Source organism: Bacillus sp. MMSF_3328, from assembly GCF_030733525.1.
Taxonomy (GTDB): Bacteria; Bacillota; Bacilli; order Bacillales; family Cytobacillaceae; genus Bacillus_AB; species Bacillus_AB infantis.
The window spans coordinates 345,330-458,661 of record NZ_JASHIV010000001.1 but is presented as its reverse complement, the minus strand read 5'-3'; the positions used below and the strand labels follow the sequence as shown (position 1 = coordinate 458,661).

The 113,332-nt window shown below is 47.1% G+C and carries 125 protein-coding genes, 1 riboswitch and 1 other annotated feature (2 of these 127 only partly in view); of the genes, 21 read left to right on the top strand and 104 right to left on the bottom strand.

Annotated elements, in window-relative coordinates; all coding sequences use genetic code 11:
- The 21 genes from RBB45_RS02320 to RBB45_RS02220 all read right to left on the bottom strand — a co-directional run.
- Positions 1-237: the start of a prephenate dehydrogenase gene (locus RBB45_RS02320; protein ID WP_094767153.1), read on the bottom strand. The gene continues 870 nt to the left of window position 1, outside the view; 237 of the gene's 1,107 nt are visible here — the first part of the coding sequence; it begins with the start codon at positions 235-237; the stop codon falls past the left edge of the window.
- 67 nt (positions 238-304) lie between these two features.
- Entirely contained in the window at positions 305-1,405 is a 1,101-nt protein-coding gene (hisC, locus tag RBB45_RS02315) for a histidinol-phosphate transaminase (RefSeq protein WP_148949143.1), read from the bottom strand.
- Between the two features lie 103 nt (positions 1,406-1,508).
- Complete coding sequence (gene aroH / locus RBB45_RS02310) at positions 1,509-1,874, bottom strand: chorismate mutase (protein ID WP_009794850.1); 366 nt, start codon at positions 1,872-1,874, stop codon at positions 1,509-1,511.
- A complete protein-coding gene (gene aroB, locus RBB45_RS02305; protein WP_306009054.1) occupies positions 1,871-2,962 on the bottom strand; it encodes a 3-dehydroquinate synthase in 1,092 nt (363 codons plus the stop codon). Before aroB ends, aroH begins: the two co-directional genes overlap by 4 nt.
- A complete protein-coding gene (gene aroC / locus RBB45_RS02300; protein WP_009794848.1) occupies positions 2,962-4,134 on the bottom strand; it encodes a chorismate synthase in 1,173 nt (390 codons plus the stop codon). The genes aroB and aroC overlap by 1 nt, the downstream gene beginning before the upstream one ends.
- Before the next feature lie 259 nt (positions 4,135-4,393).
- The gene (locus RBB45_RS02295) at positions 4,394-5,167 is read right to left on the bottom strand and encodes a CheR family methyltransferase (RefSeq protein WP_009794847.1); all 774 of its coding nucleotides are present in this window, start codon (positions 5,165-5,167) and stop codon (positions 4,394-4,396) included.
- A 138-nt stretch (positions 5,168-5,305) separates the two neighbouring features.
- The gene (gene ndk, locus RBB45_RS02290; RefSeq protein ID WP_094767149.1) at positions 5,306-5,752 is read right to left on the bottom strand and encodes a nucleoside-diphosphate kinase; all 447 of its coding nucleotides are present in this window, start codon (positions 5,750-5,752) and stop codon (positions 5,306-5,308) included.
- Positions 5,753-5,844: 92 nt separating this feature from the next.
- The gene (hepT, locus tag RBB45_RS02285) at positions 5,845-6,807 is read right to left on the bottom strand and encodes a heptaprenyl diphosphate synthase component II (RefSeq protein ID WP_009794845.1); all 963 of its coding nucleotides are present in this window, start codon (positions 6,805-6,807) and stop codon (positions 5,845-5,847) included.
- Positions 6,808-6,935: 128 nt separating this feature from the next.
- Positions 6,936-7,640: a demethylmenaquinone methyltransferase gene (locus tag RBB45_RS02280; RefSeq protein WP_094767147.1), complete on the bottom strand. Its 705-nt coding sequence runs from the start codon at positions 7,638-7,640 to the stop codon at positions 6,936-6,938.
- Positions 7,641-7,645: 5 nt separating this feature from the next.
- Complete coding sequence (locus RBB45_RS02275; RefSeq protein WP_035403033.1) at positions 7,646-8,476, bottom strand: heptaprenyl diphosphate synthase component 1; 831 nt, start codon at positions 8,474-8,476, stop codon at positions 7,646-7,648.
- A gap of 252 nt (positions 8,477-8,728) precedes the next feature.
- Complete coding sequence (gene mtrB, locus RBB45_RS02270) at positions 8,729-8,965, bottom strand: trp RNA-binding attenuation protein MtrB (RefSeq protein WP_022544139.1); 237 nt, start codon at positions 8,963-8,965, stop codon at positions 8,729-8,731.
- A gap of 73 nt (positions 8,966-9,038) precedes the next feature.
- The gene (gene folE / locus RBB45_RS02265) at positions 9,039-9,605 is read right to left on the bottom strand and encodes a GTP cyclohydrolase I FolE (RefSeq protein WP_009794841.1); all 567 of its coding nucleotides are present in this window, start codon (positions 9,603-9,605) and stop codon (positions 9,039-9,041) included.
- A gap of 239 nt (positions 9,606-9,844) precedes the next feature.
- A complete protein-coding gene (locus tag RBB45_RS02260) occupies positions 9,845-10,117 on the bottom strand; it encodes an HU family DNA-binding protein (RefSeq protein WP_009794840.1) in 273 nt (90 codons plus the stop codon).
- Positions 10,118-11,128: 1,011 nt separating this feature from the next.
- Positions 11,129-12,607, bottom strand: coding sequence for a stage IV sporulation protein A (gene spoIVA / locus RBB45_RS02255; protein WP_009794839.1), 1,479 nt, complete (start codon positions 12,605-12,607; stop codon positions 11,129-11,131).
- A gap of 230 nt (positions 12,608-12,837) precedes the next feature.
- Positions 12,838-13,551 carry a hypothetical protein gene (locus RBB45_RS02250; protein ID WP_306009053.1) on the bottom strand — a complete coding sequence of 238 codons (714 nt, stop codon included), beginning with the start codon at positions 13,549-13,551 and terminating at the stop codon, positions 12,838-12,840.
- 30 nt (positions 13,552-13,581) lie between these two features.
- The gene (locus RBB45_RS02245; RefSeq protein ID WP_009794837.1) at positions 13,582-13,785 is read right to left on the bottom strand and encodes a DUF2768 domain-containing protein; all 204 of its coding nucleotides are present in this window, start codon (positions 13,783-13,785) and stop codon (positions 13,582-13,584) included.
- Positions 13,786-14,089: 304 nt separating this feature from the next.
- A complete protein-coding gene (locus RBB45_RS02240; protein ID WP_094767145.1) occupies positions 14,090-15,142 on the bottom strand; it encodes an NAD(P)H-dependent glycerol-3-phosphate dehydrogenase in 1,053 nt (350 codons plus the stop codon).
- A gap of 15 nt (positions 15,143-15,157) precedes the next feature.
- Positions 15,158-16,468 (bottom strand): ribosome biogenesis GTPase Der, encoded by a 1,311-nt coding sequence (der, locus tag RBB45_RS02235; protein WP_009794834.1) that lies wholly within the window; start codon positions 16,466-16,468, stop codon positions 15,158-15,160.
- Between the two features lie 189 nt (positions 16,469-16,657).
- Positions 16,658-16,843, bottom strand: coding sequence for a capping complex subunit for YIEGIA (locus RBB45_RS02230; RefSeq protein WP_009794832.1), 186 nt, complete (start codon positions 16,841-16,843; stop codon positions 16,658-16,660).
- The gene (locus tag RBB45_RS02225) at positions 16,833-17,723 is read right to left on the bottom strand and encodes a YIEGIA family protein (RefSeq protein ID WP_009794831.1); all 891 of its coding nucleotides are present in this window, start codon (positions 17,721-17,723) and stop codon (positions 16,833-16,835) included. Before RBB45_RS02225 ends, RBB45_RS02230 begins: the two co-directional genes overlap by 11 nt.
- Positions 17,720-18,328 carry a YphA family membrane protein gene (locus RBB45_RS02220; RefSeq protein ID WP_009794830.1) on the bottom strand — a complete coding sequence of 203 codons (609 nt, stop codon included), beginning with the start codon at positions 18,326-18,328 and terminating at the stop codon, positions 17,720-17,722. The genes RBB45_RS02225 and RBB45_RS02220 overlap by 4 nt, the downstream gene beginning before the upstream one ends.
- 106 nt (positions 18,329-18,434) lie before the next feature.
- Between RBB45_RS02220 and RBB45_RS02215 the strand changes: the two genes are divergently transcribed.
- The gene (locus RBB45_RS02215; protein ID WP_306009052.1) at positions 18,435-18,578 is read left to right on the top strand and encodes a YpzI family protein; all 144 of its coding nucleotides are present in this window, start codon (positions 18,435-18,437) and stop codon (positions 18,576-18,578) included.
- A gap of 939 nt (positions 18,579-19,517) precedes the next feature.
- Here RBB45_RS02215 and fni read toward each other — a convergent pair.
- The 9 genes from fni to prsW form a co-directional block, all read right to left on the bottom strand.
- Complete coding sequence (gene fni / locus RBB45_RS02210) at positions 19,518-20,573, bottom strand: type 2 isopentenyl-diphosphate Delta-isomerase (protein ID WP_101550195.1); 1,056 nt, start codon at positions 20,571-20,573, stop codon at positions 19,518-19,520.
- Positions 20,574-20,585: 12 nt separating this feature from the next.
- The gene (gene rpsA / locus RBB45_RS02205) at positions 20,586-21,743 is read right to left on the bottom strand and encodes a 30S ribosomal protein S1 (protein ID WP_170939398.1); all 1,158 of its coding nucleotides are present in this window, start codon (positions 21,741-21,743) and stop codon (positions 20,586-20,588) included.
- A 161-nt stretch (positions 21,744-21,904) separates the two neighbouring features.
- Complete coding sequence (locus RBB45_RS02200; protein WP_009794826.1) at positions 21,905-22,486, bottom strand: lysophospholipid acyltransferase family protein; 582 nt, start codon at positions 22,484-22,486, stop codon at positions 21,905-21,907.
- Entirely contained in the window at positions 22,483-23,163 is a 681-nt protein-coding gene (gene cmk / locus RBB45_RS02195) for a (d)CMP kinase (protein ID WP_009794825.1), read from the bottom strand. Before cmk ends, RBB45_RS02200 begins: the two co-directional genes overlap by 4 nt.
- A 152-nt stretch (positions 23,164-23,315) precedes the next feature.
- Positions 23,316-23,495: a YpfB family protein gene (locus RBB45_RS02190; protein WP_022544140.1), complete on the bottom strand. Its 180-nt coding sequence runs from the start codon at positions 23,493-23,495 to the stop codon at positions 23,316-23,318.
- A gap of 62 nt (positions 23,496-23,557) precedes the next feature.
- A complete protein-coding gene (locus RBB45_RS02185; RefSeq protein ID WP_009794823.1) occupies positions 23,558-24,217 on the bottom strand; it encodes a flagellar brake protein in 660 nt (219 codons plus the stop codon).
- Positions 24,218-24,400: 183 nt separating this feature from the next.
- The gene (gene ypeB / locus RBB45_RS02180) at positions 24,401-25,750 is read right to left on the bottom strand and encodes a germination protein YpeB (RefSeq protein ID WP_094767142.1); all 1,350 of its coding nucleotides are present in this window, start codon (positions 25,748-25,750) and stop codon (positions 24,401-24,403) included.
- Between the two features lie 14 nt (positions 25,751-25,764).
- Positions 25,765-26,616 carry a spore cortex-lytic enzyme gene (gene sleB / locus RBB45_RS02175; protein ID WP_094767141.1) on the bottom strand — a complete coding sequence of 284 codons (852 nt, stop codon included), beginning with the start codon at positions 26,614-26,616 and terminating at the stop codon, positions 25,765-25,767.
- Between the two features lie 240 nt (positions 26,617-26,856).
- Entirely contained in the window at positions 26,857-27,546 is a 690-nt protein-coding gene (gene prsW / locus RBB45_RS02170; protein ID WP_022544141.1) for a glutamic-type intramembrane protease PrsW, read from the bottom strand.
- Between the two features lie 171 nt (positions 27,547-27,717).
- Here prsW and RBB45_RS02165 point away from each other — a divergent pair, with 171 nt between their 5' ends.
- Positions 27,718-28,695, top strand: coding sequence for an asparaginase (locus RBB45_RS02165; RefSeq protein ID WP_035403076.1), 978 nt, complete (start codon positions 27,718-27,720; stop codon positions 28,693-28,695).
- Between the two features lie 36 nt (positions 28,696-28,731).
- Here the strand turns inward: RBB45_RS02165 and RBB45_RS02160 are convergent, their stop codons facing one another.
- The 12 genes from RBB45_RS02160 to RBB45_RS02105 all read right to left on the bottom strand — a co-directional run bounded on the left by RBB45_RS02160 (position 28,732) and on the right by RBB45_RS02105 (position 40,252).
- Entirely contained in the window at positions 28,732-29,703 is a 972-nt protein-coding gene (locus RBB45_RS02160; RefSeq protein ID WP_009794818.1) for a YpdA family putative bacillithiol disulfide reductase, read from the bottom strand.
- 151 nt (positions 29,704-29,854) lie between these two features.
- On the bottom strand, positions 29,855-31,132 hold the full coding sequence (locus tag RBB45_RS02155) for a Glu/Leu/Phe/Val family dehydrogenase (RefSeq protein WP_009794817.1): 1,278 nt from the start codon (positions 31,130-31,132) through the stop codon (positions 29,855-29,857).
- A gap of 369 nt (positions 31,133-31,501) precedes the next feature.
- On the bottom strand, positions 31,502-32,089 hold the full coding sequence (locus RBB45_RS02150) for a genetic competence negative regulator (RefSeq protein ID WP_022544143.1): 588 nt from the start codon (positions 32,087-32,089) through the stop codon (positions 31,502-31,504).
- Positions 32,090-32,226: 137 nt separating this feature from the next.
- Entirely contained in the window at positions 32,227-33,132 is a 906-nt protein-coding gene (locus RBB45_RS02145) for a MerR family transcriptional regulator (protein WP_022544144.1), read from the bottom strand.
- Between the two features lie 100 nt (positions 33,133-33,232).
- Positions 33,233-34,015 carry a metallophosphoesterase gene (locus RBB45_RS02140; protein ID WP_009794814.1) on the bottom strand — a complete coding sequence of 261 codons (783 nt, stop codon included), beginning with the start codon at positions 34,013-34,015 and terminating at the stop codon, positions 33,233-33,235.
- Between the two features lie 27 nt (positions 34,016-34,042).
- Entirely contained in the window at positions 34,043-34,420 is a 378-nt protein-coding gene (locus tag RBB45_RS02135) for a hypothetical protein (protein WP_306009051.1), read from the bottom strand.
- 57 nt (positions 34,421-34,477) lie between these two features.
- On the bottom strand, positions 34,478-35,110 hold the full coding sequence (locus RBB45_RS02130; protein ID WP_306009050.1) for a CBS domain-containing protein: 633 nt from the start codon (positions 35,108-35,110) through the stop codon (positions 34,478-34,480).
- A 122-nt stretch (positions 35,111-35,232) separates the two neighbouring features.
- Complete coding sequence (locus RBB45_RS02125; protein WP_094767139.1) at positions 35,233-35,691, bottom strand: YpbF family protein; 459 nt, start codon at positions 35,689-35,691, stop codon at positions 35,233-35,235.
- A 683-nt stretch (positions 35,692-36,374) separates the two neighbouring features.
- Positions 36,375-37,097, bottom strand: coding sequence for a LysM peptidoglycan-binding domain-containing protein (locus RBB45_RS02120; protein ID WP_009794809.1), 723 nt, complete (start codon positions 37,095-37,097; stop codon positions 36,375-36,377).
- On the bottom strand, positions 37,075-37,701 hold the full coding sequence (locus RBB45_RS02115; RefSeq protein WP_009794808.1) for a CPBP family intramembrane glutamic endopeptidase: 627 nt from the start codon (positions 37,699-37,701) through the stop codon (positions 37,075-37,077). The genes RBB45_RS02120 and RBB45_RS02115 overlap by 23 nt, the downstream gene beginning before the upstream one ends.
- Positions 37,702-37,710: 9 nt before the next feature.
- The gene (locus RBB45_RS02110) at positions 37,711-39,210 is read right to left on the bottom strand and encodes a RecQ family ATP-dependent DNA helicase (RefSeq protein WP_306009049.1); all 1,500 of its coding nucleotides are present in this window, start codon (positions 39,208-39,210) and stop codon (positions 37,711-37,713) included.
- Positions 39,188-40,252, bottom strand: a complete 1,065-nt coding sequence (locus RBB45_RS02105) for a YpbB family protein (RefSeq protein ID WP_306009048.1) — start codon at positions 40,250-40,252, stop codon at positions 39,188-39,190. Before RBB45_RS02105 ends, RBB45_RS02110 begins: the two co-directional genes overlap by 23 nt.
- Before the next feature lie 311 nt (positions 40,253-40,563).
- Between RBB45_RS02105 and RBB45_RS02100 the strand changes: the two genes are divergently transcribed.
- Complete coding sequence (locus RBB45_RS02100) at positions 40,564-40,812, top strand: ferredoxin (protein WP_009794805.1); 249 nt, start codon at positions 40,564-40,566, stop codon at positions 40,810-40,812.
- Between the two features lie 223 nt (positions 40,813-41,035).
- Here the strand turns inward: RBB45_RS02100 and RBB45_RS02095 are convergent, their stop codons facing one another.
- Positions 41,036-41,620: an ECF transporter S component gene (locus tag RBB45_RS02095; protein WP_022544148.1), complete on the bottom strand. Its 585-nt coding sequence runs from the start codon at positions 41,618-41,620 to the stop codon at positions 41,036-41,038.
- Between the two features lie 170 nt (positions 41,621-41,790).
- Positions 41,791-41,928: riboswitch (FMN riboswitch) on the bottom strand.
- Positions 41,929-42,082: 154 nt separating this feature from the next.
- On the bottom strand, positions 42,083-42,607 hold the full coding sequence (locus tag RBB45_RS02090) for a type 1 glutamine amidotransferase domain-containing protein (protein WP_009794801.1): 525 nt from the start codon (positions 42,605-42,607) through the stop codon (positions 42,083-42,085).
- A 191-nt stretch (positions 42,608-42,798) separates the two neighbouring features.
- On the opposite strand from RBB45_RS02090, the gene RBB45_RS02085 reads away from it, so the two are divergent.
- The 3 genes from RBB45_RS02085 (at position 42,799) to serA (ending at position 47,147) form a co-directional block, all read left to right on the top strand.
- Complete coding sequence (locus RBB45_RS02085) at positions 42,799-43,308, top strand: MerR family transcriptional regulator (RefSeq protein ID WP_022544149.1); 510 nt, start codon at positions 42,799-42,801, stop codon at positions 43,306-43,308.
- Positions 43,309-43,682: 374 nt separating this feature from the next.
- Positions 43,683-43,903: a binding site (T-box leader), on the top strand.
- A gap of 151 nt (positions 43,904-44,054) precedes the next feature.
- Positions 44,055-45,392, top strand: a complete 1,338-nt coding sequence (locus RBB45_RS02080) for a sodium-dependent transporter (protein ID WP_009794796.1) — start codon at positions 44,055-44,057, stop codon at positions 45,390-45,392.
- Between the two features lie 180 nt (positions 45,393-45,572).
- Positions 45,573-47,147, top strand: a complete 1,575-nt coding sequence (serA, locus tag RBB45_RS02075) for a phosphoglycerate dehydrogenase (RefSeq protein ID WP_009794795.1) — start codon at positions 45,573-45,575, stop codon at positions 47,145-47,147.
- Between the two features lie 49 nt (positions 47,148-47,196).
- Here serA and RBB45_RS02070 read toward each other — a convergent pair whose 3' ends face one another.
- The 18 genes from RBB45_RS02070 to RBB45_RS01985 form a co-directional block, all read right to left on the bottom strand.
- A complete protein-coding gene (locus RBB45_RS02070) occupies positions 47,197-48,009 on the bottom strand; it encodes a histidinol-phosphatase (protein ID WP_306009047.1) in 813 nt (270 codons plus the stop codon).
- Positions 48,010-48,075: 66 nt separating this feature from the next.
- The gene (locus tag RBB45_RS02065) at positions 48,076-48,996 is read right to left on the bottom strand and encodes a peptidoglycan DD-metalloendopeptidase family protein (RefSeq protein ID WP_306009046.1); all 921 of its coding nucleotides are present in this window, start codon (positions 48,994-48,996) and stop codon (positions 48,076-48,078) included.
- Between the two features lie 305 nt (positions 48,997-49,301).
- Positions 49,302-50,579, bottom strand: a complete 1,278-nt coding sequence (locus RBB45_RS02060) for a hypothetical protein (RefSeq protein ID WP_306009045.1) — start codon at positions 50,577-50,579, stop codon at positions 49,302-49,304.
- Positions 50,551-51,102: an RNA polymerase sigma factor SigX gene (gene sigX, locus RBB45_RS02055; RefSeq protein ID WP_022544150.1), complete on the bottom strand. Its 552-nt coding sequence runs from the start codon at positions 51,100-51,102 to the stop codon at positions 50,551-50,553. Before sigX ends, RBB45_RS02060 begins: the two co-directional genes overlap by 29 nt.
- Before the next feature lie 197 nt (positions 51,103-51,299).
- Positions 51,300-53,072 carry an ATP-binding protein gene (locus RBB45_RS02050; protein ID WP_009794789.1) on the bottom strand — a complete coding sequence of 591 codons (1,773 nt, stop codon included), beginning with the start codon at positions 53,070-53,072 and terminating at the stop codon, positions 51,300-51,302.
- The gene (locus RBB45_RS02045; protein WP_009794788.1) at positions 53,069-53,785 is read right to left on the bottom strand and encodes a response regulator transcription factor; all 717 of its coding nucleotides are present in this window, start codon (positions 53,783-53,785) and stop codon (positions 53,069-53,071) included. The genes RBB45_RS02050 and RBB45_RS02045 overlap by 4 nt, the downstream gene beginning before the upstream one ends.
- 121 nt (positions 53,786-53,906) lie before the next feature.
- Positions 53,907-55,094 carry a c-type cytochrome biogenesis protein CcsB gene (ccsB, locus tag RBB45_RS02040; RefSeq protein WP_306009044.1) on the bottom strand — a complete coding sequence of 396 codons (1,188 nt, stop codon included), beginning with the start codon at positions 55,092-55,094 and terminating at the stop codon, positions 53,907-53,909.
- Positions 55,095-55,096: 2 nt separating this feature from the next.
- Entirely contained in the window at positions 55,097-56,752 is a 1,656-nt protein-coding gene (gene resB, locus RBB45_RS02035; RefSeq protein WP_148949127.1) for a cytochrome c biogenesis protein ResB, read from the bottom strand.
- Positions 56,753-56,767: 15 nt separating this feature from the next.
- Entirely contained in the window at positions 56,768-57,295 is a 528-nt protein-coding gene (gene resA, locus RBB45_RS02030; protein ID WP_022544151.1) for a thiol-disulfide oxidoreductase ResA, read from the bottom strand.
- A 178-nt stretch (positions 57,296-57,473) separates the two neighbouring features.
- Positions 57,474-58,214: a pseudouridine synthase gene (locus tag RBB45_RS02025; RefSeq protein WP_022544152.1), complete on the bottom strand. Its 741-nt coding sequence runs from the start codon at positions 58,212-58,214 to the stop codon at positions 57,474-57,476.
- A 167-nt stretch (positions 58,215-58,381) separates the two neighbouring features.
- Positions 58,382-58,912: a spore maturation protein gene (locus tag RBB45_RS02020; protein ID WP_009794782.1), complete on the bottom strand. Its 531-nt coding sequence runs from the start codon at positions 58,910-58,912 to the stop codon at positions 58,382-58,384.
- 6 nt (positions 58,913-58,918) lie between these two features.
- Complete coding sequence (locus tag RBB45_RS02015; RefSeq protein ID WP_009794781.1) at positions 58,919-59,506, bottom strand: nucleoside recognition domain-containing protein; 588 nt, start codon at positions 59,504-59,506, stop codon at positions 58,919-58,921.
- Positions 59,499-60,650, bottom strand: a complete 1,152-nt coding sequence (locus RBB45_RS02010) for a D-alanyl-D-alanine carboxypeptidase family protein (RefSeq protein ID WP_224951456.1) — start codon at positions 60,648-60,650, stop codon at positions 59,499-59,501. The genes RBB45_RS02015 and RBB45_RS02010 overlap by 8 nt, the downstream gene beginning before the upstream one ends.
- Positions 60,651-60,814: 164 nt before the next feature.
- Positions 60,815-61,705: a superoxide dismutase gene (locus tag RBB45_RS02005; RefSeq protein ID WP_009794778.1), complete on the bottom strand. Its 891-nt coding sequence runs from the start codon at positions 61,703-61,705 to the stop codon at positions 60,815-60,817.
- Between the two features lie 313 nt (positions 61,706-62,018).
- The gene (locus tag RBB45_RS02000; RefSeq protein WP_009794776.1) at positions 62,019-62,507 is read right to left on the bottom strand and encodes a YpuI family protein; all 489 of its coding nucleotides are present in this window, start codon (positions 62,505-62,507) and stop codon (positions 62,019-62,021) included.
- 154 nt (positions 62,508-62,661) lie between these two features.
- Positions 62,662-63,105: a hypothetical protein gene (locus RBB45_RS01995; RefSeq protein WP_101550214.1), complete on the bottom strand. Its 444-nt coding sequence runs from the start codon at positions 63,103-63,105 to the stop codon at positions 62,662-62,664.
- A gap of 113 nt (positions 63,106-63,218) precedes the next feature.
- Positions 63,219-63,806 carry an SMC-Scp complex subunit ScpB gene (gene scpB / locus RBB45_RS01990; protein WP_009794773.1) on the bottom strand — a complete coding sequence of 196 codons (588 nt, stop codon included), beginning with the start codon at positions 63,804-63,806 and terminating at the stop codon, positions 63,219-63,221.
- A 5-nt stretch (positions 63,807-63,811) separates the two neighbouring features.
- Positions 63,812-64,561 (bottom strand): segregation/condensation protein A, encoded by a 750-nt coding sequence (locus RBB45_RS01985; protein WP_009794772.1) that lies wholly within the window; start codon positions 64,559-64,561, stop codon positions 63,812-63,814.
- 262 nt (positions 64,562-64,823) lie between these two features.
- Between RBB45_RS01985 and RBB45_RS01980 the strand changes: the two genes are divergently transcribed.
- Both RBB45_RS01980 and RBB45_RS01975 read left to right on the top strand, forming a co-directional pair.
- A complete protein-coding gene (locus RBB45_RS01980; protein ID WP_022544155.1) occupies positions 64,824-64,925 on the top strand; it encodes a YjcZ family sporulation protein in 102 nt (33 codons plus the stop codon).
- A 129-nt stretch (positions 64,926-65,054) separates the two neighbouring features.
- Complete coding sequence (locus RBB45_RS01975) at positions 65,055-65,576, top strand: DUF309 domain-containing protein (RefSeq protein ID WP_022544156.1); 522 nt, start codon at positions 65,055-65,057, stop codon at positions 65,574-65,576.
- Positions 65,577-65,607: 31 nt separating this feature from the next.
- Here the strand turns inward: RBB45_RS01975 and RBB45_RS01970 are convergent, their stop codons facing one another.
- The gene (locus RBB45_RS01970) at positions 65,608-65,961 is read right to left on the bottom strand and encodes a GNAT family N-acetyltransferase (RefSeq protein ID WP_009794769.1); all 354 of its coding nucleotides are present in this window, start codon (positions 65,959-65,961) and stop codon (positions 65,608-65,610) included.
- A gap of 452 nt (positions 65,962-66,413) precedes the next feature.
- Between RBB45_RS01970 and RBB45_RS01965 the strand changes: the two genes are divergently transcribed.
- Positions 66,414-67,286, top strand: coding sequence for a DUF1002 domain-containing protein (locus RBB45_RS01965; RefSeq protein ID WP_022544157.1), 873 nt, complete (start codon positions 66,414-66,416; stop codon positions 67,284-67,286).
- A 57-nt stretch (positions 67,287-67,343) separates the two neighbouring features.
- Here RBB45_RS01965 and lysA read toward each other — a convergent pair whose 3' ends face one another.
- The 16 genes from lysA to spoIIM form a co-directional block, all read right to left on the bottom strand.
- Complete coding sequence (gene lysA, locus RBB45_RS01960; RefSeq protein ID WP_009794766.1) at positions 67,344-68,663, bottom strand: diaminopimelate decarboxylase; 1,320 nt, start codon at positions 68,661-68,663, stop codon at positions 67,344-67,346.
- Between the two features lie 200 nt (positions 68,664-68,863).
- On the bottom strand, positions 68,864-70,348 hold the full coding sequence (locus RBB45_RS01955) for a spore germination protein (protein WP_306009043.1): 1,485 nt from the start codon (positions 70,346-70,348) through the stop codon (positions 68,864-68,866).
- A complete protein-coding gene (gene spoVAEA / locus RBB45_RS01950; protein WP_009794764.1) occupies positions 70,335-70,910 on the bottom strand; it encodes a stage V sporulation protein SpoVABEA in 576 nt (191 codons plus the stop codon). Before spoVAEA ends, RBB45_RS01955 begins: the two co-directional genes overlap by 14 nt.
- Before the next feature lie 28 nt (positions 70,911-70,938).
- On the bottom strand, positions 70,939-71,358 hold the full coding sequence (locus RBB45_RS01945; protein WP_009794763.1) for a stage V sporulation protein AB: 420 nt from the start codon (positions 71,356-71,358) through the stop codon (positions 70,939-70,941).
- A complete protein-coding gene (locus RBB45_RS01940) occupies positions 71,348-71,968 on the bottom strand; it encodes a stage V sporulation protein AA (RefSeq protein WP_022544158.1) in 621 nt (206 codons plus the stop codon). Before RBB45_RS01940 ends, RBB45_RS01945 begins: the two co-directional genes overlap by 11 nt.
- Positions 71,969-72,110: 142 nt before the next feature.
- Positions 72,111-72,869 (bottom strand): RNA polymerase sporulation sigma factor SigF, encoded by a 759-nt coding sequence (sigF, locus tag RBB45_RS01935; protein ID WP_009794761.1) that lies wholly within the window; start codon positions 72,867-72,869, stop codon positions 72,111-72,113.
- Between the two features lie 12 nt (positions 72,870-72,881).
- A complete protein-coding gene (gene spoIIAB / locus RBB45_RS01930; protein ID WP_094767120.1) occupies positions 72,882-73,322 on the bottom strand; it encodes an anti-sigma F factor in 441 nt (146 codons plus the stop codon).
- 2 nt (positions 73,323-73,324) lie between these two features.
- Complete coding sequence (gene spoIIAA, locus RBB45_RS01925) at positions 73,325-73,675, bottom strand: anti-sigma F factor antagonist (RefSeq protein WP_009794759.1); 351 nt, start codon at positions 73,673-73,675, stop codon at positions 73,325-73,327.
- A gap of 187 nt (positions 73,676-73,862) precedes the next feature.
- A complete protein-coding gene (locus tag RBB45_RS01920) occupies positions 73,863-75,023 on the bottom strand; it encodes a D-alanyl-D-alanine carboxypeptidase family protein (protein WP_035403067.1) in 1,161 nt (386 codons plus the stop codon).
- A gap of 267 nt (positions 75,024-75,290) precedes the next feature.
- The gene (locus tag RBB45_RS01915) at positions 75,291-76,595 is read right to left on the bottom strand and encodes a pyrimidine-nucleoside phosphorylase (RefSeq protein ID WP_306009042.1); all 1,305 of its coding nucleotides are present in this window, start codon (positions 76,593-76,595) and stop codon (positions 75,291-75,293) included.
- Positions 76,596-76,618: 23 nt separating this feature from the next.
- Positions 76,619-77,440, bottom strand: coding sequence for a purine-nucleoside phosphorylase (locus RBB45_RS01910; protein ID WP_009794756.1), 822 nt, complete (start codon positions 77,438-77,440; stop codon positions 76,619-76,621).
- Positions 77,441-77,552: 112 nt separating this feature from the next.
- Positions 77,553-78,734 (bottom strand): phosphopentomutase, encoded by a 1,182-nt coding sequence (gene deoB, locus RBB45_RS01905; RefSeq protein WP_148949122.1) that lies wholly within the window; start codon positions 78,732-78,734, stop codon positions 77,553-77,555.
- Positions 78,735-78,949: 215 nt separating this feature from the next.
- Positions 78,950-79,843 (bottom strand): site-specific tyrosine recombinase XerD, encoded by an 894-nt coding sequence (xerD, locus tag RBB45_RS01900; RefSeq protein ID WP_094767117.1) that lies wholly within the window; start codon positions 79,841-79,843, stop codon positions 78,950-78,952.
- A gap of 7 nt (positions 79,844-79,850) precedes the next feature.
- Positions 79,851-80,078, bottom strand: coding sequence for a YqzK family protein (locus RBB45_RS01895; RefSeq protein ID WP_022544160.1), 228 nt, complete (start codon positions 80,076-80,078; stop codon positions 79,851-79,853).
- Positions 80,079-80,221: 143 nt separating this feature from the next.
- Positions 80,222-80,686: a ferric iron uptake transcriptional regulator gene (gene fur, locus RBB45_RS01890; protein ID WP_022544161.1), complete on the bottom strand. Its 465-nt coding sequence runs from the start codon at positions 80,684-80,686 to the stop codon at positions 80,222-80,224.
- Positions 80,687-80,832: 146 nt separating this feature from the next.
- Positions 80,833-81,477, bottom strand: coding sequence for a stage II sporulation protein M (gene spoIIM / locus RBB45_RS01885; protein WP_022544162.1), 645 nt, complete (start codon positions 81,475-81,477; stop codon positions 80,833-80,835).
- A 152-nt stretch (positions 81,478-81,629) separates the two neighbouring features.
- On the opposite strand from spoIIM, the gene RBB45_RS01880 reads away from it, so the two are divergent.
- Positions 81,630-82,196, top strand: coding sequence for a GNAT family N-acetyltransferase (locus tag RBB45_RS01880; protein WP_224951463.1), 567 nt, complete (start codon positions 81,630-81,632; stop codon positions 82,194-82,196).
- Positions 82,197-82,282: 86 nt separating this feature from the next.
- On the opposite strand, the gene RBB45_RS01875 is transcribed toward RBB45_RS01880, so the two are convergent.
- A complete protein-coding gene (locus tag RBB45_RS01875) occupies positions 82,283-83,455 on the bottom strand; it encodes an endonuclease Q family protein (RefSeq protein ID WP_148949120.1) in 1,173 nt (390 codons plus the stop codon).
- Positions 83,452-84,006, bottom strand: a complete 555-nt coding sequence (locus tag RBB45_RS01870; protein ID WP_101550229.1) for an NUDIX hydrolase — start codon at positions 84,004-84,006, stop codon at positions 83,452-83,454. The genes RBB45_RS01875 and RBB45_RS01870 overlap by 4 nt, the downstream gene beginning before the upstream one ends.
- Before the next feature lie 73 nt (positions 84,007-84,079).
- On the opposite strand from RBB45_RS01870, the gene mciZ reads away from it, so the two are divergent.
- Both mciZ and RBB45_RS01860 read left to right on the top strand, forming a co-directional pair.
- Positions 84,080-84,247: a Z-ring formation inhibitor MciZ gene (gene mciZ, locus RBB45_RS01865; protein WP_022544165.1), complete on the top strand. Its 168-nt coding sequence runs from the start codon at positions 84,080-84,082 to the stop codon at positions 84,245-84,247.
- A gap of 68 nt (positions 84,248-84,315) precedes the next feature.
- Positions 84,316-85,236 carry an aldo/keto reductase gene (locus RBB45_RS01860; protein WP_009794745.1) on the top strand — a complete coding sequence of 307 codons (921 nt, stop codon included), beginning with the start codon at positions 84,316-84,318 and terminating at the stop codon, positions 85,234-85,236.
- Between the two features lie 39 nt (positions 85,237-85,275).
- Here RBB45_RS01860 and RBB45_RS01855 read toward each other — a convergent pair whose 3' ends face one another.
- The 6 genes from RBB45_RS01855 to RBB45_RS01830 all read right to left on the bottom strand — a co-directional run bounded on the left by RBB45_RS01855 (position 85,276) and on the right by RBB45_RS01830 (position 89,221).
- Positions 85,276-85,833 carry a GrpB family protein gene (locus RBB45_RS01855; RefSeq protein WP_306009041.1) on the bottom strand — a complete coding sequence of 186 codons (558 nt, stop codon included), beginning with the start codon at positions 85,831-85,833 and terminating at the stop codon, positions 85,276-85,278.
- Positions 85,830-86,075, bottom strand: coding sequence for a YqkE family protein (locus RBB45_RS01850; protein ID WP_094767112.1), 246 nt, complete (start codon positions 86,073-86,075; stop codon positions 85,830-85,832). Before RBB45_RS01850 ends, RBB45_RS01855 begins: the two co-directional genes overlap by 4 nt.
- An 82-nt stretch (positions 86,076-86,157) precedes the next feature.
- Positions 86,158-86,529, bottom strand: a complete 372-nt coding sequence (locus RBB45_RS01845; RefSeq protein WP_306009040.1) for a VOC family protein — start codon at positions 86,527-86,529, stop codon at positions 86,158-86,160.
- A gap of 60 nt (positions 86,530-86,589) precedes the next feature.
- On the bottom strand, positions 86,590-87,258 hold the full coding sequence (locus RBB45_RS01840; protein ID WP_009794741.1) for a 3-oxoacid CoA-transferase subunit B: 669 nt from the start codon (positions 87,256-87,258) through the stop codon (positions 86,590-86,592).
- Positions 87,259-87,283: 25 nt separating this feature from the next.
- Positions 87,284-87,973: a CoA transferase subunit A gene (locus tag RBB45_RS01835; protein ID WP_148949119.1), complete on the bottom strand. Its 690-nt coding sequence runs from the start codon at positions 87,971-87,973 to the stop codon at positions 87,284-87,286.
- A 45-nt stretch (positions 87,974-88,018) separates the two neighbouring features.
- Positions 88,019-89,221 (bottom strand): acetyl-CoA C-acetyltransferase, encoded by a 1,203-nt coding sequence (locus RBB45_RS01830; protein ID WP_094767111.1) that lies wholly within the window; start codon positions 89,219-89,221, stop codon positions 88,019-88,021.
- A 180-nt stretch (positions 89,222-89,401) separates the two neighbouring features.
- On the opposite strand from RBB45_RS01830, the gene RBB45_RS01825 reads away from it, so the two are divergent.
- From RBB45_RS01825 to RBB45_RS01815, 3 genes are all read left to right on the top strand, one after another.
- Positions 89,402-90,328 carry a hydroxymethylglutaryl-CoA lyase gene (locus RBB45_RS01825; protein ID WP_009794738.1) on the top strand — a complete coding sequence of 309 codons (927 nt, stop codon included), beginning with the start codon at positions 89,402-89,404 and terminating at the stop codon, positions 90,326-90,328.
- 73 nt (positions 90,329-90,401) lie between these two features.
- On the top strand, positions 90,402-90,533 hold the full coding sequence (locus tag RBB45_RS01820; protein ID WP_009794737.1) for a hypothetical protein: 132 nt from the start codon (positions 90,402-90,404) through the stop codon (positions 90,531-90,533).
- Positions 90,534-90,684: 151 nt separating this feature from the next.
- Positions 90,685-91,617, top strand: coding sequence for an alpha/beta hydrolase (locus RBB45_RS01815; RefSeq protein WP_306009039.1), 933 nt, complete (start codon positions 90,685-90,687; stop codon positions 91,615-91,617).
- Positions 91,618-91,685: 68 nt separating this feature from the next.
- Here the strand turns inward: RBB45_RS01815 and RBB45_RS01810 are convergent, their stop codons facing one another.
- The 5 genes from RBB45_RS01810 to RBB45_RS01790 all read right to left on the bottom strand — a co-directional run bounded on the left by RBB45_RS01810 (position 91,686) and on the right by RBB45_RS01790 (position 94,929).
- The gene (locus RBB45_RS01810) at positions 91,686-92,234 is read right to left on the bottom strand and encodes a hypothetical protein (RefSeq protein WP_022544167.1); all 549 of its coding nucleotides are present in this window, start codon (positions 92,232-92,234) and stop codon (positions 91,686-91,688) included.
- 402 nt (positions 92,235-92,636) lie between these two features.
- Positions 92,637-92,963, bottom strand: coding sequence for an iron-sulfur cluster biosynthesis family protein (locus tag RBB45_RS01805; protein ID WP_035403064.1), 327 nt, complete (start codon positions 92,961-92,963; stop codon positions 92,637-92,639).
- Positions 92,964-93,107: 144 nt separating this feature from the next.
- On the bottom strand, positions 93,108-93,260 hold the full coding sequence (locus RBB45_RS01800; protein WP_165352519.1) for a hypothetical protein: 153 nt from the start codon (positions 93,258-93,260) through the stop codon (positions 93,108-93,110).
- Between the two features lie 61 nt (positions 93,261-93,321).
- Entirely contained in the window at positions 93,322-93,657 is a 336-nt protein-coding gene (locus RBB45_RS01795; protein WP_009794731.1) for a YolD-like family protein, read from the bottom strand.
- A gap of 12 nt (positions 93,658-93,669) precedes the next feature.
- A complete protein-coding gene (locus RBB45_RS01790; RefSeq protein ID WP_009794730.1) occupies positions 93,670-94,929 on the bottom strand; it encodes a Y-family DNA polymerase in 1,260 nt (419 codons plus the stop codon).
- A 271-nt stretch (positions 94,930-95,200) separates the two neighbouring features.
- Here RBB45_RS01790 and RBB45_RS01785 point away from each other — a divergent pair, with 271 nt between their 5' ends.
- Positions 95,201-95,407 (top strand): YqzH family protein, encoded by a 207-nt coding sequence (locus RBB45_RS01785; RefSeq protein WP_094767110.1) that lies wholly within the window; start codon positions 95,201-95,203, stop codon positions 95,405-95,407.
- Positions 95,408-95,642: 235 nt separating this feature from the next.
- On the opposite strand, the gene RBB45_RS01780 is transcribed toward RBB45_RS01785, so the two are convergent.
- Both RBB45_RS01780 and RBB45_RS01775 read right to left on the bottom strand, forming a co-directional pair.
- Entirely contained in the window at positions 95,643-96,437 is a 795-nt protein-coding gene (locus RBB45_RS01780) for an SDR family NAD(P)-dependent oxidoreductase (protein WP_035403059.1), read from the bottom strand.
- Positions 96,438-96,449: 12 nt separating this feature from the next.
- A complete protein-coding gene (locus tag RBB45_RS01775) occupies positions 96,450-97,415 on the bottom strand; it encodes an MBL fold metallo-hydrolase (protein ID WP_009794726.1) in 966 nt (321 codons plus the stop codon).
- A 581-nt stretch (positions 97,416-97,996) separates the two neighbouring features.
- Here RBB45_RS01775 and proC point away from each other — a divergent pair.
- The 3 genes from proC to namA all read left to right on the top strand — a co-directional run bounded on the left by proC (position 97,997) and on the right by namA (position 101,140).
- A complete protein-coding gene (proC, locus tag RBB45_RS01770) occupies positions 97,997-98,842 on the top strand; it encodes a pyrroline-5-carboxylate reductase (RefSeq protein ID WP_094767108.1) in 846 nt (281 codons plus the stop codon).
- A 55-nt stretch (positions 98,843-98,897) separates the two neighbouring features.
- A complete protein-coding gene (locus tag RBB45_RS01765) occupies positions 98,898-100,040 on the top strand; it encodes a glycosyltransferase family 2 protein (RefSeq protein ID WP_306009038.1) in 1,143 nt (380 codons plus the stop codon).
- Between the two features lie 83 nt (positions 100,041-100,123).
- Positions 100,124-101,140 carry an NADPH dehydrogenase NamA gene (namA, locus tag RBB45_RS01760; RefSeq protein WP_009794721.1) on the top strand — a complete coding sequence of 339 codons (1,017 nt, stop codon included), beginning with the start codon at positions 100,124-100,126 and terminating at the stop codon, positions 101,138-101,140.
- Between the two features lie 385 nt (positions 101,141-101,525).
- Here the strand turns inward: namA and RBB45_RS01755 are convergent, their stop codons facing one another.
- Complete coding sequence (locus RBB45_RS01755) at positions 101,526-102,071, bottom strand: histidine phosphatase family protein (RefSeq protein ID WP_101550240.1); 546 nt, start codon at positions 102,069-102,071, stop codon at positions 101,526-101,528.
- A 12-nt stretch (positions 102,072-102,083) separates the two neighbouring features.
- Complete coding sequence (gene rnz, locus RBB45_RS01750; protein WP_306009037.1) at positions 102,084-103,010, bottom strand: ribonuclease Z; 927 nt, start codon at positions 103,008-103,010, stop codon at positions 102,084-102,086.
- 427 nt (positions 103,011-103,437) lie between these two features.
- On the opposite strand from rnz, the gene zwf reads away from it, so the two are divergent.
- Positions 103,438-104,940 (top strand): glucose-6-phosphate dehydrogenase, encoded by a 1,503-nt coding sequence (gene zwf / locus RBB45_RS01745; protein ID WP_094767104.1) that lies wholly within the window; start codon positions 103,438-103,440, stop codon positions 104,938-104,940.
- 82 nt (positions 104,941-105,022) lie between these two features.
- Here the strand turns inward: zwf and gndA are convergent, their stop codons facing one another.
- The 6 genes from gndA to mce form a co-directional block, all read right to left on the bottom strand.
- Positions 105,023-106,429 carry an NADP-dependent phosphogluconate dehydrogenase gene (gene gndA / locus RBB45_RS01740; RefSeq protein WP_306009036.1) on the bottom strand — a complete coding sequence of 469 codons (1,407 nt, stop codon included), beginning with the start codon at positions 106,427-106,429 and terminating at the stop codon, positions 105,023-105,025.
- Between the two features lie 162 nt (positions 106,430-106,591).
- Positions 106,592-107,890, bottom strand: coding sequence for a DNA polymerase IV (locus RBB45_RS01735; protein ID WP_101550246.1), 1,299 nt, complete (start codon positions 107,888-107,890; stop codon positions 106,592-106,594).
- A gap of 204 nt (positions 107,891-108,094) precedes the next feature.
- On the bottom strand, positions 108,095-108,574 hold the full coding sequence (locus RBB45_RS01730) for a chemotaxis protein CheW (RefSeq protein ID WP_035403057.1): 480 nt from the start codon (positions 108,572-108,574) through the stop codon (positions 108,095-108,097).
- Between the two features lie 155 nt (positions 108,575-108,729).
- The gene (locus RBB45_RS01725) at positions 108,730-109,854 is read right to left on the bottom strand and encodes a M20/M25/M40 family metallo-hydrolase (protein WP_009794712.1); all 1,125 of its coding nucleotides are present in this window, start codon (positions 109,852-109,854) and stop codon (positions 108,730-108,732) included.
- A gap of 148 nt (positions 109,855-110,002) precedes the next feature.
- On the bottom strand, positions 110,003-111,553 hold the full coding sequence (locus RBB45_RS01720; protein WP_224951475.1) for an acyl-CoA carboxylase subunit beta: 1,551 nt from the start codon (positions 111,551-111,553) through the stop codon (positions 110,003-110,005).
- Positions 111,550-111,966: a methylmalonyl-CoA epimerase gene (gene mce / locus RBB45_RS01715; protein ID WP_022544170.1), complete on the bottom strand. Its 417-nt coding sequence runs from the start codon at positions 111,964-111,966 to the stop codon at positions 111,550-111,552. The genes RBB45_RS01720 and mce overlap by 4 nt, the downstream gene beginning before the upstream one ends.
- A 145-nt stretch (positions 111,967-112,111) precedes the next feature.
- Here mce and prli42 point away from each other — a divergent pair, with 145 nt between their 5' ends.
- A complete protein-coding gene (gene prli42, locus RBB45_RS01710) occupies positions 112,112-112,207 on the top strand; it encodes a stressosome-associated protein Prli42 (protein ID WP_022544171.1) in 96 nt (31 codons plus the stop codon).
- 360 nt (positions 112,208-112,567) lie between these two features.
- Here the strand turns inward: prli42 and RBB45_RS01705 are convergent, their stop codons facing one another.
- Both RBB45_RS01705 and RBB45_RS01700 read right to left on the bottom strand, forming a co-directional pair.
- Positions 112,568-113,110 carry a L,D-transpeptidase gene (locus RBB45_RS01705; RefSeq protein WP_224951477.1) on the bottom strand — a complete coding sequence of 181 codons (543 nt, stop codon included), beginning with the start codon at positions 113,108-113,110 and terminating at the stop codon, positions 112,568-112,570.
- A gap of 53 nt (positions 113,111-113,163) precedes the next feature.
- Positions 113,164-113,332, bottom strand: partial view of an aromatic acid exporter family protein gene (locus tag RBB45_RS01700; protein ID WP_306009035.1) — the final stretch only. Its footprint extends 800 nt past the window's final position; the window shows 169 of its 969 coding nt (coding positions 801-969); its start codon lies off the right edge, out of view; its stop codon occupies positions 113,164-113,166.

The window sequence follows — 113,332 nt, the reverse complement described above, 5'->3', positions numbered from 1 at the left end:
AAGTATATCGGCAGTTACCTTCACAGGCGCGGCCAGCAGGATTAAATCAGCCTTTGCCGCTCCTTCTTCAATGCTATCCTCAGCCTCATCAATCACTCCCAGCATCCTTGCGAGCCTGCATTGCTCCGCATTAATATCAAAACCGGCTATGGATGCTTCTTTATGCTGCCGCTTTATGCCGAGAGCCAGTGAACCGCCTATCAGCCCGAGGCCGATAATGAATACGCGGCCTTTCATAAAAAATCACCGCCTTTGCCATGCTGCTCTTTTGCTTATCCGGACTGACCCACTTGGATGCTGGTCCTTATAGGGCCGCTGCTGTTTCCTCCAAAAATTGGCCGATCAGTTCCATAATTTCTTCATTCTGCTCTTTTGAGCCTATCGTGACCCTTATGGACTGCGGGCAGCCAAGACCTGCGCCAGACCGTACGATATAGCCTTTTTCCAGCAGATATTGAAAAACTTCATTAGCATCGCGCTTAAAATCAATCAAGATGAAATTGCCCTGGGACGGATAATAACTAAGACCTGCCTGGTCGCAGAATGAGTAGAACTGTTCCAGCCCTTCTCTGTTCCTGTTCCGGCATTCTTCCACATATTGCTGATCCTTAACCGCTTCCGCAGCAGCCATCTGTGCAAAAGTATTCACATTGAACGGCTCCCTCGCAGGCTCCAGCGCCCTGATTACGTCCTCCCCGGCGATGCCATACCCGATCCTGAGGCTGGCAAGACCGTAGATTTTTGAGAAGGTCCTGAGCACAATCAGATTGCTGAACTTCTCCAGCAGGCTCACTGCATGGTAGTAATCATCAGCAACTGCATACTCGCAATAGGCCTCGTCGAGTACCACAAGTATGTCTTCCGGCACCTTTTCCAGGAATGAAACAAGCTTGCTCTCATTTATATAGATCCCAGTCGGATTATTCGGGCTGCAGAGCCATACAACAGATGTATTTTCATCAATGGCTTCAAGCATCCCCTCCAGATCATGGGCACCGTCAAGCAGGGGAATCTCCTTCACTTCAGCACCTTCAATCACTGCATTGTGCTTATACTGGGGGAATGTCGGTGCAGCCATGATTGTATTCCTTCCAGGCCCCAGCAGGGCGCGCGAGATGATCTGGATCACTTCATCCGAACCATTGCCGAATATAAGCTGTCCTGGTTCAGTTCCAAGATGGGAAGCCAATATGCTTCTCAGTTCGCCGGCATATCCATCTGGATATTTTGCAAAAATGCCCGAGCTTTTTTGAAGGGCTTTTGCTGCTTCTTCCGAGCATCCGAAAGGATTCTCATTTGATGCAAGCTTCACAATCTTTTCAAGCCCATATTCTTTTTTTACGTCTTCAATAGATTTGCCTGGCTGGTATGGTGTTAAATCCAGCAATTGTTTTTTCCACTTCATAATATAAACCGCCCCTCCAACTCTTCTTTCCGCTACCTAATTAAAGTAATAAAGAACTTGCTTTTATTTTATCATAAGCGCGCCTGTCTGGTGAGAGGCAGAATCATTTCTTTTCCAAATCAGGCCTGAGGACAACCGCTCCCCCAAGATAAACATGGCTGATCTCCTGCTGGCTCTTTTCTGTATTTAAATGGATCATAACCCGGATGCAAAGCGGCAGAGCGTCCTGTACCGACATTTCACGCATGCACATTACAGGTACATGCTTCCAGCCATCAAGCGTCCGCATGGCTTTGGCAGGGAAACCCTGGTCAATATCATCAGTCGCGGAGATGAATACAGAAGCAACCTCTTCCGGGGCTATGCTGTTTTCATCTATCATTTTCTTTAACAGGAGTTCTGCTGCTGCTGCAATCTCTTTTTCTGTGTTCGATTGCACTGTAATTGCTCCCCTGACACCTCTGATCATTTTTCAGCCCCCTTTACGGCAAACATCTCCAGCGCTTCCTTAAGCTCCCCGTCAGGGATTTCTGAGAGAACCGGATGGCCGATACTATCAAGAAGAACAAAGTTCACTGCTTGCCCGATTGCCTTTTTATCCTTCTTCATCCTGGACAGAAGTTCTGCAGGATGAAGGCCCTCCGGCATTGAAATGGAATAGCCCAGGCCCATCAGCCAGTCCCGGAATTGCCCGGTATCGAAATCGAGTCCGCATTTTTCGATGCTTAGTTCCAGGGCATACAGCATCCCGATGACCACCGCTTCGCCGTGTGTCATTTTTCCATATCCGGATTCCGCTTCAATTGCATGTCCGAGTGTGTGGCCAAAATTCAAGAAGGCCCTGACCCCTGCTTCCTTTTCATCCTCGGAAACAAAAGCATTTTTAACCTGTATGCCTTTCGAAAGAATGAACAGCCATTCCTCATCTTTCATGTCCTTAAGCGAGTGGACATTATCCAGCAGCCAGCTGTAAAAAGAATGGTCCTTAATGAGTGCGTGCTTGACTGCTTCACCAAACCCTGACCTTATCTCCCTATCGGGCAGCGACTTTAAAAAATCCAGGTCATAAACAACAGCTTCAGGCTGATGGAATGCACCAATCATATTTTTGCCTTCAGGATGGTTGATGCCTACCTTGCCTCCCACTGCGCTGTCATGCGCAAGTATGGTTGTCGGAACCTGGATGAACGGGATGCCCCTCATGAAGGTGGCGGCAGCAAAGCCTGCGAGATCTCCCACTGCTCCTCCCCCCAGGGCGATGACAGCCGATTTCCTATCAAGTTTCTTTTCAAGAGCAAAAGTCAAAGCTGCATAATAAACGTCAAACGTTTTTGCTTTTTCCCCGCTTGGAACAATATGTATAGAAGGATTAAATTCAGCAAGGGCTTCTTTCACCCTGTCAAGATGCAGGGATGCTACTGTCTCATCCGTTATAATCAGCAGGCTGGACAGGCCGGGAAGCTTCTCTCTAAGCAAGCCGCCCAGTTCTCTCACAGCACCGGCGCCGATCAGGACCGGATATTCTTTTGAAGGGGTTTTAATGGTGATGGTCTCCATTAAAATTCCCTCGCATATTTCCGCTGTGCATTTACACTATCAATCAGAGCATCCATTCTGTCTGCATAAAACTGGCCGCATATAGCGGAGGCCAGTTCCCAGGCAACGACATTTTCTGCAACAACGGCAGCAGCAGGGACAGCGCAGCTGTCAGACCGCTCAATGCTTGCAGTGAATGGCTCTTTCGTTTCGATGTCTACACTCTGCAGCGGCTTATACAGGGTAGGAATCGGCTTCATAACACCTCTTACTACAATCGGCATCCCTGTAGTCATACCGCCTTCAAATCCTCCAAGGCGATTAGTTTTCCTGGTATAGCCATCTTCACTATTCCAGGCAATCTCGTCATGGACCTCGCTTCCAGGCTTGCGAGCAGCCTCAAACCCCAGTCCGAATTCGACTCCTTTGAATGCATTGATGCTAACGATGGCAGCAGCCAGCTTTGCATCCAGCTTCCTGTCATAATGGACATATGATCCAACGCCTGCAGGCATACCTTCAACAATTACTTCGACAATCCCGCCGATTGAATCGCCATTGGCCTTTGCATCGTCAATGGCCTGCATCATCCTTGGCTCTGCTTCCGGATCAAGGCAGCGGACCGGAGAGTTTTCCGTCCTTTCCTTTACTTCGGCCAGGCTTTCATACGAAGCAGCGGCAGATTGGATCCCGCCGATTTCAACTACATGTGAGGCGACTTCAATTCCCAGCAGACTGAGCAGCTTCTTAGCTGCAGCTCCGGCTGCCACCCTGACTGTCGTTTCCCTGGCAGATGAACGCTCCAATACATTGCGCATGTCGCGGTGCCCGTACTTGATGGCACCGTTCAAATCTGCATGCCCTGGGCGCGGCCGTGAGATTTTCCTCTTTATTTCGCTTTCTTCTTCAGGAGAAACCGGCTCCTGGCCCATAACTTTTGTCCAGTGCTTCCAGTCGTTATTCTCTACTTCAAGTGCGACCGGTGAACCTAAAGTGTAGCCATGGCGGATTCCGCCGGCAATTTGCACGGTATCCTTTTCAATCTGCATCCGCCTTCCGCGGCCATGGCCTTTCTGCCTTCTGGCCAGTTCGGCATTAATATCTTCTTCGAGCAGCGGCATTCCTGCCGGCAGCCCTTCAATAATAACGGTCAGCTGAGGACCGTGTGATTCACCTGCTGTTAAGTATCTCAAAACTCTTTCCCCCTTCAACTCATTAAAGGATTATGTACCAATATATCACACACACTATCATTAGCATAGCAAAAATTAAGAATTTTTCAGACAGCTGGCGAAAAAAACTCATTCAGCTTCTCCCGGCAAGTTCCCCTCCTGTTTGCCGATGATGCCATTTTAGCATGCCTCCAGCGGCACTACAAAAACAAGTGCAATAAGCAATCCTTCTTATAATAGAAAAAAACCATGAAGACCTCTTCACAGTTTTTACTTCCCTCTATTTTTTCCTGTAAAAAAACGTGTCCTCCGTTGCCAGCCCATACAGGCCGGGATTGAAGATCTGCTCTGTACTGCCTACAAAGAACAGCCCTCCGGGCTTCAAGGCTCCGCTGAACTTGTGGTAAAGCCCATCCTTTGCTTCTTCTGTAAAATAAATAAGGACATTCCGACATACGATTAAATCATACGGACCTCCGAAGGGATCAGACAGCAGATTCTGTTTTTTAAAGACAACAGTCTTTTTTATCTCGTCTGATATTTTGTAAAGGCTTCCTTCTTGTGTAAAGTACTTCTTTTTCATCTCAAGAGGCATCTCATTCAGAGATCTCTCCTGGTATATGCCTGCCTGCGCTCTTGCCAGCACTTTTTCGTCAATATCTGTAGCAAGCACCTGGATTTGAGAGAGAGGCAAGAATTTTGCCAGAATCATGGCAATCGTATAAGGCTCCTCTCCTGTGGAGCAGGCTGCGCTCCATACCTTCAGCCTGCCTCCTCTGGCAGACATAGCAGGCAGCAGCTGAGTTTCAAGTATGTCCCACCGTTTCGCATTTCGGTAAAACTCAGATACATTAATGGTCATGCGATCAAGGAACTCATCCAGCAATTCTTTATTCCTGCTTAACCCCTGGTAGAAATCCGAAAAAGAATGGTACCCTTTTTTTTCATAAAGAGATATAAGGCGCCTTTTCATCTGCGCCTCTTTATAAAGTGAAAGATCGATTCCTGTCTTTGTTTTAATCTGTCTGATGAACTCCTGATATTCCCCCGGCATTTCTGTTCTCCCTTATTGCTTATTTAAAACTAGTATAGCTGAAAAAAGAGAAAGGAGAGTGTTTTTTTTCTATATTTCGCCAAAAAATGTGTATGCGGTTACAAAAAAAGACACTTGCAGGCAAGTGTCTTTAATGGATTAGTTAACCCAGTCATTAATCAGTTTGGAATAGCCGGCAAGCTCGGATTCGTTGAAGAAAAGGCCGATTTCACGTTCTGCACTCTCAGGAGAGTCTGAGCCGTGAATGATATTCTTGCCTACAGTTACGGCAAAATCTCCGCGGATTGTCCCTGGGGCAGCATCCTTAGGATTTGTGGATCCCATCATCTGGCGGGCTGTCGCAATAACATTTTCCCCTTCCCAAACCATTGCAAATACCGGTCCGGAAGTAATGAAATCAACAAGTTCACCAAAGAATGGGCGCTCTTTATGCTCTCCGTAATGCTGCTCAGCCAGTTCCTTTGAAATAACCATCAATTTACCGCCGGCAAGCTGAAAGCCTTTTTTCTCAAAACGGCTGACAATTTCACCGACAAGGTTGCGCTGGACGCCGTCAGGCTTGACCATTAAAAATGTTTTCTCCATTGTCTCCACTCCTAAAATCTTATGTATGAACAGCTCTATAATAGAGACATCCATGGAGAATAGTATCATTTTTTCGACAATTCTGCAACCGCTTAAAACTTTCTCTTGCCAATAAATTTAGCAATATCCCGGAGCGATTTTTTGGCCCTGTTTTGCGGAAGGGTATCAAGGACTGCAAGCGCCTTGGACAAATATTGGTTGCTGACAGTAAAGGAACGCTCAATTGCGCCGGAATTTTTAATCAAGGAGATCACTTTTTCAATTTCTTTTCTATCCATCGTTTCATTCACTTTAACGATTTCCCGGCGAATGTCTTCGTCCTCCATGGCAAATAGGACAGGCAGCGTAATATTCCCCTGGAGCAGGTCTCCCCCTGCAGGCTTTCCAAGTTCCTTCTCCGTTCCCGTGAAATCAAGGATATCATCGGTAATCTGAAAGGACATCCCAACATAGTAGCCGAATTTGTACAGCTTCTTGTGGATGCTTTCATCTACTCCGGCAGCAACTGCCCCAAGCTGGCAGCTTGCCGCAATCAGCAGTGCCGTCTTTCTTTTGATCCTCAAGAGGTAGTCCCTGAGGTTCTGGTCAAATCGGTATTTGTCCTTGATCTGCTCAATTTCCCCCACACAAACCTCCACAATGGTCTTTGCCAGGATTTCATGGGCTTCCGGCCGCTCTATTTCCGTCATCACTTCGAGGGACTTGGCAAAAATATAATCGCCTGTATACATAGCCGTCCGGTTGTCCCATTTCGCTTTGATGGTGGGTTTCCCCCTGCGGAGCTCTGCATCATCAATTACATCATCATGCACCAGGGAAGCCATATGGATGAGTTCCAGTGCTACAGCCACTTTTTTTATCTCGCTGATATCATAGGAACCGAATTTTGCAGACAGCAAAACAAAAACAGGACGGATTCTTTTTCCTCCTGCCTGCAGCAAATGCATGGATGCATTTCGCAATAAAGGAGACTCTGCCTGCACGGTCTCCTCTAATGACTGTTCAATAATATTAATGTCAGAATCTAAAAATGAATACATCATCTTTAATTTCATCTTGTATCCACCCAGCTTTAATCATGTTTGCAAGCCTGTTAAATCGACGAGCAACAAGTACTTATTTTCTCGGGGCCTGCCAGTCTCGGAAAGCCCCATCTTTCTCCGGCTGCAAACAGATGCAGAACTTACTTCAAGCCGGTATGGACAGCAGCAACTCCACCGCTGTACGGCTTGAAGGATACATTACTGAAGCCAGCGCTCTCAAACATCGCAGCAAGCTCCTTCATGCCTGGAAAATCTCTTGCCGACTCCTGAAGCCAGGAATATTCCTTATAGCTTTTCGCAAACACCCTTCCAAACAGCGGCATGATGTAGCGGAAATAAGCATAATAGAGCTGCTTGTAGCCGAACATGGTCGGCTGGGAGGTTTCCAGGCATACTGCCATCCCGCCCGGCTTAAGGACCCGGTTCATTTCCTTCAGGACCTGCATATAATCCGGGACATTCCTCAGGCCAAAGCCAATGGTGACATAATCAAAAGAATTGTCTTCAAACGGCAGCTCCATCGCATTGCCGTGAATGAGCTCCACCTGGGACAAATTCCTGCTTTTCACCTTTTCCTCGCCGATCTTCAGCATATTTTTACTGAAATCCAGCCCTTTGACTTCACCTTCAGTACCGACAGCTTCTGCAAGCGCAATGGTCCAGTCTGCAGTCCCGCAGCATAGATCCAGTGCTTTCTGCCCTTTTTGGACATTCATCTTTTTCATGGTATCCCTGCGCCATCGCTTATGCTGCTGGAAGCTGATGACAGAATTCATCTGGTCATAGTTTCCGTATATTTTCTCGAATACGCCGTGTACGCGCTCTGCTTTGGATTGTTGTTCCATAAGGGTCACCCTTCTTCTGCAATTGATTTTGTCATGGGTTGATGCTGGTCAAGAATGGAATGGATCCGCTCCTCCAGCAGGCTATTAAGGAAAGGGACAGCTTTCATACCTTTGTCAATCATATCTTTAGAATGATCGATATAGCGGTTGGCTATCAGAAGAAGATATCTTTTCTGCTCAGCAGACAGGTCGGCAAGCTCTTGTTCCTTTTTAGGGAATACGAGGCGTTTAAGTCGTTCAAACAGAAACGATGTCCCCTGATCCAGATAGCGTCCCCTTTCTTCCATGAGTCTCTTCATCAGCAGAAGGTGGGATGACAGTTCGGTCCATGCCGGTTTGTTAAAGCATTCTGCAATTTTTGAGAACAGTGAGGACTCTATCAGCCTGACGCTTTCCATCAGTCCTTCGACATTTTCCGTTTCATGCTGGTATACAGAGATTTTATGCTCGTTCACTTCTTTGATGCCGTCCGACAGCAGCCGGATCATTCCAATATCCTTTGATTCCGAGAGAATCTTATAATATAAGCTGCTGTAGTAAATGCCGGCGAGGACCGTAAGCTGCCTGTTTTTTTGCATTTCGCCGGCAATTTGTGTATTGCTGACCTGTTCATGGGTATCAAGGGCGACTTGTATAAGCATGGCTGTCACTGAGTAGTCATTCTTCTGCTTCTGAGTCAATTCAGCTTCATTGAGCATGGAGACAAGAAGGAGCAGCTTATCCTGATCGATAACCGGCTCATCAATATATTTAAGCAGGTAGGGGTGGAGAACCTTTCCCTCAATCTGCTTCCGGACATATTCCATATTTATTTTAATATCCTGCAATCTGATCACCCTTGTTCCCCGAAGGTCATTTATGTATTTCCTATGATGCTCGTGCATTCGTTTTATATAAAGCGGTGCTGGTCTGGGCGCTACCCATATAGCATTCGCCATTAGGGGCCATTTTAATATTGTCCACAATGAAACAGAGACAATTATATCATAAAAGGGGTTGCCGTGGCAGATTATATTGAAACTTATGTTCCGCCAGAAGCAAAAATGCCAGGCTTAAAGAGCACTCTGGAAATTTCGGATGCTCTGCCCCTATTTTTTCGCTTCGCTTTCCACTTCTCCATAGCATGTCATGATGGAAGCATTGCCCCTGATTTTTATTGCGGAAGTATGCTCGGTGAATTGAGCGATCATGACTTCCCCTTTATCAAGTTTTTCAGAATGGTGAAAGCGCGTGTCTGAGCCTCTGGTCAGCCCGATTACATTCACGCCGTCTTCTTTTGCTTTAATTACCACATAGTCTCCTGCCGGATTATTTCTTGTTTCCATATCCTTCACTCCTTCAAGCCGCAATCGGCCAAGATAAAAGGCTAAAAGCAGTACTTTCAGCCTCCGGGACAGATTAATCTTTAATTAATGAAAGGACTTCAGCCCTGGCCCTGGCATCCTCTGCCAAAACACCTCTTACAGCAGAAGTGACAGTTTTGGAACCAGGCTTTTTAACGCCTCTCATCGTCATGCACATATGCTCAGCCTCTACGATGACCATTACACCGTGGGGCTCCAATTTTTTCATGATAGCATTCGCTACAGTTGAGGTAATCCGCTCCTGCAGCTGCGGTCTTTTTGCCACGGCCTCGACGGCCCTTGCAAGCTTGCTGAGCCCGGTCACCCTTCCATTCCTGGGGATATAGGCAACATGAGCCTTCCCAAAGAAAGGTACCAGATGGTGCTCACACATACTGTAGAATGGGATGTCCTTTACAAGAACAAGCTCCTCATGCTCTTCTCCAAAAATAGTTTCAAAGTATTCTTCAGGATCCTGTCCGATCCCCATAAAAACCTCTTCATACATCTTGGCCACACGCTTTGGTGTATCGAGCAGGCCTTCGCGGTTAGGGTCTTCTCCGATTGCTTCTAATATAGAACGCACCGCTTCTTCGATTTGGGCGCGGTTGACATTTGCCATGATTCATCCTCCTAAACCATATCTCTCTAGTGCCTTTACCCCTACATATTAGCACATCCATTTCCAAACAGGCAAAATACAAGGTGTGAGGCTTGTGACCTCGGTGCAGCTGCTGGATGATGATCAAGAATTGCTCATGGCCTGCAACTTACCATTTATATATTCCCAAGCAAAAATAAAAGGCCGCGAAGAATTTCGCGGCCTTTTGCTCAAGCATAAGCTTAAAGCACGGTATGTACTTATTTAACAGCGTCTTTAAGCGCTTTACCTGGTTTAAAAGCAGGAACTTTGCTTGCAGCGATTTCGATTTCATCACCAGTCTGCGGGTTGCGGCCCTTACGTGCAGCGCGCTCGCGGACTTCAAAGTTTCCGAAACCGATCAATTGTACTTTATCACCATTTTTAAGTGCGTTAAGAATAGTATCAAATACAGCGTCAACTGCTTTAGTAGCGTCCTTTTTAGAAAGCTCGCCAGCTTCAGCAACTGCGTTAATTAGTTCTGTCTTGTTCATGCCTTTCACCTCCTCCCAAAAATCTTGCCCTGATAAGGATCTTATCATCATTTGTAAACAAATTTACGGAATTCTATACGTCGTGATGATTGGCATACCTTATATTAAATGAACGGCATGAAGATTTCAATCTTTTTTGCTAAAAAACCTTAATATATAAGGGTTTTCGCGGCCACGACGGTAATTCTGTTAAAAGATTATCATAATCATCTGGGCATATCAAGAAATATTCATTAATTAATGGTAATCTTTTCTTATTTGAAACAAACTTGTAATAAGACACCCTTTTTTGTTACCCAAATCACTATTTTTCAAAACATATAACCTATTTTATCAATTGGCTTACCTAGGGCTCCTTTTTGATAACGGAAGCTTTCAGTCTGGCATTCAGCACTGCTCTAAGGAATCAAGCTAAGTTTCATACGACTGAGTACAGATTAACAGCAATGTTTAACACAGCCAATTGATAAGGCTCTTTTCTCATAGATTGTTGCTATTTTGCCTTCCTTGTAAGAGGTGATAAATTACACCTTCAGGAGGCAAATGCTGCTAGTGCTTGCCATAGCGGCATGCTGAAAAATAAGCGGAGAATTTCCCCCTAAGTTTGAAAAAACTCTAAAAACAGCTCAAATAGACGGAGAAATTCCGTCTATCGACTCAAAAAACAGGAAAATGGGCATTTTCGCTCCACATAACCGGAAATTTTCCGCTTATTTACAATCACCCAGACCATATTCAGCAGCTTAACCGGAAATTCTCCCCTTATTTTAAGGCTTGCTGGTCACTCAAATAAGAATAAGACTTCCTGTTTTTTCAAAACCACTCCTGCCCTGTTAGCCCAAAAAACCTTTCTTCACGCGATACCGAAAAATGTAAATCATTCTTTATAATCATTAAAAGCAACAATCTTTACGGTAAGAGCCCTTGATAAAGTTCCAAAACGGTCCCCAGTATACCACGCTAAAAAAGAAGCGCTAAAAAGGGCAGCTTCCGCTGCCCTTCAGATTTTCATTATAGGATGATGGCAATCAGGCCGCCGGATCCTTCATTGATGATTCTTTCCAGCGTTTCCTTCAGCTTGTATCTGGCGTTTTCAGGCATGAGAGAAAGCTTTGCCTGAATTCCTTCTCTTACGATGGAGCTGAGGGAGCGGCCAAATATATCAGAATTCCAGATGGATAGAGGATCGTCTTCAAAATCCTGCATCAGATAGCGGACAAGCTCCTCGCTTTGCTTCTCAGTGCCTATGATCGGGGCAAACTCGGATTCGACATCCACCTTGATCATATGGATGGAAGGCGCCACCGCTTTGAGGCGTACCCCGAAACGTGCTCCCTGGCGGATGATTTCCGGCTCATCAAGGCTCATATCAGCAAGCGACGGTGCTGCTATGCCGTAGCCGGTCTGCTTCACCATTTTCAGCGCATCCGAAATCTGGTCATACTCAGCTTTCGCATGGGCAAAGTCCTGCATCAGTTCAAGAAGATGATCCTTGCCGCGGATTTCAACCCCCACAATTTCTTTCAAAATCTCATCATATAGGTCATCCGGGGCAAAGAGGTCGATCTCTGCAACCCCCTGGCCCATTTCTATTCCGGCGAGGCCTGCCCTGTCTATGAATTCATAGTCGCTGAAAAGGTGGACAACACGGTCTACATCTCTCAGCCGTTTGATATCCTTGACGGTTTCCTTCACAGCTTCCTGGTAGCTCTCGCGGAGCCAGTGATTCTCCCGCAGGACCATCACCCAGCTTGGCAGGTTGACATTTACTTCGAGTACCGGGAATTCGTACAATGCTTCACGCATTACGCTCAATACGTCTGTTTCCCTCATGCTTTCCACGCTCATGGCCAGCACTGGAATGTCATACTTCTCAGACAGCTGGACTCTCAGCGCTTCAGTGTTCGGGTGGTGAGGCTGGACGCTGTTGACGACCATGATGAAAGGCTTGCCGACCTCTTTCAGCTCCTCAATGACTCTTTCCTCAGCCTCGAGATAATTCGTGCGCGGTATTTCCCCGATTGTACCGTCTGTTGTGATGACAACACCAATCGTTGAATGCTCCTGGATGACTTTTCTTGTCCCGATCTCCGCTGCTTCATGGAAGGGGATCGGTTCTTCATACCAAGGTGTAGTAATCATTCTTGGACCATTTTCATCTTCATAGCCTTTAGCTCCAGGCACTGTATAGCCGACACAGTCGACGAGCCTGATGTTGACATCCAGCCCCTCTGCCACCTGGACGGCAGCTGCCTGATTAGGGACGAATTTGGGCTCTGTCGTCATGATGGTTTTTCCTGCCGCACTTTGCGGGAGTTCGTCCTGTGTGCGCGCCCGGTCTGCCTCATTGCTCATATTCGGAAGCACCACCAGCTCCATGAACTTTTTGATAAACGTGGATTTACCAGTGCGGACGGCACCAACTACTCCGAAATAAATATCGCCGCCTGTTCTTTCGGCAATATCTTTAAAAATATCTACCTTTTCCAAGTGATCCCCTCCTGAATCTTGAGTTAGTGGGATAATATTATCCTATCATTCAATTATTTTTGGACATTATATATTTATGACGTTGTCCTATTTCTTTATGACAGTTTTTTTATTTTTATCCCCTTACTCTCCCGCTTTGAAAAAGCACACTCTCTCTATACGCTGGAAAATTGCTTTTAAAAAAGAAAAACCCTTCTCCTACAATATATTTTGCAGAAGAAGGGTTATGACTATTTCGCCAAAAAGATTGGTTCTCCTTTGGCATTGATTGTATAAGGAAGCGAATAGGCAGGGACAAAGAGGGAATCTTTCCCAAGGAGCGAGCGTATATCATCGCCTTCCTTATATCCATGCTCTTTGTTATTTTCCACCGCCTCATAGAGATCCGGCAGATAGTCTACGTAAACGTCTCCATTTCCTGAGACAACAAAGTGGAGATCGCGGCTGGTGTACGGACTCACTGCCAGCGGTTCCTCTTTAAAGCCAAGGGCTGCATAATCGAGTGTATAGACATTATCGGCGATTTTCTCTTTATATGGCGGATATCCCTGCAGCTTGATGCGTACTTTGATATCCCTGATCGCCTCAGCCATCCTGAGGTCGAAGAGCTTGACTTTTGGATCTTCTTCCGCATCCATGATTACGTACTGGAAGATGCCTCCGGATTCAAAGCTGTTCCCTGGCGGCTCGGCCATATATTTTGGCGAGATTTTCTTGAAATCTATCGGATATTTCTGGTAAGTAGGTGTATCTTCCTCCCTCGTCTTTATAGGAAGGATGCCTCCATTGTCTTCCTGAAACTGATCAACAGCACTCTGGACAGAATTGACCTGATCCTGATATGGTGTCTGATTCTGCGAAAGCTTGTCCTCCGGATACATGCATCCGGCAAGCAGAAAGGATAAAACCGCTGTCATTGACAGCATGGCTAGCTTCTTTTTCATAGATTCCAATCCTTCAGGTTTTTAAATTTGTTATTCATTGGTAGGTCCGCTCAAAACGACAAACAGAATGATTAACCCGGAAACAATCATTAACAGATACGCAACAAGGGCAGATATGAATTTAAGCGGTTTATTGTTTAATTTATACCGGCTCAGATAAATCATTAATATTGATATGAACATGAACCCCATTGACGCTAAAGATACCCACATCTTCATTAAAGCAGGCGACATTGTCTCACTCCCTTTTCCGAAATGTATTATATCATACAGGCTGAAAATGAATCAAAAGCATTTCGCTTAAAATGCTGGCGCCAGCATGGATATTTCGATGTACTTTCACAAAAAAAGAGCCAAAGCAAAGATGGGGCAATCTCTGCTTTGGCCTTATGCGACTAAATAACCCATGCACCCTGTTCATATCACCAGTTTGCTTCGTTGCATTGTATGCAGGAAGTTCCTTTCCCGCATCCTCGAATGCCTAAATTTTGATGCTCAGGCTAAAATAAATATCTTCTCTTGCAGCAAAACATATCATTCACTTGTCAATCCTGTCTTCAAGTACATTTGCAAGGTCTTCCATTTCATGCGTTTTCCCTCTTGCCATCAGCTTGTCGACAGATTCCTTCGGGTCGGCTCCATTAAACAGCACTTCATACAGCGCTTCAGTAATAGGCATTTTCACATTGTATTTTTCAGCGAGCTGGTATGCAGCTTTCGTGGTTCTGACACCTTCAACAACCATTCCCATATTATCCAGGACTTCCTGCAGGCTATGACCTTTCCCAAGAAGGTTTCCTGCCCTCCAGTTGCGGGAGTGGACGCTCGTACAAGTGACGATCAGATCGCCGATTCCGGTTAATCCCGAGAAAGTCAGCGGACTTGCACCCATTTTGGTGCCAAGCCTGGCAATCTCGGCTAGCCCCCTTGTGATAAGGGCCGCTTTGGCATTATCTCCATAGCCGAGGCCATCGGTGATCCCTGCCGCCAAGGCTATGATATTCTTCAGCGCTCCGCCGATTTCCACGCCAATGATATCAGGATTTGTGTATACCCTGAAGTTATGGTTTATAAAAAGATCCTGTACATGCTCTGCCGCCTCAATGTTCTTTGAGGAAACAGTGACTGTAGTCGGATGGCGGAGGCTCACTTCCTCTGCATGGCTTGGACCGGAAAGGACCACAACGCTCCCGAGGGCTTCACTTGTGAATTCTTCCTCGATCATTTCTGATATCCTCAGCAATGTATCCGGTTCGATCCCTTTGCTGACATGTACGATAGTTAGAGGCACACGCTGAAATTCATTAATCTTACCGGCAACTTCCCTGATGGCTTTTGTCGGCACCGCCAAAATCAGCGTATCAACACCATCAAGGGCTTCTTCCAGTGAGCTGAAGCCTTGAATGCCTGAAGGCAATTTGATATCAGGCAAATATTTTTGATTGGTGTGCTGTTCATTGATTTCCTTGATCTGTACAGGGTTATGCCCCCAGAGCCTGACCTGGCGGCCATTGTCAGCCAGCACCATGGCGAGTGCCGTGCCCCAGCTGCCTGCACCGGCAACGGTTATCTTGCTCGATTGATCCAGCATACAATCACACCCTTTTTATTTTCTTTCCCGTGCAAATATCTTAATTGGAGTACCTTCAAATCCAAAAGCATCTCTTATGCGGTTTTCAAGGAAACGCTCATAGGAGAAATGCATAAGTTCAGGATCATTGACGAATACCACAAAGACAGGCGGCTTGACAGCCACTTGAGTCGTATAGTAGATCCGCAGGCGCTTTCCTTTATCGGTAGGTGTTGGATTCATCGCCACTGCATCCATGACAACATCATTCAGGACACTCGTTTCCACACGCATGCTATGGTTCTCGCTTGCCTGGTTGATCTGCGGAATCAATGTATGGATCCGCTTCTTTGTTAAGGCAGACAAGAAGACGATCGGCGCATAGTCAAGGAATTGGAAATGCTCCCTGATATTTGTTTCAAACGCCTTCATGGTTTTTTCATCCTTCTCGACAGCATCCCATTTATTGACGACAATCACGACAGCCCGGCCGGCTTCATGCGCATAGCCCGCAATCTTTTTATCCTGCTCAAGGATGCCTTCATCAGCATCGATGACAACAAGGACGACATCTGAGCGCTCAATGGCTCTTAATGCTCTCAGGACGCTGTATTTTTCAGTGCTTTCGTACACTTTGCCTTTTTTACGCATTCCGGCTGTATCAATGATCACATACTGATCCCCATTGTATGTAAGCAGCGAATCGACAGCATCACGTGTCGTGCCGGCAATATTGGAAACAATGACCCTTTCTTCCCCCAGAATCGCATTGACAAGGGAAGATTTCCCGACATTAGGGCGCCCAATCAGGGAGAACTTGATGACATCATCGCCATAGTCCTTGTCCTTTGTATCAGGAAAATGCTTTGCAGCTTCATCAAGCAGGTCTCCAAGCCCCAGCCCATGGGAACCCGAGATCGGGATTGGCTCACCAAATCCAAGGGCATAGAAATCATAGATCTGGTCGCGCATATCAGGGTTGTCAATTTTATTGACCCCAAGCACGACAGGTTTCTTTGATTTATACAGTATTTTAGCGACTGCTTCGTCAGCTGATGTAACGCCTTCCCGTCCATTAGTCAAGAACAGGATCACATCAGCTTCTTCGATGGCGATTTCAGCCTGCTGCCTGATCTGCTCAAGGAAAGGCTCGTCTCCTATATCAATCCCGCCGGTATCGATAATATTGAAATCAAGATTCAGCCATTCAGCTGAACTGTAGATTCTATCTCTGGTCACACCAGGTATGTCTTCGACAATGGAGATCCTTTCTCCTACTATTCTGTTGAAAATCGTGGATTTTCCGACGTTTGGACGTCCTACAATGGCGATAACCGGTTTAGCCATGAACATCACCCTTTCACTTTTATATACTTTAAACACTGCTCGAAAGAGTCAAATGAATTGCTTTCAACATCATCCTGATTTTCAGGATGGCCCGTGTATAAAATAAACCCTTCCTGTTTGCAGAAGGGCCTAACCTAATCATTTTATCAAAGAGGCAGTTTCCCCGCAACGAAAACATTGGAAGAACCATCAATGCTTGACAATTACATACATTTCATCTGTCAGAGCGTGGGCAATTCCGTCTAAAATGGCTTCAAGGTTGGCAGCCACATGCTCCATCTCTTTTTTGTCGTCACAATGAAATACAGCTGCCCCTGAAGGTGCCTTCTTTGGGTTCGTCGTAATCACTGCCAAAATAAATTTCTCAATGACCATTTCCGCTCTTCCTTTCCCGTTCAGACGGCATCCTTATGGCATTTTCAAGCGTCGGCACACTGCCGATCACTTTAATGGCCCTTTCAATGTCCTTCTCCTGGGGCAGAAGAAAAACCCCGACTCTTCCATCATCCAAATCCCGCTTGGCGAGAGGGACCAGCGCAGGTGTCCCGGAATCCCTGTAAACCCCCATCGCGATCGAGACATCGTGGAGGATCGCCTGCCTTTGGCCAAGATTGGCGATGGTTGAACGCGCGTCAAAGGATTTCGGCTTTAAAATGAATCCCATTCCATATCTCAGCACTTCCTCCTGCCTTGCAGGCAGCCCGATATTCATGATATAAATATTGTCTACATAAAGGCCAGCCCCATCAAAGCGCGGTTCCATATATTCAATTTCCACAATATCCCTGAGCTTTCCGCCTGCCATGAGCTTCTTTGATATCAGCACAGACAGTATGGCCGCTATGATGCCGACCCAGATGTTAATCACAATATAACAAAGGGTGCTGATCAAGGAAGTGAATATCACAAGATAATTCCGGCTTTCAAAAGCAACGGCAATTCCCTCAATATAGGTTTTGCCCCTGGATACCAATTCATAGGAATCCAGTTCTGCCAATGTATTTCTTTCCATGTTCCTGACCTCCCGGAACTGGCTTGCCGCAAGAGTCAAAAAAGTCACCGCTGTAAAATCCTGTTCTAGAATAGAAGGGACAGCAACCGTCCCGAGAGCCGCAGCAATGAACCCAAGGGCAAGGTGTATGATTTTACCATGCAGATATGTCGGGTACTGCCGGTAATCCGTCCGCAGCATGTACATCCTTGTGGCCGTTCCAATAATCAGGCCAAAAACAATCGGGTATGTATAATCACTCATAATATCTTTTGTTTCTCCTTTTCCAGATTGGCTGCCTGCCGCTCTAAATATGCTGCGAGTTTGACAAATCCGTCCCACAGAAGCAATGCACATGATGATATAGCTGCCATATCAAGAAAAGAAAAAGACCAGGCCTCATAGGCCAGGGACAATTTCTCCAGTACCATTGAAAAAAGGAAATCCCCCTGAATGGCACCTGTCAGCATGGCTGCAATTCTTTTCCTGCAGTCGGTAAAAAGTACGGCAGACATAGCAAACATGATGGCTGCCAGCATCCATTCTTTTTTGAAAACCACCCAAACAGGATCAAAAAGAGCAAAAAGCTGAAAACTTGTATACGCAAGCATGATCATAAAAACAGAAACAAAAAAATAAATTGCTTTAAGCCTTGTTATGCGGGCAGCCTCGGCATAGCAGCAAATCAAAATGAAAGCTCCTGCTGCTGAAATATGGAGACTGCCCAAGGAAATTGTATAAGGCGAAACAATAATGGCAATCAAAAGGCAAGCCGACAAAGCCGTCCTTCCGTTCTGCTGTCTTTTCATAAAAAATGCCGCTGCAATCCAGCAGCACCAGGCGCCCATATAAAAGAAAAAGCCTTCCACACTACCACCACCTATCATTTCCATTATGGGTAATAGTTATGTACTTTAATCTTTATTACATAAACTTTTGTCCTTGTTTCATCTTAAATAGCAGGGGGTGTTAATCATGGGAAAAGACAGACAGGAGAAAAAATTAAAAGCAGGCGGAAGAGTCGAATCTGACCGCGACCAGGCCCTTCACTATCCAGGGGCGACCAAGCTTCAAAGCCTGGAAGAAGCCAGGGGCATGAATGACTCTAAGTATAGCTAGAAAAGCGGAGGGCGCTTGCTCAGCCCCGACAAGCATAAGACGCTCCTGGATAAAAGGCGTTCTTTGCCTTTAATCCAGGAGTGGCTTATGACTCGAGCACCTAGGAGCCGGAGCTGGACAAATAGAAGAGCGGTGGCGACTGTTCTATCGCCGAGCGCAGGCTGAGGGCGCCACGTCCTGTGGCAACGCCTCCATCACCTGCATCCTGTGGGCCTCAAGCACAAGACTCCTGGATAAAAGGTGCTCTTTGCCTTTAATTCAGGAGTGTCTTTTGACACGAGGGGTGGCTTTGGAGCTGGACAATAGAAAAGCGGAGGGCGCCTTGCTCAGCCCCGACAAGCATAAGACGCACAAGAATAAAAGGCGTTCTTTGCCTTTAATTCTTGGGTGGCTTATGACTCGAGGGGCTAGCTCCTGGAGATGGACAACAGAAAAGCGGAGCGACTGTTCCAACGAGGAACGCAGGCTAAGGGTGCCGCGTTCTGTGGCAGCTTCTTAAAAGGGCCTTTGTCCTCTACAATCTAGGGAATTTAATAGATCACTCTTTTATGGCTGGAACCATTATTTTCGCTTCTATCAGAATAGTGGTTTTAGCTTCGGTGGCTGGGACCACTATTCTTTCTTTTCATCACAATAGAGTCCCAGCTTCGGTGGCTGGAACCACTATTCTTTCTTTTTGCCACATTAGTGGTCCCAGCTTCGGTGGCTGGAACCACTATTTCTTTCTTTTTGCCACAATAGTGGTCCCAGCTTCGGTGGCTGGAACCACTATTCTTTCTTTTCGTCACAATAGTGGTCCCAGCTTCGGTGGCTGGAACCACTATTCTTTCTTTTTGCCACGATAGTGGTCCTAGCTCCGCTCTTCCACAAAAGTAGTCCTCTACGGTTATCCTATGAGCAATACAAAAAAACTCCCGCTAATTAAGCAGGAGCCAATTCCTATATATTCCTCTGACTAAAAACCTTTGTGTTTATCCCCCGTTCAGACAGCCAATGATGGGTTTTGCCTGATATGATGAATGGGGCTCTTTGGAGGTCCTTTATTGTTTCAGCCCCGAGCGCAGCCATAATAAAAGCGAGCTCCTCATGGAGGGTATGTATTTCCTTTATAAGCTGTACATGACCTTCGCTCATAAGAATCTTCAGGAGGTATCCGGCCATTGCAGCAGCATCTGCGCCGCAGGCAATGGCTTTCGCTGCATCGAAAGCTGTCTGGATGCCGCCGGAACCGATGATACTGACTCCCGTTTCTTCTGCTTTTACCTCAAGGATTGAGGTGGCAGTAGGTATCCCCCAGCCATTGAAAAACGAAAGGAGCCGTTCTCTTCTTTCATTCTCAATCCTGGCAAAGTTTGTGCCGCCAAATCCCCCGACATCGATCGCTGAAACACCGGCAGCTGCAAGCTTTGCAGCACTTTCTCTGCTGGTCCCGAATCCAACCTCTTTTACAATCACAGGCACATGGACGTTTTTACAAATAGACTCGATCCTTCTCAAGGCATCCCTGAAGTCCCGGTCTCCTTCTGGCATCGTCAGTTCCTGGACCACATTCAGATGTATCTGCAGGGCATTCGCTTCAATCATCTCGATTGCCCTCTTAGCCTGTTCGGCATCTGCTTCACTTCCCAGGTTGCCGATTACAATCCCTTTCGGATTTTCCTGCCGCACAATTTTGTATGACTCCCGTTCGGCAGGATCCTTCAAAGCTGCCATTTGCGAGCCCACTGCCATGGCGAGGCCTGTTTCGGCCGCAGCCATGGCAAGCTCCTGATTGATTTTAAGCGTTTTTTCACCGCCGCCGCCTGTCATCGCGTTTATTAAAATTGGCGAACTTAGAGTAAGTCCGCCAATCTCAGTTTCTATTTTTACTTGATCCACAGCAGAATCAGGCAAGCTTTGATGAATAAAATCAATATCGTCAAATCCGGCAATGCGCTTTTGACCTGTTGAAAGGGCAAATTCTATATGATCCCATTTCCGTTTAGATCTTGACAAATTATATCACCATTATTTTTTCAGATTCTTTAACTGATCACCGATCATTTCACCAAGCTGGAAGCCTTTTGTTTCTTCAGGCATCTCATAACTTGTATCATACTCAGCTTCTTTTTCTTCAAGATCCTTGATGCTTAGAGACAGACGCTGATCGTTTTCATTTACATCCAGTACCTTTACTTGTACCTGCTGGCCTTCTTCAAGCACCTCATGCGGCGTACCAATATGCTTGTGGGAAATCTGGGAGATGTGAACAAGACCCTCTACTCCCGGGAATACCTCAACAAACGCTCCATAAGATACAAGGCGTCTCACAACTCCGTCAAGAGTGCTTCCTTTCGGGGCCTTTTCTGCGATATCAGACCATGGCCCAGGCAATGTTTCCTTGATGGATAGGGAAATGCGCTCATTATCCCTGTCTACGCTCAGCACTTTTACCTGTACCTTCTGGCCTTCTTCCACTACATCGGAAGGCTTTTCAACATGCTCGTATGAAAGCTGGGAAATATGGACAAGTCCGTCAATTCCGCCGATATCGACAAATGCGCCGAAGTCAGTGATGCGCTGGACAGTACCATCCAGAACCTGGTCTGCCTGGAGGTTAGCAAGGATATCCTGCTTCTGCCTGCCCTTTTCTTCCTCCACAACAGCTCGGTGTGAAAGGATCAGGCGGTTTTTCTCCTTATCCAGCTCAACGATTTTAAAAGAAAGGGTCCTTCCCTTATAATCGGAGAAATCCTCAACAAAATGGGCTTCAACAAGCGAAGCCGGTACAAAGCCGCGGACGCCAAGGTCCACTACCAGGCCGCCTTTGACCACATCTTTAATTTCAGCGTCAAAAACTTCGCCGCTGTTGAATTTCTCTTCAAGTGTATCCCAGGCCTTTACTGCATCCACTTTGCGCTTTGAAAGGATAAGTGCCTCTTCCTCCACTTTGAGTACTTCCAGGTCAAGTTCATCACCTTCAGCCACAGCATCTTCCGCTTTTTCAATGTGAAGGCTTGAGAGCTCGCTGATCGGGATGATCCCGTCAAGCTTGCTGTCCTGGATATCCACAACAACCTGCTTTTCTTCCACTTTGGTGACTTTCGCAGTTACGCGGTCGCCCACCTCAAAGTTTTTTACTTCAATTGAATTCATTTCTTCTGATTGATTCATCTCTTCTGACATATGTAATCCTCCTTAATCCAATGACTGCTTGCAATCTTTTATAGTAGATGTGATATTTTCACAGCGGAAAACAAGGTCCTAAATTAAAGACATAGAATATTCTAAAAAGATGCCTTTCCTCTAACTTCTTACAAATAGCTTTATTTGTCAAGCAAGAAGACTTATCTGTGCTGCTCAATAAGCTGGCGGATTTCCTGCATGATCATCTCCGTCACTTCGTCAGCGGACGCTCTGTTTTTCCGTGCTTCTTCCATATCCAGAGGCTTCCCGTACACTACCTTCAATCTTTTAAACGGCTTGTATGGGCCAATGATTGCACAGGGTACTACATGGGCCGGTGCCCTCAAGGCAAAGAAGCCTGCCCCTGCAAGGCCTTTTCCCAACTCCCCTGTTTTACTTCTTGTACCCTCAGGAAAGAGCCCTAAAACATTTCCTTCCTTCAAAAGGCCAATCCCTTTCCTTAGAGCTTCCCTGTCGCTCATGCCCCTCTTAACCGGAAAGGCGTTCAAATTCCTGACTATTGTCCCTAGTACCGGCAGGTTAAAAAGTTCTTCCTTGGCCATGAAGTGAACCGGCCTCGGAGCAGTAATCCCTACGACGGGCGGATCCAGATTGTCGATATGGTTGCTGCACAGCAGCACGCCACCCTCAGCCGGAAAGTTCTCCTTCCCGATCACCTCAAAACGGTATATCGGTTTCAGCGCCCCGTAAACGGCTGATCTTACAAAAGAATAGAATGTCAAGTCAATCCGATCCTTTCTTCAGCAAGCAGCATGATCTTCTCTACAACTTCCGGAATAGCAAGCGAGGTAGTGTCAATTACCACTGCATCATCAGCTTTTTTAAGCGGCGCTACTTCCCTTTCAGAATCCAGCTTGTCCCGGTATGCAATATCGGTTTTCAGCTGTTCAAGATCTGACGGGTAGCCTTTCTTTATATTCTCCTGATGTCTCCGCATGGCCCTCTCATCAACTGATGCAAGCAGGAATACTTTTACCTCTGCATGGGGAAGGACATGGGTACCGATATCACGGCCGTCCATAACTACCCCGCCGCCGATCGAGAATGCTTTTTGCCTTCTGACCATCTCTTCCCGGACCTTGCGGTGCTTCGCAGCAATCGATACAGAGTTGGTAACAGCGGCTGTTCTTATCACTTCAGTAACATTTTCACCGTCCACAAGGATAATTTGCCCCTGTTCACCTGGAAGCAAGTCAATCTGGATGCCTGTGAGAATATCCATCAGCTTATCTTCATTTTCCAGGTCAGCGCCTGCCTCAATGGCTTTATATGTGAGTGCCCTGTACATGGCCCCTGTGTCTATATAAATATATGATAGCTTTTCAGCTGCAATTTTTGCCACAGTGCTTTTTCCTGCTGCTGCAGGGCCATCGATGGCAATTGAGATTTTTTTGATCATATTTCCTCCTGTTACGCTTCCAGTTGGGTTTCTCTAAAACTTACAAGAACCATTTTAACATATTATCCGCTGGTTTTTTATCAATATTTTGTCCTTTGACCTGCCTCTGAAGGGGTTTAAGCATACAAAAAAAGCAGGCCGCTTATGCCCGCTCATTTTCCGCCGAAAGTCTCCAGCAGCTCCTCAAAGCTATTCTTTGCCACACCTTCGTACTGGGCAAGCTGCTTCAGCTCAGGCATGACATCATATTTATGGAGCAGTACCTGGGCTGCGAGCAAAAAGAGCAGCTGGATAATGACTGCTTTCACAATCAGCCGTTCGAGCATCTTCATTTCCATCCCCGCCTGTTGACAATCTTATTATCATTATTGGCATCCAGGCAGGCAATTATTCGTTAAGCTTCCAGGCCTTTTTTCTTAAGGGCAAGCTGCCTGTCAAAACAGAAGCGGAGAAGAAGCTGCCTGCCGGATGGGCCCAGATCTGCAAATTCAATCGATGCCTTATTTTTCAGTTCATTATGCTCTATGATTCTCACAATTTTTGCATCTGCTTTCAGATAATGATAGTCCCCATTCTGAAGGGCCAGCACCAGCAGTACTTTTATAAATATGCCTGCATCGAGCGGGCTGTCTTTATCCACAAGCAGACTTGCCCCGCCGGCACTGATGTCTTCCGTTACAGCCTTAAACGGGGAAAATTCGCGGCCAATCGGCTGTACAGCAGCATCGATGGCTGCTTCGATCCTCACGTACTGCCGCCTCTGGATTTTGATAAGCTGCTTCGGGCCCGGATAGGATAAGACCATTAACGGGATATTCTGCTTAACCCTTCCTTTTACTTCTGTAGTAAATAAGAAAACGGATCCGTCATCTGAGACGAATGTAGCTTTAAGCTGTGTACCGTCAAGCAGGAAGGCTGTTTTTCCTGATTTTACATTGACCGGGTAATCAATGAAAAGGGCATTGTCATTCTTTTCGGCCAGCTTGCATCTATATATTTCTTCTTTATGTCCATTCACTGTTTCAAGTGTTATTGAATCTCCAATTTTTATCATGCTGACCCACTCTCTCTTGCTCTCTCTTAAATACACGCTTTTCAATCAGACAAAAGGATAATCCTGTCATTTAATTATGACACGGGACCCATGGGTGAATCAAGACCTTATATAGTTCCAAAGACCTGTTTTTGTGATATTAAAAAGCCCGGGAATATCCCCGGGCCCTGCAGTACATTCCTTTTAAACCACATCTTCGTAAATGGGCTCTGCATTCTGCAGCTTATCCACTTTTTCTTCAATGCCTGAATCAGCATTGATATAAATCCGATATGTGTCATCGCCCATTGTACCCAGGAATTCATGGCATAATACTTCCTGGTTAAGGTCATTAATGATTACCGCAAGTCTCGTTTCCTGTATCTTCAGATTAGGATTGATCTTGTCCCTTGCCTCTTCCTGGCTTAAGCCCGCTTCAGGCAGTTCCCTTATGTGGTGTGACTTAAGATAATCCTCTGCTGAAAAGCCAATCATTTGCCCGTTATCAAGGGCCACCTTTACTTTTATCGAATCAGGATAGACTCTGATATCATCTTGTTTGGATACGAAAGTAAATACTCCGACATTATCGTATTGTGTACTTTCAAACAGGTCCAAATCCTTAAATCCATTGTCACTGAGGAATTTAATGGCTTTATTCCCGGCTTCATTCAAACTGACAGCCTGGTCGTTTACATCTCTGCTTAGGATAAACCAGATCGGATATCCGCCTTTTTTTGTTATATCCATATTGGCTTCCCTGCCGGTTTTCGGATCCTGGACAGAGACACTGTAGAAGCCGAAGTCAGAGCCTTTTCCGTTTTCCGTTACTTTTACAGCCGCCTTTTTCCCCATTCCTGCATATTTCTCAGCAATGGAGCGGGCTTTATTTTTTGAAATAGCCTCTCCCTCTAAATATTTATAATTTGAATCATCTTTCTGCAAATTGACCATGGCGGGGCCAAAATCGGTCTCCCCATAACTCTCAACCGTCTTTTCCACGGTTTTGAACCCGTCGATGATTGTATTGTCCATTGGCTGTTTATTGGAGGCAAGCGCCATTTCAACGTCCATCCATCTGAGATTATTCTTCAGGACCATATGCTGGACTTTGCGGAGCTCCTGCTGGATATCGGCTGATTCTTTATAAAGCCCCTGAAGCGCCTTATACTCTTTATCTGACAAAGGTTCTTTGTCCAGATCCCTGACTGCTGTGCGGTAGCTGAAATCCCCGATCTTCGCAAGAAAATCCTCTGTCTTATTGAATGGCATAAGTGTAAGCGGCAGCTGGCCAACATCACTATGGGCCGTGGATGTTATTTTCCAGACATCAGCAAGCGCCGGTGAAAGGGATTCCCTGGAATTCATGGCTAATGTAGTCCCAATTTTGTCATGAAGCAGGTCGGTCTGGTATGTCAGGTCATGAAAGGCCCTTTGATAGCTGTTTTCTGCATTAATAAGAATCGCATTCTTTTCCCTGTGCTCCTGGTATCCCCAAAAGCCGGCACCCGCAGCTCCAAGGGCGAGTACGGCAATAAGTATCCCTCTAATCACTGTAAACCACCTCTCTATTCACAGAAAATATGTTTTCCGATCTTTTTGATTTGCGGCCGCGTCCAAATCCATCCGCTGGTCGCCGTATCAGGATTGAAATAATAGAGCGCATCGCCGGTTGGATCCCAGCCGTTCATAGCGTCCATCACTGCTTCTTTTGCAGTTTCATTCGGTGTCAGCCATATCTGGCCGTCTGCCACAGCCGTAAAAGCGCGCGGCTCAAAAATCACGCCTGAAACTGTGTTGGGGAAGGTAGCGCTTTGCACCCGGTTCAAGATGACAGCTGCCACAGCCACCTGGCCTGTATAAGGCTCTCCCCTTGCTTCTCCATAAACTGCGTTTGCCATCAGCTGTATGTCATTCTGCGAAAATCCTGATGGGATATTGGCAGCAGAAGGCTGTTTGGCTTCAGGTTTTGCCGGGGCGCTCTGGCCACCGCCTCCGCCCTGTCCAGCACCGCCTGAAGGCTTTTTCTGCTTGTCCAGGTCAACACCGCCATAATGGGTAAATTTATTGCCTTTGTTGACTTGTTCTTTTACAAACTGTTCGTTGTACTTGGAAGCTTTTGCAAGCTTGGCCTTTGTTTCCTGGCCTGCCAGCCCATCAATCGGCAGACCGAATTCGTATTGGAAATTACGCAGCGCCCAGTAAGTTCCCCATCCAAATACCCCGTCGATTTTACCGTTATAAAACCCGAGGTACTGAAGCCTTGACTGAAGTTCAATAACATCATCGCCCACAGCACCATGCTGGATGACCTGAGCTGAAAAAGCATCTGCTTTTTCAGATGGCCCCAGCAGCGGGAGTGCGGCTGCAAAAAGCGGAATGAGCAGAGCCAGCTTAATCACCAATAATTTGTTTTTCATGGATAGCAACCCCCAGATGATAATCTAATTAACATTAACCCTATTTTTTTCAGAGGCTGGGTTTTTATGCAAATGAGAGTAATTTGACGGTAGTAAATATATGGAAGGCAATACTTATGCCCCCGGAACAAAAGCGCAAGCGCCTTGATCATCCCCCGACAGGCATAAGCCGAACTTCCCGGAAAGGCGTTCTTTGCCTTTTAGGGAGGTTTGGCTTCCTTAACTAAAAAAACCCTTCACCTAGGGGTAAAGGGTTTTCTGATAATCAAAGCTCTCCTCGATCTGTTTCATGCTCATTGCCCTGGCCATCTTGACCTTTCTGAGGCCATACCACCAGAGGAAAATCATGAAGGGAACCATGATAAACTTCCAATGTTCCTGGGATACGAGAATAAAGTCATAGGTTCCATGGAGGATAAAAGGCAAAAAGAGTGAGAGGCTGATCCATTTCTTCCTTGATTCAGCCGTAAACTTGCCTTTTCCGATATAGTAGCCCATTATGACACCGAATAATGCATGGCTAGAAACCGGCAGCAGGGCACGGCCAATCGCATATTCCAGCCCATTGGCAATAAGATACAGGATATTTTCCGCAGTGGCAAAGCCAAGGGATACGCTTGCACCATAAACAATGCCATCATACGGTTCATCAAAGCTTATATGCTGATAAACGGTATAGAATAAAATAAACCATTTGAAAAATTCTTCGAGCATACTTGCGGAAAAGAATGCACTGACAATATCAGATTGGACAATCTGCTCGGTCTCAAGGACATACTGGATGAACATGATCGGGAACACCAGCAGGGCACCAAAAAGAAAAGTCCTGAACACCATTGAAACTGGCTCGGAATCGTATTCGTCCTTTAAATAAAAGTAGCTAAGCAAAGCCAGACCAGGAGCTATTCCGGCAGATAATATTCCCAGCATGAGCTGTCCTCTTTTCAATCTGTTTTCTTAATCGTATCATGATATTATGATAATGAAAATGGATTAATCATAGATCAAGCTTATTTTATGGGGAAAAGGCAGCGGTACAGGATTCCCATGAATTCCTCCCTTCCGCAGCATTTTCTGCAAATCATCCTGGAGGCTATAGAAATGACAAAGAAAAAAATACTCATCATCCATACAGGCGGCACGATTTCAATGAGTGAAGATGCTTCAACCGGTGCCGTCGTACCTACAGAAAAGAATCCTATGACAGATAAAACGAATGAGCTGTTTGAACTGGCCGATATCATAGTTGAAGAGCCTTTTCATCTGCCTTCACCGCATATTACACCAGTAGAAATGCTTGTACTAAGGGATTTAATAGACAAGCACTACCAGACTGGGAAAATAGACGGAGCAGTCATCACCCATGGAACGGATACACTCGAGGAGACAGCTTATTTTCTTGATCTTACCCTCCAGGCGCCAATCCCTGTGATTGTTACCGGTGCCATGCGGTCAAGCAATGAAATAGGATCGGACGGCCTGTATAATCTGATAGCCTCACTGAGGGTGGCTGTAAGCAGCGAGGCTATGAATAAAGGGGTACTGGTTGTTCTGAATGATGAGATCCACACAGCGGAGAATTGCACTAAAACCCATACCAGCAATGTCTCAACTTTCCAAAGTCCCCAATATGGACCGATCGGGATTGTCACTAAGAGGGGGGTGCTCTTTCACCACTCGCCACTCACCAAAGAAAGCTACCAGATATCCGATGTTTCCAAAAAGGTCGTGCTCGTAAAAGCGCATGCCGGAATGGATTCCTCATTGCTGATGGCTATTAAAGACCTGCAGATGGATGGCGTGGTCATTGAAGCGCTTGGACAGGGCAATCTTCCGCCTGCAGCAGCTGTTGGGGTTCAAAGCCTGATAGAAGCCAATATACCCGTTGTCCTTGTGTCCAGATGCTTCAATGGGATTGCCCAGGATGTATATGGCTATGAGGGCGGCGGCAAGCAGCTGAAAGAGCTTGGAGTCATTTTTTCAAACGGCCTGAACGGTCAGAAAGCACGCCTGAAACTGCTGATCGCGCTGACCCTCACTGATGAAATGGAGCATATTGAAAGGCTTTTCCAAGTATAATGAAAAGGGGCACCGGTTGCGGTGCCCCTTTCATATTCAGCTGTCCGATTCACGCTTCTTTATAGCTTCCGCAATGATCCCGCCATGGAAGCGGCCATTTTCAATGAATATTTCATTTGCATTATTGCCCGCTGCAATCACGCCCGCTATAAAGATTCCTTCAATATTTGTTTCCATCGTTTCTTCACTGTAATGCGGCCGTCCTGATGCGGGGTCAATGACAATCCCCATCTTTTTAAGGAAGGTGTGATCAGGATGGTAGCCAGTCATAGCAAAAACAAAATCATTTTTTACCGCTTCCTGCCTGCCCTCTTTTTCATAAATGACTTGGGTCTCGGTGATTGCTCTCACTTCTGCATCAAATTCCATTTTCACTTGGCCTGACCGTGCAAGTGATTCAAATTCCGGCAAAATCCACGGTTTGATGCTTTGGGAGTATTGGCTTCCCCTGTACAAAACTGTTACTCTCGCACCCGCTTTGTTAAGCTCGATGGCTGCATCCACACTTGAGTTCTTTCCGCCAATCACCACTACATCTTTATTGAAATAAGGGTGGGCTTCCTTGAAATAGTGAAAAACCTTGGGAAGGTCTTCCCCTGGTATATCAAGATAATTCGGGTTGTCATAATAGCCTGTCGCAATAATTACATACGGAGCAGTATATTGTCCTTTATCCGTCTGGACGACAAAGCCTTCCTGGTCCTTCGTGACTCCAAGGACCTTTTCATACGCACGGATATTAAGCTGCTTCCTCTTTGCCACTTCCCTGTAGTACACAAGGGCCTGGTTCCTCTGCGGCTTATAATTTTCTGTAACAAAAGCCACCCCTCCGATTTCAAGTTTTTCAGCCGTACTGAAAAAAGTCTGATGGGTCGGATAATGATAGATGGCATTGACAATGTTTCCTTTTTCAATCACAAGGGGTTCCTTTCCCGCTTCCTTTAACGCAATGGCTGCTGCAAGTCCGCAGGGGCCTCCTCCTATAATAATCGCATCTTCCGATTTCATATGTCAGCGCTCCTTACTTAAGCATTCTCTTTTTTTCCCCGTCTGACAGGCAGGGACTCCTTTATATTTATCCTTCAGATTGGAAAAAAAAATCTCCCATCAATTTATGATAGGAGATTTTATTGAAACATTCAATGATATGAGCTTCTTCTTACACCCAGCCGCGGAATCTGGAGGCTTCAGCTGTTTTGCGGACGCCAACCATATATGCAGCAAGCCTCATGTCCACTCTTCTTGTCTGTGCCGTATCGTAAATATTATTGAATGATTTGCACATGATCTTCTCAAGTTTTTCTTCCACTTCTTCTTCAGACCAGTAATAGCCCTGGTTATTCTGAACCCATTCAAAGTAAGATACGGTCACTCCCCCTGCAGAGGCCAGAACATCCGGCACGAGCAGGATGCCCCTTTCTGTCAGTATCTGGGTTGCTTCGAGGGTAGTAGGCCCGTTAGCAGCCTCGACTACGATGCTTGCCCTGATATTATGGGCATTTTCTTCGGTAATTTGATTTTCGATGGCAGCAGGAACAAGGATATCGCAATCCAGTTCCAATAGCTCTTTGTTGGTAATTGTATTATTGAAAAGCTTGGTTACCGTCCCAAAACTGTCACGGCGGTCAAGCAGATAGTCAATGTCAAGCCCCTCGGGATCATGCAGGCCGCCGTAGGCATCAGATATGCCCACAACCTTCGCACCGGCATCATGCATGAATTTGGAAAGAAAGCTTCCGGCATTTCCGAAGCCCTGTACAACGACGCGCGCTCCCTGCAGGTTGATGCCTTTCTTCCTGGCAGCTTCCCTGATGCAGATGGTGACGCCTTTCGCAGTTGCTGATTCCCTTCCATGAGAGCCCCCTAGTACAAGCGGTTTTCCTGTAATAAAGCCAGGAGAGTTAAATTCATCTATTCTGCTGTATTCGTCCATCATCCAAGCCATGATTTGAGAGTTGGTAAATACATCTGGAGCCGGAATATCTTTGGTAGGACCCACAATCTGGCTTATTGCACGGACATAGCCTCGGCTGAGCCTTTCCAGCTCACGGAAGGACATATCTCTGGGATCACATACAATCCCGCCTTTTCCGCCGCCATAAGGCAAATCGACGATGCCGCACTTAAGACTCATCCAAATGGAAAGGGCTTTCACCTCTTTTTCCGTTACTCCCGGATGGAAGCGGATGCCGCCCTTAGTCGGCCCAACAGCATCATTATGCTGTGCCCGGTAGCCAGTAAAGACTTTAACAGACCCATCATCCATTCTGACAGGTATTTTAACTGTCATCATGCGGATCGGCTCTTTCAGCAGTTCATATACCTCTTCAGGATATCCAAGCTTTTCGAGAGCCTTATGAATAACAGTTTGAGTTGACTTTAAAACGTCATGTTTGTCTTCTTTATTTGTGTTTCCAGTACCGTTCTCGGCTACCATTTGTAAACCTCCTAAAAAAATCACTTTGCATTTTGTCCGTATTCATGACATAGTATACACCTTTGTTTGATTTATGCAAGAAGAAAAATGCACTTTTCGGCATTTTTTGATTACTTGTTGAAAACGCTGTCAACGCTGATATAATGGGAATTTTCAGTTATTTCAACATTAACACTTTTCCCTTATTCGCGTAAAAAAAACGCCATATTTACGATATCTGAAAAATGGGCTCAAAGCTATAGCAAAAAAGTTTATGGACGCACAAAAAGACAGGCTGTCATCATAAAATCCCAACCTGTCTTCTTCTATTGTATTCTCCCGGGAAAATGGTTCCATTCAAACAAAGAGCATCTTCCAGCCTTTGTATTCTCAGAAATAGCGGCTCAGAGTTTCAATTGCGCTGTCCGCAATGACTTCCTTGCCATACTCCAGAAGCCTCCAGCGGGTGATAAGGGATGTGCTTCCATATTCAGCAAGCATACTGGCGAGCTTTTCAGCATCTTCTGCCAGGATATCATCGAACAATAAGTAATAGCGACCCTCCATATGATAGAGATTTCCGCCACTCAATCCCATACCGGCCAGCCTTGTGGAAAGCTGGATGACATCCTCCACATCATTAAAAACAAAAAGGAGATCTTCGTTGTCATCAATTACAACCTGCATGTCAATAAAGCCTTCAGAAAGAAGAAAATCTTCTTCTTCTTCATCCTCCTGCTCCTGCATGGTCACAATCATTACCATGCCCTGGGCCTGCATGGAGAATATCTCCACCGCGACAGAACCCTGAATGTCTACACCAAATTCATCACTGGCTTCTTCGAGCATCTCATGAAAAAGCTGATGCCATTTAAGGGAGTCCTTCCAAATATCTTCCTTTGTCAGGCCCCGTTCTGTTAAGTCATCTAAAGTCAGGAAAATCTTGATTTTATTGTAGTTTAACCTTTCCAAGCGCATGACAATGCCCCCTGCCGTGACCAACTCTTAGTTTAGTGTATGAAGGTTATAAAAGATGGTGAGTCGTCTTACTATTTATTCAGCCGGTTTCAGCCGAAGATGCATAACCTGACTGATCAGGCCGATTCGTATTTTGTTCAGGACATTTGTTCCTTTACCCAGCGTTCCCATTCATCTTTACTATTCCCTAAAATATAGGAGGCATATTTGTCTTTCTTTTCCCGCGGCATCCGCTCCACTGCAAAACCTCCGAGCCCGATGCTCAGTCCTGAATGCTCCGAATACAGTTTCTCAGCTAATTCAAGCGTTCCTTGAAGGTTCTCCTTCATAGTGCAAGAAAAGAACAGAAATTTGGGGTTCACTGTTTCAATGACCACATCAATGTCTTTCTCGGCAATGCTGGCACCAAGATACACAACTTCAAATCCCTTCCTCCTCAGGAACAGCGTGAAAATGAGCAAGCCCAATTCATGCCACTCGTTTGGCCCGCACACAGCCACTGCCTTTGGCAGGATTGAATTATGGGGAAAAGAGTGGAGGATGATGCCGATCCTTGACCGCAGGATAGAAGAAGCAAAATGCTCATGGGCAGTGGTAATCTCGCCTCTTTCCCATAAGTCTCCTATCTTGACCAATAAAGAGCCCAGTATATCAACCAGAACCTTATCAATCGTATATAAACTGAATGCCTGATTAATCAGATCATGTGCTTTGGATTCATCGAATTGAAGCAATGCATCAAGGAGCCTGTCCCCCAGGATTTCAGCATGATTCCCTCCATCCGCTGGAGCTTCAGGGTCTGATTCAAGTACATTATTTTCCAGCAGGGATACTGCCTGGCTGATTGTAAATCCCTGATCGATTTTACTGAGCAGCCATCTCAGCGTCTTGACATGTTCTTCTGTATAAAGGCGATGGCCGGATTCGTTCCGCTTAGGTGCGACCATCTGATAGCGCCTTTCCCAGGCTCTTAAGGTGCCCGGCTGGATGCCGAGCATCTTAGAGACAGCTTTGATGTTATATTTTCCTTCTTGATTGGCCATTTATTATCCTCCGTTTACAGCGTACAGTTCCATACATCCATTATAGGTACCCTTAGGATGTGTGTAAACTTTGTATAGGCTATGGATACCCTTTGTTAAATCAGCCTTTACGGCCAAGACGGACTAAGTGGGTTTCCGCCCTGGCACCGAGCCTCAAAGGAAGCGCAGTAGTTCCATATCCATTGCTGATGAGCAGAGTTGCCCTATCCATTGTTTTTACTTTCCCTTTTTCATAAGGGCTGTAACCTAGAATGTGTATTTGTCCTCCATGGGTGTGACCGCTTAATACCAGCCGGATTTCATGTCTTTTCTCAATCTTCCCTATGATGGAAGGATTATGGCAGGCGAGGATCCTGAAGCCTGATGGCCCGGCATCCTGAAGAGCCAGATCCAGCCGGTCCCTCCCTTTCCCGACATCGTCCACACCCATGAGGATCATGGTATCCCCATTTTCTGCTTCGAAAGAAACAGCTGTGTTATCCAGTATTTTAACACCGCTTTCCAGCAGGAGCGCATCCAGCTCCCTATGATCAAGCTCATAGTCGTTATTGCCCCAGACAAAGTAAGCCGGACCGACTGTTTTTAGTTTTTCAATATTCTCCTTCACTAAGGAGAAGGGCACTCCTTTTTCAGCCAGATCTCCGCCTATTATAACCAAGTCTGCTTTCCCTTTGACCTGTTCCAGCAGCTTATCTGAAACTTTGCGGCGGTGGATATCGGAAATGAAGAAAATTGTGACGCTTCCGAACCCTGCCGGGAAATCTTCAAACTCCAGTTCATTATGTATGACCCTGTCCTGAAAGGCTTCTTTTGCCATATAGCCAAGGAGGCAGGTTCCAATTAACACGAGGATTATGATGATTGCAAAAATATAAATGTCCATACCCGCTCCCAAAGTAACAATCTGTTTTTACCGCTTCCGGTAAAAGTCTATAGAAATAATACCATATAAAAAGGAAAAAATGAAAAGCAGGAATGCCTTCCAAAACCCCATAAAAAATAATCCCAGAAAGCAGACCAGCAAAGCTGTGATGCCGGCTGCGGCCACAAACCTTGACGCTGCCCTGCCATCCAGCCGCCTTCCGCTTTCAAGTCCCGCTTTCAGGCATGAGGCAAAACTCATAAAGCTGATGCTGAAGGCAAATGCAGCTGCCAGGAATTCCCCGGGGCTTAAAAGCAGCTGTGCCAGTGCCGCACCAGGCTTAGCCGGAAGTGAAACAGGCAGCCAAATCATAAATAGAAAGCCGCTGAAAAAACCCGACAGCAGCCTGATCATAAAGAAAAGCACAAAAAAATCCCTCCCACACCAATGTATGAAAGAGGGCAGTGTTTGTGCTTTACTTATCTAATCTTCATGAATATCCAACACCCTGAATCCGGATTCCTCCAGTTTCTTGATGAATTTATCAATATTATCTTTCTTTTCTATTTTCATGACGATCCTGCGGACCAGCTTATCTGTTTCGTCAAATGTAACTAGAGAAATGATATGTTCATGGAAATGCCTGGCAATTTCGGAAAGCCTGGCAATCCTTCCCTCTGTTTCGACCGATGTAAAAGCAATCCTTACCCCGGCACGGTTGGTTCCAAATGCCGATTGAAACTGGACCATAACATCGAAGCGGGTCACTACGCCGAGGAATTTGCCTGATGCATCCACAACCGCAAGGAGCGGGAAGTCTTTAAGGTCAAGGAGAAGCCTTTCAAAAATCTCATTGCCGCGGAGGACCACTTCCCTATGATCCGCAATGTCCCTGACCTTTGTCCCTTCTAAGTATGTCTCTTTTTCCTGATTGGAATTAAAATAGCTTTCATAAATTCCGTACCTTGTGATGATGCCGGCATATTTCTCTCCATCCAGCACCGGCAGGCCGTCGATCTGATGCTTTTCAAGCTGCTCAAGAGCACTTTGCAGCGTCTCATCGGAGCCTATCGTATAGCACGAGTGTTTAGGAATCATAACGCTTTTGACAAACATGGCCATCCCCCCAAAAAAGTAACTGACATCCATATATATTCCCTGTTTTCTGCCAGATTCCTTTATTTTAGGGTGTCTTATTTTTAATTAAAGGCAATTCTGTGATGCTGATCTTTTCCCAGCTATTTATTTTCATGGTAAAGATTAATATCATAGTTTTTTTTCATCATTTCGAATACGATATGACGGTTTTTCCATTCCTCTTCCTTTTTCCAGAGATCCTTGCTTCTGTCCACGATTTCGCATCGCAGTGCATGATATTCCTTTTCAGCCTTGTCCTTTTTCTCCTTAAAAAGATTCATTGTCCCGTAAAGACCTCCTGCTAAAAAGAGCAAATAAAGATTGGCGCTGTTCGATGCGAAGGCGGAAAACATGCTAGCAAACGAATACGAATAGGGTTCCATAACCGTATAATATAAATAAATCAGATAAAAAAAGGACACAAAAACCCCTGCCCACATGACTGCAAGATGTCTGGCTTTGTATTTGTCAAACTTGCGTTTCCGCTCTACTACCTTCTGCAGCATCTGCCTTGCAGCCTGATCTGTCCGCTCATCCAGCATTTGAATTGTTGTTTCCATACAATCCCCCTCCCCTGCCATTATATGAGTTTGTCCGGGGGGATATTCTATCGGAAGGCGGATGGCGCTTGGTCAGCCCCGGCAAGCATAAGACGCATTGTAAATAACTGAGGGTGCCAGTCTCCTTCACTAAGACCCTCTGTTCCCCTTTTTCCCGCATAGAGGGTGCTAGTCCGCTTCACTAAGACCTTCTGGTTCCCTTTTTCCCGCACAGAGGGTGCTAGTCCCTTTCACTAAGACCTTCTGTTTCTCTTTTTTCCTTACAGAGGGTGTTAGTCCGCTCCACTAAGACCCTCTGTTTCTCTTTTTTCCGCACAGAAGGTACTAGTCCGCTCCACTAAGACCCTCTGTTTCTCTTTTTTCCGCACAGAAGGTACTAGTCCGCTTCACTAAGACCTTCTGTTTCCCTTTTTTCCGCATAGAGGGTGCTAGTCCGCTTCACTAAGACCTTCTGTTTCCCTTTTTTCCACATAGAGGGTACTAGTCCGCTGCACTAAGACCCCCTGTTTCCCTTTTTCCGCACAGAGGGTACTAGTCCCTTTCACTAAGACCCTCTATTTCTCTTTTTCCCGCACAGAGGGTGTTAGTCCGCTTCACTAAAACCCTCTGACTCCCTTTTGTCCGCACAGCAGGTTCCAATTCGCTGCAAACAACAAAAAAACCGGCCCTTCAAGGTACCGGCATTACTGGTTTTGCGGTATTTTCAATACTTGTCCCACGTGGATTTCATTGCCGGACAGACCGTTTGCCTGCCTGATGATTTCTATCCCGTCCTGTGACTTGAAGTATTTCATTGAAATTCTGAACATCGTTTCGCCCGGCTGTACTGTGTGTGTAACGAACTCTCCAGAGGTTTCCTTCTGTTCAGGTGCGGGCTTGGCCTGGACCTCACCGGCAGCTTTTTCTTTATCTGCTGTATTTTCCGGTTCTTTCGCACCAGTTTCAACAGCCGCTGCATCAGATGATTTCTCCAGCTCTGAAGTGCTTGAATCCTGTTTTTCTTCTTGGGCGGTATCTTTATTTAAATCTTTTGCCTGCTCTTCGCCAGCTGCAGCTTGTTTCTCCTCTTCCGCCGTTTGCTCCCCTGCTGCCGCCGGCTCATCGGCAGTCTCGCCAAAGTCCACCGTCTCGTAGCTCGTCTTGCTTGCTTCTGCAGCCTCTCCGCCAGGCTCATTGTCCATGGAGGTGTATATGCTGAATATTGCAATGGGTAGCAGAATAAAGAAGATGGCCAGCAGGCTCATGACCGGATATTTCAGCTTCCATTTAGTCTTTTTCTTCTTTTGATGGTGAAGGCTGCTCCTCGGGGGGAGCGCTTCTTTCTTTCTGTCCTTTTGTTCTGTACCGCCGTCTATTTTCTTTCGCAGGCGTTCGGCCTGGTCTCTATAAGGATCCTCTCTGTTCATCCAAATCCCTTCCTGTTTCCTCTATATTGTCCTGCTTCCGATATCTGATGGAGATGCCCAGTAAAAAATCAATCAGAAAATGCATTACGATCGTGACAGCTAGATTGCCTGTCTTTAAATAAATGATCCCGATTAAAAAGCTCAATACGATAATATTGACAAACAGGAACCAATTAAATAAATAGCGATAATGGACAGCTGCAAAGATAATGCTTGAAACCAGCAGCCCGAAGTGAGTCTGAATGACCCCCCTGAACAGCAGCTCTTCACAAAAAGCGACAATAGCTGCAATGACAGCAATATGCAAAGGGTTCCGGTTCCGGAATATCCGTTCATTAAGGCCACCATCATCATAGTAGGAAGCAGGAACGATTTTCATCAACAGCAGGTCTGCCAGAACAACCGCAATTCCGGCACCTGCCCCTATATATAAAATATTTAAATCTTCCCAAAAAAACAAGTCGAAAAAGGAAGAAAAATCATTAAATAATATAAAGCCAAGAATCGCGGATATCGCAAGAAGCAGCAGCTGTGTTGCATACAAGTGGAACAAGAGGTCTTTATCGGATAATTCCTTGATTATTTCCATATGCTTTTTTTTCATTATGATCGCTCACTTATTGATTAGCATTCCGGCAAGGAGTTCTTTCCAGCCAGCCCTGGCCAGTCCGTAAGATTCCTCTGCCTGTCCAAAATATTTTTCCAGATCCAGACCGCAAATATCGCAGCAGGAAAGATTTTCAGGCTTTTTGCCTTCCTGAAAATATTCTGCGATTTTTTCCCTCCGGCATGATTTCGAATGGATCCAGCGGCCCACTTCCGCAATTTGCCCGTTTTTTATAAGGACCCTTCTGCGGAGAAACTCATTGATCCTGCCAGGAAGATTGTCCGCTCCCTCATCACGCAGCCTGTCAGAAAGCTCGATCAGCACCCGCCACTGAATGTCTGTCAGCCCTGCAGGCAGGCGGATTTCTTTTTCATTCTCTGACAGCTCTGAAGCGCCAAGCCCCTGCGTTTTAAGCAAGGAGAAAACGTAATCAACCTGGTGTTCAGAAGGAAGCTCAGCTTCAGCAAGCTGCAGGGGCAGCTGCTCATCACCCGGCGCCCAAAGAAGGACGGCTGCGCTTGCTTTGCCATCCCTTCCGGCCCGCCCGATCTCCTGCAGGTAGGACTCCAGCTGGAGAGGCATATGGAAGTGGACAACAAAACGGATATCGCTTTTGTTGATCCCCATGCCGAAAGCACTTGTGGCACAAACAATGTCAATCTGGCCGTTTACAAATTGCTGCTGGATCAGGATACGGCTTTCCTGATCCATCCCGCCATGGTAGGCCATCACCTTTTTTGAGCATTTCTCTTTTAGAGACAGAGCTGCCTGTTCGGCCATTTTCTTGCTGGAAAAATATATAATCCCCGGTCCGCTGAACAGCTGAACAAGTTCCTGCAGCCTTGATGCCTTTGCCTGGTAGCCGCTGTGCTTCTCGACAGTCAGGCTGATATTGGGCCTGTCCACAGAAGAAATGACCTGCTCACAGCTTTCCACCTCAAGCCTTGAAATGATATCATTTACTGTCTCGGGTGTCGCGGTAGCTGTCAGTGCCAGTGTCAGCGGACTGCCAAGCTGTTTTCTAGTTTCGCCAAGGCGAAGATAATCCGGCCTGAAATCATAGCCCCACTGTGAAATGCAATGGGCTTCATCTACTACAAATAATGCAATCCTCAGCTTCTTGATCATATTGAGCACAGAAGCTGTATTAAGCATTTCAGGAGAAATAAAGATGAATTTAAAGCTCTGAAGGCTGTCAAAAGCCCAGCGCTTTTCCTCAAAGCTTAAAAATGAGTTGAGTGCAACGACCCTTTTTTCACCGTTCATCTTCATCTGTTCTACCTGGTCCTGCATCAAGGAAAGGAGCGGCGAAACGATGAGAACAGTGCCCTCAAGCAAGTAGCCCGGCAGCTGGTAGCAGATGGATTTCCCTGTGCCGGTCGGAAGCATTGCCAGTGTATGCCGTCCATCCAGGATGGAGGAAATGGCCTCCCTTTGCCCTTTTCTAAAAGAAGAGAAGCCGAAATATCTATGGAGCTCTTTTTCAAGCATCATTTCCGTCGCCATACTTGGCCATCACCAGCCTTATTTCAAAATACTCCGCACCGCCTGCCAGCCGCCTGATATGCTTAAGCTGCCGTGACTCGGCATTCATGGCTGCACTCCTGATAAGTTCCTGCTTTTCGGCCTGTACATAGGGATCGATGCTGAACCCCTCTACATTCAGAGCCAGCTCTACAATATGGTCTTCTATTGTGCTTCTTTTAAGTCCCCTTGCCTGAATGATCTTGTCCAGGCAAACACCCTGCTTCAGCATCATATACGTCTTCTGCGCGGACTGTGTCAGCGGAATGGATGACTCTTCGCCGGTAAATAATAACCGGAGGACAGGAAAGCTGCTGCGGTCTTCCATGATGCGAACAATCAGATAGTGCAGGATGGACAGGAAGCAGAACCGGTAATAATCGCTGTCAAAATTCATAGCCTCAGCTGCCTGTTCAGATGTCAGGCCAATATGGCCGGCACCAGTAAGCCTTAGGACAATGATAGAAGGATCGGTCTCTCTGTATGATTCCAGCAAAGCCTCCAGCTCACCATAAAGTCCGGCAGCGAGGGCCTTTTTATCCATCTTCGCTTCGCGCAGGGCTTTTTTCAGCCAAATATGGGCGGCCCTTCTTCTTTGGATCGGAATATAATGTGAATTATTATGGTTAAGCTGGGAAACCACCTGAACGAGCAGCGACAGCCTCTCCCAAAAAAGGGCAGACTTGTCATGAAGCTTCCACCCATTCAATGTTGATGGAATTGGCGTTTTCTGCAGCTGGGCAGCAAGGGCTGAAGCTCCCTCGTCTGTGACCATGTAATGAAGCTCTTCCTTCTCTTGGATCAAGCCTTGTTTTTCCAGATGCTTTATCTTCTCATCAAGATCAGCCCTCCCCAGTGAAGGGCAAGTCTGGAATAAAGCGCCAAGCTGGAATAGATGGGCATCCTGAATTGTCTGCGATGACTTTTTTCCATTCAGCAGATGATAGATCGAATAGATGGTCCTCTCACCGTTCAGCTTGTCCAGACAATATAAAATAATCATTTGCAGATAGTTAATAGGCATAAAATTCACCTTGCTTGTATATTTTTAGCCTTTTTGCTAATATAACACTTTAAAGCGGCAATATATATTACATTTTTAAGCAGCCTGTTCCTTTATATTATTTTAACATGTTTAGAAATAACCAGGCTGTTTTAAAACATGCACACAGGGTATTAAATGTTGCAAACCCTGATGTGATAAGCATTCTCAATACATTTTCTATTGAAAAGTAAAGAAAGCACACTTACAATAGGTGTATGAGGAAAGAGTTTCCGTACGGCAGAAAGCGGAAACGGCGACTATTTCGGTTAATTGATTGGGAGGTTTTTTACATGGCAAAGTATACAATTGTTGACAAAGAAACATGTATTGCATGCGGCGCATGCGGAGCTGCTGCTCCAGATATTTATGATTATGATGATGAAGGCATTGCATTTGTTACACTTGATGAAAATGAAGGCATCGTTGAAATTCCTGATGTATTAATAGACGATATGATGGATGCATTTGAAGGCTGCCCGACTGATTCCATTAAAGTTGCGGATGAGCCGTTTGAGGGCGATGCCCTTAAATTTGAATAGCAGACACTGAAAAACAGCCTCCTTTTCGAGGCTGTTTTTTTATGTTTTGTCTCCCGCCGGACACTAGGCATGCTTTAGGAAATCGGTCTTGCAAAAGCTGCCGCAGGACAAGGTGTTCACTGTCTGCATCCTATGGATTCAGGCTCTTTTCGCTCTTTCTCTTGCCTGACTTTAAATTTGCACATAAAAAAAACTGCAGTGCAGGCTGCAGTTTTTCCTTTATTTATGCAGCACTGCGGTATGCAGACTGCTTATTGATCCATGGGTTCATTTTGGCAAACAGAAGCATGAAGATCCCGGTGATGATCAGGCCTTTTACGATGTTGAACGGCAGGATGGCTGTTACAACCATTGTGCGCGTTTCAGGCGCTGACATGGCAGGCATGTTCAGGAACAGCGTATAGGCAGGCAAAATGATGAAATAATTCAGGATGCTCATCAGCACTGCCATGATGAAGGTTGAAATGACCAGGGCAGCTGTCATGCCTTTATTCGTCCTCAGTTTATTGTAGATATAATAGGTTGGAAGCACGAAAAGGATTCCGGCAGCAAAGTTTGCCAAATGTCCTACCGGTACACCGGTGGCGCTTCCTGTCATAAAATAATCCAGTACATTTTTAAATAATTCCACAAGTATCCCTGCAGCCGGACCAAAGATCAACGCAGCAATCAATGCAGGTATGTCGCTGAAGTCAATCATTAAGAATTTCGGAAACGGCGGTATTGGGAAATTCAGCAGCATCAGTACGTATGATATGCTGCTCAGCATTGCAATTGAAACCAAAGCTTTAATAGAAAATTTCTTCATGTTGTTCCTCTCTCCTTTTTAGGATCCATCTCACCTAAAGAAGAAAGGTTCGGCAAAAAAAGCCAGTGCCATTGAAATAGAAATCCCCCAAGCAAACTGCTTGAGGGAGAATTTACAAAGGCAAGCTTAATAAACGTTCAATTCCTGCATCTTTTGAACGTTTGCAGAACCTCCATCTTCTCCCATCCAGACTGTACTGTCGGCTTTGGAATCTCACCAAATCCTGCCCAATAAAACAGGCTCGCGGGCTTAGAGCAACTTGCCTCATCACCGCCGGTCGGGAATTTCACCCTGCCCCGAAGATAGACCATATTAAATTATATTTGAACCCCTAATTGGAATTCTGAATTTATTATACTGAAAAAAAACCCTCTTGTGAAGAAAATTGCTCTAACTTTTTGCCGGATCCCTTAGTCCCCACTCAGATCGTCACTATGGACCTTGATGCCCGCTTTGCACTAACTACTTCTTCTCAAGCGCCCGGATAAATTCCCGCATATAATCCGGAAGATCAGGCGGCCTCCTGCTTGATACAATATGGCCGTCCGTTACAGCAGGCTCATCAACCCAGATTGCTCCTGCATTCTCCATATCATCCTTGATTCCCGGGGTACTCGTGACTGTGCGGCCTTCAAGGATCTTTGCAGATATAAGCACCCATCCTGCATGGCATATCTGTCCGATCGGTTTCTTCGCTTCATCCATTTCCCTGATGAGTGAAATAACTTCCGGGAACCTCCTGATTTTATCAGGCGCCCATCCGCCCGGCACCAGGATGGCGTCATAATCATCAGCGGAGATCTCTGAATAGGCATAATCGGACTTCGCCTGGACCCCGTACTTCCCCAGATATGTTTCATTCGCTGTTTCACCTGCCAGCTCTACAATGGCCCCTTCTTCCCGAAGCCGCAGAATGGGATACCAAAGCTCCAGGTCTTCAAACTCGTGATGTACCAGGCTGATAATTTTTTTGCCTTCCAATCTCATAAATAAGCACTCCTTTTTTCATGGTTACAGTCATTCTACCCCTAATCTGCCTGCATGTCTCCCCTCCGGCCCTGGCCCCCCGGCAGATTTAGGCTTTTCCTGGCTTTTTTTGCCGAATCCCAACTTGTTTTGTCATGAGGGAAGGAATGTCTTCCTGTTTGCAGTATTTGTAAGATAAAGGAGTGATGAAAATGAATACAAATAAAGCTGCCAGCTCTTTGGGAGTATCGCCGAGCACAATCCAGCGCTGGGTTAAACAGTTCGGTCTTGAAGTCGGAAGGAATGAACTTGGCCACTACCATTTTGAGGAAGATCAATTAGAAATCCTGAAAGATATACAATCCCAGATCCAGAACGGTGCCCTTGTCCATGAAGTAAAGCTCTCGGTCCAAAAAACACCGGAAGTGAAGCAGCAGAATGAGGATCACTCTGTTCAAATAAAGGAATTGGCAGATAAGGTCACCCAGCTGGATTCCCGGCTTGATTCCAAGGCTGATGATGTCGTTTCCTACCAGCTGCTGCAGCACCGCCGTGAAATTGAAGATCTGAAGACCCAGCTGCTGCAGATGGCTGAAAAGGTAGCTCAGCTCGAAGCTTCATCACAAATTGCTGCTTCTGATCAGCTCCCCGTTTTTGATCATCCTTCGATCAAAAGAAGCTGGAAGAAAAAGAATATTATCAGCATGCTTTTCGGTTTTTGAGCACGCCAGGGGCGGTGCTTTTTTTTTTCAAAGCGGCAGACTCGCACGTCAAGCTGACGCTGCTGAAGCCTTTAGAATAAAAGCCTGCAGTCCAGGAACCGGGTCTGGCTGGAATGTATTGCCAGGGTCAAAGGCTCTTCTTTTTTGTGCTTGAAGTAAGGAATCAGGTACTCTGCCGGATCTATGGGTGCTTGACTCTCCAGCAAAATGACAGTCATGTACTCATTCAGGCTCCTGGGATACATAAACACTCCCCAAATCGGGCAGTCATGTACTCATTCGGGCATCTGCGTTCCTTAATAGAACAAGGCTTTCCCGCATTTCTAAAAAAAAACTTTTTATTTCTCCGATCCTGTGATAGTATTGTAAAAAAATATTGGGCATTGAAAAGGTATAGTAATGTATTTCTCCCTGTTTTAGAGAGCCGGTGGCAGGTGAAAACCGGTACAAAGAAATGGCATGAATTTCCCCTTGGAGCATTTTCCGTGAACTCTTGGATAAGAAAGCGGAAAACGGTAGTGTATACCGTTATCAAACAAAGTGGTGAAGATGTTTTCACAAAAATGGGTGGTACCGCGATATAATCGTCCCTGCTGTTAAGCAGGGGCGTTTTTTATTTTCTGTGCCTGGAATTTTCTTCACAATGAGGGTGGTACCGCGAATTTTTTTCGTCCCTGCATGAAATTCATGCAGGGATTTTTATTTGCTTCAATGCCCGCTGAAATAATCTTTAGGAGAGTGATAGTATGGAAAAACAAAAATGGGGGACAAAAATCGGGTTCATCCTATCTGCTGCCGGCTCTGCGATCGGTCTCGGCGCTATCTGGAAATTCCCGTATATGACAGGGATCGGCGGAGGCGGTGCATTCTTCCTTGTTTTTATTCTGTTCACTTTATTCATTGGCCTGCCCATCCTGCTTGCCGAATTTGTCATTGGCAGAAGCACTCAAAAAGAGGCAGTTGCAGCCTATAAAACAATTGCTCCAGGTTCACTATGGCCATGGGTCGGCAGAATGGGTGTTGCCGCCTGCTTCCTGCTCTTATCTTTTTATAGTGTCATTGGCGGGTGGATCCTTATTTATCTCTGGTATGCCCTTTCCGGAAAGCTGTGGACCGAGGGGCTGAACTTTGAGGCTGTCTTTGGCGAAGCCATTTCCGACCCGATGCTTGCTGCAGGTGCCCAACTGGTTTTCATCCTGCTTTCGGTTCTGATTGTCAGCCGGGGGGTGCAGGGCGGCCTTGAAAAGGTCAACAAATATTTTATGCCGGCATTATTCATCATGTTCGTGGCTTTGATTGCACGGTCATTGAGCTTTGATAATGCCATCGAAGGAGTCAAATTCTTTTTGCAGCCAGACTTTGGCAAGATGACGCCTGATGTGTTTCTATACGCCTTGGGGCAGTCCTTTTTCTCGCTGTCTGTAGGCGTGTCCGTAATGGTGACATACAGTTCCTATCTATCCAAGAAGGAAAATATCACAAAAGCTGCTTTCTCAATCACAGGGCTGACGCTCCTGATTGCTCTTCTCGCAGGACTGGCGATTTTCCCTGCCATTTTCTCTTTTGGCATGGAGCCAGAAGAAGGGCCGGGCCTTCTGTTCATTGTACTTCCGGCCATATTCAGCAAAATCGCCTTCGGGGAGTTCTTTTTCATACTCTTCCTGCTGCTGTTCTTTTTTGCTGCTTTGACTTCGGCTATTTCCATGCTGGAAATCAATGTGGCGGCTGCGGGCAAAAAGGCAGGCAGAACAAAGGCGAGCATCCTTTTCGGACTGCTGATATTTGCAGCCGGCATCCCTTCCGCCCTGTCTTTTGGCGAATGGAGTGACATCCTGATCTTCGGAAAAACGTTCTTTGATTCAGCCGACTATCTTGTCTCTAATATCCTCCTGCCTCTAGGTGCCTTATTCATTACTATTTTCGTTCCCTGGCGGATGGACAGGAACACACTGGTCAAAGAACTGCAGGCAGGATCCGGCATGGCCCGGCGGCTGTTCGCCTTCTGGCTGCTCCTGCTGAAATACGCAGTTCCTGCAGCCATTATCATTGTTTTCCTGAATGGAACAGGAATAATAAAATTTTAGGCTGAATGCCAGGGATTTCCCTGGCATTTTCTTATGCTATTCAAAAAGCATCACTCAAACCTGAAAACTTCTTTTATAATAAAGCGTTTACATCCAAACAAGAACGTTTTGCCTCATTGACAGAAAATTGTTCGTCTTGTAAAATTATCAGAAAATTATTATAAAGCAGGTGGATTGGCTATGTTTCAAATTCTTGTTGCAGATTCAATCAGCGGAGCAGGATTGCTTCCTCTCACTGAGATGGAGAATGCCCGGCTGATACAAAAAAAGACAGATGACCCTGAAGCAGATCTGGAAAATATAGATGCCCTTTTGGTCAGGAGCGCCACAACAGTGGACTGTGAACTGCTCGATAAAATGCCAAGACTCCAAATTATTGCAAGAGCTGGTGTCGGGGTCGACAATATTGACGTTGCTGAGGCTACTAAAAGAGGGATCGTGGTGGTCAATGCCCCTGATGGAAATACCATTTCCACTGCAGAGCACACTTTTGCAATGATGGCTTCTTTGATGAGGAATATCCCCCAGGCCCACCGGACCGTCAAAAATCTGGAATGGAACAGAAATAGCTTCATTGGGAATGAGCTATTCGGAAAGACACTGGGCATTGTCGGCATGGGCAGGATTGGTTCTGAGCTGGCCAAGCGCGCTAAGGCCTTTGGCATGTCCATTTCTGTTTATGATCCTTTCTTGACGAAAGAACGGGCTGCCAAGCTTGCCGTTGAAAGCCTTCCTCTCGAGGAAGTGCTGAAAAAAGCGGATATTATCACTGTCCATACTCCACTGACCCCTCAGACAAAGGGCCTGATTGACGCCAAAAAAATAGAATTGACCAAAAAAGGCGTTTATTTCCTTAATTGCGCCCGCGGCGGGATCATCAATGAAAAGGATCTTGCAGAATATATCAGGAACGGGCATATTGCAGGTGCTGCCCTTGATGTTTTTGAAGAGGAGCCTCCCTTCGATAATCCGCTCCTCAGGTTTGACAATGTGATTGTAACCCCTCATCTCGGCGCTTCAACAAGGGAGGCACAGCTGAATGTCGCAACACAGGTAGCCGAGGAAGTCCGGCTTTTTCTGGAAAATAAGCCTGTCTCCAACAGCATCAATCTTCCGGCGATGTCGAAGGAAATCTATGATAAAATACAGCCTTTCCACCAGCTTTCCAAGCAAATCGGCCTGATTCTTTCACAGTGCGTGACTGAAGGGGTCCAGGAAATTTCCATCACCTATTCCGGGACTGTCACAGAGCTGGAAACTTCTTATCTGACAAAAGCCTTATTATCAGGTTTTTTCAAGAACCGCATAGATATTCACGTGAACGAAGTGAACGCGCTTTTAACTGCAAAAGAACGCGGCATAACAATCGGTGAAAAGATATCAGTGTCAGGATTCGGCTATGCGAACTGCATCTCCGTTGCAGCGAGAAACGATAAAAGCGAATTTATTGTCAGAGGGACATTCATTGAAAATTACGGGCCGCGCATCGTATTCCTGAATGGATTCAATATTGACTTCCTTCCCGAGGGAGAACTTCTTTATATTCAGCATATGGACCGTCCAGGGGTAATCGGGCGGGTAGGAAAAGTCCTGGGCGACCATTCCATCAATATCGCCGCCATGCAGGTAGGGCGGAAAGAGGCCGGCGGTGAAGCCATCATGGTTTTATCATTTGATAAGCCTCTTGGAGAAAGCTCGTTCAAATTGCTTGAAGGCCAGGAAGATATCGTTTCGATCAGGAATATATCTCTATAGCAGCACAAAAAGAAGAAGATGGCGGAAACCGCCATCTTCTTTTTCCTCTTCAGCCGATCGGATGCTCAACCCTTTCTCCCTTGGAAAAGGTCATGATTTTCTCATAACCCGCTTCTCTTGCCAGCAGGAGCGCCTGATCAAAATCGGCGCCTACATCCTTCGGAAAGTGGGCATCGGATGACAGGACAATCGGAATGTTTTTCTCATAGCATTTCCTTAAGAGCCTCGGATCCGGGTAAAGCTCCCCTACAGGCTTCCTCAGCCCGGCTGTACTGATTTCGACACAGGTTTTTGATTCAGCAAGGGCATTTACAGCCCTTTCATACTGCTCCAGCAGGAATTCTTCATCCTGCGGTACATATTTAAATATTTTCACTAAATCGATATGGCCGATGATATCGAAGAGATTGGACTGGGCAAGGGTGACGACCTGGTCAAAATAGGCTCGGTATACTTCATACAGATCCCTTTTGTCCCATTCATGCCTGTATTCTGAAAGGTCAATCCCAAAATCCCCGATCCAATGGATAGACCCAATTATGTAATCAAAGTCATAGCCCATGATAAACCGGCGCATTTCATCATGCTTTCCCGGGGTATAGTCCATTTCGATCGACATCTTCACATCAATGCCGCTGTTCCAGGCCTCCCTGAAAAGCGCAGTATAATCATTCATATCATAATAGCGCCTTTCATCTACCCATGGATTCCTCAGTATATCTGCAGTCTGATAGAAATGGTAGGCATGCTCGGAAATGCCGAAGTGGGCAATTCCTTTTTCCTCGGCTTTGTCTGTAAATTGTTTTAAATAATCAAGCGTCAAAGTGCCTTTTTCCAGGTGATTATGGTAATCGGTAAGCAAAGTATCCCCTCCCCAATTTTATTCATTATACTTCGGGAGAGGACAGGCTTCAATCTATTCTGTGAATTATCCGGCAGAAAGAATATCTCCGGGATGAATGATGTCATCTGCCAGACTGTTTGCTTTTTTAAGCTGTGATACTGTGGTCCCCAATTTGGCTGATATAGAATACAAAGTATCTCCGGTTTTCACTTCATATACTGGTGCAGCAGCTTCTTTGCCCTTCTCATGGCTCCTGGAAGCAATCATCAGCTGCCGCAGCCTGAGCCTATGCTCACGCGCCTCGGCAGCGGGCACTGCCGGAGGCTTAAGAATGGAATTTTTCATTGTTTCACTGGCTGCTGTACCTTTCCTCCCGGCACTTTCGTCATTTCTGCCTGCAGCGGCGAAGGGCTGTCCATTATCATCTGCTAGCAGCAGGCTGGCCGTTTCAATAGTATTGGAACCTTCTGCAGGCTGCACTGAACTGACGGCCGAACCGATCTCAGTTTCTCCTAGTGCAAGGAATGGATCGACAGCGTTCTGCTTATCGTATGTCCATTCTGATATATGTACTTCGAAATGAAGATGGACACCAGAGGAATCCCCTGTATTGCCCATAGTGCCGATTGTCTGGCCCTGCAGCACCTTTTCCCCTTCTGCTGCCTTTCTCTCCTGGAGATGGGCATAAACGGTCTCAGTGCCATTCCGATGCTTAATAAATATTACATTCCCATAAGAATCAGAATAATAGGATCTGGTCACAATGCCCTCCTCTGCTGCATAAACCGGTGTACCGGGGGCTGAAGCGATATCAATTCCTTTGTGTGCGCCATTCCGGGTGCCAAAGCAATCAGACAGGACACCATCTGCCGGCCATTGCCAGCCTGAAGCAAACACTTCATCATGCAGTTCTGAAGCCTGCGGCTGCCTGCCGCCGATGAAAAGCAGGCTAATGAATACCAGCACAAGCCATGCTATTAAAAACCTTCTTATATAATCTCTCATATGATCCTCCTTGCCATTTCAGCTTTACTTTCCCACCGTATGACAGCATGTCCTATATTAGAACCTCCGTGTCCGGAAATCTTATTATTCCTGCACGATTTCCCGGGAGAAAACACAGCCATTATTATGCAATTACATCAGGCGGTTTTATACATGAAAGAATATTAAGGTTATTTAGGAAAATGCAAAGGCAGGTGAAGCTGATAGACCGTAATCAAAGAAGAAAATTTAATTTGTTATTTTTCAAAAATAAAAACAGGGTTCAGCCTATGGGCCGATCCCTGTTCTTCGCATATATTTTAAAATTATGGGAGCTGCCGCAAGTTCGGCGCTGCCGGAACATTCAATGCTTCCTGCAGCTGGAAGCTTCCTACTTCTTCAATCTCGGCATTATCCAGCTTTACTGTACTGTAATTGAATCCTTTGGCCATCAGAAGGATCGCTTCGATGGTATACGACGAAACAGCATTATCCTCAAGCTTAGTGCCTTCTTCCAGGGTCAGTGTGAGCTCACTGCCTTCGCCTTCGGACTCTGTTTCGCTTTTTATATTCATATCGCTTGGGATAGACGGCTCCAGCCCAAGCGTGTCTTTGTTCAGTTTCATTGCCTCGATTGCTTCCTGTATTGAGCCGTAGCTTTCTTCTCCAGGCACAATGAATGGGGGAGATTGAGGATTAGTGTATAAAAAGTAATAAGCATGATTTCCTTTGTCATCTGCAACGGGAAGACTTTCTACCACTCCTGTGTGAGGGTATTCTACTCCTGGTTCTCCCTCGGTTGTCAAAAGGACTGATTTTGCATGAAGCGAATCAATATTATTCGTTAAAATACTGTTGAACAAGACTTCTTTAGCAGAGCCGTTTAAGTCTGCTTCTTTTGTCAGGTCTGCTGTCAAAGTTTCAGTTTCCTGATCATAATACAGCTCAGTTTCCGGGATCGGATAAGCTTCGCCCAGCCCCCATTCTTCCTCCGTCAGCTTTTCCATAGTTTCTTTATATAAATCAAATTCTGTCTTGCCTTCCTCCGGTGCAGCAAGGACGCTTACAGGCACTAGTGTCTGTATATTTGCATCAGGGATGGCATAGGTAAGGATCGTCTGCCCCTGAACATCTTCTTCATATAAAGCGGTCCGGTAGTCGCTTTCTTCTTCCGCAAAAGAAGCCAGCCCCGCTTTCCCGTCATCCTCCTGCACTTCTGTTTCTGACGGCTCTGCCTCAGAATCATTTTGGACCCCTGCCTCCCCTTCGCTGGTGTCTTCACTTTTTTGGGCAGTCTCATAGCTGTTTTCTTTTTGTTCAGAAGGTTCAATTCCTGAAGAAGCCTGGTCGCCTTTGTTTTCTGCCGCCTGATCTGCAGATTCCTGAAACTGCTGACCGGTCATGCCCGGAATCAGGATAAAGAGAAGAAGGACAGCCGCAGCAGCTGCCGCTGCAGGAATGACCCAGAATGTGCGTCTCCGCTTCCGCATCCGGCGGGATACATTCTGGTAGATTTCCTGTGGGGCCCGCTCATCCTGTATCTTTGGAAGCTGCCGGAGCAGCCTCTCAAGCTGTTCATCGTTCCACTCTGATTTTTTCACCATCTCTTCCCTCCTTTATCAATAAAGTCTCCATATGGCCCTTCAATACCTTCAGAGCCCTATGCTGGGTTGTCTTTACCTTGCTTTCGGTCCAATGGAGGGCTTCGGCCGTTTCCGAAATAGACAGCTCCTGGATATATCTCATAATAATCACCATCTTCTGGTCGACTGTGCATAAGTCAAGGCAGCGGTAGATCATCTGGATTTCTTCGCGCTGCATAGCGATATCTTCCGGTACAGGGCTGTCGTCCCTGATCTGCTGCTCCGTCCAGTCGAACTTTTCCAGTATCCTCTGTTTCCAACCTTTCTGCTTCCGGAAAGAATCGATTGCAACATTACGGGCAATAGAGAATAACCAGGTTTTCTCGCTGCTTTTTCCTTCAAACCGGTCATAGGATTTAAGGACACGGATATATACTTCCTGCACCAGATCCTCGGCCAGCTCTTTGCTCTTCACCATATAAAATAGGAATTGAAAAACGTCCTGATGATAATTGGTATATAAGTCATCAAAAACGGAGTCCATAGGTCTTCCCTCCCCGTTCATAAATTAGTCGCAGTTTATGTACAAAAAGTTACATCTATAAATATAGTATTTCTCAGAAAAAAAAGGAAGGGACTTTTTGTGTATTCCCTTCCAGCTGCTTCCTCTTTTGATGAATGATGCTTTATATGGTGTATATGTTTCTTGTGAATCAAGAATAAACGGCATTTTCCTGTCTTTTATTCAATATTTCGAGGAATGACAAAGGAAAATGTCGTTCCCTGCTGCAGTTTGCTTTGTACAGAAATCTGCCCTTTGTGGGCGTCAATGATATTTTTTGCGATTGCAAGACCGAGACCTGTCCCTGACCTTCCTCTTGTCCTTGCTTTATCTGCCTTATAGAATCGTTCAAAAACAAACGGAAGATCCTCCTCCGGGATACCGGATCCGGAATCAGAAACCTCGACCATCAGGCCTTTTTCTTCTGACTTTACCGTTATTTTGACAGACCCGTCTTCAGGTGTGTGCCGGATGGCATTGTCAATCAGATTGGTCAGCACCTGTTCAATTCTGTCAGGATCAAAAACAAAATCATCTTCTGTTATGCTGAATTCGCTTTCGAGCTTGATAATCTTCTCTTTGGAAAGCCCTTGAAATTTCCTTGCAATCCTGCTGATATATGGCTTCAGTTCGACTCTGTCCAGGGTAAGCTGTATGTGGCCCGCTTCCATCCTTGCCAGGTCAAGCAGTTCATTGACCAGCCTGCCCATCCTAAGTGACTCGTCATAAATGACGCTTGCCATTTCCTTTTTCTCTTCATCTGTCCCTGCAATGTCATCCACAATCGCTTCACTGTACCCCTGCATCATGGCGATTGGCGTCCTGAGCTCATGGGAGACATTGGCAATAAAGTCTTTTCTCAGCTTATCCAGCTGCCTTTCCTCTGTCATATCACGCAGAACGGCAACCGCTCCGCGGATAAAAGTATTGTTATACAAAGGGCTGACGATGATGACCCAGATTCTTCCCTGGATCGGCATTTCGCCTATCTGCTCTTTTCCCGTATCGACGGCGCGCTGAAACAGCTTCATTACTTCTGAAGGGACTGCTTCAATATTCGTACTCTCTTCCCCCTGCTCATAATACCAGTTCTGGATGAAGCGCTCAGCAGGAGGGTTGGTGACAAGGATGGTCCCGTCGCGGCTGAAGGTGATCACACCGTCCGCCATTCCGCTCAATATACTTGCAAGCTGCTCTTTTTCCTGGCTCAGAGCATTGATATTGAATTTCAGCTGCCTGCCCATCTGATTAAAAGCGGTTGCCAGCTCTCCGATTTCATCATGGGTGAGAATAGGGACCTTCGTATCAAACTTGCCCTTCGCCACTTCAAAAGCCGCCTCCCTCATTTTTCGGAGCGGTGCTGTGATTCTTGTTGATAGGAAGAATGCAAAGATGGTGGTAAGGATAATGGCGATTCCTGCAGCAAGAATAATGAACTTAGTGGTTGATCTTGTCGTTTTCTGCATTTCTTCAAGAGACTGGTATATAAATACAGCTCCGGTGTCCCCATCGTCAACATACGGCACACCGATGATCAGGATGCGTGAATCCTCCTCAGAATTACCGCTGGCCGGGTATGGATATACCTTCTTGACTGACCGTCCGGAAAAAGCCTCGGCCAGCCCTTTATCTTCCATGAAGAATTCGCGGGGGAGCTCGATCGGCTCTCCTTTGTCAGGTGAATGGTAATACTCTTCATCGCTCTTGATGATAGCAATATTGGTCACGTCATCGACCAGTTCCCAGGAAATCTCCAGCCCCACATCAAGGTCATGCTCCTTGAGAATCACGGAGATCTTGTTGGCCGTTTTGGTCAGCCCTTTTTCAATCTCATTGATCTGGTTGTTCTCGAAAAACTCAAGAAGGAGTACCGTAAGGGTAAAAAGGACAAAGGCCACCAGAAAAATGATTGTGATCCAAAGCTTGCCTACTACACTGCGCCAAAACATCATTCATTAACAACCTCGAATTTGTAGCCGACGCCCCAGACCGTAACGATCATCCGCGCTGCCTGCTCAGATACTTTATTCAGCTTTTCCCTCAGCCTTTTCACATGTGTGTCAACTGTCCTTAAATCTCCGAAAAATTCATACTGCCAGACTTCCTTAAGCAGCTGCTCGCGGTCGAAAACCTTATCTGGAGATTTTGCAAGGAAATACAGGAGCTCATATTCCTTGGGAGTCAGGCTGACCTCTTTACCGTCTGCAATTACCCGGTGGGCATCATTATCGATGGTTAAATGCCGGAATACGATTACATCTTTTGCAGCAGTTTCAGTCTGCAGGTAGCTCGTCGTGCTGGACCGGCGCAGAAGTGCCTTTACCCGGAGGACAACCTCCCGCGGGCTGAACGGCTTGACGATATAATCATCTGTCCCTGCTTCAAAGCCCTGGACCCGGTTCACTTCCTCGCCCTTCGCTGTCAGCATGATGACAGGCGTCGCCTTTCTTTCCCTGAGCTCACGGCATACTTCGATCCCATCCTTGCCCGGCATCATCAAGTCCAGCAGGATAACATCATAATCAGTTTCAAAAGCCTTCTCCAGAGCCTCGCTGCCGTCACCGGCTTCTTCAATCACATAGTTCTCCCTCTCCAGGTACATCTTTAAAAGCCGCCTGATTCTTACCTCATCGTCCACTACCAGGATTTTGGTTTCTCTTTCCATATAAAATCCTCCTTTAATAGATCAGCTGCGAGGGGTCCCCTGGGCAGCCGGAATGCCGCAAATGTCTATATTTTAAAAAAAGCCTCCACATAGAAATCGTGAAGGCTTTATGGAATTATTGTCAGGATCCCGCGTATGAGTGCAGACCTGCAATGACAAGATTGACTGCAACCAGGTTAAACATAATGATGGCAAACCCGATGACTGCGAGCCATGCCGATTTTTCTCCATGCCAGCCCTTGGACAGCCGGAGATGAAGGAAAGCAGCGTAGAACAGGAATGTGACAAGCGCCCATACCTCTTTCGGGTCCCAGCCCCAGAATCTCGTCCAGGCAATTTGTGCCCAGATCATCGCAAAAATAAGCCCTCCCAGCGTAAATACCGGGAATCCTATCAAGACTGAACGGTATCCGATTTCATCCACAAGGTCCAGTTTGATGTTGCGGACCAGCGGCTGGATGCTTGCAGCAATCCTCTTGCGGAGGATTAGCCTGAGCAATCCGTAAAGGATGAGTCCTGCCCCGATCGACCATATGACAGTATTCAGTTTTTTAGCATTGATGATAGCCGGCATTTCCACAAGCGGCTCAAATCTGCCGTCAGTGGTAAGTGTTCCTTCATGAGGGCCCGTTATGGCAGGCATGGAGTATTCAAGTACTGATTCCTGGTCCCCTTTGTCTATCCATGTAAAGCTTGCTTTATAATCAGCCGCTGAGAAAATGGATGAGACCGCAATGAAACCTACAGTACAAATAAGTCCGAACATGACTGCTTCAAGCCAGAAGGTCCGTTTGCTGGATTTTGACTGGTCAACAGCCTTCACCAGATAGATCAGGCCTGCTGCAAAGCTGACTGAAAGAATCGCTTCGCCGATAGAAACAGTCGTTACATGGATATAAAGCCAGTCACTCTGCAAAGCAGGGATGAGCGGCGAGATATCGCGCGGAAACATGCTGGCATAAGCGATGACAAGCAGCGCGACCGGCATGGTAAACACACCAAGCATCGGTGTTCTGTATAAAAAGTAAATGATGATGAATGCTCCAACAAGGGACATCCCGAAGAATGTCATAAATTCAAAAAGATTGCTCACAGGAGCATGGCCGGAGGCGACCCAGCGGGTAATAAAATAACCCAGCTGGGCTGCGAACCCGGCAATGGTCACGATAATGGCAATCTTTGCCCATCTGTTTGGAGACTTTTGGCCGGCGCCATGTTTTTTATCCCTTATGCTTCCGCCAAAAAATAATGTGGCAATTAAGTATAAAATAAAAGCAGTGTATAATAAATTTCCGCTCAGTGCTACCACAATTATTGCCCCTCCTTTTCTGATTTTTCCAGTTTATCAGTTTTATCATTTTCCATCTGGTCTTCAGGCATGCTGATGCCTGTATCTTCAAGGGCGAGCTCAATCTCCCTCTTCAGGCCATGCCAGTTCTTATTTGTATGGCCGGCAACCCACACTTCACCATCGAAGCGGCGCAGCCAGATACGGCGGTGGTTCCAGTAGGCGCCCTGGATGACGCCGATCATGAAGATCGCCCCTCCGAGAGCCAGTATCCAAAGAGTCAGATCCTTGCGCACTGTCAGGCCTGAAACATCCTTTGTCTCGACGCCCTGGAAGGCCAGTTTATATTCATTGTCCCCCATGGGCTCGATTGTCTGCTGAATGGCCACAAAGCTGACTTCACCGTCCGGCTTATCCGGTGTAAACATTTTGAAAACAAATGCCGGATTATTCGGGATGCGTGATTTGGTTGTCGGGTCTCCATTTTCATCGAATTCAAAGTCCGGGAAATAGCTGACAACTTCTACTGAATAGCCTTCATTCAGCTTATATTCAGTCTTGGGATCATACAGATCAACCGTCAAATCGCCGAATGTCTCCCCTGATTCTTTATTTGTCAGGGAAAATGACATTTTGTTCAGTTCGTTCAGCTTATAATCTACCTGATATAGTGCAAACGACTCGAACTTCAGCGGCTCATTAACCTTGATGCTATAATTCTTTACCTTTTCAAGGTCATGGGTTTCACCGGTAACGGTTTCACCCTGTTTCCGGTACAAGGTCACATCAGATTGATAATTCTTAGCGACGGTGCCTGCCCTGTCAATCGCATCATTAAAGACTTCTTTGTCAGTTTCTTTATCATAGACTTCTAGAGTGAATGCCTCATTGGAAAGATAATATTCTCCCTTTGTTTCAGGGATTACCTTCGTTTCGCCCTCCCTGATCCACAGCACTTTATCCACGTACATTCCGGGAACAAAGCGGAGCATGCCTCCAATCAGGAAAATGATCAGGCCGACATGGTTGACATAGGGGCCCCAGCGGGAGAAGCGGCCTTTTTCAGCAAGGACATTGCCGTTTTCTTCACGGATATTGTATTTTCTTGCCTTCAGCTTTTCCTTGATCACTTCATACTGCCCGTCAACATTATCAGTCTTTGAAATCCCAAAAAGCCTCTGGCGCTTTAAATAGCCTTCATGCCTTGTAACACGCTGGGTCTTTAAAGCCCGGTATAAAGGGACTGCCCGGTCAAGGCTGGCAATGACCAAAGAAACGCCGAGGGAAGCAATCAGGATTAAATACCACCATGAGCTGTAGAGATTATGGAAGCCAAGTTCATAATACAGCTTCCCGAACCATCCGTACTGGTCTTCATAATATTCGGCAGCAGGCATGGTCGGAGGGATATACATTTCCTGCGGGAGGATTGTCCCCATTGCCGATGCAATAAGGGTGAGTACGATGATCCACACGCCGACTTTGACAGAGGAAAAGAAATTCCAGATTTTGTCCACAAATGTCTTATTATAGGTTTGTGAGCGCCGCGCTGTCCCTTCATATCTCATATCGATCAGCTTTTTGTCTTTTGCCTGCTCCTCGAGCACCTTTCCGCATGATTCACAAAGAATGGTCCCATGCGGATTGAGATGCCCGCATTCGCATTTAACTTCTTTCATCCTAAAAACTCCCTGTTACTTAGGTTGGATCTGCTCCATGAAGGTGCGGATCGTATCTTCTGTCAATTGGCCGGTATGAATCTTCACCACTTCGCCCTCCGGATTGATCAGGAATGTGGCGGGAAGGGGATCGATGGCGTAAGCATTCTGCACCTGACCATCCTTGTCATTGACAATCGGGAATGCGAGTCCATATCTTTCAGCAAACTTCTTGACGGCAAAATCAGATTCGCCTACATTTACAGCCAGCACCTGGACGCCCTCGTCCGTGAACTGTTTGTACTGGTTATTCATATAAGGCATTTCCTTTTCACAAGGCTTGCACCAGGTTCCCCAGAAGTTCAGGAAAACACCCTGTCCTTCATAATCTGAAAGCCTGTGCTTTTCCCCATCCATGTCCACCAAAGCAAAATCAGGGGCTTTTTCCCCGACTGCAACTTTTCTGATATCATCTTTCGTTATGCTTGCGTATAGAGTGTATGCAACGGCAGCACCCAGAACAAGCAAAATGACTGTTCTCATAACGAGACGCCGTTTTTTCATAAGTACCTCCCTGATGTTCATGCTGCTTCTTAGCCCTTGGATGGAGCTGCAGCACCCTGCAAGAATCCGCATACAATCCTTTGCGTGCAGGTATGAGCGCTCCCCCGGGCAACTGTCTATCATTATACCTTATTCATTATCGCACTGTTGTTAACAAAGCCTTCCAACTGTGAAACTTCTATGAATTTTTCTTTTTGCCGGCACTGCTCGCAAGAGTCCTGAGCTGTTTTACCTCATGGGCTGTAAGCTCCCTCGCATCACCTGCGCTCAATCCCTGCAGAGTAAGAAAGCCGTATCGCTCCCTTTTGAGCTTCATGACCGGGTGCCCGATGGCCTCCAGCATCCTTCTGACCTGGCGGTTCCTTCCTTCATGGATGACCAGTTCAACGATGGCTGTATTCTTTTGTTTGTCAATTGAAAGCACCTTGACTCTTGCCGGAGCTGTTTTGCCATCCTCCAGGCGGACACCCCTTTCAAGGCTTTTCAGTTTTTCCCTGGCTGGTATTCCTTTGATCTTCGCCACATATACCTTTTCCACTTCGTTTTTCGGATGCATGAGCAGATTGGCAAATTCTCCGTCATTGGTCATCAGCAGGAGGCCCGAAGTGTCGAAATCAAGCCTGCCGACAGGGTAGACCCTCTCCTTGATCTGAGGCAGGAGATCAGTTACGACCTTCCTTCCCTTTTCATCCGTCACACTTGAAATAACCCCTCTGGGCTTATACAGAAGGATATACACAGGCTCTTCCCTTTCAACCGGGATTCCGTCCACTTCCACCCTGTCTGAAGAAGAAACTTTCAGTCCAAGTTCTTTTACAACTTTCCCATTTACTTTTACATGTCCCTCTGCAATCAGCTGCTCCGCTTTTCGTCTCGATGCAACCCCTGCATGGGCAATCACTTTTTGAAGCCTTTCCATTTATGTCACCTCAATAAAATACTTATGGCAATCTTTTGTCCATCTAATGAATTATGACACAAACCGGCCTATTTTCAAAGCAGCCGATGTTAAAAGTATGCCGAAAGCGGAACAGGTCCTCCATGGAACCACAAAAAGGACGCCGTTTTTCGGCGCCCTTCCCTTTCTTATCCGAATACAAGCATGACAACTGCTATCGCTGCAATAAAGCCGACAAGATCGGCCAGGAGGCCCACCTTCAGCGCATCCCCCATTTTTTTAATGCCTACAGCCCCAAAGTAGACTGTCAGCACATAAAAGGTCGTATCTGTGCTTCCCTGGAGCGTGGAGGCGAGCCTTCCGATAAAAGAATCCGGCCCATGGGCAGCAATCAGGTCACTTGTCATGCCAAGGGCCGCAGTGCCTGATATCGGCCTGATGATGGCGAGCGGGGCGATTTCGGGAGGGACCCCGACCGCTTCCATTGCCGGCCTGATAAAACCCATCATGAATTCAAGTGCCCCTGAAGCCCTGAAGACAGTAATGGCCACCAGCATCCCGACTAAAAAAGGGATGATGGAAACAGCAATCTTGATTCCTTCCTTGCCGCCATCCACAAAGCTCTCATATGTAGGGACTTTTTTATAAGTACCGTACAGCAGGATAAATCCAATCAGCACCGGGATAAACCATAATGAGATTAAAGAGACAATTTCCATTCGCGCTCATCCTTTACGGGTTCGTCTGTAATAAAAGTACCTGTCGATCAGGATTGCCCCGAGTGTTGAGCAAAAGGTGGCAATCAAGGTCGGCCCGACAATTTCAGTAGGAGAGGCAGAGTGATAGTTCATCCTGATGGCAATCACCGTTGTCGGGATGAGTGTCAGGCTTGAGGTATTGATGGCCAGGAAGGTGATCATCGACCTGCTCGCCTCGGTTTTTCCGCCATTCAGCGCTTTAAGCTGCTCCATTGCCTTTATTCCAAGTGGCGTGGCCGCATTGCCCAGCCCGAACATATTCGCCATCATATTCGATAAGATATACCCCATTGCCGGGTGGTCCTTAGGAACATCAGGAAAAAGCCTTGTCACTACCGGCCTGAAAAGAAAAGCCAATTTTTTCAGCAGTCCTGCGTCTTCGGCAATCCTCATCATCCCCAGCCAGAAGACAAGGATGCTGATGAGCCCGATGCAAAGGGTGACCGCTTCTTTCGCCCCGCTGAAGACCGCTTCATTTACTTCAGCCATTGTGCCATTGAAAATGGCAAAAACAATCCCGATCACGGTCATCGCAACCCAAATAATATTAACCATCTGTTTTAACTCCAGCAATTGTCATAAAGATGCTCTTAAAGAAATCCAAAAAAGATTTTTCTTCTTTCTGGGGCTCTTTTTCATAGTAAATCGGCAGACTTTTCACTTGCTTGTTCTCAAAGTAAACAATGGCCCTTCCGACCACATCGGGAAAATCCTTATCTTCCTTCCAGCTTCCCGAAGGCTTCAGCATCTTATATTCGACACGGAAAAGGTCTTTTTCATTTTCAGAGGCAGGATAGCTGTAGTCTGTCTTCAAAAAGGCTTTTTTTTCATAGGCAGTATCCTCCAGCTCCCTGATCCCGCCTTGTTCAACAACTTTTTTGAGCGAATATTCCTTGAACCCGCTCTCATACATGCCGATATGGTCGTTCCAGTCATCCGGGCCATTCAGCGTAACCGCAATCAGGTCCAGACCATCCTTTGAGGCAGTGGTAACCAGCGTCCTTTTGGCACGTTTTGTATAACCTGTTTTTCCCCCTGTGCAATATTCATACAATTCGGTGAGGAGGCGGTTCTTATTTTTCCAGACTCTGTCCCAGCTTTCATTCGGGTTCGGCGCCCGATGCATTTTCGTCCCTGCTATTTTCCTGTATGTTTCATTGTTCATGGCATATCTGGTCAGGACTGCCATATCATACGCGGTAGAATAGTGTTCCTCATGGTCATCGAGCCCGTGCGGATTGGCAAAATGGGTATTTATCATGCCGATTTCTTCAGCTTTTTTGTTCATTAAGTATACAAACCCTTCAAGGCTTCCCCCGACATGTTCGGCAATTGCCACCGCCGAGTCATTCCCCGACCTGAGCATAAGTCCGTAAACCAGGTCCTCCAATAGAATTTTTTCTCCCGGCTGCAGATAAATAGATGATCCTTCAGCCCGTACAGCCTTTTCACTCACCTTGGCCTTTGTATCCAGCTTCCCGGATTCAATGGCAAGGATGGCTGTCATAATCTTCGTTATGCTTGCAATCCTTTTCTTCGTATAAGCATCCTTCTCATACAGGATCCTCCCGGTGCTTTGCTCCATCAGTATGGCGCTGCCTGAGCTGGCCGAATAGGCAGCTTGTACCTTTGCAGGCAGATTCGCTGCCAGGACAGCTGCTATGCAGGATAATAGCATCCATCTAAACAATCTGTTCATTCTCCAAAACCCCGTCTCCTAATATGTTTGTACAAGTTTATGCGAGTCGGGACAGCTTATGACTAAAAATGAAAAGCGGCGGGTGTCTCCATTCTTATAATCCATATATCGGCATCTCTGCCTTCCCCATAAAAAAAGGAATGGCTGCTGCCATCCCCATACCTCTAAAAAGGCTTCCATTTCAGCTGGCTTGCTTTTTGGAAGCGTTCCTCTGCATCTTTCCAGTTCACAATATTCCACCAGTTATTCACATAATCGGCGCGGTTATTTTTATACTGCAGATAGTAGGCATGCTCCCAGACATCAAGGGCAAGAATCGGGATCGTATCCCACTGGGTAAGCAGCATATGCCTTTCCGATTGAAGGATTTCAAGATGCCTTGAACGCGGTGACCAGACAAGGATTGCCCAGCCGACGCCTTCCACCTGTTTGGCAGCTTCAGAAAAATGCTTCTTGAACTGTTCAAAGCTTCCAAAATACTTTTCTATCTCTCCCAGCAGGGCACCAGATGGCTTCCCTCCCCCAGAGGGGCTCATATTATTCCAAAAAATAGTATGGAGGTAATGGCCGGAGCCATGGAATGCCAGCTCTCTCGACCAATGCTTAACAAGTTTAAAATCGCCATCTTGCCGTGCCTTTTTAAGCATTTCCTCAGCACGGTTCAGTCCATCAACATAAGACTGATGGTGCTTCGTGTGATGAAGCCTCATGATTTCTTCTGCTATATATGGTTCTAGGCTGTCATAGCCATATGGCAGCGGCGGAAGGGAATGGCCGCCTGCCGGAATAAAAGGTTCATTGATGTAAATATGGCCGACCGGCTGCCTTCTGGAAAAATACTGTTCAACATCGTTATGAAGTTCATCTACACGGGACTGGAGCGCATTCAGCTCCTCTATATCAAGCTGGCCGTCAAGCTTTTCAATCACTCCCGAGAATTTATCCAGTTTTACCCATAGTTCTGCGTCTTTCTCCACATCCTCCGATTCCAGGAATCTCTTCATTTCCTCATTCCAATTGAATACATCCTTGATATAATCGTGAAACTTGCTCATCCTTCCCCTCCTATCTGTCTTCCTCCTTTTCCAATGATATGTATGATGTTAAAATATTTGCTTATCCCAGGCGAAATTTGTACATGTCCACTTCCGGCGGCCTTCATAAATAGAACAAAAGCGCAAGCGCCTTGACCACCCCCAATTAGCATAAGACGAACACCCCGAAAGGCATTCTTTCTTGTTGGGTGGTTTGGCATATGACCTCGGCTCAGCTGCTGGACGTGGATCAAGAAATGAAAATCATCCACAAGTCTTCCACTTTATAAATCCCTTAACTATAAAAAAAGCCGCCTTGTCGGCAGCCTTTGTTCTATTTGGATTGAATCATTTTTGTCCGGTAATCTGTTTCATAATATTCAAGCTCTTCCCGGATCCTTTGGAACTCACTCTCCAGGCTGTCAAAGATTCCCTTCATGCTTTCAGGGACCCCTCCCTGAAACTTAATGGAGTTTTTCCCGGTATAAGCGGAACGGCTGTTTTCGAACCATGCATCATTTTTCGGCGAGAAGAATTCGTCAATGCACTGATGATAAATGCGGTAAAGCGTCTTTTCGGCCGCAGGCTTTGGGAAAGGCTCATTTTTCAGGAGTACACTGCAGGCATCAAGGCCTTCCTCACAGAAAACAAGCAACTTTCTCAGATTTCCCAAAACCATTTTATAATAATTCCGGTCTCCGTCCTTTTCCTTTATGAGGCCGGATAGTGTTGTTTCATTTAAATATGCTTCCAATTCTGAAACAGTATTTCCCAGGAATTTTTTCACTTCTTCTGTCTGCGATTTAACGATTGTGTTCGCCATTGTTACACCCCTTCAGATTGCAGGCTGATGCCATGCTTTTTCTTGCTTCGACCGGCTTGCCATCCTTGCCATTTCAGACGGCTTCCTGGCAGCCTCTTAATGTATTGGACTTCCTTATTTTGAATCCTGGCCAGGCTTCAGCAAGCAGCCTTCGTTAAGCTTGCTGATGATTGAAGAAATCAAGAGGCGAAGCGATTTGAAAACCTTTCTCCTCTTCTACGCCATTGAAAACCTCCCTTAATTTGCCGAAATCCAGTTTGTCAAAATAGGACTCAAATTCAGCTTTGTTATTTATGTATACTCTTTTTCTGTCCCGTAATCCCGTTTTTTTCAGCAAACACGCAAGCGCCACTAAATCCTTGAAAGCCACTTCCCTGCCGCCTGCCTTGAACACAGGGTCCGAGCCAAATGGCGTGAAGCTTTCCATGGATTCTTCGAAGTAGCGTATATATAGTACATGGAGGGTCTTCTCCTGCCCTTCCTCCATATACACCACCTCGCTCCTGTTGAAGAAATCCTCGGAAGTGTTCGGCATTTCTTTCTCCAATTCATACCCTTTGCACTGCTTTATAAACAATCCAGACACTCCCCGGCTCATGCACTGCTGTGGCAGCAGGCACAGCTAAATGATATAAAGCACGATGCTAACAGTGAGCTTCGGACAATCTAGCTATATTTTATCATATAGGCCGCAGGAATGTGTCAGAAAAATCAATTATCTAAGGTTTCCTGAAACTTTTCGAAAAATAAATCTGCCTCATCCCCTGCATATTCATCCTCATCATTTTCTGTCAACGGAGGAAGCTCGTCTATACTTTTTAAACCAAAGTAATCAAGAAATTCCTTTGTAGTGGCATATAAATAGGCCCTGCCCGCCCCTTCTGCCCTTCCGGCTTCTTTTATCAAAGCTTTGGCGGCCAATGTATGAAGCGGCCTCTCTGTTTTAACACCTCTGATTTCTTCTATTTCCACCCTTGTGATCGGCTGTTTATATGCGATGATGGCAAGGGTTTCCAATGCTGCCTGTGACAGGGAGCCTGTCCCGGGGGTCTCCACCAATTTCTTAAGATAATCTGAGTTCTCCTTCTTTGTGACCAGCTGATAGGTGCCGGCAAATTGGGCCACTGTAATGCCTCTCGTGTAGTCATCCTCGCAGGACTGGATAAGCTCCTGCAAAATGGTTTCCGCCTGGCTTTCGTCCATCTCAAGCACCTCAGCGATCTGCTTCAAGGATAATCCTTCATCTCCTGCTGCAAAGAGCAGGCTCTCTGTTATCCCTTTCCAATTTACGATGTCCAAAACTTTTATTGATCCTCCTTTGCAGATACAAAAATCTCTGCAAAATTATGTTCCTGGTTCAGCTCGATTTGTTTCCTCTTCATCAGTTCCAGCACTGCGAGGAAACTGACGACAAGATGTTCCTTTTCATCGGAAGGAAACAAATCGTAAAAGCTTGTCTTCACCCTTGCCCGCTGAAGCTGATCAAGGATTTCATCCATCCGCTTCTCAATAGGTATTTCCTGCCTTGCCACCTTTGCGGTGACCGGCTTTTGGAGCTTCTTTCTCCGCATCAGCTTCTGGAATGCCCCAAGCACGTCATACAGCGACACATTCAAGTCTGCCTTTTCAGGCTGCACGTCTTTTGCATAATCCGATAAATCGCTTGGAGGTTTTGTAAACATCAGCCCGCGCTCCTGCTCTTTCGTTTTGAGCTCAGCTGCAGCTTCTTTATACTTCTTATATTCTACAAGTCTTTCAACAAGCTCATCACGGGGGTCTTCTTCCCCTTCCTCCATATCAAACTCATCCAGCTGCTCTTCCTCATGCTTTGGAAGGAGCATTTTGCTTTTAATGGCAAGCAGGGTCGCCGCCATGACAAGAAATTCACTCGCAACGTCAAGTTCGAGCTCTTTCATTGTATGTATATAAATAAGATACTGTTCAGTAATCTCTGCTACAGGAATATCGTAAATATCTATTTCAAGGCGATTAATTAAATGAAGAAGCAGGTCAAGAGGCCCTTCAAACGCGTCAATCTTCACATTATACTGCATATTTCCACCATAATTTCTAATTTTGAATTTTGCCTGATGCTGCGCCAAACACAGGCAGGTTCCCGGCTGTAAATGGCTATTACTAGTATAGAGGATTCCATTCTGATATCCAATAGAAAAATACAGACAAACTTCCAGAAAGCCGGGGAACGAAATTCCTTCTCTCCGAGCTTTTTTTCCAGGCGCCCATACGTTATGGCCCATTCCCGCATAAGATGAATTTGTAAAGAAAAACGCAGACTATATAGGAGGTATCGGTGATATGTCAGATGCAGGTGCAGGTTACGGTTACGGAGGCGGCTTCGCCCTAATAGTGGTATTGTTCATTCTGCTGATCATTGTGGGAGCATCATGGTGCTTCTAAAACTATAGACTGAAGGCCCGGCATGAGCCGGGCTTTCTTCTTGATTCATTTGTCCCCAGCACCGCTTCAAGCCGGAATATGATAAAATAAGTGCAAAATGTCAGTCACCAGGGCAAAAGGGAGGTCAATATGTATCCTGAAGAATATATACAGTATCTTGTCCATTTCCATGCAGACCGAGATTATTTCGAATGCCATGAAGTGCTTGAAGAATACTGGAAAGAAGCAGACCCGCGGAATAAGGACTCTGTTTGGGTAGGGCTCATTCTGTTCGCAGTTTCCGCCTATCATCATCGCCGCGGCAACTTCAAAGGCGCTGAACGGACGCTGCGGAAATCCCGATCTATTTTGGACAAGGTCCCCCTCCAGCTGAAGGAGCTTGGAATCAGCGCCCGGGAATTCACGCTGCTGATCAGCGGCAGATTGGAGGGAATTGCAAAAGGAGAACCTTACTCGAGTCCCTTCATTCCACTGGCTGATCATGAGCTTGCCAGCCTATGCATAAGAACGGCAGAATCCCTTGGCCTTGTCTGGGGGAGCCCAAGCGATCTTTCTGACAGAATGCTCATTCACCGGCATTCGATGAGAGACCGGACTGATGTCATCCTTGAGCGGAAAGCTGCATGGGACGCCCGCAATGATACCGAATAATAAAAGGCAGAGAACCAGGTTCTCTGCCTTTTCAGCATTCTTCATCCGTGCACTTGTCTACAAACGGTTCTGTATTTTCATTGCTGACGAGCTTCCTGTCAGGGTACAGATCCCTCAAAGCCTTGACCATTGCTTTTCCGATGCCCTGCTGGCGATGTGAAGGACTTACGGAAATATGCTGTATTTCCATTGCAGGGCCGTCCATGAAAGAAACCCCGATCAGCCCTGTTATATCATCCTGCTTCCATAGGAACAGCTGCCAGCCGTCGTCCGACTCATACTGCTTCATGGTCTGCTGCAGCCTTTTCAGATCCTTTTCATTTGGCATAAATGATAATAAGCCCATGGCAATCTTTTCGAATGTCTTTTTATATCGAATTAGCATAATTATCCCTCATTAAATAAAACATTTCCAAACTATCTTTTCCCAATAAGCCATTGTCTAAACTATATGGCGGCTAGTATATGATATGTAAGAAAGCATTTTTGTTGCAGGTTCCATTAATCATTACTATGATACAAAAATTTAAGCAGGACAGCAATCAAATCGAATCAGGATCCAGGCACAATGACCAGCCAATAGATGAATCCCCAAATCAGCCCGATGGCCAGGAAAAAAGAGAAAAGCAGCCAGTTATTTTTTTTCATCGTATACACTTGCCTCCAATCGCCAAACTCCTTTTTTATTCTACACTAAATGCGTTTTTTTATCTATCCCGCCGGGAAAATAGGGACTATTGGCTGCAGGGGGATGAATTTTTTCCGAAACTTTTATATCATTATGTACGTCTATTAATATAGAGTCCAGCCTGCGTATACAAGATTAGGAGGAACATTATGCTTAAACGATGCAAAAATATAATGCTGCTTGCCCTTGCTCTGATGCTGATTCTGCCAGCGGGAGCTTCAGCAGACATGGCCGAAGGAGATATGATCGTCACCCTTGGCGAAAACCTTTCCGAAGAACAGAAAAACGTCCTGCTTGCAGAGATGGAAGCGCCAAAGGACGCCATGACCATCACTGTCTCAAATGAAGAGGAACATCAATATCTGGGCAGCTATATCAGCAAAGCACTCATCGGCACAAGAGCCATTTCTTCTTCAGCGACAACGATCGCGAAATCCGGATCAGGACTTGAAGTTGAAACGAAGAACATCAACTGGGTAACAGACGAAATGTATATCAATGCTCTGATAACTGCTGGTGTAAAAGATGCTGAAATATATATAACCGCACCATCGCCTGTATCCGGGACAGCCGCCCTGACCGGAATTATAAAAGCATATGAGATCTCAGCAGATGAGACGATACCTGAAGAAGTCAAGCAGGCAGCAAATGAAGAAATGGTAGAAACGGCCAAGCTTGGCGATTCGGTCGGGAATGAGAATGCCGCTGCTCTAATAGCAAAAATCAAAGAAGAAATCAGCAAAAATAAACCTGCCACCGACGAAGAGCTCCAGAACATCATCGAAAACGCGGCAAAGGACCTTGGCATCACCCTGACAGATAAAGAAATGCAAAGCCTGATCGACCTGTTCAACAAACTGAAGGATCTGAACATTGACTGGAATCAGGTCGGAGATCAGCTTGATAAAGCAAAGGACAAAATCACCAAGTATCTTGAAAGTGAAGAAGGCCAGGGCTTCCTGGACAGCCTGAAACGCTTTTTCTCAAGTGCCATCGATGCTGTTAAAGCATTCTTCTCATAGTAAAATAGAGGTGCTTAACAGCACAGCTCAAAAAAGCAGCCGTTCGGCTGCTTTTTTCTAGTTCTTGATTTTCTCCTGAAGAGGCAGGTCAAGCCTGATCAAGTCTTCGAAGCTTTCTCGTTTGACGACAAGGCGCGCCTCTCCATTTTCTACGAATACAACCGGCGGCCGCGGGATTCGGTTATAGTTGTTGGCCATGGAATATCCGTAGGCTCCTGTACAAAATACAGCCAGAAGGTCTTCCCGCTCTGCTTTCGGCAAAGGCAGGTCCCATATCAGCATATCGCCTGACTCGCAGCATTTGCCGGCAATGGAGACCGTTTCTTCCGCTTTCTCCAGCGGCCGGTTGGCAAGCACAGCTTCGTATTTGGCCTGATAAAGGGCCGGACGGATATTATCGCTCATGCCTCCGTCCACCGCCAGGTAATGGCGGACATTCGGGACATCCTTTCTTGAGCCTGTCTTATAGAGTGTTGTCCCGGCATCGCCGACAAGCGAACGGCCTGGTTCAATCCAGATTTCCGGCATTTCCATCTGGTAGCTGCCGGCCAGCTTTTTCACTTCGCTGATGATTTCTTCGACATATTTTGAAGCCGCAATCGGCGCGTCTTCATCTGTATAGCGGATGCCAAAGCCTCCGCCCAGATTCAGCACAGCCGGTTCATAGGCAAGCTCTTTTTTCCAGATTGACAGTTTTTCAAATATTTTCTCGGCCGCAAGAATGAAGCCGGTCGTTTCAAAGATTTGTGATCCGATATGGCAGTGAATGCCGAGTGTTTCCAGCCATGGAGTTGATATGGCCTGCTTGAGCGCAGCTTCGGCCTGTCCATTTTGCAGATCAAAGCCGAATTTGGAATCCTCCTGCCCTGTCAGGATATAATCGTGGGTGTGCGCCTCGATTCCCGGTGTCACACGCAGCAGAATCTTGGTTTTCGTGTTTTTGTTTTCGCAAACTGACTTAAGCAGTTCCAGCTCATCGAAATTGTCTACAACGATGCATCCGACTCCATAGTGAAGAGCCATCTCCAGTTCTTCCCTGCTCTTATTATTGCCATGGAAGTGGATCCTTTCCACAGGGAATTCAGCCGCCAGAGCGGTATACAGCTCTCCTCCTGAAACCACATCAAGCGACAGGCCTTCTTCTTCAGCCAGCTGAATCATGGCAATGGATGAAAATGCTTTGCTCGCATAAGCAACCTGGGATTTCACCCCAAGTTCTTCGAATGTCTGCCTGAAGCCTCTTGCCCTTTCGCGAATCAGTGCCACATCATATACATAAACCGGTGTCCCGAATTGCTTTGCCAATTCAACGGTATCCATTCCGCCGATTTCCAAATGAGATTGTCCATTTACTCTTGCTGTCCCATGAAAAAACATGCTTACTCCCTCATTCCCTCTATACTGTTACTCTTATTATAGACTGCCGCGGCCGCTTTTTTACAGCCCCGAATAATTCCATGCTATATAAAATAGACAGTCCCCGTTTCTGAACTGTCTATTTCAGCTTCTTTAGTCCTTTATTTAGTTAAAAACTTACCATAATTGCCGGAAAACTGCAATTGATATTAGCATAATATTCAATTTTTAGCCGGCTGTTTGTAGCGGTTTTTCGCATGGACGATGCTTGGCCTGATCTTAGACCCCGGGACAGACCTTCTGATCAGGATCTGCAGAAATGCTTTCGGGCTGAAAGGCAGCAGCGGCCATAAATATGGCGTGTTCAGCGACCTGATGCTTGCCAGGAGGAGGATGAACACTGTTATGCTGATAATGAAGCCCGGTGTATGGAAGAGTGCCACGGCAATCAGCATGGCAAGTCTTGCCATCTTATTGGCTATACTGAGTTCATAGCTTGGGGTTGAAAAGGTTCCTATAGAAGCAACAGCCACATAGAGAATGACCTCCGGCACAAACAGCCCGACATCGATGGCAATTTGTCCGATCAGGACGGCTGCTATCAATCCCATTGCCGTTGAAAGAGGTGTGGGCGTATGGATGGCAGCAATCCTCAGGAACTCAATGCCAATATCCGCCAGGAAGATTTGTATGACAATAGGTATATTTGTCTTCTCATTCGGGCCGATGAACTTGATGGCATCCGGCAGCAATTGCGGCTCCAGAGTAAATAGGAACCATAATGGCAGCAGGAATAGTGAGGCGAGCACTCCGATGAAGCGGATCCAGCGGATGAATGTGCCGACTGCCGGCGACTGTCTGTATTCCTCAGCATGCTGCAGATGGTGGAAAAAGGTTGTCGGCGTGATGATCACACTTGGCGACGTATCAACGAAAATCAGGACATGCCCTTCCAGCAGATGGGTTGCACCGACATCGGCCCTTTCTGTATAACGGACGAGCGGATATGGATTATAGCCTTGCTTTAAGAGAAATTCTTCAACCGTTTTATCCGCCATTGTCAGTCCGTCGATATCAATCGATTGAATTTCCTGCCTGACCACTTCAATCAGATCTGTACTGGCGACATCCTTAATATAAGCAATCGCTATATCGGTTTTGGAGCGCTCCCCTATCCGCATGATTTCAAAGCGGAGCCGCTCATCCCTGATCCGCCTTCTGGTCAGGGCGGTATTAACAATAATATTTTCTACATATCCATCCCTTGACCCCCGCACAACTTTCTCTGTATCGGGCTCCTCCGGTGTTCTGCCGGGATAGCTTCTGACATCGACAACAAGTCCCGTCGTCTCCCCTTCAACCAGTATAACAATCAGGCCGGACAGCACCTGGTCAACCAGTTCGTCCATTGTTTCAATCGGCTGCACCGACTGATTGACAATGCGGTTTTTCACGATATTGAAAACGTTTGAGGACAGTTTCTCGTGATCATTGATTTCCACGAGCTCTTCAAGGATTTGGGTGATAAAAGAAGTATCGCATAATCCATTTACATAATAAATCTGGATTTCTTTCTTCAGGATCTGCAGCTTCCTGACACCCAGGTCAAAGCTGACGCCAAGCCCAATGCGCTCTTTCATGAAGTCTTCGTTTCTGCCGGGTGATTCTGAAATAGAGGTTTTGTTTTTCTTTTTAGTTTCCGCCATAAAATCCGCTCCTTTCCAGAATGAGTTCCACTGCCTTTTTGGTGATGGGAGAGCCTTTTTCATAATGATCTCTTCGTGACATCTTGCCGATATCGCCGATTCCGACAATCAGCGGGACATCCAATTCGTCGAGGCAGTAGACTGTATCCCCGTTCATTTTTCCAATTTCCATTTCAGGGACACCAAGCTTGTCAACACCATACGGAGTAAGCTCACCGTACCTGTCGACACATACATCCACATGCGTCCATTCCGCCTGCCTTGTTTTTGAAGCAACTGCTATTACACCGAGCACCTCAATGTCTTCATGCCTTGCCACATATTTAAGGGCCGTTTCACCAAGCCCTTCGCCGACATAGCCGGAGTCATCAAACATGACAAGTACAGGGTCATTGGGGGCTTTCTTGATCATCTTCACGATATCAGGTCCTGACAAAACAGATGGATTCCCGTGGGACATAGAGATGCATCTGCCGCCAATATCCTTCGCTACATGCTCTGCAGTCCTTCTTGCATACTCATCGCCATCTGTAATCAGTATGACTTTCCTGCGTTCATCCATTGCTTTGATGTCCTTTCGCTTTACATAGTCAGTCTACAAAATACATCCAGTGAAACAGCGATCCAAATACTTTCCCGAATACGATGGCCATCAGCAGAACAACTATTTTGCCGTCAATCCCAAGCCTTTTGGCCAGCAGCGGCAGGACGTTAAGCACTTCTGTAAGTGCTGCCGCCACCATCCCCACAAAAATCCCGCCTGCCAGACCGAAAAGAACAAGGATAAATCCCGGAAAGTAAAGCCGCGGGTCCTGAAGGCTTGCAGATGTTCCTGCAACCGCCCCGATTACAACTGCCCATTCATAGTGATGGATCATTTTCATTGTCTTTGACAGCTGGGTCAGCCTTGGAATGATCCCCAGCACAGTCAGAAACGCAACAAATCCTGCCCCCACAGAGACGCCTCCCGCAAATCCCAGGAAAATGACGATAATGATGCTAATGGTCATCAAGGTTCTTCATGCTTTCTTTATTTTCATGCATGATGACATACCGGTCGAGATCCTGCTGGTAATTGAACATTTCAACCTCCAGCGGGCTGGGCTCCTCATTGAGCCTTTTTTTGAAAACATGATTAAAGAAAATGATCATGCCAAGTCCAAGGCCAAGAGAATAAGGAATTTGGAACAGCAGGGGCTTTTTCTCCACTTTGCCGGTGATGATTGTATAAATCCGCTGATGCACTGTCTGCATGCTGACATCTTCATGAAAATTCATGATTGTCAGTGCGGCACCAAAAAACAGCAAAAACCAGATTAGCAGGAAAAACGCTGTGGATGCTTTTTTCTTTTTATAGATCACCTCAATGATTGTCTGGGAGGGACCGACAGCCTGTATATCGAGCTGCAGCTTTTCTGCGGCAATGGCCTGGATCACCTGGACAATGTCAATGACAATGATATTCCGGTCATGATCTGAAACGTGATGGATGGAAAGATTCCCTAACCGTTCATAAAGTGTTTCATCTGCAATAATCAAGGCAATGTCCTTTAGCTGGACGGAAGCCTGCGGACGCACTTGAATACGGTTCCTGAGCCGGACATAAACCGTTTTTTCCATTATGATCACTTCCCAAACAGTGTTTTCCTTGTATAAATAGTATTCGTAATAAAATTCCAATCATGTCGACCAAAAATTGGGGATAATGGAAAGCTGCTCTGGACTGCCCGGGAATCACTACACAAAAAAAGACCGGATGGATTCACATATCCATCCGGTCTTTCATCTGCTGCAGGATTTTCTTCTCGAGCCGGGAGACCTGCACCTGTGATATTCCCAGCCTTGCTGCCACTTCAGACTGTGTCTGATCTTTATAATATCTGAGATAAACAATCAGCCTTTCCCGCTCATCCAGCTCGCGGATTGCCTCTTTAAGGGCTATCTGGTCAAACCACTTGCCATCATTGCCATCATCGATCTGATCCAGCAGTGTGATAGGGTCGCCGTCGTTTTCATATACAGTTTCATGAATGGAGGATGGCGTCCTGCCTGCTTCCTGGGCAAGGATGATATCCTCAGGAGGGATTTCCAGATAAGCGGAAAGCTCTGTTACAGTCGGAATCCTTCCAAAAGTCTTGGTCAGCTCGTCTTTTGCCTTGCGGATTTTATTTCCCATTTCCTTCAGGGAGCGGCTCACCTTCACAGTTCCATCATCCCGGATGAAACGCTGTATCTCCCCGATGATCATAGGAACGGCATAGGTTGAAAACTTTACATCATAGCTCAGATCAAATTTATCAACCGACTTCAAGAGGCCGATGCAGCCGATCTGGAATAAATCATCCGGCTCATATCCTCTGTTGAGAAAACGCTGGACCACTGACCAGACGAGCCTCATGTTTTTCTGGACAATCGTGTCCCGTGCCCCCTGGTCTCCTGCCTGGCTTTTTTGTATGAGCTCTTTTACCTCGTGATCCTTGAGATACGTCTGGGTCTTATCTGTCTTTACCTCCACATCCATAGCATGACTCCCTTAATTGCATAGCATTTTACTGTTTGATAAATGCTTCCTTAAACGGATTTCGGTGCCTTCTCCTGGGTGTGAGCGAACTTCTATCTCATCCATGAAATTTTCCATGATTGTAAAGCCCATGCCGGAACGTTCCAGCTCTGGTTTGGTTGTAAACAGCGGCTGCCTGGCCTCTTCCACATCCCCGATCCCGAGTCCTTCATCTCTGATTGTCATATCAACGAAGCCGTCCTCAATGCTGACAGAAATATAGACAATCCCTTTACTGTCATTGTTATAGCCATGGATGATCGAGTTGGTAACTGCCTCTGATACGACCGTCTTGATTTCAGTCAGTTCATCCATTGTCGGATCAAGCTGGGCGATGAAAGCCGCGACGGTCACACGGGCAAAGGACTCATTCTGGCTCAAAGCGCTGAATTGCAGATTCATTTCATTTTTCATTGTCAGGCAACCCCCAATCGCTGAAGTGCAAATTCTTCAGTCGGCTCAAGACGGATGATTTTAAACAGCCCGGACATATCGAATAGCCTCTGTACCGCCGGTGAAATGGCACAGACGACCATCTCGCCGTGAAGCTGCTTAATTTGCTTATACCTGCCCAGGATCACTCCAAGGCCTGAGCTGTCCATAAAGGATAATTGCTCCAGATTGAGGACAATGTGGCGGATCCCATAAGACTCTATGGCGTTTGTTGCCTTTTCCCTTAATTCATCTGCCGAATGGTGGTCCAATTCTCCGCTTAAGCGAATGCACAGCACATCATTTTTTACTTCCAATCCAATCATCAGACTCATGACTGATAGCCTCCTTCTCTGCTGCCGGAACCATTTACAGATCCGGCCGGCTGTCCATGCCCTCATCTCCTGCATGGATCAAGCCTTTCTAGAGAGTCAATTTCGCTGAAGGAGGCCCTTATTCCTTCCTGAAGGCAAAACTAGTGCGGTTTCGCTAAATTTTCCTTGATGCACCTTTTTTTCGACATCAATTTGATTTCGTGAAAATGCCGAGAGCCCGTTTATAGAGCGTCCACCAGCCTGCCTCTTTCACTTCGCTTTTGGCCACCAGCGGGCTTTCCACGATTGTCTTCCCATCTTTTTCAACTTTCAGCGTACCAATTTGATCGCCTTTAGCTATTGGGGCTTTCAGGTCTTTTTTCAGGACGACGGTTTTCTTGACTGCCTTTGTGTCTTCGCCTTTTTTCGTCAGCAGTGAGATCGGCTCGCTCGTCAAAGCTTCGACCTGCTTTATCTCGCCTTTGCTGACTTTGGCAGAACCTAAAGCTTCATTCCGCTTATACATTGGATGTGTCTCATACTGGCTGAAAGCATAATCCAGCATCTTGGTTACCTGAGCATTTCTTTCTTTCGATGTCGGAGCACCAAAGACAACTGCGATTACCCTCATCCCGTTTTTCTCAGCTGTAGCCGTCAGGCAATATTTCGCTTCATTTGTAAAGCCTGTCTTCAATCCGTCGACTCCCGGATAGAAGCGGACCAGCCTGTTTGTATTGACCAGCCAGAATTTCTTGTCGGTATCTTCCCTTAAATAAGCTTCATATGTTCCTGTAAATTTGGTTATGCCTTCATATTTCAGCAGTTCCTTTGCCATAAGTGCCATATCATGGGCTGTGCTGTAGTGCTCGGTTACAGGCAGGCCTGTTGCATTCTTGAAAATCGTGTCCTTCAAGCCAAGGTCTTTGGCTTTTTTATTCATCAGCTTGACGAATTCTTCTTCTGAACCGGCGAGCCTCTCAGCCATGGCAACAGATGCATCATTTCCTGATCCGATGGCAATCCCCTTCAGCATCTGTTCTGTTGTCATTTCTTCGCCCGGTTCCAGGAATATTTGCGAGCCGCCCATGGATGCTGCATATTCACTCGCCCTGATCTTTTCATCCATGGAAAGCTTGCCCTTATCAATCGCTTCCATTATCAAAAGCATGGTCATGATCTTAGTCATGCTTGCTGGAGGCAGCTGTTCATTGCTGTTCTGCTCATATAAAACAGCCCCGGTATCCCGCTCAATCAAGATCGCCGATTTTACGTTGTCAACCAGCTTGACGCCGCTTTCTTCGGCTAAGGCTGCCGGTGCCATCATTGCTGATAGTAAAACAAACACCATTATAGAAACGATTCGCTTCATCACATAACCCTCCATTCTTTATAGCCTCCATTTTTTCCAAAGGAGACAAATTTATACAATAAATTGGCGGAGGTACGGTTTTTATTTTACATGAGCCGTTTCAGATGGGTTTGAGAATTTAAGAGCTTGTATAATGGAGGGATTGCCCGAGAGCTGGAGAGGCTGCTTTCACTTATTTTCGGAGTGCTCTAAGGGGACCGGAAAGCACGCGGGAGTCAAGGCATAAAAAAGCTGCATCCTGAAGGGATGCAGCTTTTTCATACAATGTTATTCAGTAATTTCTTCATGCACCAGTACAGGGGCATCTACTTTGGAAGCCGTGATTTTGATGCTGCTGTACAGGCGTTCTTTGACTTCTTCAACGTTTTCGAAATTGCTGTAGATGGTGGCAAGTGATTCTCCTTTTGAGACAGTGTCGCCGATCTTCTTGCGGAGCATGAGCCCGACGGCAAGATCGATTTCCGATTCTTTAGTTGCCCTTCCTGCACCAAGGACCATGGCAGCCGTTCCCACTGCGTCAGCGACAATTTCTGAAACATAGCCATCTTCTTTTGCTTCAAGTTCATAAACAAATTTGGCCCGCGGCAAACGGGAAGGATCATCGACAACAGAAGCGTCCCCTCCCTGTGAGCTGAGGAAGGTTTTCATTGCTTCAAGGGCGGATCCGTCCTTGATTGCCTGTTCCAGCATTTCTCGTGCCTGTGCCGGGGTTTCTGCCTTTTCAGCCAGCACAACCATATGGCTGCCTAGTACAAGGCACAGCTCAGTCAGATCTTCCGGTCCTTCGCCTTTTAATGTGTCGATCGCTTCTTTCACTTCCAAGGCATTGCCGATGGCAAAGCCAAGCGGCTGGCTCATGTCTGAAATGACTGCCATCGTCTTGCGGCCGACATTGTTCCCGATCCTTACCATTGCTTTTGCAAGCTCTCTGGAATCATCCAGCGTCTTCATGAAGGCGCCAGCCCCCGTTTTCACATCAAGGACAATGGCATCTGCGCCTGCAGCAATCTTTTTGCTCATGATGGAGCTGGCAATCAGCGGGATGCTGTCTACCGTCGCCGTCACATCACGGAGCGCATATAATTTTTTATCCGCCGGCGTGAGGTTTCCACTTTGTCCGATGACGGCAATTTTGTTCTGATTGACCAGCTTGATGAACTCTTCGTTTTCTATCTCTACATGGAAGCCTTCAACCGCCTCCAGTTTATCGATGGTACCGCCTGTATGGCCAAGGCCGCGGCCGGACATTTTAGCGACCGGGACACCGACAGCCGCTACAAGAGGGCCGAGCACCAGCGTAGTTGTATCGCCGACTCCCCCTGTGGAATGCTTGTCGACTTTAATGCCTTCGATTTTTGACAGATCGATTTTATCGCCTGATTCTACCATGCTCATCGTCAGGTCGGCTCTCTCACTTTCTGTCATGCCCTGGAAAAAGATAGCCATCGTTAAAGCACTGATCTGATAGTCAGGAATTGAACCGTCAGTATAGCCTTTTATTATGAATTGGATTTCTTCCGAAGACAGCTCTTTGCCGTCTCGTTTCTTTTCTATTAAGTCAACCATTCTCATATTCGTCACCACTTTTTCTTTATTTAAGCACCAAACTGGCGTACAAGCTCTTTCACATAAGAGAGGAAGTTCGCCTTCACTTTTTCAGTCGTTTCAATGACTTCTTCATGGTTTAAAGGCTGATCCAGTATGCCTGCTGCCATATTGGAAATGCAGGAAATACCCAGTACTTTCAGGCCTGCATGCCTGGCCACGATTACCTCAGGTACCGTCGACATGCCGACTGCGTCACCGCCCATAGTGCGGAGCATCCTCACTTCTGCAGGCGTTTCATATGTAGGGCCGGTATTGCCAACATATACACCTTCCTGGATGCTGATATTCAGCTTGCCTGCAATCTCTCTTGCCTGCTGGCGCAGATCCCTGGAGTATGCTTCCGACATATCAGGAAAACGGACGCCAAGCTTGGAGTCATTAGGTCCAATCAGAGGATTGCTTCCCATATTGTTGATATGGTCCGAGATAAGCATTAAATCTCCTGGTGCAAAGCTTTCATTAACACCGCCGGCAGCGTTTGTCACGATCAGGATTTCCACTCCGAGCTCCTTCATGACTCTCACAGGGAAAGTGACCTTGTCGAAGCTGTAGCCTTCATAATAGTGGAAGCGCCCTTGCATAGCCACAGCCTGTACACCGTTCAGAAGGCCGAATACAAGCTGGCCTGCATGCCCTTCAACTGTTGAAACAGGGAAATCAGGAATTTCATTATAAGGTATTTTCACTGGCTGTTCGATTTCATCTGCCAGAACGCCGAGCCCGGAGCCAAGAATCAAACCGATTTTAGGCGTTTCTCCATACTTTTCTTTTAAAAATTGTGCTGCATTTTGAATTTTTCCGTAGTCCATTTTATAATCCCCTTTTTATCAGACAGTACTGAGCGGATAACCGGCCGCAGCCATCGCCTGCCAATCTCCTTCTATGGCTCAGCTTGTCAGTTGTTTAAAATATGACCCAGGCTTACAATTCACCCAGAAAGCTTTTTCCGAATTTTGGCGCGGCCACAGCAAAGTTTTCCGCTACAGTAGCGCCGATATCGGCGAATGTCTGCCTGATTGGCAGCTCTTTTCCGACCGCCATGCCCTTAGAATAAGCCAATAATGGGACATATTCACGTGTATGGTCTGTCCCGGGATGTACCGGGTCATTCCCGTGGTCAGCCGTAATGATGAGCAGATCATCTTCCTTCAGCTTATCAAACACTTCCGGAAGGCGGGCATCATATTCTTCCAGCGCTTTCCCGTAGCCCTCCGGGTCCCGTCTATGTCCGAAAAGGGCATCAAAGTCCACAAGATTCAAGAAGCTCAAGCCTGTGAAATCCATATCCATCGTTTCGAGGAGCTTATCCATCCCGTCCATGTTAGAGACAGTGCGCAGTGACTTTGTCACACCTTCGCCGTCATAGATGTCGGAAATCTTTCCGATGGCCAGTACATCCAGTCCGCCGTCCTTCAGCTCATTCATGACCGTCCTGTCAAAAGGCTTCAGGGCATAATCATGCCTGTTCGCTGTCCGCTTGAATGCACCAGGCTGTCCGATGAAAGGACGTGCTATCACTCTTCCAACCATGTATTTCTCATCAAGTGTCAGTTCCCTGGCGATTTTACAGATCGTGTACAGCTCATCAATCGGCACAATCTCTTCATGGGCTGCAATCTGAAGGACCGAGTCAGCCGAGGTATACACAATCAGGGCTCCTGTCTTCATATGCTCTTCCCCAAGCTCATCAAGGATCTCAGTGCCGCTTGCCGGCTTGTTCCCGATGATCTTTCTGCCTGTGCGGGCTTCAAGCTCTGACAAAAGCTCATCCGGGAAGCCGTCCGGGAATACCCTGAACGGTGTCTCGATATTCAGCCCCATGATCTCCCAATGCCCTGTCATGGTGTCTTTTCCGTTTGATGCTTCCTGCATCTTTGTATAAGAAGCGAGCGGCTTCTCTGCTTTTTCAATACCTTTGATTTCTTTGATATTGCTGAGGCCCAGCCGGCCCATGTTCGGCATGTTCAGCCCGTTCATCCTTTCAGCGATATGGCCAAGCGTATCAGATCCCTTGTCGCCGAAGCGCTCAGCATCCGCTGCCTCGCCAATTCCCACCGAATCCATAACAATTAGAAAGATTCTTTTATATGTATGCGAATTCATGTGCTCTCCTCCTAAACATGTACACGTTTTCAATTTATTTTACAAATATATGTTACCCTTTTTCAAAAGTATTAACCTGCGAGAGGTTTAGAATCGTCAGAAGTCTGACATCTATATTCTACAAAACAAATAACCTAAAAAACAAGAAAAAACTGCTTTATATTCAGCAGTTTTATCAGATTTATTTTTTTGCAGATTTATAAACTCCAGTTTTATCAGGCACGGGGATGAAATTTTGAATATACATCCTTCAGCCTTGTTTTCGTGACATGGGTATATATCTGGGTTGTTGATATATCCGCATGACCGAGCATCTCCTGTACTGCCCGCAAATCTGCTCCATTTTCCAGCAGATGGGTGGCAAAAGAATGCCTTAGAGTATGAGGGGTAAGCTCTTTTTCAATGCCCGCATCGCCTGCAAGCTTTTTCAGTATTTTCCAGAATCCCTGGCGGGTCAGCTGCCTTCCATGATGGTTCAGGAATAATGTATCATCTCTGCGGCTTTTCGAAACAAAATTCGGCCTTCCATGCAGAAGATATCTTTCAATTGCTTCTGAAGCTGTTTTCCCAATCGGAATGATTCTTTCTTTATTTCCTTTCCCGATGCAGCGGACAAAGCCCATTGTCAGATGGACATCGCCTATCTGCAGTCCGATCAGTTCACTGACCCTGATTCCTGTTGCATACAGGAGCTCAAGCATCGCTTTGTCGCGGAGGCTGTAATGGCTCGAGTCTGAGGGCGATTCCAGGAGGGTTTCCACTTCTGCCATGCTCAGGACCTTTGGAAGGCTTCTTTCCTGCTGCGGCGACTCAATATGTACAGATGGATCATTTTCGCATGCCTTCTCCCTGAGCAGGAACTGATGGAAGGCACGGATGGAAGCGATATGCCTGGCAAGGGTCTTGGCAGATTTCCCCTGTTCCTTCAGCTTTTTCAGGAACTGGACGATATGGACCCTTTGGACTTCATTCAAACTGGCAAGCCCTTCGCTTTTCACAATGAATTTAAGATAATTTTTCAAATCCCGTTCATAAGAGACAATTGTATTGTTGGCAAGTCCCTTTTCAATCAATAAAAAGTGAACAAAATCTTTCAGCCTGTCTTCCATTTATGCATTACTCCCCATTGTGGTAAAACAGAATCAGTCTGTCAAACCAGTCGGTTTCATCAGAAACTGCATCACCAGATACCCTGACGGCGCTGCCTTCCGGCTCATCATAACGGTGATAGCTCTGATATTCTTCATTTAACCATAAAAGCCCATAATAAAAAAGGATTGTACATCCCGTAAACAGGACAAATACCTTCAATGTTTTAAACGTCATAATCATCCAGGATCTCATCATTCTTCCTCCAGCTGCATTCTATAATAAAAGATATGCCAAGCTGGACAAGATTTATACCTTCCCGGCTAAAGCTTTTGGCATTTCCGGCTTTTTTTCGGAGAATAATAAAAACCTTTTCCGGTTTAAAGAAAAGGTTCCAGTCAATCAGCCTCATCGGCGCTTTCTTCTTTATCCTGGCAGCGGTAGCAGATGCCATGAAATGTCAGGCGGTGATCTTTGATCTTAAAGTTCCAGTCACGCTCAACTATCGCTTCGACATCCTCCAGAAGGTCATCCTGGATCTCATCTACTGCCCCGCATTCTATGCATACTAAATGGTGGTGGAAATGGGCGGCGCCTTCCTGCCTCAGGTCATAGCGGGAAACTCCATCACCAAAATTGATTTTATCGACAATTTTCAGTTCCGTTAACAGCTCCAGTGTGCGATAAACGGTCGCCAGTCCTATCTCAGGCGACTTCTCTTTGACAAGGAGGTATACATCTTCCGCGCTCAGATGATCTTCTTCATTCTCCAGCAGCACACGGACTGTTGCTTCACGCTGCGGTGTTAATTTATAGCTTGACGAATGCAGCTGTTTTTTAATTCTATCTATTCTGGTCTCCATCCCGTAAAGTCCCTCCCTCGCACTGTCAGTTCTCATTATAACAGATAGGGAGATGTTTTCAAAATAAAATCATTATAAATAAGAAGATACAATTATTATAATAAAATATATTCATTCTTATATTATAATCACTATAAAATAAGCAATCAAGGCTTTATACTGCTGACAACCGATTTCATCAAAGCCGGGGAAAGATAGGCTTCTATGCCGGCAGCCACTGATAATAATAGAACTGCCGCGCAGAACACAGCCAGGTACCTTCCAAACATCGGCACGACCGGCTGGCCGAGATTTTTCATAAATTGCCTCCTGATCATCTTTAAAGACAGAGCCACTGTCATCGCTGCGGTGATGATAAAGATCGGAATGATGATGATATTCTGCGGCATAACTGATACAAAGGAAAGCAGGAACCCATCCCAGCCCATCCTGTTTACAAGAAAGCCGACTGTAAATCCGACAACCATACCCTTCATAAATAACAGCACGAGGATGACCGGCAGGCCGATGATGGAAATGCCGAGAAGCCACATCAGTCCAATGAACTTGCTGTTATGGAACAGGCTCTGGATAAAAAGATCATGTGACTCAGCTACAGTGCCGGCCGATACCTGTCCAAAAAATTGCGACAGATAGTAATATAAATCTTCCTTTTGATTGAAGCTCAGGCTGTTCACCACTACGGCACCGAAAATGACCCCCATCAGAAACAGGACGATGACGAATAAGTAGATCGAGGAATGCTCGCGAAAATGATTGGCTGCAAAGTTCTGGTACATACGTTTTTTCATTGCTCTTCCTCCTGTAAAATCTATTACTACATCCTATGCAGGGAAGAACAGTCTATGACAGGATTCTATCATTTTGCCATTATTTTAAAAATATATTGCCAGTCTTTGTGCCACCCGATATAATCGGAACAATCACAAAGGAGGAGTGGAAAATGAATCCAATTTTAATCGACTTTCCTGAAATCATTGCAGAGACAGAAAGATTGTATATCCGGCCTTGCCTGCCAGGCGATGGCAAAGATGTGTATGATGCTGTCATAGCATCAAAGAATGAGCTGAAAAAATGGCTGCCTTTCGCTGCCAAGGAACAGTCCCTCGAAGAAACAGAAGCAGGCATCCGCCGGTCATATGCCCAATTTTGGCTGAGGGAAGATATCCGCCTCCATATATACCGCAAAGAAGACGGTCAATTCATCGGATCGACCGGGCTGCACCGCATCGACTGGGAGGCCCGCAGGTTTGAAATCGGCTATTGGTGCGATTCGCGCCATCATAAGAAAGGTTATATCTCAGAAGCGGTCGAAGCTCTTATTGAGTTTACATTCAGCAGCCTGTCTGCCAATAGAATTGAGATCCGGTGCGACCCGGAGAACACAGCCAGCAGAAAAATCCCCGAGAGGCTCGGCTTTACGCTGGAAGCTACCTTAAGAAAAAATACCCTCTGCGCCAGCGGTGATGTGCTGCGGGACACTTGTATTTTTGCAAAGTTAAAAGAATAGAAAAAACCGGATCCGCTCTCTGGATCCGGTTTTCCGTTAGATATTTACAGTCACAGCCCGGCTCCTGTGTTCGTCCCCTTCAGCTGCTATTCCTGCTCAACTTTTCCGTACTTCCCTCCGCCGCCTGCTTTCAAGCTAAGCCGGCCGCTCCTCGCTTTGACGATCAGCATAGCAAGCTTATCTGGAATGACCTCTTCCAGTGCCTCCTTCGGCACTCTGTGGAGTATGTCCATTTCAGTCCCAAAATGGTCCAGCAGCCTTTCCAGTATCTTTGGGCCGAGGCCGGGAATGAATTCGAGCGGCACTTGATGGACATATGGCGGCCTGTCTGCCGGTGCACTCCCAGCTGTCTTAAGCTCCATAATCCGATCGGCCACTCCCTTCACCTGCTTTATGCTTCCGCACTTCCGGCAGCCATTATGACCGGAAGCGAGGGGGGAATGGCAGTCCAGACAAACTGTCTGATGATATTTCCCCAGCTGCGGGTCCAGTCCGTAATTGGCGGAAATCCTTCTCCCTCCCTCTCTTTTCAAGGCTAAATGAAACTCATTGAATGAAGGCCCGGCCATTTCAATCTGCTGATATTCCCTGGCTATTTTTCCGAGAGAGTGAGCATCTGAATTTGTAAGAAAAGGGTACTGGTGCAGCTCATGAATCATATCAGCCATTTCTGTATCCGAACTCAGGCCCAGCTCGATCCCATCGATAAGATCTTTATCGAAGACCTCTTCAAGCGACCGGTCGACACCTTTTCCATACATGCTCTTGAAAGGCGTAAAGACATGGGCCGGAATGAATAATCCGCCAAGCGCTTTTACCTGTGACTGCAACTCTTTTCCTGATGCATAGATACGCTGTGAGCTTAAATGGATATTTTTAAGGCGGCCTTTCAGCCACAAAGAGAATTCCTTCATCACATCAAGGTTTGGAAAATAGCAGAGAACGTGGATGGGGCCCTTGCAGCTTTCATCATAGATTTCAAGCTCTGATCCTGGAATGATTGCGAGGCCGCCGTACAGCAGACCTCCTTCAGGCGATTGCACAAGCTCGCCCGTGGCCATAAGTTCTTCCATCTCGTCAATTACCTCTGGTGAATGGCAGTCAATAATCCCGATCATATCCAGGCCTTTACTGTCCCTTGCATGCTCGATGATATTGGAAAACACAAGTGATCTGGCCCCCGTTATTTTAACGGCGCGCCCTGACTTTGTCCGGCCGATATGGATGTGCATATCGGCATAATAAGTTTGAAGCATCATCTGTTCTTCAGCTGTTCGATCTGGAGATACTGGACAGCATAGACTGTTTTGGCATCATGGATTTTTTGCTCTTCTATATAAGCCTGCGCCTCTTCAAGAGTAAGCTCAATAACATCGACGAATTCATCCTCATCCGGAATGGCGGGATTTTCTATTTTTCTCAGTTTTCTGGCAGCATATATATGGAGAATCTCATCAGCGAATCCGGGTGAAGTATAAAAGGAAACGAGCTTTTCGATTTCTCCGCAAACATAGCCTGTCTCTTCTTCCAGCTCTCTTTTTGCACAAAGCTCCGGATCCTCGCCTTTTTCAAGCTTGCCTGCCGGAATTTCCACAATTGCCTTTTCAAGAGGTTTTCTGAACTGCTCTACCATCACGATTTTGTTGTCATCTGTAAGGGGAATGACAGCAACCGCTCCAGGATGCTTGACAATTTCCCGTTTTGAGTTTTTTCCGTTCGGCAGCTCCACATCGTCCACCTGAAGGGAGATGACCTTCCCGTTAAAAATCTGCTCTGTTTTTATCGTTTTTTCTTCTAAAGGATGCTTCACTGTTCTATCACTCCAGTTCTAATCCGATTATCTGCTCATACATTTTATCATACTTTATTTGGGGGAGTATGAATTGAAAATCCGCGTCCACTCTAAAGGCGTCATCCTTGCAGGCAAGGCATGGGAGATTCGTGAAAAATTGAGAGAGTACACAGTGAAACATACGCTGATCAAGGAATGGATCGATTCGGCAGAGGCAGCTGCCACCCCGGAAAAAGTCCGGCTCCGGAGGATAAAATAGTCTCTTATATTTGTGGCCATGCCCTTCTTTTAGATACAATGGACTCATCATAAGTTCGAGGTGAAAATATGAAAAAGAGAGAGCTTGGAAAGACAGGACTATATGTAAGCGAGCTGGGACTTGGCTGCATGTCCCTTGGAACAGATGCCCTTGAAGGAAGGAAGATCATCGAGGCAGCTTTGGAAGAAGGAATCAATTATTTTGATACCGCCGATCTATACGATTTCGGGGAAAATGAAAAGATTGTCGGCGAAGCACTCAAGGAAGTGCGCGAAAACGTCATTATTGCTACAAAAGCAGGCAACCGCTGGAATGAAGCAAAGGACGGCTGGAGCTGGGATCCTTCTAAGGCTTATATTAAAGAAGCGGTCAAGGGAAGCCTGAAGCGGCTGGGAACAGATTATATCGATTTGTATCAGCTTCACGGCGGAACCCTTGATGATCCGATAGATGAAACAATTGAAGCATTTGAAGAACTGAAGGAAGAGGGCTTTATCCGCCACTATGGAATCTCCTCCATCAGGCCGAATGTGATCCGGGAATACGTGAAAAGGTCCAATATCGCTTCTGTCATGATGCAATACAGCATCCTTGACCGCCGCCCGGAGGAGACAGCCCTTCCGCTTCTTAAAGAGAAAGCTATCAGCGCCGTGGTCCGCGGCCCTCTCGCCAAGGGGATGCTGAGCGATAAGATGCTCGGGAAAGCCCCAGGTTCTGTAAAGGAAAACGGTTATCTTGATTACAGCTACAAAGAGCTGGAAGACATTCTCCGCCACCTGAAAGAAGCTTCCGGCAATCGTTCGATGACAGAATTGGCCTTCCAATATGTCCTTTCCAGCCCTGCAGTCGCTTCTGTGGCTGCCGGCGCCAGCTCGGCCGCACAGGTCAGGGAGAATGCTAGGGCCGCGGCAGCTGGCCCTTTATCGGCTGAAGAACTGGCGGCCATCCAGTCTATCAGCCTGGCAAATCAATATGGACAGCACAGATAGGCCCTGGCGATTCCCGAGTAACGAAGAAAAGGAACAGGATCAAGTTAGATCCTGTTCCTTTCCTTCATTCTGCAGGTGCCAAGCCAGCGCCTTTTCATCAAGCAGCTTCACCACCGGATCCTTTTCCTTTATATAGGACTCAATATCATAAGGGTATTTCCGGGCGGCTACCAGCTTTGTCCTGCTGTATAAATCGGCTTCCTCCGGATGCTTCCGCAAATAATCCCGGAACAGCAGATGGCGGCCGATTTCAGGGTGCCCCTTTGGATAGCCGTGCAAATGGACCAGCCTTTCACCTGCTTCGGTAAATCTCACAAAATACCTCCGGCCGGGGATGCCGTTTTCTCCTTTTGCTGTATAGCCCCACCCCTGCAGTTTGGGTGCTGCCTCATCAAAGATGCCGGCATTGTCCGCTTCGGCCAGGATATCGATGATCGGCTTGGCGCTCATGCCGGGAATGGAGGTGCTTCCGATATGGTGTATGGGAGCTGATTCTCCAAAGACAGCGGCAAGGAGCTGTTTTTCCTCCTGAAAAGAATCGGCCCAGCTCCCGCTGTACGGCTGGACATCCACCTTCCTTGGCCGGGTTTCCATCATTTATACTCTTTCCAATTTAGATCGCTATCCTGGAGAAGCTCTTCAAAGCTCTTATTCTTCTCTCTTAAACGCCGTTCCTCTATCTTTCTTTTTTCCGCTTCCTCAGCCTTCTTCAATTCCTCATCCTTCAGCTGCTTCTTTGCTGCCTTCAGCTGATCCATCAGGTCCTGATTGAGCATATCCCCCAGTGTAACCGGCTTGTCGTCTTTTTTCTGCTGTGCTGTTTGGCGTTTTTTCTTCATGTTCTATCCCTCTTTTTGCGTATTTACAGGATATTATAGCATACAAGGAGCAGTGCCGAATTCTTCCCTGCTCACGTAAGGATCAGCTGATAAATTCGAGGAACTCGATTCTGTTCCCGAACGGATCTTCTGTAAAGAAGCGGTTTCTTCCATCAATCGGCGGCTCCTCCTTGATCACTGTGCCTGCCTCCTCCAGCCTGCTCCGCAGTCCCGCGAGATCTTCAACCACAAATCCAGGATGGGCCTTCCTGGCCGGAAGGAAATCTTCCTGGATGCCGATGTGCACCTCCTGGCTGCCGCAGAGGAACCAGCAGCCGCCCCTTCTTTGCAGATTTCCAGGCTTGGGGATTTCCTCAAGCCCCAGCAGCTTTCCGTAAAATTCCCTGGCCTGCTCTTCTGTCCCTTTTGGAGCTGCCAGCTGAATATGATCGATTCCTTTAAAAGTGATTCCCATTTAAATTCCCCTCTCTATACAGAAGAAAGGTACAGCCGCAGAGGCTGCACCCAACTTTCATTAAAATGCCTCTGTTAAGACCGAGTCGTCCACCTGCAGTTCCGGCCCGGTCGAGCTGACCACCTCTTCAACCGTAAAGCCTTTCGCCACCTCAATCAGCTTCAGCCCCCCTGCTGTTACATCAATAACAGCCCGCTCGGTGATGATGCGGTCCACGACCCCTTTGCCAGTCAGCGGGAGGGAGCAGGACTTGAGGATCTTGCTTTCCCCGTTTTTATTTGTATGCTCCATGATGACGATGATCTTTTGCGCCCCATGGACAAGATCCATCGCACCGCCCATGCCTTTGATCATTTTGCCGGGGATCATCCAATTGGCCAGGTCCCCTTCCTCGGAAACCTCCATGCCCCCCAGAATGGCGACATTGACATGCCCGCCCCGGATCATCGCAAAAGATTCAGCACTGTCAAAATAGGCTGCACCCGGTATGGCCGTCACGGTTTCTTTTCCGGCATTGATCAGGTCGGCATCCACATCTTCCTTATCCGGATAGGGGCCGATCCCAAGAAGCCCGTTCTCGGATTGAAGGACCACTTCCTTGTTGCCGGAAATATAATTAGCCACAAGTGTCGGCATGCCTATGCCGAGGTTTACATAAAATCCGTCTTCAATTTCTTTCTCTGCCCGTCTGGCAATTTTCTCGCGCACGGCACCTTTATCGCTGCTCATATCTGCTGCTCCTTTCTCTCCTTAATTATGATTTGACAGTCAGCCGCTCAATCCGTTTTTCCTGGCTGCCTTTAATAAGGCTTTGCACATAAATGCTCGGCGTGTGGATGTTTTCCGGCTCAAGCCCGCCAGTCTCTACAAGGTTCTCCACTTCCGCTATGGTTGTTTTTCCTGCGGCTGCGATCATTGGATTGAAATTCCTCGCCGTTTTCCGGTATACGAGATTTCCCATACGATCCCCTTTCCAGGCCCGGACAAGGCTGAAGTCTGCGGCAAGCGCCTCTTCAAGCAAATATTCCTTTCCGTTGAAAACCCTGGTCTCCTTTCCTTCGGCAATCGGGGTTCCTACTCCGGCAGGTGTATAAAATGCCGGAATGCCGGCTCCGCCGGCGCGGATTTTCTCAGCAAGCGTTCCCTGCGGCAGCAGTTCGACTTCAATTTCACCTGATAGTACCTGGCGCTCAAATTCCTTATTCTCACCTACATAAGATCCGACCATTTTTTTGATCTGCTTGTTTTTTAACAGAAGGCCAAGACCCCAATCGTCCACTCCGCAGTTGTTGGAGATAACGGTCAGATCCTTCACCCCTTTTTCCACGAGGGCAAGTATTAGATTCTCAGGAATGCCGCAAAGTCCGAAGCCGCCCACCATCAGTACCGCTCCGTCCTGGATGCCGGCAACTGCTTCCTGGAAGGATGTATGTATTTTTTTCATCGTTTCTCTCCTCTCATATTTTTTCTTTTTTTGCTGTTCTTCCCCTCAGTGCAGGCGGGACTTGGCAAGCTCAACCACTGTCGCTACTCCCTGGCCGCCGCCAATGCATAGTGCTGCCAGCCCTTTCTCTGCATTCCGCTTTTTCATTTCATGCAGGAGCGTAACAAGGACCCTTGCACCGCTGGCGCCAATCGGGTGGCCAAGCGCAATTGCCCCGCCGTTTACGTTCAATATTTCATTGTTGAAGCCGAGCTCTTTTCCTACTGCAAGCGATTGAGCGGCAAAAGCCTCATTTGCCTCGATCAAATCCAGTTCTTCCATTGAAACTCCTGCCTTCTCCAACACCTTCTTGACCGCCGGCACCGGTCCGATTCCCATGATGCTCGGATCTACGCCGGCACTTGCGTTCGCTCTGATGACAGCAATCGGCTGGACCCCGAGCTCTTCCGCCTTTGCCCTGCTCATCACAACAAGGGCGGCTGCACCGTCATTAATGCCCGATGCATTGCCGGCAGTAACTGAGCCATCCTTTTTGAAGGCCGGCCTCAAGCCGGCAAGCTTTTCGGCTGTCGTCCCTTTTTTCAAATATTCGTCGCTGTCAAAGATGACCGGATCCCCTTTGCGCTGAGGAATTTCGACAGGCACAATTTCATCCTTGAAACGCCCGGCCTCTTGTGCTTTCTGCGCTTTTTCCTGGCTCCATGCTGCAAATGTGTCCTGCTCTTCCCTGCTGAGGCCATACTGCGAGCAGAGGTTTTCCGCTGTCATGCCCATATGGTAGTCATTGAATGCACACCACAGCCCGTCAGAGACCATGCTGTCCACCAGCTTCTGATCGCCCATCTTAAACCCATCGCGGGCGCCTTTTAGCAGGTAAGGGGCCTGGCTCATATTTTCCATGCCGCCCGCAACGATGACTTCTGCATCCCCTGCCATAATCGCCTGATAGGCAAGATGCACTGCCTTCAAGCCGGAGCCGCAGACTTTATTGATCGTCATAGAGGAAACGCTTTCAGGAATCCCCGCCAAAATAGCTGCCTGCCTTGCCGGATTCTGGCCCAGCCCCGCCTGCAGCACGTTTCCCATGATAACTTCATCCACCTGTTCTGCCTCAAGCCCTGCCTTTTCCAATGCACCCTTTATGGCAGCGGCCCCAAGCGCCGGAGCTGAAACTCCCTTCAGGCTCCCGTTAAAGCTCCCGATCGCCGTCCTTACAGCACTCGCTATTACGATGTCTGTCTGCTTCAAGCTATTCACCCTTTCTAACTGCAATATGTATTAGTTCGAGCCAAAAATGAGAAATTCCTTTTATTTTGTCAAAATTTCTATTATTCTTGCTTTTTATTTTTCTTTTCTCCTACAATATAAAAAAGCCCTTTCATTAATCTTGCAATCTACAAATAAAAATATGTTGTCAGGAGTGAAATCATGACCCTCTGCCTGCCAAAGAAAGCGACCATCATAGAAGTAGGCCCGCGCGACGGGCTCCAAAATGAAAAAACGTTCATTCCAACCCCTGTTAAAAAGGAATTCATATCCGCGCTGAAAAAAGCCGGCTTTGCCGAGATGGAGCTTACCTCCTTCGTCTCACCTAAATGGGTGCCGCAAATGGCGGATGCAGCTGAAATTGCCGCCAGCTCTATTGGATCAGGTGTGCGCGATTTTGTCCTTGCCCCCAACAGGAAGGGCATTGAACGCGCCTATATGACCGGCTGCCGCGCGATTGCTGTCTTCGTTGGGGTAAGCGACAGCTTCAACAAAAAAAATATCAACAAAACAACAGCGGAAAGCATGGAGGAAATCCTGCCGCTGGTCAGGGAATTGAAGGAAAAAGGCTACTTTGTGCGCGCCTGCATCTCGACCAGCTTCTACTGCCCTTATGAAGGCAAAATAGAGGAAGACAGGACTGTGGAGCTTTGCCGCCAATTTACTCTCGCCGGGGCAGATGAGCTGAGTGTTGCCGATACGATCGGCATGGCTGCCCCTCATGAGGCATACTCCCTGTTCAGCAGGCTGAAGCACGAATTTCCGGATGTTTTGCTGACAGCGCATTTCCATGACACAAGGAAAATGGCTTTGACGAATATCTTTGCCGCTCTCCAGGCAGGGATCGACCGCTTCGACAGCTCTGCAGGCGGCCTTGGCGGCTGTCCGTTCGCTCCAGGTGCGGCAGGCAATGCGGCAACCGAGGATGTTGTGAATATGCTTGAACGGATGGGAATCAGCACTGGCATCAATTTGGACCTCCTTATGGATGCCATTGATATTGTACAGCCCCATCTCAGCCGGCCGATTGAAAGCGCGATTTACCAGCTGTATTTGGGAGAGGCATCCAGGGAACGAGCAGGTTCATAATCTGTTTTATCTGCATAACTTCCGCCTTTGTGAGCACTTTAAGAATTAATGCTAAATCAAAGGAGGAATTATCATGAGCCAGAAGCGGGACAAAGGGAACAGCCAGAAAGGCAAGCCTGCAAGCGATACTGTCAATCATACGATTGCGGCTGAAGAGCTGGAAAAAGCCATTCACCCGGCAAGGGGCCAGAATTCTCCGCAATAGCCGTTCAGCAGCCGCGATTGCCGCGGCTGTTTTTCGTTCACAGAGCAGAATTTTTCTTTAGGAAGAAAACGATGATTTTCCGTCCGTTTTCATTTCGAAGAGCATCTGCTAATGGTAAAATAAAGAAAAACCTTATTTTGGAGGGATCGTCTTGAGAAAGGCATTCCGTTACCTTTTTTCACTCCTTGTCTTTTTAACCTCGATCGGTGTGTATTTTACCAATCGGATCATGTATATGAAGAAAAAGGATGACAGCTTTATCCTCAACAGGGAAACTGAAGCCGGAAGGGTAGATCCTCTTTCCTTCAGCAGCCTTGCAAAAAAGGAGGTTTTGATCCCATCCCCATTTGGTTACTCCCTGAAGGCGGTTCTCGCAGAGCCGCACTCTTCGAACAAATATATTATCATCTGCCACGGAGTGACAGAAAATAAAACAAACAGCATTAAGTATATGAATCTGTTCCTCAACCGCGGATTCAACGCCCTCATCTATGACCACCGCCGGCATGGAGAATCCGGCGGCAAGACGACGAGTTATGGGCATTATGAAAAATTCGACCTTCAGGCCGTTGTCCAGTGGCTGAAAAAAGAGAAAGGCGATGACCTGCTCCTGGGGATCCACGGCGAATCGATGGGAGCGGCCACCATGCTGCTGTATGCCGGAATGCTGGAGGATGGAGCCGATTTTTATATAGCCGACTGTCCGTTCTCGGATTTCAGGGAGCAGCTTTCTTACCGGCTGAAAACAGAAATGAAGCTGCCGCCACAGCTGGTTCTTCCGGTGGCAGACATTTTCCTGCGCCTAAGGGAAAAATATTCTCTGAACGAAGTATCCCCCATCGCTGTCATCGACCAGATCAAAAAGCCGGTGCTGTTCATCCACAGCACGAAGGATGATTTTATCCTGCCCACCATGACAGAGGCCCTTTTCCTGCGCAAGCCCGGCCCGAAAAAACTGTTTCTTGCCATGAACGGGGTCCATGCCCAGTCCTTGAATGAAAACCGCAATGACTATGAGAAAGCCATCGACGAATTTCTTGAAGACTATATTTTTAAAAGGGGGCCGATGGCCGCCGGTTCTTAAACAGATAGGGAGGAGGCTTTTTGAAAGCCTCCTCCCTTTATGCTCCCGCAGCATAACAGCCGCCGTCACTATCTGTTTTTCTGCTGGCTGACGGCCTTCCCCTCGGCAGACAGGCCCCTCACGAGTTCGAACTCACCTGCCGCAAAATAAAAGCGCCCCTCTTCCGTCTCTATCAGCTTCGCCGGCTGGAATGAATCCTTCTTTCCCGCTTCCACTGCTGTTATGTCATTGTTCAGGATCCGCCCAAACACAATCGGCACTTTATGCTTCAGATTGCCTTCTGTGTCATACTGATAGAAGGTTTCCGGATAGACCGTCATATGATCGTTCTGCTTATATTCCCAATGGTTATGGCCCGCGTTCTTCCAGCCGGCCTTCTTGCTTTCCTGCAGATAGGCGGCGGCAACTGCCTGCACCTTTTCCGCCCCATTGTCCGCTTCCCGCTCCTGCTCTGTCAGATACAACACAACCGTGCCGCCCTTCACCTTTTCTTTATGTATCACCTTCTGGACATTGAAAGGCACTTCTGTACTCATCGCTTCCTCGAAGGTTTTAGGCTGGCATGCTGCAAGGAAGATGGCCGCCAGCATGATCCATAAGCCTGCCTTTTTCTTCATTCTCCCGCCCCCTTTAGCATCTCTTTTATCATTAAATGAAGGAACAGCCTGTAACATGCGCCAAGGTGCGCTATGGTTCTCTAGCCTTATTCGGCTTTTTCGAAACCTGAATTGATAAAAAATTCCATTTTGAGTTTTGAGCCGGAACAAAAGCGCAAGCGCCTTGATCACCTTAAGGAACGCAGACTAAGAACGCCACGTCCTGTGGCAACATCTGCATGACCAGCTTCCTGGGGGCCTCAAGACGAACCTCCCGGAAAGGCGTTCTTTGCCTTTTTGGGAGGTTCGGCTTATGACTTCGGCGCAGCTGCTGGACGTGGATCAAGAATTGAAAATTATCCACAAGTCTTCCAATTTATAAATTCTTCAACTACAAAAAAACAGACCGCATTGCGGCCTGCCTCAGGAAATCTTATTAATGAAGCTCATTCTCGGATTCAAGTATTGATTCGGGCTTTTCAGCTGAAAACAATTGGCTTGATCGGAATAATCGATTGTCATGCTTTCATCGAAAAAGACTTCTTTTGATTTTTCTATATAGATGCTGCCGGCTTCGGTGCTGATTTCCCTGTCGCCGGAATCCACTCCATCCACCAGCCATAAGGCGCTTACGCCGCTGACAACACAGCCGCAGCCTTCTGTATCATATTTTAATTTTAAATAGCCTTCTTTTCCGGCTGTTTTTTCTTTGAGTTTTTCCTGTGCTGTTCTAGTGACTGCAATTTTCATGGGAAAATCACCTGCTTTCGTTTCATAATCCCATTCTAGCATAAAGCAGGCATTCCACCTTTTCATGTGCTCAGCACTTCCGCCCTGCTGGACAAGCCGGCCCGCCGGTATGGGAATAACCCGGCAGGTGACAGCTCTGCCGGATCAAGGCTGGCTTTTCCCGGCATCTTCCGGACGGGGCTGGTCTTTCCGCTCCATTCCGCTGAGCGAATGGCGGTTAAACCTTCCTTTATCCGACCCTGCTCCCGGAGCAATATTGGACATGGGCAGCTGCTCAAGCTCTTTGCCTCTTGGCATAAGAAACACCTCCTGCCTTTAAGGTGCTCCCCCTGCGCAAATCCATTCTCTTTTCCTGCCGCTATTCCCCGGCGGCCCTGACATCGGCAACCGTGTTCAGCGGGATGCGGTGGACCTCGCCAAAATGGTCTATGACATGAAGCTTTTGGCCGATTTCATCCCAATAGTGGATGTTTCCGATTACGAGTTCATGACGGTGAGTGCGGAAGTGGGTGATGGCAACCGCCTGGCCGAACTCCATCGCTTCAGCAAGTGTCTCATTCATCTGTTCAAGCTGCTGCTCATCCAGTTCTTTCGGCTTTTCATAGGTGTCCTCTTTCGCCCAGTCCCGGAGCAGCTTTACATGCTCTGGGAGCATCATCGACGTCCATTTTATCCTTCCCCTGTCCCGGATCATATCTCTGCCTCCTTACATTTTATGGCCCCCGACCAGTGTAGCCCGATGTTTGGCTGTCCCTGCCGCAGTATATGATATCGCCCGCAGCAGCGCACCGGATCCGAAACGGCGGCGGATGCTGTCGACGGTGTATCCGAGCTCCCTGCTTTTCCAGCTGTTCAGGTCAAAAAGGCTGAGCTGGAATTCATGGTCATCCACAATATTGCCAAGGGCCATTGAAATTTTCCTGACCGTCTTCCCAGAGTAATTTTCCTGAAAAAGTTCCAGGCAGACCCGGTAAATATCCATGGTGACATTGGTCGGCTGATCGATGGTGCGCGACCGGTAGAAGCCGCCTCCAAATTCATCCTGGCTGTATCCCACGCCAAAGCTGACTGTCCTTCCCGCCTTGCGGTGGTTTCTGGCCCTCCTTGCCAGCTCTTCGCACATTTCAAGGATCACCTGCTTGATCTCCCCTTCATCCTTATAATCGCGCAGCAGGATCTGGCTTTTCCCAAAACTGATCTGCCCCTCCATGATCGGCGCGCCGATGTCGGAAAGATCAACGCCCCAGGCATGGTGGTAAAGCTGGTTCCCCATGATGCCGAATTTCTTTTCCAATGCTTCCAGATCATAGCGGGCCAGCTGCCCTACAGTGAAAATGCCCATCCCGTTCAGGGTCTTCTCCACCCTTCTTCCGATGCCCCACATGTCCCTCAGGGGCGAAACCTTCCAGAGCTTCTCCTTGACATCATCGTATGTCCATTCAGCAATCCCCTTCTGCTTCGCCTCAAGATCAAGGCACAGCTTGGAGAGCAGCATATTAGGGCCGATGCCGATGGCACAGGGCAGCTGGAACTCCCTTTCAATATCATCCTTGATTTTCTCGGCAATGGTATAAGCGCCTCCCCAAAGCTTTGCAGCTCCGTCAACTTTGATGAAGCTTTCATCCACACTGTAAGTATGGATGCTTTCCTTCGGGACATAGCGGTGGAATACACGTGTAATCTCGGTGGAAATTCTCAGATAGGTGGCCATTTTCGGTTCTACCACGATAATGCGGGGATCTTTCGGGATTTCAAAATAGCGGGTTCCGGTCTTGACGCCAAATTCTTTTTTCATCCGCGGGGAGGCGGCGAGGACAATGCTTCCTTTCCGTTTTTTATCACCTACTACAGCAAGATAGCATTCAAGCGGGTCGAGGCCCTCCATCACAGCGGAACAGCTTGCATAAAAGCTTTTCATATCCACACATAAAATTTGGTTGTTCGGCATCGTGCTGTAATCGATCATTTCTTTTCTCTCCCTTGGCGCTTGGCTGCATTCCTCTTAGGCCCAATTAGCTTACAGATTCAGATATCCAAAAAAGAACATCTGTTCTAATTCATTATACCCACTATATTAAGCGAATATGCGTTCGCATTCAATGGAAATTTTACGACGAATTTCTTGATTCCGGTTTGCCTGCCAGCAGATAAGCTGTTTTTCCATTGTTTCGCAGCCTGACGGCCCGGGCTTCCATTGGGGGAAAGATTGGCTATAATGGCAGGAGGGAGGAATCTCGATGGACAGAAAATTGATATACAAAATGGCGGCCGGCTGCCTTGGCCAGTACGGCTTTGACGGCAGCTTGATCAAGCCTGGCAGCAGGGAATTTGAAGAACTTTACAGGCGTATTGAGGAGAAAAAAAATGAAGATGCAGAAACGGATTTGCACGAAATAGTCGAAGATGCGGTATATGGATTTGTCACCGGGTCTCCTTACTTTTAAGAACAGCAAGAATGAAAAACAAACAGGACCCTCTGCTGGAGGGCCCTGTTTGTTGGCGAAAGGCGGATTTTTGACTTTGCTAGCAAGTTTTTTATTTTATTAGCAAGTTTTTTATTTTATTAGCAAGTTTTTCAGTTTATTAGCAACTTTTCCCGTTTATTAGCAACTTTCCGGTTTTATTAGCAACTCTGCAAAACTGGAGGCACTATTACAATTCCCTCCAAAAAAACCGCACTCATTTTTTATTGAATGCCCGCCGGCCTGCCTTTTCAAAAAGGCGCGGGAAAAGGGCATAAATGGTGCTTCCGGCATTCATCCAGCGCGGGAGATTGATTTCCCTCCGGCCCGTCAGCATGCTGTCCACCACTTTTTCTGCCACATAGCGCGGCTGCAGCATAAAACGCTGGACATTTTTCACATAGGTCCCTTTTTCATCTGCAATATTAAAGAAATTAGTGGCAATCGGGCCCGGGTTGACAGTCGTCACATGCACCCCGAGATCAGCAAGCTCCATCCGGAGGCTGTTCGAATAGCCCAAAACAGCGTGCTTCGTGGCAGAATATACGCTCGATTTTGGCGTAGCGATCTTTCCTGCCTGGGATGCGATGTTAATGATGTGCCCGCTATTCCTGCTTCTCATAGAAGGCAGGACCATGCTCGTTGCGGCCATCAGCCCGATGACATTAACATCGAACATCCCTTTTATTTCCTCGATCGGCGCTTCATGCGCTTCCCGGAATACCCCGAAGCCGGCATTGTTCACAAGCACATCGACATGTCCCCACTCACCCAGGATCCGGGCGAAAACGGCCTGGACCGCATCTGTATCCGAAACATCCAGCCGGTCTGTATTTACTTCAGCACCATAGCGGGTTCCAAGTGCACCGGCAATCTCCTCCAGCTTTTCCTGATTCCGCGCCAAAAGCCACAGCCTCGCTCCTCTTTCCGCGCAAAGGGCAGCCATTTCCGCTCCGATGCCTCCTGATGCCCCGGTGATGACAATATTCTTTTCTCTAAGACGTCCTGACAGCAAAAAACCACCTCATTCAGCAATTGTATAAAAGAAGGCGCCGTCTTCCTCCTTAATAACAATTTCTCCTAACGACTCCAAATAGTCAAGCTGGGCTACTGTCTCCGAGAGAGTCAGGGTGAATTCCCGTTCATAAACGGCCGGAAACAGCCTCTGGCATACTTGGAAGGCAGTAAGCGGCCCTTCCTCAAGCCATCCTTTAACCTGCATTGCCCGGTCATGCTGGCGGCCGAGCCTCTTTTCAATCAGCGGGGGAACTTCGCTCACTTCAGGTCCATGGCCCGAATAAACAAGGCTGATAGGAATCTCCAGCAGCTTTTTCAGTGACTCATTATATTGAAGCATCGGCCTTGGACGTTCTGTTTCTCCAGAAAGCGGAGGCTCGAGGAGAGGATTTGGAGAAATACTGGCAAGCAGATGGTCTCCCCCGATGTAAGTGCCATCCTTTTCGCGGTACAGGCCTATATGGCTTTGTGCATGCCCCGGAGTTTCCACCACACTCCAGCCCGGCAGGCCTGGCGGTTCATCGCCTTCGCAGATCGAGCCGGTAAGAGAGCGGCTGCAGGAAAATCTAAGCGTTTTCTTCATCAGGGCAATGAACGGCAAATAAGCATCCGGAATGCCAAATTCGCGGAAAAGCCCCATGTAAAAGCGGTCATGCATATCAAAAAAGGCCTCTGTCCTGTTCAGCCAGCGTTCATTTGCAGAATGTCCGTAAACCTCGAGTTCAGGGGAAAAATAATCAAGCAGGCCGGCATGGTCGGGGTGGTGATGGGTGAGGATCACCTGTTCAATATCCTGCGGCTTCAGCTTCAGCTCCTTCAGCTGATGGTTCAGTGCTTCCCATGCTTCTTCTGTTTTGGGGCCGGCGTCCACCAAAGTCAGCCTGTCGCCTTTAATCAGGTAAACATTCACATCTCCAACCGGAAAAGGGGTGGGGATGACTAACTTCGCGATATCATTCTTCCATTCAGCCATTTTTCTTAACTCCTTGAAATTATATTTAAATAAAGTAATGGATATAAAAACACTGGCTTCTCCAGCAGCACCATCATTTCAGCGGAAAATAAACAGGGCTGCTGCCGGAAAAAACACAGAATCTATGTATACTTTGGAAAATTGGCAGACAGTATATACTGTAAGTTTAACTTTATTCAAAGGAATTGTCATTATTTTCACATAACTTTTCTTGAGTGGTTTAAAAAATCCTGATGAAAGCCTATTGACAGGTCCGCTCCTTTTCTTGCATAATCACAAAAACATCTTTTTTATAAAGAACGAAGCGTTGAATAGGGCCAGTAAATGGGAAATGGCGAAAGAGAGTGAAGCCCGCCGGCTGAAAGGCTTCACCGCCCGCTTGAACATTGAACCTACCTTACGAGCTGTCAGGAAAACCTGACGTCCCGTCCCGGCGTTAACGGGCGCTAAGCTGCATCAGACCTGAACAATGGCAGGCCTGGTGAATGAAGGTGGTACCACGGAAGCAAAGCCTTTCGTCCTTTACTGGACGGAGGGCTTTTTATTTTTAACGGACCAAAAACAGAAAGGATTTGATCACTATGAAAAAACTGGCGGTCATCGGGGCAGGATCCATGGCGGAAGCCCTGATTGCAGGAATGATAGAAAATGGGCTTGTGAAAGCTGAGCGTATTTATGTGACCAATAAAAGCAATGAGGGACGGCTTGAAAGAATGGCAGGCACTTATGGCGTACACGCCACCCACAGCATGGTGGAGGTGATGTCCGGAGCGGAAGCAGTCATCCTGGCCATGAAGCCAAAGGATGCGGCAGAAGCGATGGAGCGCCTTGTTCCTTATCTGAATGAAAGTATGCTGATTATTTCTGTCCTTGCAGGCGTGCCGATGGAGAGCATTGAAAGACTATCCCGCCTCAAGCCTGCCATCATAAGGGCTATGCCTAATACATCTGCAGCTGTCTGCAAATCGGCCACAGCCCTGGCGGCAAATCTTAAAGCCACCCAGGAACAGGCTGCACTCGCCAGGGAAATTTTCGAGACCGTCGGGACGGCGGTGTTTGTGGAGGAGGAACAGCTGGACGCAGTGACAGGCCTGTCGGGGAGCGGCCCTGCCTATATCTATTATTTGGCGGAAGCAATGGAGAAAAGTGCAGCCGAGGCCGGCCTCGATCAGCCTGTAGCAAAGGAGCTCATCATCCAGACACTGGCAGGCGCAGCGGCCATGCTAGCCCGATCTGATAAAGAGCCAGAAGAGCTGCGGAGGAATGTCACCAGCCCGGGAGGCACAACAGAGGCCGGTATCCGTGTGCTCGACAGCCATGGCGTCCAGGAAGCTTTCATGTTATGCATCAAAGAGGCGGCCCTGCAGTCAGGACGCCTTGGCAAAGCGATTACGGAAGAGCTGCGGCAGAAGAATAGCCAAAGTTGAACATCTCCTCCCCTTTCCTTAAAATGGAGCCAAATACAGGGAGGGAGTGAAAAAAATGCTGGCCATTCTTCTGGCACTCTGCATGATCATCTGGATATGCGCCATAGCTGATGCTTTTTTGGGACTGCGGAGGCTTGACCAGCTTGAAGAGGAAGAAGAGCTGGCTTCCGGCCCCCTTCTGTCAATTGTCACAGCAGCACGAAATGAAGCAGCCGTGATCGAAGAGAGCATCCGCACTCAGCTTTCACAAAATTACACACACCTCGAATGGATCCTTGTTAATGACCGGTCAGAGGATGGCACGGGGGAGATCATGGAAAGGCTGGCCCAGGAAGATGCAAGAATCAGGGTTCTTCATATCCATGACCTGCCTGATGGCTGGCTCGGGAAAAACCATGCCCTGTGCAGAGGAGCAGGAATGGCAAAGGGAGATATAATCCTCTTTACTGATGCCGACGTAATGTTCCGGAAAGATGCCATCGGCAGGGCACTTTCTTATTTCAGGCGCCAGGGCCTCGATCATCTTACAGCTGCCCCGGCTTTGAAAGCACACAGCTTCTGGCTCAAAGCGTTCATCGGCTTTTTCCTTTTCGGTTTTTCCTATTATAAACGCCCCTGGCAGGCCAACCGGCCGCAATCAAAAACGGGGATCGGGATCGGCGCATTCAACCTTATTTCCAAAAAAGCTTACGAAGATGCCGGCACACATGAATCCATCCGGATGAGGCCGGATGATGACCTGATGCTCGGTATGCTGATGAAGAGGCTCGGGTACAGGCAGAAAATCGCTGCAGCGCTGGAGCTGCTTGAAGTCGAATGGTATACAAGCCTGGGAGAAGCATTCAGGGGCCTTGAGAAAAATACATTCGCCGGCCTCCATTACCGGATCAGCATGGTGCTTTTGGCCATTGCCGGCACTTTCATTTCCCAGGTGGTTCCCTTCTTTGCCGTTTTTTCGCCGGATCGGCTTGTCATGGGGCTAAGTGCGGCAAACATCATTCTGCTGGGGGGCCTTTATACGATGATTTCAAACCGCATGACCCCCTTTTCCTCCGCCCTTTTTCTCGTTTTTCCGTTAACGGCGCTTCTTTTCATCTACAGCATCATGCGCGCAAGTTTCTTGACGTTTAAGAGGGGAGGCATCGTCTGGCGGGGTACAAAATACAGACTGAAGGAGCTGCGCCGAAAAAATAAATAAGCGCGAGCGCTTTCTTTTTCCTTCCCTTCTGCCCCCTGCTATACTAAAAGTGTTTAGCTGCACGAAATAAGAAGGAGGCAATTATGGACACAAAGTTATTTTCTTCATACACAGTGAAAGACGTCACACTAAAAAACCGCATCGTCATGGCGCCGATGTGCATGTATTCCAGCCATAATGAAGATGGAAAAGTAGAAAACTGGCATTTGACCCATTATACAAGCAGAGCTGTTGGACAGGTTGGCCTGATCATTGTGGAAGCGACCGCTGTAACTGCGCAGGGCCGCATTTCACCACAGGATCTGGGGATCTGGAGCGATGATCATATCGAGGGGCTGCAGCAGCTGACAGGCATGATGAAGGAGCATGGCACCCGTGCCGGCATCCAGCTTGCGCATGCAGGCAGAAAAGCGGTTATTGAGGGCGAAATCATTGCTCCATCTGCCGTGGCTTTCAATGAAAAAATGAAAAAGCCTAAAGAGATGACAAAAGAAGAGATTAAAGAAACGATCGAAGCCTTTAAGGAAGGCGCTGTCCGTGCTAAAAAAGCAGGCTTCGAGGTTATAGAAATCCATGCTGCCCACGGCTATCTGATCAATGAGTTTCTATCCCCGCTTTCCAATCTGCGGGAGGATGAATACGGCGGGATCGCAGAAAACCGCTACCGCTTCCTGAGGGAAGTCATCGACAGCATCCAGTCTGTTTGGGACGGACCTCTCTTTGTAAGGGTATCAGCGAGCGATTATAACGAAAACGGACTTGATGTTGAGGATTATGTCACGTTCGGGCGCTGGATGAAAGAGCAGGGCATCGACCTGATCGATGTAAGCTCCGGAGCACTGGTGCCGGCCCGCATTCACGCTTATCCAGGCTACCAGGTCAAATTCGCTGAAACCATCAAGAATGAGGCAGACATCCCGACAGGCGCCGTCGGCCTGATTACATCCGGACTGCAGGCTGAAGAGATCCTGCAAAACGACAGAGCAGACCTTATCTTCATCGCACGTGAGCTGCTCCGCGATCCATACTTCCCAAAAACCGCAGCCAAACAGCTCGGCACCGAAATCGAACCCCCGAAACAATATGATAGAGGGTGGTAAGAAAAGCGGAGGGCGCTTGCCCAGCCCCGACTAGCATAAGACGAGCAGGACGGAAGGTTGTTCTTTAACCTTCTGGCCTGATTGGCTTATGACTCGAGGGGCTAGCGCCCGGAGCTGGACACTAAGAAAAGCGGAGGCGACTGTTCAACTAAGGAACGCAGACTAAAAACGCCACGTCCTGTGGCAACGTCTGCATGACCCACATCCTGTGGGCCTCAAGCATAAGACGCGGTAGAATAAAAGGCGTTCTTTGCCTTTAATTCTGCCGTGGCTTATGACTCGAGGCTCTAGCCGATGGAGCTGGACAATAAGAAAAGCGGAGGGCGCTTGCCCTCCTCGAGATACAAAAAGAGCGTGCAGCCACATAAGGCTGCACGCTCTTCTTTCATTCTTCCTTCCAAATCCGCTCCAGAACATGTCCCTCACCACTGATGGCAATCCTGAAAACATCAGGATTGGACATTTTCATCAGCACATCAAAGCCGCTCTGTTCGTCGAAATATCTGAGCAGGAGCGTGCTCAGATTTCCATGGCTGGCAAGCACGATATGCTTCTCCGGGCGCTGGAGGGCTTCTTTTAAGACGGATGCAGCCCTTGCCATCCCCTCTTCCTGGGTTTCTCCGTCTTCAAAGCGCAGTCTGAAATCATCAAAGCTCTGCATAAGCTTAGTCTGCCAGTCATCAAAATAGAGAGAACTCAAAATCCTTTCCCCTAGCCGCGGGTCAGCAGAAACATCAAGCCCTTTAGACTCAGCAAGAGGCCTGACCGTCTCCAGGGCCCTGATGAAAGGGCTGGAATAGATAAAATCAACAGGCTTATCCTCAAAAAAACCGGCAAGCTTCACCGCCTGCTTTCTTCCCTCTCCAGTCAGCCGGGATTCAAACGGCTGGCCTTCGGCTTTGGCATGGCGAACGATATATAGTGTCTTCAAGCTTTCGCCCCCTTACTTATTCACCGGGATATGGAATTCCTTAAAATCCTCTGCTATATCGGCATCTGGAAACACTGTGCGCGCTTCAGCGGTGAGCATTGCCCAGTCTGCTCTTTCGTAGCGTGCACTGATATGTGTGAGGCATAATTTCTTTGCGTTAGCCTGTTTGGCTATTTCCGCAGCCTGAACGGTTGTAGAATGGTAATAGTCGCGTGCCATGGTTTCTTCGCCCGCCTGGAAGGTCGCTTCATGGACAAGCAGATCAGCATCTCTGGCAAGTTCTAGGGCGGTTGCGCACATCCTTGTATCACCAAGGATCGTGATGACCCTCCCTTTAATATCCGGACCGAGAAAATCTGCCGGATTCAAAACAGTGCCGTCCGCCAGCACAGCAGGAATCCCATTTTTGATATCCCTGTAAATCGGACCCGGCATGACTCCCGCTTCCTTCAGCTTATCAGCCTGGAGAGTGCCCGGTTTGTCTTTTTCCATGATCCTGTAGCCAAGAGAAGGGATTCCATGGTCAAGAAGCTTTGCCTCCACTTTAAAATCTTCATCTTCGAAAATAACGCCCTCTATTGCCTCAATGATCTTCAGCGGATATTTTAAGCAGGTCCCGCTCACCGAAAGGCTGATTTCAATATAATCCTTCAGCCCCTTTGGCCCATAAACCTCCACCTCTGTCTCGCCTCCCTGGAAGGAGCGGCTTGAGAGAAGTCCGGGAAGCCCGTATATGTGGTCGCCATGCATATGGGTTATAAAAATCTTTTCGATCCTCCTGGGCTTCAGTGATGTATGCAGGATTTGATGCTGGGTAGCCTCGCCGCAGTCAAACAGCCAGACAGTGCCCCGCTCTTCCAGAAGCTTCAATGCCATTGAGGTAACATTTCTAAGCTTTGCCGGTATTCCTGCACCCGTTCCTAAAAATAGTAAATCCACCCATGCCCCCCCTTTACCTGGTAAATATGTTCACTTGCCGTTAAATCGAGTTTTTATAATCAACACTATATCATAAATGCCGGCAGAAAGGTCCTCCCCGACTTCATCCCCATAAAAAACGGATAGTTTCCCGCCCTATTGCGGAAACTAATCAGGCAGCAGCCAAAGGCAGCGCTTTCGCAGGAGAAAGGCGCATATTATTTGCGATTTCATTGGATAAGCTATAAAATTTTATACTTGTATGGGTGTTCTTTTAATGGAAGACTTTTTATAGCCTTTGTTTGTGTCAGGGGCTTCATCCGGGTTGGACCCGATCCAGTGAGCGTGCCGGCATAAAAAGAGCTTTTTTAAAGATAAATCCCGCTGCAGGCCTACAGCATAAGAACTTACATATATTGAAATTTTGTTGAAGAGAGGTTTATGTACCGTGAAACAGAACGAAAAACCAACAGGATTAATCATGATTTTCGGAGCTACCGGCGACCTTGCCAATCGTAAACTGTTCCCTTCCCTCTACAGGCTTTTTGAAAAGGGAAATCTTTCAGAGCGTTTTGCTGTCGTCGGAGTTGCAAGAAGACCGCTTTCCAACGAGGAATTTCAGGAAAATGTAAAAAATTCCGTTCAGTCTGCGATAAAGGACAGCACCAGGCTGGATGAGTTTGCATCCCATTTTTACTATCACTCACATGATGTGACAGATTCAAGCTCATATCTAGCTTTAAAGTCAATGGCTGAAGATCTTGATAATACCTATGGCCTCGAAGGCAACCGTATTTTCTATCTGGCCATGGCACCGGAATTTTTCGGCACCATTGCGGTTCATTTGAAGCAGGATGGCCTGACCGAAACCAATGGATTCAAGCGCCTTGTCATAGAAAAGCCGTTCGGCCATGACCTCGAGTCTGCAAAAGAACTGAACAGCCAGATCAGGCATGCTTTTTCCGAAGATGAAATTTACCGTATTGATCACTACCTGGGTAAACAAATGGTCCAGAATATTGAGGTAATCCGTTTTGCCAATGCACTGTTTGAGCCGCTCTGGAACAACCGCCATATTTCCAATATCCAGGTGACATCAAGCGAGGTCCTTGGGGTAGAAGAACGCGGGCGCTATTACGAAAAGAGCGGGGCCTTAAGAGATATGGTTCAGAATCATATGCTGCAAATGGTGGCACTGCTTGCGATGGAGCCGCCGATCCGTTTGACGACCGATGAGATCCGCTCAGAGAAAGTAAAGGTCCTGCGTGCGATGCGTCCGCTTGAGGGCGATATGGTTCACGAACACTTTGTGCGGGGACAGTATGGCAAAGGCATGCTTGACGGCGAACAAGTGCCGGGATACCGTGAAGAACCAATGGTTGACAGCGAGTCCAATACCGAAACTTTTGTGGCCGGAAGATTGACTATCGACAACTTCCGCTGGGCCGGGGTCCCAATCTATATCAGGACAGGAAAGAGGATGGCCGTCAAGTCAACGAAGATTGTCATCCAATTCAAGGATATTCCGATGAACCTGTACTATGAAACAGGGCAGACAGTCAATCCGAATCTGCTGATCATCCACATCCAGCCTGATGAAGGGATCACACTTCACCTTAATGCCAAAAAGTCAGGAAACCAGCTTGAAGCGAATCAAGTCAAGCTGAACTTCTCGAATAAAAGCGGCAGCGGCATAAACACGCCGGAAGCCTATGAGAAGCTGCTGTATGACTGCATGAGAGGCGATGCCACAAACTTTACCCACTGGGACGAAGTGGCATTATCCTGGAGCTTCGTGGATAAAATTTCCGAAGTATGGGAAAACCATAAAGCGGAAAACTTCCCTAACTATGAAGCCGGGACAATGGGACCTGAAGAAGCAGACCAGCTGCTTGCAAAAGAAGGATTCTCCTGGTGGCCTGTGGCAGACTTAGAAGTTGATAATTGCTAATACAAAAAATCCCTTCGGCTACCCGGAGGGATTTTTATCATTCAAAAAGCCGCCTCGATTGGCGGCTTTTTGAATGCATGTATTAAATCCAGTTCGTATGGAACGTGCCTTCTTTGTCCGTACGCTGATACGTATGGGCCCCGAAATAATCGCGCTGTGCCTGAAGCAGATTGGCCGGGAGGGTTTCCGTCCGGTAGCTGTCATAATAAGAAAGCGCGGCTGAGAAGCATGGAACCGGTATTCCGTTCTGTACAGCAGAGCTGATGATTTCCCGCAGGGCTGCCTGGTAGCTTTCGGCGATTTCCTTGAAATATGGATCAAGCAGAAGATTTTTAAGACCCGGTTCCCTGTCATAAGCTTCTTTGATTTTCTGCAGGAACTGGGCGCGGATGATGCAGCCTCCGCGGAAAATCATGGCGATATCCCCGTATTTCAACTCCCAGCTGTATTCATCCGATGCAGCCCGCATCTGGGCAAACCCCTGTGCATAGGAACAGATTTTGCTCATATATAAAGCTTTGCGGACAGACTCAATGAATGCTTCCCTGTTTCCTTGAAAGCTCTTCGCTTCAGGTCCTTTCAAAAGCCTGCTCGCGTGGACGCGCTCCTCTTTCATGGCCGAAAGGAAGCGTGCAAAGACGGACTCAGTGATAATCGGAAGCGGGACACCTAAATCAAGGGCACTTTGGCTTGTCCATTTCCCTGTGCCCTTTTGGCCGGCTGTATCGAGGATCACATCCACGAGCGGCTTGCCTGTTTCCTCATCCTTTTTAGTAAAAATATCTGCTGTAATTTCAATCAGATAGCTGTCGAGTTCGCCCTTATTCCAGTCTGCAAAGACGGTGTGCAGCTCTTCTGCCGACAAGCCGAGTACATTTTTAAGAAGGAAATAAGATTCGGAGATCAGCTGCATGTCTCCATATTCGATCCCATTATGGACCATTTTGACATAATGTCCTGCCCCATCCGGACCTATGTACGTTGTACAAGGCTCGCCATTCACTTTTGCAGAAATATCCTTAAAGATTGGTGCGACAAGGTCATAGGCTTCCTTTTGCCCGCCAGGCATGATGGACGGCCCTTTCAGTGCGCCCTCTTCTCCCCCGGACACCCCGGTTCCGATAAAATGGATGCCAAGCTCGCTCAGCTCTTTATTCCTCCGCTGTGTATCAGCGAAAAAAGTATTTCCGCCATCTATCAGGATATCGCCCTTTTCAAGATGAGGCTTAAGCTGCTCAATCGTTGCGTCCGTTGGGCCGCCCGCTTTGACCATCAGCATAATTTTCCGCGGCTTTTCAAGGGAATCGACAAACTCTTCAATCGAGTAAGTTCCGGTAATATTCTTCCCTTCGGATTCTTTAAGCATTTCTTCCGTTTTTTCAGAAGATCTATTGTAGACAGAAACAGCATACCCCCTGCTTTCAATGTTCCAGGCAAGGTTTTTTCCCATAACGGCAAGGCCGATAACTCCTATTTCCTGTTTAGTCATATCATTCTCCCTTTCTGCTTCTGAAGCTGGTATCTACACCCGGCAAGCCACGCCATCGAAAGGCTGCTGCCAATAATAATGTCTCAAAACGGCAAAAGGAATGCAACTAATCAAACTTGGGCTTTCCCTTCTTAGTTTGACGTTCCATTCCTTTTATAAACATTATTCATGATCTTTTTGAGCCGGATGCTGGATTTGGCGTTTTCCCGCACCGTTAAGGAAATCTTTATTGAAGCTGGTATCTGTCCCGATTGCAGAATTGTCAGCTCCATCGCCCGCAGCTCCGGCAAGGTCGATGATCTTATCCCCGAATTTGCTCCGCAGATCGGCCAGGGTTTTGAAAAGCGGCTCTTTCCTGGCCTCTTTTTCATAAGAAAATAAATCAAGCTGGCGGACAGCCTGGTCCTGCTCCACGAGTTCCTGAGCCGTAACCCCGAGGAGGCGGACGGGATCTCCATTCCAGTGCCTAATGAACAGCTTCCGGCTGAAAGCAGCCAGATCTTCCTTTAAGCTGACAGGGTTATCCAGCTTCCTGCTCCTTGTAATTGTCTTTCTGTCTTTATAGCGGATGGTGATGCCCAGGGCTGACGCATATACCTTCTTTTTTTTCAGGCGGACAGCTACCTTTTCCGACAGCATATCAAGCACCTTAAAGAGCTCCTGCTGATTGGACACATCCCTTGGGAGCGTAGTAGAATTGCCCACACTCTTAAATTCAGCTGCAGACTCCGGGTCTACGGGCCTGCGGTCGATCCCGTTCGCCCTCTCTTTCAGTCGCGGCCCGTTGATGCCAAGCAACCCTTTCAGCTGAAGATCATTAGCTTCGGCGAGGCTGCCAATCGTCTCAATCTGGAGGGTGCGAAGCTTCTCGGCTGTCTTTTTGCCGACTCCATGCATTTCCTCCACAGGCATCGGCCAAAGGATATTTCCTATATCGCGTTTCCGCAGCACGGTGATGCCCATCGGTTTCTTCATATCTGAAGCCATTTTAGCAAGAAATTTATTGGGGGCCACCCCTATGCTGCAGGGCAGATCAAGCTGATCAAGTATCTGCTTCTGGATGCTCCCGGCAATTTCAAGCGGCGCTCCATACTCATAGCTATCTGTAATATCGACATACCCTTCATCGATGGAGACAGGCTCAACAAGCCCGGAATATTGGCCGAGTATATTGAACATTCCCATAGAGGCAGCGCGGTACCGTTCAAAATTCGGTGTCATTACGATCAGCTGCGGGCACAGCTTTTTGGCCTCCCATAAGGGCATTGTTGTCCTGACGCCGAACTTTCTTGCTTCATAGCTGCATGTGACGATTATTCCCCTTCGCTCTTCTGCATTTCCCGCAATCGCCAGCGGCTTCCCTTTCAGCTCAGGATTATAGGCCATTTCGACTGAAGCGTAGAAGCTGTTCATATCAACGTGCAAAATGACCCGCCCGTTCTTTGGATATAATTCTCTCATGCCTCTGCACTTCCCTGACTTAATGATAGCTATATTTTATCAAAATTCCGCATCCAAGGCTAAAAAAGCAAAAGAGCCTGCAACAGCAGGCCCTTCTAAATGCGCAAGCGCCCTGGCCATCCTTAAGGAACGAGGGGACATCAGGCGCAGCTGCTAAACAGTAATCAAAGTCGCAAAAGATATATACTTACTTTGATAAAAAAGTTAGACAGCCTCTTCTTTCCTATCTTTCATAAACTCTTTGATTTCGCGGATGCCTTCAAGCGCTTGTACGAGCCTGAGAGGATCGATGATTGTGATAAGCCGGCTTCCTAAGGCTGCAACTCCGCTGAAGTAGGTTGTTTTCTGATAAGCAGCAAGTCCAAGTTCTTTGACAGCTTCTTTTGGCATATCAATTATTTCCTTAGCCTCGGCTACCGAAGCCCCAAGGGAAAGCTCTTCTGTCTGCAGCACAATCATTCTGGCTGCATCAGAATCTGCCTGGCTGCGGTCATAGAGAATATGCTCAAAATCAATGACAGGAATCAATTCTCCCCTTACCTTTGAAATTCCCTTCACATATGCAGGGAGATGAGGTATCGGTGTGATATCCTCAGCCTTTTCAATTGAAATGACATATTCAATCGGGATCGCATATTCCTCTTTGCCTACCTGAAACACAATCATTTTTTTATTTTCATCCATTGCTTTTGTCCCTCCGTCCGCTAAAAGTCCCTGGCGGCTATGCATATCTATTACAAATATACCATATTTTTTACTGATCCGGGAATTAACTATGTAAAATGTACCTTCTGTTAAGAAGAAAAAACGGGAGGAGCCGCTGGCCCTCCCGCTGATCATTATTCGTTGCCGGATACTTCATTGATGATTGCTACAACCATTTCTCCAAGCTTGTTCAGCTCTTCAACCGGCATGCGTTCATTGGTTGTATGAATTTCCTCATAGCCTACAGCCAGGTTGACTGTCGGGATGCCGAAGCCGGCAATCACATTCGCGTCACTGCCTCCGCCGCTATGGAGAAGCTCACTGCTGCGGCCGATTTTGGCTGCAGCTTTCTTTGCTACTTCCACCACATGATCCCCTTCTCCATATTTAAAGCCTGGGTACATAACCTGGATTTCAACATCGGCTTTGCCGCCCATTTCTTCTGCTGCGCTTTCAAATGCTTCCTTCATCTTGGCTGCCTGCGCTTCCATCTTTTCGCCAATAAGGGAACGGGCTTCTGCCAGGATGTCGACACGGTCGCAAACGATATTTGTCTGCTGACCGCCTTCAAATCTGCCGATATTGGCAGTCGTTTCCTCATCAATGCGTCCAAGCGGCATGCGGGCCACTGCTTTTGCTGCGATGGTGATGGCAGAAACGCCTTTCTCAGGTGCCACACCGGCATGAGCAGTTTTTCCTTGGATGACAGCTTTCACCTTGGCCTGTGTCGGAGCTGCTACAATAATATTCCCAACCTTGCCATCGCTGTCGAGCGCATAGCCAAACTTGGCCTTTACAAGGGAACGGTCAAGCGCCTTCGCTCCGACCAGCCCTGATTCTTCGCCGGCTGTGATGATGAACTGGATGGTGCCATGCTCAATATTCTGCTCTTTAAGAACCCTGACGACCTCAAGCATAACTGCAAGGCCTGCTTTATCGTCTGCCCCAAGGATGGTAGTTCCGTCAGTCACCACATAGCCGTCCTTAATTGATGGCTTGATGCCCTTCCCGGGAACAACAGTATCCATATGGGAAGTAAAATAAATGGTATCAACGCCCTCTTTTGTGCCTTCAAGCGTGCAAATCAGATTTCCGGCACCATGGCCTGTTTCAGCAGTCGTATCGTCCTCAAAAACATCGACTCCAAGATCAGTGAATTTCTTTTTCAGGACTTTGGCGATTTCTGCTTCATGCTTTGTTTCGGAATCTACCTGGACAAGCTCCAGGAATTCATTTAGTAAACGCTCCTGATTGATCATAATGTTAAAACCTCCAATATGTATGCGTACTAACCTAGTATACCGCTCACATCATTCAACAGCAACCGGAGAGCCTGCCTGGGGAGAGGACTGCAGACTGGTTCCATAAGAAAAAAGGAAGGGAGTATTCCCTTCCAATCAACAGCATTTATAAGGGGATATTCCCATGCTTTTTGGCCGGCCGCGACTCCTTTTTATTCCGGAGCATCTCAAGTGCCTGAATGAGTTTAATTCTCGTATCCCGTGGATCAATGACATCATCCACCATGCCGCGGCTGGCAGCCACATAAGGATTGGCGAACTTTTCGCGGTATTCTTCGATCTTCTGTTCCCTGACTGCTTCAGGATTGCTGCTGCCCTGGATTTCGCGGGCAAAAATGATATTGGCAGCCCCCTGAGGGCCCATGACCGCAATTTCAGCATTGGGCCAGGCAAACACAAGGTCAGCGCCGATGGATTTGCTGTTGAGGGCAACATAGGCGCCGCCATAGGCTTTCCGGAGGATCACGGTCAGCTTCGGAACAGTCGCCTCCGAATAGGCATAAAGAATCTTGGCCCCATGCCTGATGATCCCTCCGTGCTCCTGCTTGATGCCCGGGAAGAAACCGGTTACATCTTCAAAGGTAATGAGCGGAATGTTGAAGGAATCGCAGAAGCGGATAAATCTTGAAGCCTTATCGGAAGAATCAATATCAAGCCCGCCTGCCATTACCTTGGGCTGATTGCAGACAAGACCGACTGATTCGCCTTTGATCCTCGCCAGCCCGACAACAATATTCCTGGCAAAATCCTGCTGAACCTCCATGAACGATCCTTCATCCACAATCTGTTCCACTACTTTGCGGACATCATAAGGCCTCAGGCTGTCAAATGGGATGCAGTCAGTCAGATCAGGCCGGTAATCGTCCTCTTCATCTGCTGAAAGCCGCGGCGGCTTTTCCCCGCTGTTCTGGGGAAGGTAGCTGAGAAGCCTTCTTACCTGCTGGAGGACTTCCTCTTCTGTTCCGCCCATGAAGTGGGCATTGCCGCTTATTGAATTATGTACCTCTGCGCCGCCAAGGTCTTCTGAAGAAATTTTTTCGCCTGTGACGGTCTCAATCACTTTCGGGCCGGTAATGAACATTTGGCTCGTTTTTTCGACCATAAAGACAAAGTCTGTTATAGCTGGCGAATAAACGGCCCCGCCTGCACACGGGCCCATAATGACAGAAAGCTGCGGAATCACGCCGGAATAGATGCTGTTGCGGTAGAAAATGTGGCCATAGCCGTCAAGCGACACAACCCCTTCCTGGATCCTTGCCCCTCCTGAATCGTTCAGCCCGATGAAGGGAGCGCCATTTTTGGCAGCAAGATCCATGACATTTGCGATTTTCTTTGCGTGCATCTCGCCAAGCGCGCCGCCAAATACGGTGAAGTCCTGGGAAAATAAGTAGACAGGCCGGCCGTTTACCTTTCCATAACCTGTAACAACCCCGTCTCCCGGCCCCTTTGCCCTGTCAAGGCCAAAGTCTGTCGATCTGTGCTCAATAAAGGGGTTCAGCTCCACAAAGGTCCCTTCGTCCAGCAGAAGGTCGATCCTCTCCCTGGCAGTAAGCTTACCTTTCTCATGCTGCTTCTCTATCCGCTCGTCGCCTCCGCCCAGTTCCACCTCCCGGCGCCGGTCGTACAGCTCATTGATTTTTTCATAGATGTCCGTCATGCTTCTTCCAGTCCTTTCTTCTCGCAGAATTCATAGAGTACGCTCCCGGATGACTTTGGATGGATAAACGCCACCTTCGCACCGCCTGCGCCTTTCTTTGCTTCATCATTAATCATTCTGATGCCTTTTTCTTTTATCTCTGCTATTCTTTCATTGATAGAGTCCACACCCAGTGCAATATGGTGGATGCCTTCTCCCCGCTTTTCGATGAATTTTGCTATTGGGCTGCCTTCTCCCAGCGGTTCGAGCAGCTCAAGCTTTGCATTTCCTGCAAGAAGGAATGCCACCCTGACCCGCTCAGATTCGACATCTTCCACACCAAGCAGCTCGAGGCCGAGCACATCTGTATAAAATGGAAGAGCACTGTCAAGCGAGCTGACAGCGATCCCAATATGATCCACTTTGTTAATCATTTATGAACCCCCCCGCTTGCATAATACTCTTAATATTCGATAAAAATGTCGAAATTCCTTCAAATATTGAGCGGTTGTTCATTTTGAATTTTCTTAGTAGAATAGAGTAATAATAGATTAGAATGTCAGAAGGAGGGGCTCCTGCTTGTCTAATAAAAAATTCCGCAAGATCATCGTATATTTAATGATTTTTGCCATGCTCGCATCCACCCTTGCTGTTGGAGCAGCCATGTTTTTATAGAAACGAAAAAAAGGATCGCCTTATGGCGGTCCTTTCTAACTATAGATAGATTCAATGAAATTTGAGCTTTACCATGATTTCTTTTGGTAATGAGAATGTTGATTTCCATTCCAGGCACTTCGCTTTCCGCGGGGCGGCGCTGCAATCACGCAGGAGTCTACGTGCCTTCCACTCCAATCGACAGATTTACAAATTTTTATGGCATTATGTGGCCTATTTAAGGGCATCCGATCCTTTAATACAACAACGAATTCAAAGAGGCCGTCTTAGGAAGCGGATCAGAAAGGTTTCTATTGGGCCCGCTTTTAAGCACGATTTTTTTTATTTGGAGATTTGCCTGCTGCTCTTATTTTAAGTATTTTACTGCTTATAAGGCCATACTTTATTTAGTTCACTGATAGCACCGTACTCTTTACCCAGCTCTTCAAAGCTTTGGCCGGTTGATACAACCAGCACTTTGGTCCCGATGGGGATGAGTTCGAACAGGGACTCGATTGCTTCATTCTGCATGCGGACACAGCCGGAGGAGACATATTTGCCGATGGATCCGGGCTCATTTGTCCCGTGTATCCCATATATCCGCCCGTCCGTCTCCTCAGCATCAAAGCCGATCCATCTCGTTCCGAGAGGATTTTCCGGAGAACCGCCAGGAATGTTTTTTCTTCTGTAATAAGGCTCCTTCGCCTTGACTGTGACAGTAAAAAGCCCCTCCGGCGTCAAATCAGCCGTCTTGCCGGTGGCAGCGCTTATGACCGTCTGGACCCTGTTTTCGTCAACAAGCGCAAGCTCATTTGTCTGTTTATTGATGATGACGAAAGGGTCTCCAGGCAGCGGATTGGGCCCGATCGGCCAGATAGGAGAAAATGAAAAAGAAAGCGCAAGGATTGAAAGCATTTTAAGCATCCATTTCACCAGCCTGTATCATTTTTGAATAGCTTCTGCCTGCATGCCCCCGATTATGCGCTTTTCTCTTTTTTCAATCCTTTAAAAGAGCTTTTAATGACCAAATATTGTTCCATTTCTTTAACAAAATGCAGGAGGGCCGCACGCGCTTCAAACTCCTCCCTTGTTCGTGGGAGGTCGCTCTCTTCGAAAGAAAGCTTCATCCGCAGCAGCTTTTCCAGA

Excerpts from the sequence above, each read along its gene's own strand:
- hisC (WP_148949143.1), bottom strand. The coding sequence starts at position 1,405 with ATGAAGTGGAAAAAACAATTGCTGGATTTAACACCATACCAGCCAGGC.
- aroH (WP_009794850.1), bottom strand. The coding sequence starts at position 1,874 with ATGATCAGAGGTGTCAGGGGAGCAATTACAGTGCAATCGAACACAGAA.
- aroB (WP_306009054.1), bottom strand. The coding sequence starts at position 2,962 with ATGGAGACCATCACCATTAAAACCCCTTCAAAAGAATATCCGGTCCTG.
- RBB45_RS02295 (WP_009794847.1), bottom strand. The coding sequence starts at position 5,167 with ATGCCGGGGGAATATCAGGAGTTCATCAGACAGATTAAAACAAAGACA.
- ndk (WP_094767149.1), bottom strand. The coding sequence starts at position 5,752 with ATGGAGAAAACATTTTTAATGGTCAAGCCTGACGGCGTCCAGCGCAAC.
- hepT (WP_009794845.1), bottom strand. The coding sequence starts at position 6,807 with ATGAAATTAAAGATGATGTATTCATTTTTAGATTCTGACATTAATATT.
- RBB45_RS02280 (WP_094767147.1), bottom strand. The coding sequence starts at position 7,640 with ATGGAACAACAATCCAAAGCAGAGCGCGTACACGGCGTATTCGAGAAA.
- mtrB (WP_022544139.1), bottom strand. The coding sequence starts at position 8,965 with ATGGAAACAAGAAATAATCCGGCAGGAGACTATGTGGTAATTAAAGCA.
- folE (WP_009794841.1), bottom strand. The coding sequence starts at position 9,605 with ATGGCAAATGTCAACCGCGCCCAAATCGAAGAAGCGGTGCGTTCTATA.
- RBB45_RS02260 (WP_009794840.1), bottom strand. The coding sequence starts at position 10,117 with ATGAACAAGACAGAACTAATTAACGCAGTTGCTGAAGCTGGCGAGCTT.
- RBB45_RS02250 (WP_306009053.1), bottom strand. The coding sequence starts at position 13,551 with ATGAAAAAGAAGCTAGCCATGCTGTCAATGACAGCGGTTTTATCCTTT.
- RBB45_RS02245 (WP_009794837.1), bottom strand. The coding sequence starts at position 13,785 with ATGTCGCCTGCTTTAATGAAGATGTGGGTATCTTTAGCGTCAATGGGG.
- RBB45_RS02240 (WP_094767145.1), bottom strand. The coding sequence starts at position 15,142 with ATGCTGGATCAATCGAGCAAGATAACCGTTGCCGGTGCAGGCAGCTGG.
- der (WP_009794834.1), bottom strand. The coding sequence starts at position 16,468 with ATGGCTAAACCGGTTATCGCCATTGTAGGACGTCCAAACGTCGGAAAA.
- RBB45_RS02230 (WP_009794832.1), bottom strand. The coding sequence starts at position 16,843 with ATGGTCATTGAGAAATTTATTTTGGCAGTGATTACGACGAACCCAAAG.
- RBB45_RS02225 (WP_009794831.1), bottom strand. The coding sequence starts at position 17,723 with ATGAGTGATTATACATACCCGATTGTTTTTGGCCTGATTATTGGAACG.
- RBB45_RS02215 (WP_306009052.1), top strand. The coding sequence starts at position 18,435 with ATGGGAAAAGACAGACAGGAGAAAAAATTAAAAGCAGGCGGAAGAGTC.
- rpsA (WP_170939398.1), bottom strand. The coding sequence starts at position 21,743 with ATGTCAGAAGAGATGAATCAATCAGAAGAAATGAATTCAATTGAAGTA.
- cmk (WP_009794825.1), bottom strand. The coding sequence starts at position 23,163 with ATGATCAAAAAAATCTCAATTGCCATCGATGGCCCTGCAGCAGCAGGA.
- RBB45_RS02190 (WP_022544140.1), bottom strand. The coding sequence starts at position 23,495 with ATGAAGATGCTCGAACGGCTGATTGTGAAAGCAGTCATTATCCAGCTG.
- RBB45_RS02185 (WP_009794823.1), bottom strand. The coding sequence starts at position 24,217 with ATGATAAAAATTGGAGATTCAATAACACTTGAAACAGTGAATGGACAT.
- sleB (WP_094767141.1), bottom strand. The coding sequence starts at position 26,616 with ATGAAAAACAAATTATTGGTGATTAAGCTGGCTCTGCTCATTCCGCTT.
- prsW (WP_022544141.1), bottom strand. The coding sequence starts at position 27,546 with ATGCTGGGAATATTATCTGCCGGAATAGCTCCTGGTCTGGCTTTGCTT.
- RBB45_RS02165 (WP_035403076.1), top strand. The coding sequence starts at position 27,718 with ATGACAAAGAAAAAAATACTCATCATCCATACAGGCGGCACGATTTCA.
- RBB45_RS02160 (WP_009794818.1), bottom strand. The coding sequence starts at position 29,703 with ATGAAATCGGAAGATGCGATTATTATAGGAGGAGGCCCCTGCGGACTT.
- RBB45_RS02155 (WP_009794817.1), bottom strand. The coding sequence starts at position 31,132 with ATGGTAGCCGAGAACGGTACTGGAAACACAAATAAAGAAGACAAACAT.
- RBB45_RS02150 (WP_022544143.1), bottom strand. The coding sequence starts at position 32,089 with ATGCGCTTGGAAAGGTTAAACTACAATAAAATCAAGATTTTCCTGACT.
- RBB45_RS02145 (WP_022544144.1), bottom strand. The coding sequence starts at position 33,132 with ATGGCCAATCAAGAAGGAAAATATAACATCAAAGCTGTCTCTAAGATG.
- RBB45_RS02140 (WP_009794814.1), bottom strand. The coding sequence starts at position 34,015 with ATGGACATTTATATTTTTGCAATCATCATAATCCTCGTGTTAATTGGA.
- RBB45_RS02130 (WP_306009050.1), bottom strand. The coding sequence starts at position 35,110 with ATGTTTGTCAAAAGCGTTATGATTCCTAAACACTCGTGCTATACGATA.
- RBB45_RS02125 (WP_094767139.1), bottom strand. The coding sequence starts at position 35,691 with ATGGAAACAACAATTCAAATGCTGGATGAGCGGACAGATCAGGCTGCA.
- RBB45_RS02120 (WP_009794809.1), bottom strand. The coding sequence starts at position 37,097 with ATGAACAGAGAGGATCCTTATAGAGACCAGGCCGAACGCCTGCGAAAG.
- RBB45_RS02115 (WP_009794808.1), bottom strand. The coding sequence starts at position 37,701 with ATGAAAAAAAAGCATATGGAAATAATCAAGGAATTATCCGATAAAGAC.
- RBB45_RS02110 (WP_306009049.1), bottom strand. The coding sequence starts at position 39,210 with ATGGCGACGGAAATGATGCTTGAAAAAGAGCTCCATAGATATTTCGGC.
- RBB45_RS02105 (WP_306009048.1), bottom strand. The coding sequence starts at position 40,252 with ATGCCTATTAACTATCTGCAAATGATTATTTTATATTGTCTGGACAAG.
- RBB45_RS02100 (WP_009794805.1), top strand. The coding sequence starts at position 40,564 with ATGGCAAAGTATACAATTGTTGACAAAGAAACATGTATTGCATGCGGC.
- RBB45_RS02095 (WP_022544148.1), bottom strand. The coding sequence starts at position 41,620 with ATGAAGAAATTTTCTATTAAAGCTTTGGTTTCAATTGCAATGCTGAGC.
- RBB45_RS02090 (WP_009794801.1), bottom strand. The coding sequence starts at position 42,607 with ATGAGATTGGAAGGCAAAAAAATTATCAGCCTGGTACATCACGAGTTT.
- RBB45_RS02085 (WP_022544149.1), top strand. The coding sequence starts at position 42,799 with ATGAATACAAATAAAGCTGCCAGCTCTTTGGGAGTATCGCCGAGCACA.
- RBB45_RS02080 (WP_009794796.1), top strand. The coding sequence starts at position 44,055 with ATGGAAAAACAAAAATGGGGGACAAAAATCGGGTTCATCCTATCTGCT.
- serA (WP_009794795.1), top strand. The coding sequence starts at position 45,573 with ATGTTTCAAATTCTTGTTGCAGATTCAATCAGCGGAGCAGGATTGCTT.
- RBB45_RS02065 (WP_306009046.1), bottom strand. The coding sequence starts at position 48,996 with ATGAGAGATTATATAAGAAGGTTTTTAATAGCATGGCTTGTGCTGGTA.
- RBB45_RS02060 (WP_306009045.1), bottom strand. The coding sequence starts at position 50,579 with ATGGTGAAAAAATCAGAGTGGAACGATGAACAGCTTGAGAGGCTGCTC.
- sigX (WP_022544150.1), bottom strand. The coding sequence starts at position 51,102 with ATGGACTCCGTTTTTGATGACTTATATACCAATTATCATCAGGACGTT.
- RBB45_RS02050 (WP_009794789.1), bottom strand. The coding sequence starts at position 53,072 with ATGATGTTTTGGCGCAGTGTAGTAGGCAAGCTTTGGATCACAATCATT.
- RBB45_RS02045 (WP_009794788.1), bottom strand. The coding sequence starts at position 53,785 with ATGGAAAGAGAAACCAAAATCCTGGTAGTGGACGATGAGGTAAGAATC.
- resB (WP_148949127.1), bottom strand. The coding sequence starts at position 56,752 with ATGAAAGAAGTTAAATGCGAATGCGGGCATCTCAATCCGCATGGGACC.
- resA (WP_022544151.1), bottom strand. The coding sequence starts at position 57,295 with ATGAAAAAACGGCGTCTCGTTATGAGAACAGTCATTTTGCTTGTTCTG.
- RBB45_RS02025 (WP_022544152.1), bottom strand. The coding sequence starts at position 58,214 with ATGGAAAGGCTTCAAAAAGTGATTGCCCATGCAGGGGTTGCATCGAGA.
- RBB45_RS02020 (WP_009794782.1), bottom strand. The coding sequence starts at position 58,912 with ATGGAAATTGTCTCTTTAATCTCATTATGGTTTATCCCGGTGCTGATT.
- RBB45_RS02015 (WP_009794781.1), bottom strand. The coding sequence starts at position 59,506 with ATGGTTAATATTATTTGGGTTGCGATGACCGTGATCGGGATTGTTTTT.
- RBB45_RS02010 (WP_224951456.1), bottom strand. The coding sequence starts at position 60,650 with ATGAACAGATTGTTTAGATGGATGCTATTATCCTGCATAGCAGCTGTC.
- RBB45_RS02005 (WP_009794778.1), bottom strand. The coding sequence starts at position 61,705 with ATGAGCAAGTTTCACGATTATATCAAGGATGTATTCAATTGGAATGAG.
- RBB45_RS02000 (WP_009794776.1), bottom strand. The coding sequence starts at position 62,507 with ATGGCGAACACAATCGTTAAATCGCAGACAGAAGAAGTGAAAAAATTC.
- RBB45_RS01995 (WP_101550214.1), bottom strand. The coding sequence starts at position 63,105 with ATGAGCCGGGGAGTGTCTGGATTGTTTATAAAGCAGTGCAAAGGGTAT.
- RBB45_RS01985 (WP_009794772.1), bottom strand. The coding sequence starts at position 64,561 with ATGCAGTATAATGTGAAGATTGACGCGTTTGAAGGGCCTCTTGACCTG.
- RBB45_RS01980 (WP_022544155.1), top strand. The coding sequence starts at position 64,824 with ATGTCAGATGCAGGTGCAGGTTACGGTTACGGAGGCGGCTTCGCCCTA.
- RBB45_RS01975 (WP_022544156.1), top strand. The coding sequence starts at position 65,055 with ATGTATCCTGAAGAATATATACAGTATCTTGTCCATTTCCATGCAGAC.
- RBB45_RS01970 (WP_009794769.1), bottom strand. The coding sequence starts at position 65,961 with ATGCTAATTCGATATAAAAAGACATTCGAAAAGATTGCCATGGGCTTA.
- RBB45_RS01965 (WP_022544157.1), top strand. The coding sequence starts at position 66,414 with ATGCTTAAACGATGCAAAAATATAATGCTGCTTGCCCTTGCTCTGATG.
- lysA (WP_009794766.1), bottom strand. The coding sequence starts at position 68,663 with ATGTTTTTTCATGGGACAGCAAGAGTAAATGGACAATCTCATTTGGAA.
- RBB45_RS01955 (WP_306009043.1), bottom strand. The coding sequence starts at position 70,348 with ATGGCGGAAACTAAAAAGAAAAACAAAACCTCTATTTCAGAATCACCC.
- spoVAEA (WP_009794764.1), bottom strand. The coding sequence starts at position 70,910 with ATGGATGAACGCAGGAAAGTCATACTGATTACAGATGGCGATGAGTAT.
- RBB45_RS01945 (WP_009794763.1), bottom strand. The coding sequence starts at position 71,358 with ATGACCATTAGCATCATTATCGTCATTTTCCTGGGATTTGCGGGAGGC.
- RBB45_RS01940 (WP_022544158.1), bottom strand. The coding sequence starts at position 71,968 with ATGGAAAAAACGGTTTATGTCCGGCTCAGGAACCGTATTCAAGTGCGT.
- sigF (WP_009794761.1), bottom strand. The coding sequence starts at position 72,869 with ATGGATGTGGAGGTAAAGACAGATAAGACCCAGACGTATCTCAAGGAT.
- spoIIAB (WP_094767120.1), bottom strand. The coding sequence starts at position 73,322 with ATGAAAAATGAAATGAATCTGCAATTCAGCGCTTTGAGCCAGAATGAG.
- spoIIAA (WP_009794759.1), bottom strand. The coding sequence starts at position 73,675 with ATGAGTCTGATGATTGGATTGGAAGTAAAAAATGATGTGCTGTGCATT.
- RBB45_RS01920 (WP_035403067.1), bottom strand. The coding sequence starts at position 75,023 with ATGAAGCGAATCGTTTCTATAATGGTGTTTGTTTTACTATCAGCAATG.
- RBB45_RS01915 (WP_306009042.1), bottom strand. The coding sequence starts at position 76,595 with ATGAGAATGGTTGACTTAATAGAAAAGAAACGAGACGGCAAAGAGCTG.
- RBB45_RS01910 (WP_009794756.1), bottom strand. The coding sequence starts at position 77,440 with ATGGACTACGGAAAAATTCAAAATGCAGCACAATTTTTAAAAGAAAAG.
- deoB (WP_148949122.1), bottom strand. The coding sequence starts at position 78,734 with ATGAATTCGCATACATATAAAAGAATCTTTCTAATTGTTATGGATTCG.
- xerD (WP_094767117.1), bottom strand. The coding sequence starts at position 79,843 with ATGGAAGACAGGCTGAAAGATTTTGTTCACTTTTTATTGATTGAAAAG.
- RBB45_RS01895 (WP_022544160.1), bottom strand. The coding sequence starts at position 80,078 with ATGAGATCCTGGATGATTATGACGTTTAAAACATTGAAGGTATTTGTC.
- fur (WP_022544161.1), bottom strand. The coding sequence starts at position 80,686 with ATGGAGACCAGAATAGATAGAATTAAAAAACAGCTGCATTCGTCAAGC.
- spoIIM (WP_022544162.1), bottom strand. The coding sequence starts at position 81,477 with ATGAAAAAACGTATGTACCAGAACTTTGCAGCCAATCATTTTCGCGAG.
- RBB45_RS01880 (WP_224951463.1), top strand. The coding sequence starts at position 81,630 with ATGAATCCAATTTTAATCGACTTTCCTGAAATCATTGCAGAGACAGAA.
- RBB45_RS01875 (WP_148949120.1), bottom strand. The coding sequence starts at position 83,455 with ATGATGCTTCAAACTTATTATGCCGATATGCACATCCATATCGGCCGG.
- RBB45_RS01860 (WP_009794745.1), top strand. The coding sequence starts at position 84,316 with ATGAAAAAGAGAGAGCTTGGAAAGACAGGACTATATGTAAGCGAGCTG.
- RBB45_RS01855 (WP_306009041.1), bottom strand. The coding sequence starts at position 85,833 with ATGATGGAAACCCGGCCAAGGAAGGTGGATGTCCAGCCGTACAGCGGG.
- RBB45_RS01850 (WP_094767112.1), bottom strand. The coding sequence starts at position 86,075 with ATGAAGAAAAAACGCCAAACAGCACAGCAGAAAAAAGACGACAAGCCG.
- RBB45_RS01845 (WP_306009040.1), bottom strand. The coding sequence starts at position 86,529 with ATGGGAATCACTTTTAAAGGAATCGATCATATTCAGCTGGCAGCTCCA.
- RBB45_RS01840 (WP_009794741.1), bottom strand. The coding sequence starts at position 87,258 with ATGAGCAGCGATAAAGGTGCCGTGCGCGAGAAAATTGCCAGACGGGCA.
- RBB45_RS01835 (WP_148949119.1), bottom strand. The coding sequence starts at position 87,973 with ATGAAAAAAATACATACATCCTTCCAGGAAGCAGTTGCCGGCATCCAG.
- RBB45_RS01825 (WP_009794738.1), top strand. The coding sequence starts at position 89,402 with ATGACCCTCTGCCTGCCAAAGAAAGCGACCATCATAGAAGTAGGCCCG.
- RBB45_RS01820 (WP_009794737.1), top strand. The coding sequence starts at position 90,402 with ATGAGCCAGAAGCGGGACAAAGGGAACAGCCAGAAAGGCAAGCCTGCA.
- RBB45_RS01810 (WP_022544167.1), bottom strand. The coding sequence starts at position 92,234 with ATGAAGAAAAAGGCAGGCTTATGGATCATGCTGGCGGCCATCTTCCTT.
- RBB45_RS01805 (WP_035403064.1), bottom strand. The coding sequence starts at position 92,963 with ATGAAAATTGCAGTCACTAGAACAGCACAGGAAAAACTCAAAGAAAAA.
- RBB45_RS01800 (WP_165352519.1), bottom strand. The coding sequence starts at position 93,260 with ATGCCAAGAGGCAAAGAGCTTGAGCAGCTGCCCATGTCCAATATTGCT.
- RBB45_RS01795 (WP_009794731.1), bottom strand. The coding sequence starts at position 93,657 with ATGATCCGGGACAGGGGAAGGATAAAATGGACGTCGATGATGCTCCCA.
- RBB45_RS01790 (WP_009794730.1), bottom strand. The coding sequence starts at position 94,929 with ATGATCGATTACAGCACGATGCCGAACAACCAAATTTTATGTGTGGAT.
- RBB45_RS01785 (WP_094767110.1), top strand. The coding sequence starts at position 95,201 with ATGGACAGAAAATTGATATACAAAATGGCGGCCGGCTGCCTTGGCCAG.
- RBB45_RS01775 (WP_009794726.1), bottom strand. The coding sequence starts at position 97,415 with ATGGCTGAATGGAAGAATGATATCGCGAAGTTAGTCATCCCCACCCCT.
- proC (WP_094767108.1), top strand. The coding sequence starts at position 97,997 with ATGAAAAAACTGGCGGTCATCGGGGCAGGATCCATGGCGGAAGCCCTG.
- RBB45_RS01765 (WP_306009038.1), top strand. The coding sequence starts at position 98,898 with ATGCTGGCCATTCTTCTGGCACTCTGCATGATCATCTGGATATGCGCC.
- namA (WP_009794721.1), top strand. The coding sequence starts at position 100,124 with ATGGACACAAAGTTATTTTCTTCATACACAGTGAAAGACGTCACACTA.
- gndA (WP_306009036.1), bottom strand. The coding sequence starts at position 106,429 with ATGACTAAACAGGAAATAGGAGTTATCGGCCTTGCCGTTATGGGAAAA.
- RBB45_RS01735 (WP_101550246.1), bottom strand. The coding sequence starts at position 107,890 with ATGAGAGAATTATATCCAAAGAACGGGCGGGTCATTTTGCACGTTGAT.
- RBB45_RS01730 (WP_035403057.1), bottom strand. The coding sequence starts at position 108,574 with ATGGATGAAAATAAAAAAATGATTGTGTTTCAGGTAGGCAAAGAGGAA.
- RBB45_RS01725 (WP_009794712.1), bottom strand. The coding sequence starts at position 109,854 with ATGATCAATCAGGAGCGTTTACTAAATGAATTCCTGGAGCTTGTCCAG.
- RBB45_RS01720 (WP_224951475.1), bottom strand. The coding sequence starts at position 111,553 with ATGACGGACATCTATGAAAAAATCAATGAGCTGTACGACCGGCGCCGG.
- mce (WP_022544170.1), bottom strand. The coding sequence starts at position 111,966 with ATGATTAACAAAGTGGATCATATTGGGATCGCTGTCAGCTCGCTTGAC.
- RBB45_RS01705 (WP_224951477.1), bottom strand. The coding sequence starts at position 113,110 with ATGCTTAAAATGCTTTCAATCCTTGCGCTTTCTTTTTCATTTTCTCCT.